We start from the raw sequence: 111,210 nt of genomic DNA on the forward strand, positions 1-111,210 counted from the left end.
GAACGCTTCAACTCGCTGGTCTTGAACCGTCTGGATATCAGACCATACCAAATCGGTCTTGATGGGCTTTGCGCCACCTATGACGCTGGTACCGTGAGCGCCAATATCGAGCTTGCGTCCTCATCGCTCGATGGGCCGGCAACTGATCGATTCTTGCATATCAAGCAAGACAAGGCCACCTGCGGCGGACGCCAATGGCCTCCTCCGCCTTCGCTTAGGGCATCGCCTCAAGCGTCCGTCGCAGGCCATAACGACACAACAGCCCTTGGGCAAGAAAGGAGCCGGTGATGTAGCGCACCCGAAAGGAGACGAAGACATGCACAAGGACATTTCAACATCAAAGGTGTTCTATCGTCCCATCGAGGCGGCCATCCGATGGGCTGGGTTGCTGCGGTATCTCCCGATGATCCTGGCCACGATCGCGTCACCGCGTGTCCTGCCTCGGTCGCTGAACTGCCCTCGATGGAATGAGTGCCGGCTGCACTCGGAACGTATCTATGACGGCATCCTCAACGGAGAGCTGCCCTACGGCAAGAACGGGATCACGCTCAATGATCCGAAGCTGCTCAATTCTCTGGATCTGACTGTTCGCCATGTCGATCTAAAACGCTGGATGCGCACCCACTATCCCGAGCACCGGCCAGGATTTCTGTTCAGCCGTGGCGAACGCATGGCGCATCCTTTCATCACCATGGAAACAGGACAGGCGATCCTCGTGGAGCGGCTGGCCCTTCAGGCCGCGCTTGAACAAGCCCGACGTGAGATGCGAGAACTGCAGGAGCAGCACGACACGCTACTCAAGCAATCCTCGGTGCTGTTGGCATCCAAGCAATGCGAGATCAGCGAACGGGCGGAAACGACCTATCTCAACATCATTGGAGGGATGTTGACGCTGATGCTGAGCCAGTCGCCTTCAGGCGTGCCCTATTCCAGCTTCAAAACGCAGGAGGCCCTTGTCTCTGCATTGGTCGCCCACTACGGCGGCACCATGGGCATCACTGAGCGCACCTTAAACGGAAAGTTCGCCAACGCTAAGAGGTACGTTCGTAGCGCAAGCGCATGAGGTTATCCAGCTTGTATGTGCAATCGCGGAGATTGCATTTGCAATGTCTTTCCGCAGCCAGGTCTATTGAATAGAGGTCACGCCAACAAACGCCACCGAGCGTTCAGGAGTGACCGCCATGTCGCAGACCCCTGTACTCCCGCCGAACGAGCGCCGCATCCTGCGGCTCGATGAAGTCGAAGCGAAGTCCGGCTTCAAACGCGCCCACATCTACAACCTGATGAAGAAGCGCCAGTTCCCTCAGGCGCTGCGCCTGGGCGTGCGCGCTGTCGGCTGGGATTCGATCGAAATCGACCAGTGGATCGCCGAGCGCCTCAACCACCGGACCTGACCCGCTCTCCCGCGGACTTCCCATTCCCAGCCGGAGAGCGCCATGCAGGTCGTGTCCATCATTTCAACGAAGGGCGGCGTCGGCAAGACCACGACGGCCGCCAACCTGGGCGGGCTCGCCGCGGACGCGGGCCTGCGCGTGCTGCTGCTCGATCTCGACGTGCAGCCCACCTTGTCCTCCTACTACGAACTGACCCAGCGCGCGCCGGGCGGCATCTATGAGCTGTTGGCCTTCAACGAGCGCGACCTTGGCCAGCTCGTGTCCCGCACGATCATCGCGGGCCTGGACCTGGTGCTGTCCAACGACCACCGGGGCGAGCTGAACACGTTGTTGCTGCATGCGCCGGATGGCCGCCTGCGGTTGCGGCATCTGCTGCCAGCACTTGCTCCCCTCTACGACCTGGTGCTGATCGACACCCAGGGCGCGCGTTCCGTGCTGCTGGAGATGGCGGTGCTCGCCTCCGATCTCGCGCTGTCGCCCGTCACGCCGGAAATCCTCGCGGCACGCGAGCTGCGGCGCGGCACCATGCAGTTGCTCGAAGACATTGCGCCGTACCGGCACCTGGGTATCGAACCGCCGCCGCTGCACTTGCTCATCAACCGCGTCCACCCGGTGTCCGCCAACGCACGGCTGATCCAGCAGGCCCTGCGCGACCTGTTCCAGGACAGCGCCGGCATCCGCGTGCTCGCCACCGACGTGCCGGCCATAGAAGCGTATCCACGTGCCGCAACGCGCGGCCTGCCGGTGCATCGGGTCGAGCACCGCCAGCCGCCCGGCAGAGTCGCCCCTGCCGCGCTCGACACGATGCGCGCGCTCGCCAGCGAGTTGTTCCCGCAATGGCAGGACCGACTGGCTCAAGTATCCGGCCGCCCGCAGCGACCTCTTGATCCTGGGAGGCCCCATGGCGAACGCACATGAGCTGGCCCGCGGCCACAAGCGGCTGCGCGCCCTGATCGAGTTCGCGGTCGGTGAGGGCTGGCACGTCAAGCGCACGCCGGGCGGGCACCTCAAGTTCACCAAGGCCGGCTGCGCGGCGATCTACACGAGTTCGACAGCGAGTGACCACCGGGCCGAATTGAACGCCCGTGCGCAGATCCGCCGCGCCGAGCGAGAGGCCCGCATGGCGCCGGCCGGCGGTCGTGGGGACTGCGAGGGGTGCGGCCATGGCTGACATGACCTCGCAGGACATGGCAGGCAAGCTGCTCGCGGCCGGCTTCGAGCGCAGCGGCCCAGCGGCTACGGCGTTGAGCGACCCGATCGCGGACACGCCCATGGTCGTGACGCTGGACCAGTTGCGGCCCTACGACCATGACCCGCGCATGAAGCGCAACCCGGCTTACGAGGAAATCAAGGCGTCCATCCGCGAGCGCGGCCTGGACGCGGCGCCGGCTATCACGCGCCGGCCCGGCGGGGACCACTACATCATCCGCAACGGCGGCAACACGCGGCTGGCGATCCTGCGCGAACTCTGGTCGGAGACCAAGGAAGAACGCTTCTTCCGCATATCGTGTCTGTTCCGACCATGGCCGGAGCGCGGTGAAATCGTCGCGCTGACCGGGCATCTTGCCGAGAACGAACTGCGCGGCGGCCTCACGTTCATCGAGCGCGCGCTCGGCGTCGAGAAAGCACGGGAGTTCTACGAGCAGGAGAGCGGCGCCGCCCTGAGCCAGTCGGAACTGGCCCGCCGCCTGGCGGCCGATGGCTTCCCCGTCCAGCGGTCGCACATCACCCGCATGGCCGACGCGGTGCGCTACCTGCTGCCCGCCATTCCCACCGTGCTTTATGGCGGCCTTGGGCGCCACCAGGTCGAGCGGCTGTCGGTCATGCGCACGGCCTGCAAACGCACCTGGGAGCACTACGCCAAGGACCGCTCGCTGCCGCTGGACTTCGACAGCTTTTTTCAGGAGGTGCTGGCGCAGTTCGACACGCAGGGCGACGAGTTCGCGCCGCAGCGCGTGCAAGACGAGCTGATCGGCCAGATGTCCGAGCTGCTGGGCATCGGCTACGACGTGCTGGCGCTGGACCTGACCGAATCGGAAAGCCGCCACCGGGCGCTGGTCAGTGACCCGACGCCACCTGCGGCGCAGCCGGCGTTGCCTTCGCCCACCGCCGGCACGCCGACTCCGCCGGGCGCAGCATCGTCCATCGCCACGCCTGCAGCGGCGGCCGGTCCTCCACCCGCCAGCCCTCCGGCGTCCGAGCCCACCTTGCGCCACGACGACACGGCGGCTGGCGAAGCGGCCACGGGAAGCCCGGCGGCTGCACCGAGCGATCTGCTTCGTGAGCACATCGTCTCGCCGGCACCGACGACCGAACGGCTGCAGTCGATCCAGCGCATGGTCGCCGACCAGTTGGGCGATGCGCTGCCGCCCGACTTCTCGGCGAGCGTGTTGCAGTCCATCCCGGTGCAAGCCGGCGGACTCTATCCGATCTCCGATGTCTGGTACATCGACGCCGGCCTGGACACGCCCGATCGGCTGCGCATCCACATCGCGCAGTTCGCGCGCGAGATCGCCGGGGAGGCAGGCCTGGACGAGTACATCGAGGATCGCGCCGATGGCATCGGGTTTGCGTGCCGCGCCCGCGGCCAAGCCCCGTCGCCGCTCGGCCGCGCGGTGCTGACGCTCCTCACTTCGCTGACGGGTCAGCCCGTCGCCGAAGCGGGCCTGGACGGCGCGCAGCTCGCCGCCGACCTGCCGACCCTGTTGCACGGCCAGAGCCAAGGCCATGGCAGCGGCGCAAGGCGCTTGAGCGACACCGCGTTGGTCAAGCTCTTTCGGCTGCTCCGCTTGGCCCGGCGTCTGCTGGACCTGGAAGCCGGCACCACGGCGCCCGGGACGTGAGCGAGGGAGGTCGCATGTCCACATCGCATCCGCTCAACCAGGCCGTGATTGCCCAGGCGCTGTATGACCTTCGCAACGGCCAACTGCGCCGCTGCAAGGCCATGGGCTTCGGCGAGGCCGAGCTGGATGCGCTCAAGCACCCCGCGCTGATCAGCGTGCTGGCCAACGCCAGCGTCTCGTGGTGCTCGGTCACGGTCAACCGCGAAGTGCTGCAGCGCCTGCTCAACCAGGCACAGGACGTGGAGAAGGAAATCGCCACGGTCGATCGCATGCTGCGGCTGGGGGCCAGCACGGAGATGGTCAGCCGCTTCTATGGCCTGACCCATCAGGAAGTCGCCCTGCGGCGGGAGATCCTCGGCCTGCCCAAGCGCAAGGGGCGCCACCCCGTCCTGGACGAGACCCAGGACACCGAACTGTGGCGGCAATGGAAAGCCGTGACCAGCAGCAGGAACGTCGATCTGGAGGACGAGACCTCGATTCTCGATGCGGCCATGGACCTGGCCGAGGGTATGTCACTGCCGCTCTCGGTGGTCTGGGCCGCGATCAGGAACTGGGTCGATCAGGGATTGGGCTAGGCCATGGCCGTGGACGACACCGCCCCACGAGCCCCGCGTCAAGGCCCCGTCGCACTCGCCGACCTGTTCGACGCTGCGCTGAAGGACCTCACGCCCAAGCCACATCCCAGCGCGCCAGCGCCCATGGCAGTGCCCACGCCTGCCGCGTCCGGCGACGCCTTCCTGTTCAGTGGCAATCGGCACGAGAGCGTGCCGCGGCGGCTGTTCCTCGACCGCCGCCTGACACCGCTGGAGCGCAACGCCTGGCAGGTGTTCCGGCTGATGCTCAACGACGACGGCGTCACGGCGTTCCCGACCTATGAGCAGTTGCGCCCCTGGCTGGCGTCCATGCCCTGCGCGGGACAAGCCTCCCACGAGACCGTCGCGCGGGCGCTGACGCTGCTGCGCCTGACGCGCTGGCTGAGCCTCGTGCGACGACGGCGCGACTCCAAGACCGGCCGCATCCTCGGAAACCTCTACGTCCTGCATGACGAACCCCTGACACCGTTCGAGGCCATGCAGCTCGACGCCGACTACCTGGCCCTGGTCAGCCAGTCGCTGGGGCATTCGGCCAAGGCCGTTCAGGTGGTGGGACTCAACACCCTCCAGGAGATCGCGGACGACCCGATGTTGTCCGGACGCACCTTGCCGTCGCGGCTGCAAGTGCTCGCCGAGCGCCTGGCCGACCAGGGCATCACCGCCACTCAAAGTTATCCACAGGAGGATGCGATCCACGATTCCGAAGAAGGGCCCGCGAGCCTTCTTCGGAATGGCGAACGCCCCTCTTCGGAATCCGAAGCAGGGCCGAAACCCGCGCCAGACGGCGCTCTTCGGAATCCGAAGCAGGACCGTACAGTACGTAGTAGTCGTATTAATGAAGTACGTACTACCGCGCAGGCGCGTGCGCTGGGCGACCTGCAATGGCCCAAGCGCTTCGCGGAACTGAAGGCGGAACAGCAGGCCGGAGCCAGGATGGCGTTGCAGCAGGTGGACGCTGCCCTGGGGCAGGCCGTGCTGGACGAATGGGCCGCACGGTGCGGCAAGCATGGCATCCGCAACCCCGCCGGATATCTGTTCGGCATCATCCAGCGCGCCATGCGCGGCGAGTTCAATGCGTGGGCCAAGCAGACCGGCCCGGCACCGCCAACACCATCGGCGGCGCGAGCGCCACCATCCGAGCCGCCGCGCAACGTCGTGCCGCCCGAGGTGGCCCGGCAGCACATCGAGCGCCTGCGCGACCTGCTGCGCAAGACCTGAGCACAGGGCTCGTCAAAGCCGTGAAGTAGATCTCCATGGCGGTCGGCAGAAACGGTCCCCTGGGGACGGCTGTGCGGTGAAGCGCCGGGTGACGGCGCGACCTGCTGCGCGAAACCTGGGCAAAGCGCCTGGCAAGGCCATGAAGCAAACCTCCATGGCGCTCAGCGGAACGGTCCCCTGGGGACGGCCGTGCTGCGAAGGATGGTGTCGAACGACAGCGCGACGTGCGGTGCAGCACGCAACCCGTCGACGACCGAGGCCCGGAGCGCCAACGTGAATGCCCATCTGCGGAGCGGTCCCCAGGGGACCGTTGCGCGCTGCGCCGCCAGCGCGCACAGAACCGGGGGCCGGCTCATTTCGGTTTGTTGACTGACTGCCTTCCGCCGCATGCGGATGCTGGCGGCTCCCTGTCCACCAGCGAGCGATCACCATGGCAACCAGCAACGAACCATTGCAACTCAACCTCGGCTCCCTGCGCAGCGCAATGTCGCTGACGCTGCACACCCACCACGCCTCGCGCATCTGGCATGGCCGCGCCGCCGCCGAGGGGCGACCGGGCATCGTCGGCCTGAACGGCTACATCGCCGTCATGAACAAAATGAAGCGCGGCTCGGAGCAGGACGACCCGTACAGCGACTGGTGGATGCTGCGCATCGAGGACAAGCTCGACCAGACCAAGACCACGCTGCAGACGCTGCGCGAACAGGTGGACCAGGCCCTGGCCGGCGTGCCCGCCGCGTTGACCCTGGGCGAGAACCTCAACGTGCAGCCCGTCAAGCTGCCGCTGTTCGTCAATGCGCAGTTGGGCTTTGCCGCTGTCTATCTCCTGGCCGACTACGACGACATCGCGCGCAAGCTGATCCTCGCCCACCACACCGCGCTGATCGACCGCAGCACCTTAGAGCGCTGGCTCAACGAGGGCGCGCACGCGCTGCGCAGCCTGTTCTCGCTGGCCCAGCAGTATCGCTATTCGGGCTGCACCCGCGACGATTTCGCGGCGAAGAATGCGGCAGCGCGGGCCGCGCTGGAGAAGTTCGGCGAGTTGCCGCAGGACGTGCTCGAAGGCACGCGCCGCTCGAAGTTTGCGCCACCCATCGTGCGCCGTGGTCTGCAACAGCGCGGTGAGAGTCCTGCCGCAGCCGCTACCAGCGTCGATGGTGATGCGGCCGCTGCTGCCGACCCGTCCGAAAACGCAGCCACTGCCGGCGAGGACGAATCCGCATGAGCGATCTGAACCAGCCGACCCGCTACTTCCGGGGCCTGCAACAGGGAGCCTTCATGCGCCTGGAACACGCGGCCTCTCTAAAAGGCCTTTTAAAGCCTTTTAAAGGTAAAGGGGACTTGGAGGCCTGGGCCGGCCAGTGCTTCGCCATGCGCGACGAGTTGATCGGCTTGGCGCAGCGACAAGTGCTGCAACAGGCCAGTGGGCATCCCTTCCACCTGCTGCCCGTGGAACTGGCCCAGCAGACCACTGGCGCGGGAACGACGTTCCTGCGCTGGCGCAGGCACGACCGCTCGGCCATGGGCGTGGCCCTGTGGCAGGAGCTGATGGCGAGCACCAGCACGCCGGTCAACCTGCTGGCCGACCTGCACGCGATCGAGCTGCAGCGCATCACGCTGAACATGCAGATCAGCCTGTTGCACACCCTGGGCAGGCAGGCGCAGGAGTGCGCCAGCAAGGCCGCCGAGGCGGAAGACGCCTACCTGCGCCGGCTCACGTCCTTTCCCGCCGCAATGCGCGATCGGTGATTGCGCCGGGCATCCCAGCACGCGCCCGGCGCCGACCAGGTGCGGGTATTTCAACCACCAAGGAGATTGCAACATGAGCACGCATTTTTCGGGCGAAGGCAACATCGGCTCGCCCCCCGAGTACCGGGAGTTCCCCAACGGCAACGACGAACCGCGGCGCTTGTTGCGGCTGAACGTGTATTTCGACAACCCCGTTCCCACCAAGGGCGGCGACTATGAGGATCGCGGCGGCTTCTGGGCGCCGGTGGAAATCTGGCACCGCGACGCCGCGCACTGGAAGGACCTCTACCAGAAGGGCATGCGCGTGCTGGTCGTCGGCCGCATGGAGCGCGAACCCTGGACCGACAACGAGGATCAGCCACGTGAGACTTGGCAGATCAACGCGCGCAGCGTCGGCATCCTGCCGTTCCGCATCGAGTCCGTCGTCCTGAGCCCCAAATCGCAGGAGACCGCACAGGACGCGCAGCCCAAGCCCCAGGCCGCCCAGGAACCGGCTGCGCCGAAGGAGCCCAAGCGCAGGAAGTGATCCGACGGGGGGGCGGCCGCAGTACGTTGCCGCCCCCCATGTCCTCGCGAGCTATCCCCAGGGGACAGCGCCACCAGCGTCCACCGGCTTCCACGCGCTCCCGAACATCGCGGCTCCCGACTCGCACATCGCCGGCCGCACGCCATCCCCGCCTCAGCCATCCCATCTCGTGAAAGCGGTCGCTGCCGCATGCAGCTTGTTTGCTGCTGCCCCAACAGGCGCTCGGCATCCTCGATCCCAGCAACTCCATGAACAACGGGAAGCGGATGGACGGACATGCGGCTGTTTCTGTGCGAGAAGCCCTCCCAGGGCAAAGACATCGGCCGGATTCTCGGCGCCACGCAGCGCGGTGAAGGCTGCCTCAACGGCTCCGGCGTCACGGTCACCTGGTGCATCGGCCATCTCGTCGAAGCGGCAGCACCCGAGGTCTATGACGCGGCGCTCAAGCGCTGGTCGTTGGAGCAGTTGCCCATCATCCCTCAGCAGTGGCGGGTCGAGGTCAAACCGCAGACCGCCACGCAATTCAAGGTCGTCAAAACGCTTCTGGCGAAGGCGACCCATCTCGTCATTGCCACCGATGCCGACCGCGAGGGTGAACTGATCGCCCGCGAGATCATCGACCTGTGCGGATACCGCGGCCCCATAGCACGCCTGTGGCTGTCGGCGCTCAACGATGCGTCCATCCGCACCGCGCTCGCCAAGCTGCGGCCCTCGGCCGAGACGCTGCCGATGTATTACTCGGCGCTGGCGCGCTCGCGCGCCGACTGGCTCGTCGGCATGAACCTCAGCCGGCTGTTCACCGTGCTCGGGCGGCAGGCCGGCTACGACGGCGTGCTGTCGGTCGGGCGTGTACAGACCCCGACGCTCAAACTCGTGGTGGACCGCGACCGAGAGATCGCGGCCTTCGTGTCCGTGCCGTACTGGGCCATCGACGTGTCCCTGTCCGCAGGCGGTCAGACGTTCACCGCGCAGTGGGTGGCACCCGACGCCAGCACCGACGACGCCGGCCGCTGCCTGCAGCAGCCCGTCGCACAGCAGGCCGCGCAACAGATCCGCGCCGCGGGCAGTGCCCAGGTGGTGTCGGTCGAGACCGAGCGCGTGCGCGAAGGCCCGCCGCTGCTGTTCGACCTGGGCACCTTGCAGGAAGTCTGTTCCAAGCAGCTTGGGCTGGACGTGCAGGAAACCTTGGAGATCGCCCAGGCTCTGTACGAGACGCACAAGGCCACGACGTACCCGCGCTCGGATTCGGGCTACCTGCCCGAAAGCATGTTCGCCGAGGTGCCCACGGTCCTGGACAGCCTGCTCAAGACCGATCCCACGCTGGCCCCGATCATGGGCCAGCTCGACCGCGCCCAGCGCTCGCGCGCCTGGAACGACAGCAAGGTGACGGCGCACCACGGCATCATCCCGACGCTCGAACCCGCGAACCTCTCCGCCATGAGCGAGAAGGAGCAGGCGGTGTACCGGCTGATCCGGGCGCATTACCTGGCCCAGTTCCTCCCGCACCACGAGTTCGACCGCACCGTGGCGGACCTCTCCTGCGGCCAGCAGAAGCTGGTGGCCACGGGCAAGCAGGTCGTCGTCAAGGGCTGGCTCCTGGTGCTGGGCGAGCCAGAACGTGAAGGCAGCGCCGACGAGGACGGCGATGCCCCGCGCAGCCAGGTGCTGCCCGCATTGCGCGACGGGATGGCATGTCAGGTCGCCGGGGCCGACATCAAGGCCCTCAAGACGATGCCGCCCAAGCCCTATACCCAGGGCGAACTGGTCAAGGCGATGAAGGGCGTTGCGCGTTTCGTGACCGACCCGCGCCTGAAGCAGAAGCTCAAGGACACGACGGGCATCGGCACCGAGGCGACCCGGGCCAACATCATCAGCGGGCTGATCGCCCGCGGCTACATCGTGAAGAAGGGACGCTCCATCCGCGCATCGGATGCGGCGCTCACGCTGATAGACGCCGTGCCCGCGGCGATTGCCGACCCCGGCACCACCGCCGTCTGGGAACAGGCGCTGGACATGATCGAGGCCGGACAACTCACCCTGGATGTGTTCATCGGCAAGCAGGCTGCATGGATTTCGCAGTTGATCGCGCAGTACGGCAGCACGTCCCTGTCCATCAAGGTGCCCCAAGGACCGGCTTGTCCGCAGTGTGGCGCGCCCACGCGCCAACGCACCGGCAAGAGCGGCCCGTTCTGGTCGTGCAGTCGCTATCCCGACTGCAAAGGCACGCTGCCGGTCGAAACCGGCACGTCCAAGCGTGGTGCCTCGCGCCCACGCAAGAGCGGCCGCAAAGGCTCCTGACCGACCCCCGTTCCCCGTGAGCCGTGCCCGCCATCGGCGGCGTGGCCCGTGTTCCGCATGCCCTGCGGGACGCCCAGCGCGCAACGCCTTCTTGTCCGTGTGCGCGTCCCGTTCAGCCGCCCCCGGCCGCGGGACCTGAAGGTAGCTTCTCCGCGAACCGCACCCCGCGCGTTCTCCCCGTCCGCATCTCTTCCGCACGCTGCGAAGGGTCCCCCGATGGCTTGCCTGTGCGAGCCACCCGGAGACCCTTCGTGGTCAGCGGTATTCGGTGCCGGTGCCCGCCGGCGCAAAAACGGGCTCCCTTTGTGCGCGGATGTGCGCCAGACGATGCCGGCCCCAGCCACGACATGGGCCGGGTGTGATTGCTGGATGAGCAGACGGTTCTAGCGACGACCGGGCCTGCCAATCAGCCCACGGGTGGTTCTTCTTTCCTCCCGAGCCGAAGGCCCCTGGGGCCTTCGGCGCCTTTCTCCTGCCTTTCAACGCCCCGGCCAGGGCGATGGCCCTGCGCCATACGAACAGGAGACCGACATGCACCCGAAACTTTGCGCACCGCCACGCAACACGCCGCTGCTCTACGGCAGCGTCTGCAGCGGCATCGAGGCCGTGAGCCTCGCTTGGCAACCGCTCGGCCTCGAAGCCGCGTGGTTCGCCGAGATCGAGCCGTTCCCGAGCGCCGTGCTCGCCCACCGTAACCCCCTCGTGCCCAACCAGGGCGACATGACCACGATCGCCCGCCAGGTCCGCGCCGGCACCGTGCCCGCGCCAGACCTCCTGGTCGGCGGCACGCCGTGCCAGTCGTTCAGCGTGGCCGGCGCCCGCCGTGGCCTGGCTGACCCGCGCGGCGCCCTGACCCTTGCCTATGTGGAGCTTGCAAATGCCATCGACCAAACCCGCCGCCAAGACCGCCGCCCGCCGGCAACGCTCGTCTGGGAAAACGTCCCCGGCGTCCTCAGCGACTGCAGCAACGCCTTCGGACACTTCCTGGGCGCACTGGCCGGCGAAAGCCGTGCGCTCGAACCGCCAGGGCAAAAATGGGCGCACGCAGGTTGTGTGTCTGGACCCCGGCGCCGCATCGCCTGGCGCTTGCTCGATGCTCAATATTTCGGCGTCGCCCAACGGCGCCGTCGCGTGTTTCTTGTGGCAAGTGGTGGAGGTGGCGTCGATCCCGCCGAGGTACTTTTTGAGCGCCCAGGCCTGCGCGGGGATTCTTCGCCGGGCTTCGCGCCGTGGCAAGACGCTGCCGGCGCTGCTGGATCGGGCGCTGCGGCAGCAGGCTGGTACTCGGGATATGCAGGACTGAAGCAGCCCTACGGCAAGGCCACGGTGACGTTCGGATTCGGCGGGGGCAACACCGCAGGACCCATCGACGTCGCGGCCTGCCTGACCGCGGCGCCCGGCCCGAAGAACGACTTCGAGGTCGAGACCTTCGTGGCGCAGTCCATCGCGGGCAGCATCAGCCACACGCTCAGCACCGCCAACGGCGGCAAGGGCTGCAGCGAGGACGGCACCGGCAAGGGTGTGCCGATCATTGCCTTCACCGCACAGGGCTGCGGGGCGGATGCGACGACGAACCATGCACCGACGCTGCGTGCCGGCAGACATCGCCTCAGCCACGCGAACGCCGGCGTGGTGCCGGCCATCGCGTTCGCGCAGAACTCGCGCGGCGAGCTGCGGCTGGAATCCGGCCACGGCCAGCTTGCCGGGACGCTCTCCACGGGTGGCGGCAAGCCGGGCCAAGGCCGGCCGATGGTGATCGGCGTGGCGCTGCGCGGTCGCACCGAAGGCCTGGCCGCTGAACTGGGCGATGGCGTCTCGACCGCGCTGCGCACCAGCAGCGGCGGTGCCGACAAGCCCCATGTGCTGGCACCGGACTTCGAGGCACATTTCCGCTACGACTGGAATAACCCCGGTCCGGGCGACTGGTCGCAGTGGCGGGTGCGTCGGCTGATGCCGGTCGAATGCGAGCGGCTTCAAGGCATGCCCGACGACTACACGCTGGTGCCGTACCGCGGCAGGCCCTCCGCCGACGCGCCGCGCTACAAGGCGATCGGCAACTCCATGGCCGTGCCGTGCGTCGCGTGGCTGGGCCAGCGGCTGGTGCAGTGCCTGCACAAGACGGGATCGAGCGCTTCGGATTGATGCACGACGCGGCCGGCGGGCCGCGTGATCCTCCCTCCTGCATTGCCGACGCATCGGCAACAGCCAGCAGCCAGGGTGTCAAGGCTGCCGTGGGTTCCTCCCACGCCACCCGCCAGTTCGCCCCGGCATCTCTCCGGCGAACGCTGCCCACCGGGCATCGATGCCACCTTCCTCCAACCCACGGGATGTATGCCGCGTCCCGTCAGGGGCGTGTCGTCAACCCGGTCGATATCAGGACTTTCCATGGACACCATCACCCGACAAGACCGCATCACGCTCAAGAACCTCAAGGTCGCGGATTTCGCGAGCGAGGAAACGCTGTGCTTCACCGCCACCGTCATGTTCGACGGCAGGCCCATCGCCGAAGCCCGCAATGACGGACACGGCGGCTCGACGTTCGTGCGCGCGTTGCAAGGCCAGGCCGCGCTGCTGGCCCAAGCCGAGGAATTTGCCAAGAGCCTGCCGCCGGCATCGCTCGACGTCGAGCGCGAGGACGACGAGCCACTTCTCATCGACATGACGCTCGACTTCCTCGTGGACCAGTTGGCCGATGCCATGCACGCAGAGCGCAAGCTGCGCACCGCGTTCAACCGCGACATCGGCAACAAGGTGCTGTTCATCAAGGACGGCCGGCTGCTGTTCCTCAAGGGCATCAAGCTCAAGGCCATTGCCGAACGCGCGGCATATTTCGCAAAGCTGCGCAGCCGACAGGACCAGCCCATCGTCATCCTGGCCGAGCTGCCAGCGGACGAGGCATTCGCCATCTGGAAGCAGCATGTCCTGGGCGACAAGCCCCGCTGATCCAGCCTCACCGCACCGTCATGACCGCCCCGCACTCGTTGCGGGGCTTTTCTTTGTCCCTGCGCACATCAATCGGGGCTGGACCAGATGCCGATTTCCAACTGACGTGGCGCGGCACCCTCACGAAGCTGTCCGCATGTTCGCTGATTCGTCAGCACATGCCAGCAGCCAGGGTTTCAGGCTGCCGCGGGGTTCTCTCCGCGCAACCCACCAGTCCGCATCGCATCCATTGCGCGGACGCGCGTCCCCAAGACGCTGATGCATTTTTTCAACCGCGTGCGGGAGCTGCCATCCCGTGAGGGACAGGGCCCCGCTTTTCCAAGGAGCCCATCCATGTCCCAGCAAGCCTCTTTCGGCCGATTCGGTCAATTGGCCTTGACCTACTGCGGCAAGTTCCTGCCGCTCGAAGTCCTGCACAGCGCCGCCGGCCACTACATCGGCACGCGCGATACCGAAGGTCCCGTCTCGCGGGAATCTCGTGAGTACTTCCGCAGCCATGCCGCGGCTCAACGTGCCCTCGAAAGAGGCGGCTGGTCCCAGCTCGCCATTCCCTGATCCAACTGGAGGAATCACGTCATGAACCAGCTACTGCCACAGGAAGTCGTCGATCAGATCGTTCGGGAAGAACGGCATTTCAGCGCCGCGCCCCAAGCCTTTTTCGAGGCATGGAAGCGTGGTGTCGAGATCGCCGGCCCGCAATGGTTTGGCGATGGCACCCGTGAAGGTCTGAACCAGGCCAAGAGCAAGTGGGATCTGCGTCCCGACATGCTGCGCCTCAACGACGCCCTCGGCGTCCTGAGCAGCGGGGAACGCATGTTCCTGTCCGCGATGGTCAGCTTCTACAACGCGCGCGAGGGCGGTGCCATGCTCAAGCGCTGCCACTTCAACGGGTTGTCGGACTTCGACGGCCTCGATCTGCCACGTCGCCAGGTGATCGCCGACCTGCTGCTGAACTACAGCGGTTGGTGAGCCGGTCCCTGGCACACCTTCATCACTGCGTTCACGGGACCCCATGAGGGACATGCGCCTCGTTCGAGGCCATGTCCCTCGCGTTTTCTCCCCGCCCAGCGCCATCCGGCATCAGGCGGTTTCCCCTGCGGATGCCATCGTCCGCAAGGGCTGGCTCCGTTCATTCATCGAAAGGAGCCTTCATGGCCAACAACTACTACGAAGCCACCGGCGTTCTCGTGCTCGACCGTGTGACGCCCGTCATCCAGGCGCTGTTCGGCGCCTTCGCGCTGGACGAGAGCCACCCCGGCAACGGGCAGGCCTACATCGCCCAGATCGCCGAGACCACCAATCCGCAATGGCCGGACGTGCTCGATGGCCTGGAAGACCTGGCCACGCAACTCGGTATTCCGATGCCGGACGACGAAGGGCTGTCGATCCCGCCGCTGCTCGAACTGCTCGCCGTGCACTTCCGTGCCGATGAGGACGAAGAGCTGGGGAACTTGATCGACCGTCATTCGTTCGAGGACACCGCCGATCTCGACGCATTGTTTCTGATCGCCACCCGGTTCGATGACGGGCACCACCTGACCGCCATCCAGTTCGAGGGCTGCTGGTACTGCAGCAAGCCGCGGCTGTTCGAGTTCGGCGGCAACGGCTGCTACCTGAGCCGCGAGGTCCGCTTCATCAGCTCCTCCTCCCAGGCCCTCCAGCTCGGCGACCAATTGCGCAAGACCATTGTGGCCGCCGACATCGAAGAGGCTTCGGCCCTGATCGCGCTGGAGACCATCAATCTGCTGGCGGGCGTCAGCGACGAGCCATTCCGCATGAATTTGCGCCGGCGCGTCGCCGAGCGATTGGCCCAAACGCCAACGATCAGCGTCACCTGACGCTGTTTCCTTTCTTTCCACCCACCGGGGTCAATTCCCGGTGGCGGGGATTTGCTCCATCATTATTCTGTTGGAGAAATCCCATGTCCCAGAATCCCAATCCCTTTCTACGCGGCTACTGGAATCTGAAAATCGTCCGCACGCTGTCCATCAGCTACGAGGACGGAAGCCCGCATGTCTGGCGAAACATCCACCCGAGCCAGCAGCACCTCTGCGACGCGGCGCTGGTTTCTTCTCCTTGCATCATCACCAGCGACTTCGCGGTGGTCAGGACTGGCACCGAACCTGTCGGCGCCGCACTGATCGCCGAATGCGACGCGGCTGAAGGGGGCAGCGGCGAAGGCATGGTGGGTGCCGTGGTGTACGCGATCCACGGCGACGACTTCGACGGCCGCCCCGTCCACATTGGCGACACCTATTCGGCCGAGGCCGCACGGGAAGTCGTGCAGCGGTTGAGCTTCGAGACCGGCTACTACAGCCGGTGCTGGGAAATCAGCAGCGCGCACATCAGCCGCGAAACCGGCCAGTACCTGGCCAACCTGGCTGACCTCGCGACGCCGGAGGCCTTTTTGTTCATCGCGTTCCGGATTCCCTACAGCCCGGCGATCGGCGTCAAGCTGATCTCCACGCCCTGGACGGACCAGCACCTGCAGGACGTCGAGGGGATCGCCGCCGAGCAGCTTCGGCAGGAGCACCGCAGCAAGGGCATGCCGGACGAGCTGGCACAGATCCTTGAACTGGCCGGCCAGGCCGACGTGCGCATCCTCATCCTCGATGCCGACGCACCCGTGTTGCCGGGCCTATCGCTGGCCGGCGAATAGCTGCCACACACATCCCCGGCCTTCCTTGTCCTCACCGCATGCCGGCCCGGTCTCCCGCCAGAGAGCCGGGCCGGCGCACTTTCACAGGAGCGATCCCATGTTCCCCGACCTCATCACACCCGCATCCGACTTCGAGCACCAACTCGGAGCCTGCGTCAACGCCATGAGCCAGGAAGATGCCATCGGCCAGATCCTGGTATTCGAGCGCATGAGCGGCACGCTGCACATGCGCCATATCGCCAGCGCCGACCTGGTGGACACCGACGTGGACGACTACGAAATGGTCGTCTTCGACGGTGGCAACACAAGCGGCGACACGTGGAAACACGTGTTCTTTCCGCGTCAGCGCGAGCACTACTTCGTGTACCAAGCCTGATTCCTCCAGCCCCTTTCGAGGGGCTTTTTCTTGCCCGCAGCACAGGAAAACGGTTGTGGTGCGGTGCCGTTTCCTGCGGGCAGGCAGACCGCCCCAGGGCCATGCTTGCCCCATGTTCGTCGGCGTTGCCGGCACATGCCCAGGCAGTCGAGACCTTCGAGGCTGCAAGCGCGGGAAACCGTGCTGGTCGTTTCTTCCTACGGACCTACCGCGTCCATCCACGCCACCCACAAGGGACCTCTCCCTTGCGGGCGGGGAATCCCTTGTTTTTCCTCAAGGAGTTTCCCCATGGATCGTTCCCTCATCAAATCCATGATGCCTTCGCTGGTCGCAGGCCATGTGCCCCGCAACGTGCGGTCGTTCAAGTACCGCGTGTTCGATGATCAGCCGCTGTCCTCAACGCTGGGCTTCGCCATCGACCCCCAACCCTTCGACGGCAAGGTGGTCGCCGCGACCGACGATGCCATCGTCGTCAAGCTCAAGCCTTCCGAGTTCGCGGTGCTCGATCCCAGCCTGGTGACCACGGTTCCTGCCGAAGGCGCCAAGGTGCATGTCCAACCCTATGCCCGTCGTCGCTTCGACGGACTGCGCGCGGACACGCCGGAGGTCATCACCGAGGAGACTTCGGACGGCACGCCGTACACCATCACGAGGCACATCCTCGGCTCGGCGCCGGCCAAGCTGCCCATTCCCACGCCGCAGTGCATGGAGTTGGGCCAGCTCATCGAGCAGTTGGAGGAGATGCCGGCCCCCGATCGCTTCCGGCGCATCACCCACATGCTGGTGGATGCCGGTGCCCGCGACTTCACCTGGGTCGATCCCACGCCCTCCAAGATCATCGAGACCCCGCCGGCGATCAGCTTCACGGTCTCGACCGCGAAGTTCGAGGGCCGGGTGACGATCCTCTACGACCGCGGCGGAGACACCTACGTGGTGGAACTGCACCGTCAGAACGGTGAATCGGTCGAACTGGTCGATCGGCACGACGAGGTGTATTTCGACATGCTCGGCGAAGTGCTGGAGAGGCTCATCGACGACGGGCGCTGGCGCCAGATCGACGTGAGCATCCTCGACGCGAAAGCGGCCCGCAAGCGCCAGGCCGTCCCGGCATGACGCCCCGCAGCGAAACCAGGCGGTCCTGCGGCTGACCCGAGGCATCCGCCACGGCGTTCCAGCCGTTCCGGCCGCGTGCACTACAGGCCCTTCATCCCATCGGATGGAGGCCTTTCTCATTCTTCCACACAGGAGATTTCATCCATGTCACTGCGATTCAAAGGCGCTGACCTGCGCCCCGTGCTGACCGAAGCCATCGCCAATCAGGGGTCGTCTCAGAAAACGGAAAAAAATCGTACGCTAAGAGCCGAAGTGGGCCCTTTAGCAGCAATGCAAAGCTGCGATCAACGGGCAGGAAACATTGCCATGGTGCGCGTTGCACTCTCTCACTAGCGTCGACAGGGCCTCTTCCATCCGCGTGAGGTCCGCCATGCGTGCGCGCACATCGGCCAGCCGGTGAGCAGCCAGTTCGGCCGCCTCGCTGCAATGGGTGCCGTCCTCCAGTTTCAGGAGCTGGCCGACTTCATCCAGGCTGAATCCCAGGCGCTGGGCTGACTTCACGAACTTCACCCGCGCCACGTCCGCCTGCCCGTAGCGGCGGATGCGACCGTAGGGCCGCTCCGGCTGGGGTAGCAAGCCCTTGAGCTGATAGAAGCGGATCGTCTCCACGTTGACCCGGGCTGCCTTGGCGAAGGCCCCGATGGTCAGATTCTCTTGAGCGTTCTCCATGGCGCTTGACTCCGTAGTTGACTACGGAAGTAACGTTACAGCATCAAGCGAAGTCCCGGAAGGAGAACCTTATGTCGGAACCCAAGAACGGCCGCGGCGCACTGGCGACCGGCGGCGTCGCGGCCGTCCTCGCCTCGGCCTGCTGCCTCGGCCCCCTTGTCCTGGTCGCGCTCGGCTTCTCTGGCGCGTGGATCGGCAACCTGACCGTGCTGGAGCCGTATCGGCCGATCTTCATCGGCGCAGCGCTCATCGCGCTGTTCTTCGCCTGGCGCAGCATCTTCCGACCAGCCCATGCCTGCAAGCCCGGCGACGTTTGCGCTGTGCCCCAAGTGCGGACTGCCTACAAGGTGATCTTCTGGATCGTGGCCGCCCTGGTTCTGGTTGCCCTCGCGTTTCCCTACGTCCTGCCGCTGTTCTACTGAAAGGAGATCACCATGAAGAAACTCACCACCCTCACCACCCTCATCGCCCTGGCCGCCGCTCTAAGCGCGCCCGCCTGGGCTGCCACCAAGACCGTCACCCTGTCGGTGCCCGGCATGACCTGCGCCGCGTGCCCGATCACGGTCAAGACGGCTCTGTCCAAGGTCGCCGGCGTCGAGAAGGCCGAAGTCAGCTTCGAGAAGCGGGAGGCCGTCGTCACCTTCGACGAGGCCAAGACCAATGCCGACGCCTTGACCAAGGCCACCGCAAACGCGGGTTACCCGTCCAGCGTCAAGCAGTGAGGGCGTAATCATGGCCGAGGCGATCACCCTCCACATCGAAGGCATGACCTGCACGTCGTGCGCCGAGCACGTCCAGCAGGCTTTGACGAACGTGCCCGGCGTGCGCGCGGCCTCGGTGTCCTATCCGCAGCGGCAGGCCGAAATCGAGGCGGATGCAGGCGTGAGCGTGGCCCCGCTGGTTGCCGCAGTGGCCACGCTCGGCTATCGCGCACGGCTTACCGACACGCCGAACAAGCCTGCCGGCCTGCTAGACAAGGCGCTGGGCTGGCTCGGTGGCGAAACGAAGCATGTTGGCGGTGAACAAGCGCTGCACGTGGCTGTGATAGGCAGCGGCGGCGCGGCGATGGCGGCTGCCTTGAAGGCCGTGGAGCAAGGCGCCCGCGTCACGCTGATCGAGCGCGGCACCATCGGCGGCACCTGCGTCAATGTCGGCTGCGTGCCGTCCAAGATCATGATCCGCGCCGCGCACATCGTCCACCTGCGCCGCGAAAGCCCGTTCGATGCTGGCCTGCCGGCCGCAGCGCCCGCTGTACTGCGCGAGCGGCTGCTGGCCCAGCAACAAGGCCGCGTCGAGGAGCTGCGCCATGCCAAGTACGAAGGCATCCTGGCAAGCACTCCGGCCATCACCGTGCTGCGCGGCGAGGCCCGGTTCAGGGACACGCGCACGCTGACCGTGGCGACCGCTGACGGCGGCACGCACGAGGTGAACTTCGACCGCTGCCTGATTGCCACCGGCGCGAGCCCGGCGCTTCCGCCAATCCCGGGCCTTGCGGACACACCCCACTGGACCTCCACCGAGGCGCTGGAAAGCAGCTCGCTCCCCGAGCGGCTGGCCGTGATTGGTTCCTCCGTGGTGGCGGTCGAGTTGGCGCAAGCCTTCGCCCGGCTGGGCAGCCAGGTCACGATCCTGGCGCGCAGCACGCTGTTCTTCCGAGAAGACCCGGCCATCGGGGAAGCCGTAACAGACGCCTTCCGCGCCGAGGGCATCGAGGTGCTGGACCACACCCAGGCGAGCCACGTTGCCTATGCGGGCGGGGAATTCGTGCTCACCACCGGGCAGGGGGAAGTGCGCGCCGACAAGCTGCTGGTCGCCACCGGTCGCGCGCCGAACACGCGCAGCCTGAACCTTGAAGCGGCAGGCGTCGAAGTCAATGCGCAGGGAGCCATCGTCATCGACCGCGCCATGCGCACGAGCGCACCGCACATCTTTGCTGCCGGCGACTGCACCGACCAGCCGCAGTTCGTCTATGTGGCGGCGGCGGCCGGCACGCGCGCCGCGATCAACATGACCGGCGGCGACGCGGCGCTGGACCTGACGGCGATGCCGGCGGTGGTGTTCACCGATCCGCAGGTGGCGACCGTGGGCTACAGCGAGGCGGAAGCGCACCACGACGGCATCGAGACCGACAGCCGGCTGCTGACGCTCGACAACGTGCCGAGGGCGCTCGCCAACTTCGACACGCGCGGCTTCATCAAGCTGGTGGCGGAAGCTGGCTCAGGGCGGCTGATCGGCGTACAGGCGGTCGCGCCGGAAGCGGGCGAACTGATCCAGACGGCCGCGCTGGCGATCCGCCACCGGATGACCGTGCAGGAGCTGGCCGACCAGTTGTTCCCCTACCTGACCATGGTCGAGGGACTGAAGCTCGCGGCGCAGACCTTCAACAAGGACGTGAAGCAACTGTCCTGTTGCGCCGGATGAGGAAAAGGGAGGTGTTCGATGAACGCCTACAGCCGCGCCAACCGCCGCATCTACGCGGCCTTGTCCGATCCCCTGTCGGCCACCCACCGGCACCGCCTCGACGATCTGCTCAAGCGCCACGACAACGGCAAGACGACCTGGCTGGCCTGGCTGCGCCAGTCGCCCGTCAAGCCGAACTCGCGCCACATACTCGAACACATCGAGCGCCTCAAAGCCTGGCAGGCGCTCGACCTGCCTTCCGGCATCGAGCGGTCGGTGCACCAGAACCGCCTGCTCAAGATCGCCCGCGAAGGCGGCCAGATGACGCCCGCCGATCTGGCCAAGTTCGAGGCACAGCGCCGCTACGCGACCCTGGTGCGCTCGCCATCGAGGGCATGGCCACCGTCACCGACGAAATCATCGACCTGCACGACCGCATCCTGGGCAAGCTGTTCAACGCTGCCAAGCACAAGCATCAGCAGCAGTTCCAGGCGTCCGGCAAGGCGATCAACGCCAAGGTGCGGCTGGCCACCTCGATCAAGCAGGGCACGGTGACGGCCTCGCTGATGCTCAGGAAACTCGGCAGCTACCCGCGCCAGAACGGCCTGGCCGTGGCGCTGCGCGAGCTGGGCCGCATCGAGCGAACGCTGTTCATCCTGGACTGGCTGCAAAGCGTCGAGCTGCGCCGCCGCGTGCATGCCGGACTGAACAAGGGCGAAGCCCGCAACGCGCTAGCCCGCGCCGTGTTCTTCAACCGGCTGGGCGAAATCCGCGACCGCAGTTTCGAGCAGCAGCGCTACCGGGCCAGCGGCCTCAACCTGGTGACGGCGGCCATAGTGTTGTGGAACACGGTCTATCTGGAACGGGCCTCAAACGCCTTACGCGGTCACGGCCAGACTGTCGATGACGCCCTGTTGCAGTACCTGTCGCCGCTGGGCTGGGAGCACATCAACCTGACCGGCGATTACCTCTGGCGCAGCAGCGCCAAGATCGGCGCGGGCAAGTTCAGGCCGCTACGACCGCTGCAACCGGCTTAGCGTACGATTTTTTCCGTTTTCTGAGACGTCCCCAATCAGTGCCGCATTGTCCTGGTCAAGGATCAGGGCGTGTACTTCCTCGCCGAGCGTGAGGAGCGTCGCCCGGATGGGCGCCAGGCACTGCTCGCCTACGCCGTCGGATGCAACCCGGACACCGACCCGTTCGATGACTGGTGGCACCTCGCCGGCCGCGAGCTGGGCGGCGATGACTTCGCGGAGTATTTCGACCCGAAGGACGGCCTGTTCACGCGCCTCCAGCACTCGGCGGACGATCTCGTGCTTTCCGCCACCGCCACGCACCTGTCCTTAGCAGTGGTGCCTCCCGCCTGACGCGGCAACCGCCTCGCAGCCCCCGCATCGGGGGCCTTCTTTTGTTCGCACCGCCGCCATCGCCGCGCGTGCGCGTTTGTCTCCAGCCGCCGAGGCACGCCCCGCCGGCCACAACGCCGGCATGCCACCGGAGACAACCGCATGAACACGCCATCGACCTCGCCGAGGCTGCACCTCCTACCGGTGTCGCTGCGCACGGCCAATGCATTCGTTCTGTCGCACCATCGCCACCACCGCCCGGTCCAGGGCGCGAAGTTCGCCCTGGCCGTCACGCTGAGCGACAGCGACCTGATCCACGGCGTGGCCATTGTCGGCCGCCCGGTCGCGCGGCACCTGGACGCTGGAAGTCACGCGGCTGTGCACCGACGGCACACCCAGCGCCTGCAGCAAGCTCTACGGCGCGGCCTGGCAGGCGGCAAGGGCGCTGGGCTACATACGCCTGCTCACCTACACCATGCCCGACGAAGGTGGCGCCAGCCTGCGCGCCGCCGGCTGGCGGCTGATCGGCGCGCGCGGTGGCGGCGCCTGGAGCCGTCCCGGCCGTCCGCGCGCCGATACCCCCGAGCACCTGCGCGGCGCCAAGTGCCTGTGACAGGCGCCGGGTGGCGCGGACAAAGGGAAGCGCCCGGGTGCCGATTGATTGCTGCCGCGCGCGCGAGGCCCCGCCATGCTGGCCCCATGCCTGCTGACGTCGTCAGCGACATGCCAGGCAACCATCGGTCTTCGAGGTTGCGGCGCAGTTCCCACTGCGTGACCGAGCCAGCTCGCACCGCATCCTTCCGCGAGCGGCCACCAGCCTCTGGTGGCGGATGCTTTCGCCTTATCAACCCACCGCGGGGTCACGCACCTTCCCCGCATGCGTGGGCCGGTGTGTCTCCGCTTCATCCCAATGGAGATTCACCATGAACACCACGTCCAACGAGAAATCGTATTTCGACCTCCACACCTCGGGCATCGGCTACATCCAGCGTGTCCGTGAAGTGCCCGTCCGGGGCGGCCGCCGTGCGCAGCCTTTCCTGGCTTGCACCATCGCCGCGCTGGTCGGCCCCGCCCGGGACCCCAGCTACCGCTACTTCGACGTCAAGGTCTCGGGAGCCGAGGCCAAGAAGCTCGTTCAGCGCTACATCGGCGTTGACGATCCCAAGCAGCGCCCGCTGGTGCGCTTTCGCCTCGGTGACCTGTGGGGCGATGCGTACATCCGCGACAAGGGTGAGCAGAAGGGTCAGGCCGCCGCGTCCCTCAAGGCGCGACTGCTCAAGGCCGAACTGATCGACCGGGCCGAACTGGCTTCGATCGAGCAGCACGAGCTGATCACCCGCGGCATCGGCTATCTCAATCGTGTGAAGGACGTCACCCCGAAGGCTGGCGACTCGTTCCTCTCTTGCACGGTCGCAGCACTGGCCGGGCCTGTCGATGAACCGGAGTATCGGTACTTCGACATCATCGTCGCCACCCCGGAAGCCGAGCATCTGGCTCGCCGGTGCGTCCAGGCCATCGAGGGGGACCGTAAGGTCCTGATCGCCTTCCGTCTGAACGACATGAAGATCGATCCGTACATCCGCACCAAGGGCGAGCACGCCGGGGAACCGGCCGCAAGCCTGGAATCGACGCTGGTCCACATCGGTCTCATCAAGATCGACGGTACCCAGGTCTATCCGACGAGCCAGGCGCAAGCCGAGGCGTCGCCGGCCGAAGACGCATCCGCGTCCGAAGCCGACGAAGCCATCGACACTGCTGCCGACCCCGCTGCAGACCAGCCTGCCGAGCCCGCCGAGCGCGAGCCCGAGGCGCAAGTCGAGGAGCAGGAGCCGGCATTGGCTGCTTCGTTCTGATCCGGCATGGCCCCTCACGGGGCCTTGCTTTTTCCTATTCTTCAAGGAGAACCATCATGGCAGCCACACCGGCACCCGAGAAATCGGTCGCGCCCATCGTCGTCCCCGGCCAGCTCACGCTGCGCACCATTCGCGGCAAGAACGGCCCGTTCACGGTCGGCCGCCTCGCGACGCACCTCGGTACGTTCGAGGTCAAAGACCCGGAACTGGAGCAGTACCCCGAAGGGAAATACGACGGGGAGTTTGTGATCCGCTACATCTTTCCGAAGTCCTACCCGGTCGGGGGCGGCATGCGGTTCGAGATCCGCGCCAGCCTCGACGGGATGACGCTCAATGGCATCGACAAACTGAGCCGCGACGAAGCCCGCAGCTTCGCCACCCAGGACGTCGATCCGCTCGATGAAGAGCAAGGGGCGCAGCCTGCGGCAACGCCGGCCAAGCCCGCCAAGGCATCCAGGCCTGCCAAGCCCGCACCCGTGCAGGCGTCCGCGGACCCGCTGGTCGATACCACGCCCTTCGGCGTGGATGCGCCACCGCCTGCTGCGGCCGCTGCCCCCGGCAGCACCGAAGACGGTGACGCCGCGCTGTTCGGCCTGCTGTGGCCGCTGGGCGAGTCCGTGAAACTGGATTCGACCATCGACCGCCGCACCCTGCGCGCGCAGATCGCCCGCCTGGGCGAGCTGGGCTACGCGCTGGACTTCAAGACGCAGGAGTGGAGCCGCCAGGCCGAACCACAAGCTGCGTGAGCAGACGCCGCATGCGCGGTGTTCTTCATCCACCTGCCGGGGTTCCTTCCCCATGCGGGGGAGGCCCTGGCCATTTTCTGGAGGTCCCCATTATGTTCACCATCGCTTGCGATACCCCGCGTTCAACGTTGGATGAACCCGCGTGGCGGGAACTCTGCAAGGCGGCCGCCGCACACGCCCAGCGCGGTTGCGGCTTGTCCTACGACCACTACGTGACGCTCTTCAGTTCGGCGATCGACGCACAGGCCAATCGTTTGCCGGATGAGCAACGTGCTCAGGCTCTCGAAATCGCGGCCCAGGAATGGGACTACGCAACACCTGCCGAACGGCAGGAAACCCAGGACTGGAATGCGGAGCATGGCTATTGCTCGCATGGGATCGAGTTCGGCTGCTGCCCGGCCGGTTGTGATCGCGACGATGACGACTGGGACTAAGGCCAAGGCATAGGTTTTCCTTCGCTGCACCTGCGGCATTCCATCACCCACTGGGGGTTCTTCCCCACGGGGAGGCCTCCAGCTCAACTTTTCGAGGAGGCCTCTCATGGGCTGGTATTTCTCTCCCCAATCGCGGTCTGAACTGATCGCGGAACTGATCGCACCACAGCAGACCGAGCGCGTCAGCGCGAAGGTTATCGCTCACGCATTGCGCGGCAACGTGCTGTGGTCCGTGGTCGAACTGACCGCCAAGGTCGAAGGTGTGCATCGTGATCTCGCGCCGGGCCAGTCCCTGCGCTACATCCGCTGCGATCTGCTGGAACGCAGCGGCAACCAGTGGGGCTACAAGCCGCTGGAAGAGTCCATGCATCCGTACTATTACTCGTGCCCGCTGTCCTATCTGGACCTCGCACCGGAGCAGTCCGCCGACTGGCGTGCAGGCGTTCGCGCCTACCACGCCCGGCGGCGCACACCCACGGCTGTCACGGCACCCGCCGCGGCGCTGTTGGCCTGAGCCAGGAGGAACCGACATGGACCCGATCCTGGCTGCACTCCCGCTCTCGCTGTTGAAGCTCGTTGAAGGCAGTTTGTCCAACGACGAAGTTTCCTCCGACGAGGAAATGCTGGGGTACTTCATCGACAACGGCCTCACCGAGGAGCAGGCACGGCAGGCGCTGACCTACCGCGACCAGTACCTCAACAACATCTACCTGGACGGCTTCACGCCGATCACCGCGGTGGACGAGGCGCTTCACTTCAATCCGCACACCCAACAGTTCGAGCCGGACTGAGCGGTTTTCTTCCACCCCCTGGGGCAGTACTTGCCCCAGCGGGCGGTGCTGTTCCCGTTCATCCGAGGACACCACCATGCCCGCAAACACTTCTTCCACGCTGTACCGCATCGACGAATGCCCGGACGTGATGGCCGACGCCTGCGTCGGCGATGACCAGGGCAACCTGATCTTCCTGTCCATCTGGGCGCGGGACACCGCCGTCCAGCAGTTCCTTGCACGCCTGACCCTCGGGCGCGACGAGCAGGGACTGGACCAGTTCCACGTCATCACCGACCAGGGCGGCAGCGTCCCGGTATTCATCGGCAACGTCGATCGCCTGGAAAAGCGCATCACGCGCGCCTACCGGCGAACGCTGTTCGGTTCGCTGTCCAACGTGTGGCTGTTCGACCGGCGCTGCGTCAAGCCCGACAAGGCCAACGCCAGCGCATTGGCACTGCTGCCACGTGACAGCGCCCACCGGCTTGACCGCCTGTGGATGCTGGTGCGGGACACCTGCCCGTTGCCGCTGCTCGACCACTGGCGCGAGACCGTGCTGGAACTGCTGCAAAGCCGCGAGATGCTGGCCCGCCTTCCGTTCGCCCTCGGGCCGCTGGAAGGCCATCGGCTCGCCATCGACGTGCCGGCGCTGAGCTTGGCGCTGGGCTCCCTGATCCGCAGTGACGCGCTCACCGCCTATCCCTATCCGGCCAAGATTTGGACGCCGGAAGCGGTAGCGGCTTGACCCACCCTCGGAGGCACGCCTTGGCGTGCTTCCGTCATTCATCCCCGCCAACCAGGAGACTTCCATGGCTCTCATGTTCCCGCGGCTCGCCCGCAATTTCGCCAAAAATGGGTACTACCCGACCGACGAACCCACGCTCGAAAGAGCCCTCAACGCACTGATGCCCAGCGACGGGCCGATGTGCATCCTCGATCCCTGCGCCGGTGAAGGCGTGGCAATCGCCGAAGCCTCTCATGCCCTCGGGCGCGAACAGACCAAGGCGTTCGCCGTCGAATTCGACGCCGAGCGGGCGCGCCATGCCCGCGGCCTGGTCGATCACTGCCTGCACGCGGACCTGATGGACACGATGATCTCCAAGCAGTCCTTCGGACTACTGTGGCTGAATCCACCGTATGGCGACCTGTCCAAGGACGTCAACGGCAACATCGGCTATCAGGGCCAGGGCCGTGCCCGCCTCGAAAAGCTGTTCTATCAGCGTTCGCTGTCGCTGTTGCAATACGGCGGCGTGCTGGTCTTCATCGTCCCCGGCTACGTGCTCGACGCGGAGCTGGTCGGCTGGTTGACGCGCCACTACACCGATCTGCGTATCTACCGAGCGGTGGAAACGCAGTTCAAGCAGGTGGTGATCTTCGGCCGCCGGGTCCGTCAGCGGGAGCTGGCACCCGATGGCGTCAAGGCCGTGCGCAATCTGCTGCTGCAGGTTGGGCTTGGCGAAGTCGAAGCCGAGGAACTGCCGAGCGAATGGCCGTTCCTGCCGTACATCGTCCCCGCCAGTCCGGCCGAGCCGGAGCATTTCTTCCGCGTGACGATGGAGCCCGAACAGTTCGCCGACGAGGTTGGCCGGCTGCAAGGCCTTTGGCCGTCGCTGGACACGCACTTGGGGACCGCGCAGCAGTCGCTGCGTCCACCGGCGCGGGCCTTGTCCCACTGGCATCTCGCCCTGGCTCTGGCCGCGGGCGCGATCTCCGGCGTCGTGCGCTCCCAGACGGGGCGCGTGCTCGTCGTCAAAGGTGACACCCACAAGGACAAGACGCTCCAGCGGGAATTCACCGAACGCGAAGACGGCTCCATCGCCGAGACACGCATCCTCACCGACAAGTTCGTGCCTGTCATCCGCGCGTGGGACATGACGCCTGGCTCCCCGACACGGGGCGAGGTGTTGACCATCCGCTGATCCACCGGACGCGCTGCCGTCCTGCTGTACCACCTCGAAGGAGAAACACCATGTTCCCCAATCCATTCAAGCGGCCTGCGCCGCGCAAGCAACCCTTGTTCGCACCGAGTACGTTGAAGTTGAGCGAGAAGGTGCATTGGCTGGCTCGGCGAGGCCTGATCGACCCCTTGGCCTATGTCCAGCGCCATGTGCGCGGGGACTGGGGCGAGATCGATGAGGCCACCCGCCAAGCCAACGACGTCGCAATCCAACAGGACAACCTGATGATCTCCCAGTACCGGATCACGCCGGAACTGGTGTTGCTCGTGAAGACCAGCGAAGACCACCAGACCACGGTGGTCCAGCTTCCCGAAGAGCGCGACCTGATCTGAAGGCGCCGCCTCGTCATCCCATCCACTTGACGGAGCCACTTCACTCCGCCAGGGGTGTCGTGGCTCAATAGCCTTTCAAGGAGGAGCCCATGGCATCGCATCGCATCGAAACCTACTGCCAGAGGCTGGCGTTCCCCATCGGGGCGCTCATCTTCAGCCGAGGCATTGATCGCCTTGTCCGCGCGGGTCGCCTGGACCCGATTCCGTACTTCAGGCGCCACACCCGTGGCGACTGGGGTGACGTCAACGTCTACCAATGGCACGCCAACGGCGTTGCACTTCAATCGGGCGCGTCGCTGGAATCGCACTATGTGATCCACCCGGGACTCGCCATTCGCATCATCACCGATGCGGGGCGCAGTGTCACCGCCATCGTGCTGCCGTCCGAAGACTGAGCACGGTTCACCCGCAGGCCACTCAGGCCAGCATCTTCAACCACCTTCGGCCGCGCGCCGATGTACTTCCCACCACGGGGCGTGCCATTGCCCCGCTGGGGGTGGTGCATGCCCCATTTTTCATTGGAGCATCACCATGTCCCTCGATCTCGAAACCACTGCCGCTGACGCCGCGCCCGTACAGGGCGAACTGCTCGACGCGGAATCATCCCCTCTGACCCTGAGCCTTCAGGATTTCGTCGGTGAGTTCGGCGACGAACTGCTCGACTCGCTCAACCGCGCCAACCCGCCGGTCTATACCGGCCAACCGCAGGCGCATCGCCAACTCGTCGTCGCCAGCCTCAAGCGCAAGCTGTTCCAGGCTCAGGCCGAAGTCGTCCATGCCGCCGCCGAGCTGCTGATCGACCGTGGCGAACGCGCCGCGATCGTCAATGGCGAAATGGGCTGCGGCAAGACGACCGTTGGCATCGCCACGGCCGCCGTTCTCAACGCCGAAGGCTACTGCCGCACCCTGGTACTTTCGCCGCCGCACCTTGTTTACAAGTGGCGGCGTGAGATCCAGGAGACGGTGGCAGGCGCCAAGGTCTGGGTGCTCAACGGCCCGGATACGCTGGTCAAACTCATCAAGCTGCGCGAGCAGTTGGGTGTGCAGCCCACGGGCCAGGAGTTCTTTGTCCTGGGGCGCGTGCGGATGCGGATGGGATTCCACTGGAAGCCCGTCTTCACCACGCGGCGCACCCGCCATGGCGACGTGGCAGCGTGCCCTGACTGCGGCACGGTCATCACCGACCTCGACGGCGAGCCGGTCAACCCGGTCGCGCTCGAAGCCGAGGAGTACCGCAGGAAGTGCAGCCATTGCGCCGCGCCCCTGTGGACGCTGATCCGCCCGCGCAGCCTGTCCGGCAGCGACCAGTCCTCGGCCGTGCTGAAAGCCTTGAAGCGCATCCCGACCATCGGGCAAGTCACTGCGCAGAAGCTGATGCAGAAGTTCGGTGACGGGTTCCTGGCGTCGATGCTGGGCGACAACATCCATGAGTTCATCAACCTCATGGACGGCAACGGCGAGCTGGTGTTTTCCGACCGCCAGGCTACGCGCATGGAACGCGCTATGGCCAATATGGAGTTTGGCTTTGGCGAGGGCGGCTACCAGCCGTCCGAGTTCATCAAACGCTACCTGCCGCAAGGCACGTTCGACCTGCTCATCGCCGACGAGGCCCACGAGTACAAGAACGGTGGCAGTGCCCAAGGCCAGGCCATGGGCGTGCTGGCAGCGAAGGCTCGCAAGACCTTGCTGCTGACCGGCACGCTGATGGGCGGCTACGGCGACGATCTGTTCTACCTGCTGTTCCGAGCCCTTCCCGGGCGGATGATCGAAGACGGCTACCGCCCGACCACGAGCGGCAGCATGACCTCGGCCGCGATGGCGTTCATGCGCGATCACGGTGTCTTGAAGGACATTTATTCCGAGAGCACCGGCACGGCGCACAAGACCGCGAAAGGCACGAAAGTCAGTGTCAGAACGGTCAAGGCCCCAGGCTTCGGCCCCAAGGGCGTGTTGCGCTGCATCCTGCCGTTCACGATCTTCCTGAAGCTCAGAGACATCGGCGGCAACGTGCTTCCGCCGTATGACGAAGAGTTCCGTGAGGTCGCAATGGACACGGCGCAAGCCGCGGCCTACCGCGATCTGGCGGGTCGGCTGACCGCGGAGTTGAAACAGGCTCTGGCGCGACGCGATACGACCTTGCTGGGGGTGGTGCTCAACGTGCTGCTGGCCTGGCCGGATTGCTGCTTCCGGTCGGAAACCGTGGTGCATCCGCGCACGCGCAACACCTTGGCGTTCGTCCCGGCTCAGTTCAACGAGTTCGAGATCAGCCCCAAGGAGCGTGAGCTGATCGAGATCTGCAAGGAAGAGAAGGCCCAGGGCCGCAAGGTCCTGGCCTACACGGTCTATACCGGCACACGCGACACGACCAGCCGGTTGAAGGTGCTGCTGGAGCAGGAAGGTTTTCGGGTGGCGGTGCTGCGCGCAAGCGTGGATGCCAGCCGTCGCGAAGACTGGATTGCGGAGCAACTGGATCGTGGCATCGACGTGCTCATCACCAATCCCGAATTGGTCAAGACGGGGTTGGACCTGTTGGACTTCCCGACGATCGTATTCATGCAGTCGGGCTACAACGTGTACTCGCTCCAGCAGGCGGCACGCCGCTCCTGGCGCATCGGGCAGAAGCAGCCGGTGCGCGTGATCTACCTCGGCTACTCCGGTTCCTCGCAGATGACCTGCCTGGAGCTGATGGCCAAGAAGATCATGGTCTCGCAGTCCACCTCGGGCGACGTGCCCGAATCCGGGCTGGATGTACTCAACCAGGACGGTGATTCCGTCGAGGTCGCACTGGCCCGGCAATTGGTCGCCGCCTGAACTTCACGCAATGCCGACGACCGAGAGGTCGTCGGCTTTTTTTCAGCGCCTCGCAGCGTCAAATTGCACCTTGCCGTACACGCCTGGACAGTGATTCAGCGCTCTCCTTGCGCTCGCTGTACCGATCCACCAGATAGGGGACCGCGTCGCGCGTGAGCAGCGTGAACTTCATCAGTTCTTCCATTACGTCCACGATGCGGTCGTAATAGTCCGAGGGCTTCATGCGCCCGGCCTCGTCGAACTCCTGGTACGCCTTGGCGACCGAGGACTGGTTCGGGATGGTCAGCATCCGCATCCAGCGGCCCAGCACGCGCATCTGGTTGACGGCGTTGAAGGACTGCGAGCCGCCCGATACCTGCATCACTGCCAGCGTCTTGCCCTGGGTCGGGCGCACCGCGCCGACCGACAGCGGAATCCAGTCGATTTGCGTCTTCATCAGGCCGGTCATCGCGCCGTGGCGCTCCGGCGAACTCCACACCATGCCTTCGGCCCATTGCACCAGTTCGTGCAGTTCCTTCACCTTGGGGTGATCGGCTGGCGCATCGTCCACCAGCGGCAGGCCGGACGGATTGAACAATCGGGTCTCGCCGCCCAGCGCCCGCAGGATGCGCGCCGCTTCTTCGGCGGCGAGGCGGCTGAACGAGCGTTCTCGCAGCGAGCCGTAGAGCAGCAGGAAGCGCGGCGCGTGCGTGACCCGTGCCGGCGCGAACAGGTGTTCGGTGTCCGATTGCTGGAACAGCGCCGCGTCGATGTTCGGCAGGTCGAGACGGGATTCAGACACGGCGGCCATCCTGATCGACCACCGGTTCGCCGTCTTCCTTGCTGAACGCGCCGCGCTGCGGCTGCGGCAGCAGGTCGAGCACGGCTTCCGAAGGCCGGCACAGGCGCGTGCCTAGCGGCGTGACCACGATAGGCCGGTTGATGAGGATGGGATGCTGGAGCATGAAGCCGATCAGGTCGTCGTCGCTCCACTTCGGGTTGCCCAGGTCGAGTTCGGCATAGGGCGTGCCTTTCTCGCGCAGCACGTCTCGCACCGGAACGCCCATCGCCGCGATCAGCGCCTGGAGCGTGTCGCGGTCGGGCGGCGTTTTCAGGTACTCGATGATGGTCGGTTCCTCGCCGCTGTTGCGGATCAGGCCCAGCACGTTGCGCGAGGTGCCGCAGGCTGGGTTGTGGTAGATCGTGATGGTGCTCATGGATGCCTCTTGGAGATTACGAAGTGGTCGCGCGGCGTTCGTACCAGCCGCGTGAGCGATTGACCACGCGCACCACCAGCAGCATGACCGGCACCTCGATGAGCACGCCGACCACTGTTGCGAGTGCTGCGCCGGAATGGAAGCCGAACAGGCTGATGGCGGCGGCCACGGCCAGCTCGAAGAAGTTGCTGGCACCAATCAACGCGGATGGCCCCGCGACGCAGTGCTTTTCGCCCGCCTGGCGGTTGAGCCAGTACGCCAGACCGGAATTGAAGAACACCTGGATCAGGATCGGCACCGCCAGCATGGCGATCACCAGCGGCTGCCGGATGATGGCCTCGCCCTGGAAGGCGAACAGCAGCACCAGCGTCAGCAACAGCGCGGCGATGGACAACGGGCCGATGCGTTCCAGTGTTCGATCGAACACGGCCTGCCCCTTGCTCAGCAGCGCCCGGCGCCAGAGCTGGGCCAGGATGACCGGAATGACGATGTACAAACCCACCGACACCAGCAAGGTGTCCCACGGCACCGTGATCGACGACAGGCCCAGCAGCAGGCCGACGATGGGTGCGAAGGCGAACACCATGATGGTGTCGTTCAAGGCCACTTGCGACAGCGTAAATACCGGATCACCGCCAGTCAGCCGACTCCAAACGAAAACCATTGCGGTACACGGTGCAGCAGCCAACAGGATCAGGCCGGCGATATAGCTGTCGAGCTGATCGGCGGGCAGCCAGTCGGCAAAGACGTGGCGGATGAAGATCCACGCCAGCAGCGCCATTGAGAACGGCTTGACGGCCCAATTGATGAACAGCGTGACCCCCATGCCCCGCCAATGCTGGCGCACCTGGCCGAGCGCGGCGAAGTCCACCTTCAGCAGCATGGGGATGATCATTACCCAGATCAGCAGGCCGACCGGCAGGTTGACCTGGGCAATCTCCATGCGGCCGATGGCCTGGAATGCGGCGGGCGCGAACTGGCCGAGCGCGATGCCGGCGACGATGCACACCGCCACCCATAGCGTCAGGTAACGCTCAAAACCGCTCATCGCGGAGTTTGCGGGCGCGGTGCCGGCGGTATTGGTTGCACTCATCGCGCGGGCCTCACTGACGGCCGATGTCGCGCAATTCGCGCTGCAACGACATGGCATCGAGACTTTTGATCGGCAGCGACAGGAACAACTCGATGCGTCGGCGCAGCGTCATGGCGGTGTCGAAGAATGCTTTGCTTTGTCGTTCCTGGGTGCCTTCCACCGCGGCCGGGTCAGGCACGCCCCAATGCGCCGAAACCGGCTTGCCCGGCCACAGCGGACAGGCCTCGCCGGCGGCGTTGTCGCAGACAGTGAAGATGAAATCGAACACCGGCGCATCGGGCTTCAAGAATTCGTCCCAGCTCTTGCTGCGGTAGCCCGTTGTCGGCAGGTGCAGCCGCTCTAGCGTAGCGAGCGCCAGCGGGTGAACCTCGCCTTTCGGATGGCTGCCTGCCGACCAGGCGTGAAACCGCCCCTGACCTATGTCGTTGAGGATGCCTTCGGCGAGGATGGAGCGGGCCGAATTGCCCGTACAGATGAACAAGGCGTTGTAAGTGGTATCGGTCATGGTCAGCAGCAGGTCTTGGATGGAGAAACCTCGCATACGCCACCTTGGCAGCAATGCTCGGTCAGGTAACCGATCAGACCGTCCATGCGGCCGTACTCGGCGCGATAAATCAGGTTGCGACCCTGCTGCTCGATGCTGACGAGGCCAGCATGGGCCAGCTCCTTCAAGTGGAACGACAAGGTGTTGCGGGCCACGTCGAGCTGGTCGGCTAGCGTGCTCGGGGTCAGTCCGCCCGGCCCAGCAACGACCAAGGCGCGGAACACGCGCAGGCGCTGGGTGTGAGCCAGGGCGTTTAAGGCGGAAATGGCTTGATCTTCTTGCATGATTCGATAATACAACAAGTATTGAATCAATGTGCAAACCACGGTTGGGTTTGCGGGTTGCGCTATGTGTTGGACTGCAAAAGCGGGTAGCTCCGAGTTCGCATTCCTGACTGACCGCGCCGCCGCGCGCGGCCAAGGTATCGGCATCGCAACAGAAGAGCCGATGCCATGCCCGCAATCCATGTATCCCGGCACCTGGTCGGCGCCGGCCTCCTGGCCGCAGCCTTGGCCAGCGGCTGCGCGACCACCACGGCGCCGCTCGCACCCGATGCCATCGAGGAAGTCTCGGCCGCGCCCGAACCCGAGGCGCCCGAGTACATCCCGGTCGTGCGCTACGGCCGCTACACCCTGGTCGAGTTGGCACCCACGGCGGCGCAGCGCGACCTGCTGTTGCAGACCATCGACGTGTCCATGCCCGAGGATGCCCGCGCCACGGTTGGCGACGGGCTGCGGCATGTGCTCAAGCGCAGCGGCTATGGCCTTTGCGAGACCGCGCATGCCGTGATCGAGCTGTACGCGCTGCCGTTGCCTGCGGCACATCTGCACCTCGGCCCTATGACCTTGCGCGATGCGCTACTCACCCTTGCCGGCCCGGCCTGGGACCTGCACGCCGATGACCGGACGCGACAGGTCTGCTTCGAGCGGCACGGCCGCGATGCAGATGCCGATCCGGTTCCCGAACCACTCGCCACCGAGGCGGTGCAGACGTTCCCGCTCGCGGGAGGTCAGCCATGAACAACGCACCACGGCCTTCCCAGCGCTCGACCGCCGCCGTGATCGTGCAGAGCCTGCTCTGGCTTTGGCTGATCGGCCTGAGCGTCTTCGTTGCCCTGAACCACCAGGCGATGAATGGCCTGGCCGACCAGGAACGGGTGGATTCCGGCCTGCAGCAGCTCGAAGCACAGGTGGTCGGGCTGACCGAGACCGTACAGCAGCGGCCGGCTACCGCAACCGCGGCGGAATTGCAGCACATCCGGCAGGCGCTGGAAGCCCGCATCGCGCAGGTTGAACAGGCGCTGGGCGGCCATGCCTCCAACGACGACCTTCAGGCCCTGCGCGCCGAGGTCGAGCAGGCCAAGGCTCGCCAAGCGACGGTTCGTGCCGCTGTGCCTGCGCAGCCGCGCTCACCAAGCAAGGCCGCCGCCAAACCTGAGCCTTTCCCGTTGCCGCTCCGCATCGTGGGTGCCGAACTGCGAGCCGGCCAGCGCAGCCTTTCCGTTGCACCAGCGACGGGCGAGTTCACTGCCGACCAGGTTCACGTGCTGCTGCCCGGCGATGCGGTCGGCCCGTGGCGCTTGCAGGCGATCGAGGGCAACACCGCCGTCTTCCAGGCCGGCGAGCAGACCCGCCGTTTGGCGATTCCCTGACGGAGACCGTCCCGCCATGAAGCCCTCGATCTTGCTCACCCTGTTCCTGCTGGCCGCAGCGCAGTTGCCCGTCTGGGCGCAGCAGCCCGCCACGGCCCAGTCCCGCAATGCCCAGAGCCAGGAGCGTCCCGTGATCGGCCGCATCCTGGACGACCGCGTGGCGAGCGACTGGGGACTGCAACCGCAGGAGTGGGCGCGCTACCGCGAACTGATGGAGGGGCCGCTGGGCATCTACTCGCCCAACCTGGACCCGCTTTCCGCGCTGGGCGTCGAGGCTCGCTCCGATGAAGAGCGGCGCCGCTACGCCGAAATGCAGGTGAAAGCCGAGGCAAGGCGCGTCGAGAAGTTGCTTGCCTACCAGCGCGCCTACGACGAAGCGTGGCAGCGCCTGAACCCCGGCATGCAGCGAGTGAACCTCCCCGATGATCTGCCGACCGCCGCAGGCGTGCGCGGCAGTAGCCGCACGGCGGTGTTCGTCAAGGACGGCTGCGCAGCCTGCGGACAGCTCGTGCAGCGCCTGCAATCCTCGGGCGCGGAGTTCGACCTGTACATGGTGGGCAGCCGCCAGGATGACGCGCGCATCCGCGACTGGGCCAAGCGCGCGCAGATCGACCCGGCGCGCGTGCGCGCCGGCAGCATCACGCTCAACCACGACGGCGGCCGCTGGCTGTCACTGGGCCTGCCCGGCGATCTGCCCGCCGCCGTGCGCGAAGTGAACGGCCAATGGCAGCGCCAGCCGTAGCCATGCCCCTGCGCGCACTGGTGCTCACTGCCGGCCTGTATGCCGTTGCCGCCCTGGCCCAGGAGGTTCCGCCACCGGCTTACCAGCTTGCCGCCCAGCGCGCAGGCATCCCCTCGACCGTGCTCTACGCCGTGGCCTTGCAGGAGAGCGGCATCCGGCGCAACGGGCGCCTGGTGCCGTGGCCGTGGTCCCTCAACGTCGCCGGCCAGTCGCGCCGCTTCGCCACGCGCGCCGACGCCTGCGCTGGCCTGCAGCAGGCGATGCGCGCCACGCCGCACACGCGCATTGATGCGGGCCTGGGCCAGATCAACCTCGGCTACCACAAGCACCGCTTTACCGGCGCGTGCGACCTGCTGGATCCGTATCGCAACCTGGCCGTTGCCGCCGAGATCCTGAAGGAGCAGCACACCCCCGGCGAGGACTGGCTGCTGGCGATCGGCCGCTACCACCGCCCCGCAGGCGGCGAGCCCGCCGCCCGCTATCGGCGCAGCGTGTCGCGCCACCTTGCCCGCGTGCAGGGCACGCGACCAGCCGCCGCGGTCCTCGCGGCGCGCCAGGAGACCTCCCCATGACGAAACCCCATCCCGCCCATCTCGCGTTCACGGGCCTACTCATGCTGCTGTCAGGCCTGCCGCTGGCCTCGCGTGCCGGCGAGCCACTGATCGTTGTCGAGGACCGTGGCGGCACGTCGGCATTGCCGTACTACGAAGCCCTGAATCTCCAGCCGCGCGCCAACGCACCGGCGCGGCCGTCCATCCCGACGCCCCAGGTTCCTGCCACACGGGCGGACGAAGCCGCGATGCTGCCGGTGCGCAGCGCCAAGCTCACGCCCGGCACCGTCGCGCGACGGGTGATCGAAGCGCCCGGCCTGCGGCCGTTCGTGGTCATCGGCGACGACGAGGCTTCCCGGGCCTGGTTGCAGCGCCGCGCCGCCGCTTTGCGCGAACGTGGCGCGGTCGGCCTGGTCGTCAACGTCGAGACCGCGCAGGGCCTGGCGCGGCTGCGCGCCCTGGTGCCGGGCGTGCCGCTCGCGCCCGTGGCCGGCGACGACCTGGCCGATCGCCTGGGCCTGCGGCACTACCCGGCGCTGATCACGGCCACCGGCATCGAGCAATGAAGCCATGTCGGGCAAACAGCCGGTCGAGGTTCTGCTACGCCCAGCGGTGGAGCTATACACCGTCGCGGCGTGTGCAGGCGCCGCGTTTCTGTGCCTGGTGGCCCCATGGTCGCTCGCGCTGAGCCCGGCCATGGGCATCGGCAGCGCCTTGGCGTTCGGCGCCTACGGCGCGATCCGCTACCGCGATGCCCGCATCATCCTGCGCTACCGGCGCAACATCCGCCGTCTGCCGCGTTACGTGATGACCAGCAAGGACGTGCCGGTCAGCCAGCAGCGCCTATTCGTGGGGCGCGGCTTTCTCTGGGAGCAGAAGCACACGCATCGGCTGATGCAGACGTACCGGCCCGAGTTCCGCCGCTACGTCGAGCCGACGCCGGCCTACCGGCTGACCAGGCGCCTGGAGGAACGGCTGGAGTTCGCGCCATTGCCGCTCTCGCGCCTGCCGAAGCTCACCGGCTGGGACGCGCCTTTCAACCCCGTGCGCCCGTTGCCGCCTGTCGGCGGCCTGCCAAGGCTGCACGGCATCGAGCCCGACGAAGTGGACGTCAGCCTGCCGCTGGGCGAGCGCGTCGGGCACTCGCTGGTGCTGGGCACCACGCGGGTGGGCAAGACGCGCCTGGCCGAGTTGTTCGTCACGCAGGACATCCGCCGCAGGAATGCTGCCGGCGAGCATGAGGTCGTCATCGTCATCGACCCCAAGGGGGATGCCGATCTCTTGAAACGGATGTACGTCGAAGCCCAGCGCGCTGGCCGCGAAGGCGAGTTCTACATCTTCCACTTGGGCTGGCCGGAAATCAGCGCCCGCTACAACGCCGTGGGCCGCTTCGGTCGGATCTCGGAAGTGGCGACACGCATCGCGGGGCAGCTCTCCGGCGAAGGCAACAGCGCGGCGTTCCGCGAGTTCGCATGGCGCTTCGTGAACATCATCGCCCGCGCCCTGGTGGAACTGGGGCAGCGCCCGGACTACATGCTGATCCAGCGCCACGTCATCAACATCGACGCGCTGTTCATTGAGTACGCCCAGCACTACTTTGCCAAGACGGAGCCCAAGGCCTGGGAGGTGATCGTCCAGATCGAGGCCAAGCTCAACGAGAAGAACATCCCAAGGAACATGATCGGGCGCGAGAAGCGTGTGGTGGCGCTGGAGCAATACCTCTCCCAGGCGCGCAACTACGACCCTGTGCTCGATGGCCTGCGCTCGGCGGTGCGCTACGACAAGACCTACTTCGACAAGATCGTTGCATCGCTGCTGCCGCTGCTGGAAAAGCTCACGAGCGGCAAGATCGCCCAGCTCCTGGCGCCGAACTACTCCGACCTGGCCGACCCGCGCCCGATCTTCGACTGGATGCAGGTCATCCGAAAGCGGGCCATCGTCTATGTGGGTCTGGATGCGTTGTCTGACGCCGAGGTCGCCGCAGCGGTCGGCAATTCGATGTTCTCTGACCTGGTTTCGGTGGCCGGACACATCTACAAGCACGGAATCGACGATGGCCTGCCCGGCGCAGTGGCTGGCGCTCGCGTGCCGATCAACGTGCACGCGGACGAATTCAATGAACTGATGGGCGATGAATTCATCCCGCTCATCAACAAGGGCGGCGGTGCCGGCCTGCAAGTCACGGCGTACACGCAGACGCTCTCGGACATCGAGGCCCGCATCGGAAATCGCGCGAAGGCCGGCCAAGTGATCGGGAATTTCAACAATTTATTCATGTTGCGCGTGCGCGAGACGGCCACCGCGGAACTGCTGACGAGGCAGTTGCCGAAGGTCGAGGTCTATACAACCACCATCGTCTCGGGCGCGACGGACAGCTCAGACATCCGCGGCGCGACGGATTTCACGTCGAACACCCAGGACCGCATCAGCATGGCCAGCGTGCCGATGATCGAGCCGTCACACGTCGTCGGCCTGCCCAAGGGCCAGTGCTTCGCGCTGCTGCAGGGCGGCCAGCTCTGGAAGGTGCGTATGCCGCTGCCGGCGCCGGACCCGGATGAAGTGATGCCGGCGGACCTGCAGCAACTGGCCGGGTACATGCGCCAGAGCTACAGCGAGGCCACGCAGTGGTGGGAGTTCACCAGCTCGTCGGCCTTGCAGGATGCGGCCTTGCCCGACGACCTGCTGGACGATGCCGCTGCGGCCGAGCCCGGCGCGGTGGCCACCGGCGCCGACGATGGCGCGGGCAACGAGGCCGTGCCATGAAGGATGCCGCCTCGACCGCGCAGCGGGAGCAGAACCATCGCCAAGGCTTGATCGTCGGCACCATCACCTTACCGTTCCGGCTGCTCGGGGTGCTCATTGGCTCGCTGCTGTTCTCGATCGTGGTGGAGTGCGCCGGCATGCACCTGTTCTGGAAGGACCAGGGCTGGCGCCACTCCCAGCAGATGCTGCGGTACGAACTCGGGCACCTGTCCAACCACTTCACGCGCAGCGTGGTGGTACAGGAGCCCGGGCGCACGGCGCACGAGTTGGTGGATACCGGGTACGAGTGGGTGTTCGTGCGCTCGGGGTTGCTGGAGCGCATGAGCCAGACCGCCGAGCGCGTCCGCGCGCCCAGCCACGGGCAGAGCCGCAACTTCCGCTACTACATCAGCCAAGTCTATGTCTGGGCCGAAAGCTACCTGATCGCTGCGGCCTTCACGACGCTCACCTTCCTGGTGCGCCTGCTGGTCCTGGTGCTCACGCTGCCGCTGATCCTCACGGCGGCATTCGTCGGCCTGATTGACGGCCTGGTGCGACGGGATGTGCGCCGGTTCGGCGCGGGCCGCGAATCCGGCTTCATCTACCACCGCGCGAAGGCCAGCCTGATGCCGTTGGCCGTGCTGCCTTGGGTCACCTATCTCGCTCTGCCCATATCGGTGCATCCTCTGGTCATCCTGCTGCCCAGCGCGGCGTTGCTGGGGATGGCAGTCAGCCTGACCGCAGGCAGCTTCAAGAAGTACTTATGAGGTGACACGGGCGGCACGGCTCTGCAAAGCCGTGTGCCGTTCATCGGTTCTGCAGGGTATCAAGAGCAGCATCCAACGCCGTAACCGCCTCGACGACCGTTCTTACCGTCGCCCGATCAAACTCATGATCGCGCTGAGCGTCGTGCACACCGCTATTGAGGTAACCCCATTCAATACTCGTACCGCTGACATTGAGCAGCCGGACCAACGCCCCTACGGCATCCGGCGCACCCGCATGTTGCGCCGCGATACGCTCGACGGCCGACCGCAACTTGGTGCATTTATTGTTCAGCTCCCAAGGCGCGCGGGGCCCGCTCAGCTTGATGTCGATCCGGCCGTCCGCCCGCCGACCCAGCCACGTCCACAGGCGGTCCGTCAGACTCTCCAGCGCCGGCCGGGCCTGACGCAGTGCCTCGCGTTTCTCGTCAGCCGCCAACGCCTGCTGGGCCAGAAGAACATAGTTCTTCGCTGGCGGGTCGCTGTCGACCCGCAGTTCGTGCTCTCCCTGATGCGGGAGAAACTTGTAGCGCTTAATGGCCGCGGCGCGGCGCACGCCCAACTCCTGCTGGATGCGGTGCAGGAACTCCTCTGCGTGCGAGGTGAGGATAACCTGCTTGCCGTGGAGCAAACCGTCCTCGAAGAAGGTACGCCAGATGCCATCGCGATGGTCGTCGTCGATCGCGTTGACGACGTCATCGAATATGACCACGGGGCAGCCCTGCGCGAGGTTCTTGGCAAGCAGAATCGCCAGGCCCAGGCATTTGATGTGCCCTTCGCTGAAGACGATCAACGCGTCGTAGCGCGCGCCCGGCTCGCCGGCGAACTCCACCTCGATCTTGCCGTTCTCGGCCACGGGCAACCACAGCGCGTGCAGCAGATCGCCGGGCGGATCGGCCCGGTTGAATGCGTTGTAGAGATGGCGGGCTTGGTCTCCCAGCCCCTGTAGCAGAACCCCCGGCAGAGCGGTCAGGTATGCCTGAATCTCGGGCAGGAAGCCGTCGTAGGCGGCCTTGACCCGCTGATGGTGCACCACCACCGGCATTTCGTCCGTGGCCGCCTGGATCAGGCCGCGGTTCGCGTCGTCGAATTGGGCCACGGTTTGGCGGGCGGCCGCCAGCTCCTGATCCGCAGTCGTGCGCATGGTCCGCAGCCGTTCGATCTCCAGCTGATGCTGTTGCAGGCGGTCCCGCTCCTGGGCCATCGCGCCGCGCTGGGCATTCACGTCGCGCGCCTGCGCGTCGAAGCCTTCGATGATCTGTGCGATCCGTAAGAGGGCTTGCCAGGCGCGCTGGTCCCCATTCACCCCGCCGCCGAGCCAATTGCCCGCCGACGTGGGAGGCAGCAGTGGCAGGCCCGCGGCCTGCGATTCGGCAGGACAAGCGACCCCAGCCGCCGCCACCACGCGGCGCATTTCGTCACACAGCGCTCGGACCGCCTCGCTCAACTGCGTCCGATGCCCGGCCTCCTGCTGCTGCAGGACGGCCAGTTGCGCGAGCTGCTCCAGGCCCATTCGCGCCCTGGCGAACGGGTCCTGCGCCACGGCGGCCAGTTCGGTTCCACATGCCGGACACGCGGTCGCCCCGTCCGCCAACGCTTGCACGGCCTCGTAGAGCTTCGCGTACGACACCTCGCCGGCGCGGGCCGCGAGTTGCGCGGAAGACGCTTGCCACAGTCCCTGGACGCGGTAGGCCTCTGCCAGCAACGCTTGCAGGCGGGCCTGGGTCACCTCGTGAATGGCAGGCGGGTTGGCGTCCAGCTGAGCCTGGACATACGGTAGCCGTCCTTGCTGCTGCGGCGTACCCAGCAGCCAGTCCACGCAGGTTTGATAGGTCGCGCCAGGTGACATGCGCTGCGCCAAAGCTTGTTCCAGGCCCTCGACCGCTGCGATCTTCTGCGGGTAGGCGGCGATGGTCTGTTCGGAGTTCGCCAACTGCAGGCGACGCTGCGCCAGCTGCGCCGCCTGCACGCCGGCAAGCATCAGGTCCTGATCGAGCGAGGGGTTGAAGCCGCGCACGAACTCGCTGAACTGGTCCACGCCGAACAGGGTGGCGATGAGCTGGCGCTGATCGCTCGGGGTCCGCGCGGCGATTCGGGCGAAATCGTCGAGGCGGTTCTTCTCGATGAAGCAGAAGCGATACTCAGCTTCGTCGGGCTGGACGGCCTGCGCCTCGCCCGCCGCCGTAGACGACAGGACTGGCGCGATGTGGCGGCGCAGGCGAGCGTTGTTGCAGTACGTCCGCTGGTCGACCCGCTTGGCCTGCGCTTCGCTGATCGAACCGAGCATCGCCACTTCCAAGGCTTCGCAGAAGCTGCTCTTGCCGGTGCCGTTGGCACCGTAGACCAAGGTGATGTCATGGCTGAGGTCGAACGTCTCCTGCCGCATGAATCCTCGAAACGGCCCGACTTCGAGCTGGTGCAGTCGCCCGAGCGCCGGCCCGTTTTCGGGGCCGCGCGCGTCCCCGTCGTAGGCGACAGGCATCTGCGCCAGATGCGCGATGGCCAGCGGCGCCAAGCGCGTGGAGCGCCCCCGGCGTGCAGCACCGACCTCGGCCAGTGGCTGCAGGTGATCGAGCACCAGGTGCGCCAGCCGGCGCACGTCGTCGTGCACGTGCCGCTGCGTCAAGTGCGCCAGGAACCGGTGGTACTCCGAACGTATGCTTGCCACAGCGACCCCTCACTTGGTCAACCACTGACCGTAAGCCTCCACATCGATCATGGGGACCGTTCCACTGAACTGAAGCTGCGCGATCAGCTTGAAAAGAAACGCGGTCGCCGGCTTGTTTTCGTTGGTGTAGCTGTACGCGCCGCTGGCTTGGTCATAGAAAAAGTGCCCGTGGGCGGCAACGCATCCGATGTCCAGACGCCCCTCGGTGAGGTTTGCGTTCAGCGCCTTGTCCATGGATGGGCCCAATGCAGGACTCCATTCGCTCTCGAAGGTGAGCAAGCCACCCAGAATCGGAATCAACGGCTTCGCTGGGTAGGTCCCGCCAGCGTGCGGGATCGGCAGGCTCGTGCGGTGCAGCCTGCGCACACTGGCGACCTTCTCCTGGGCATAGGCCACAAGCCCCGCGTCAGCCGTCTGCTTGGCCTCGAACACGGCGTACACGCTTTCGGCTGGAATGATCGTCTCGTTCTCGTAGGTGAAGATAAAAGGCGAATATTGCCGATCAAACACCACCACATCGATCTGCTGGCTGAAGTTCCCCAGGCTGTCCACCACATGCGCCTTCGCCGCCTGGTACCGTTTGGGCAGATAGGTATCCAGCATGTCGATCCAGACGTTCTCGCTCGCATCCCCCTTCGTACCCGGGTGACCGAAGGTCTTGCGTACTACGGACAAGCGCTGCTGGATGTCTTCATGCAGGGACGACAGGAGCTGGGAAAGCGACCACTGGGACATGCTGTACCTCGATGGGACGTGTATGGAAGCCGATGGAATCAGGACAGTGGGAACTTGGGGCCAAACAGTGCGCGCCAGGCGCGAAGCGCTTCGATATTGCGACCACGACGCGCGTGGTCGATGGCGATGCTTGCGTCCTGGCTCGCCTGGAACAGCAGCTGCTGCGCGCGCTGCTTGCGCGCGGCATCCATATCGTTGCTGATCGCCGGGCCAAGTCCGGCGGGATCCGGCCACTCGTCATGAACACGATCGGCAAGCGTGGCAAAGAACGACTGGATCTCGCGATCGAACGATCCTCCCCAGCCGCCGTAAAGACACTCAAGGGCCATTACCTCGATCAGGAACGAGGGCTTCACCGGCTTCTGATCGCCGTGCTTGGGATTGTTGTTCCAGTACTTCACCATGCGCACGAGACCTTTCCACTCATTGCCATAGGCTTGGTGCGCTGCGGTCGCCTTGTCCTTATGGATCTCCGGGTCCGTCTTGATCCACTTTCCGGACGCCGTATCGGGGATCTCATACTGGTCGCCGGTGTCGAATGCGGGCACCGCATCCACGCTGACCACCCGGTAGTCCGTGTTGTCCTCCGCGTCGATGTGAACACCGAAATCCACGTTGATCGAGCGCGCCTGTTTGCGCACGGCCGCCGAACCGTATTTCTCCACCAATGCAGAGTGGAAATCATCCAGCACTACCGATGCGGCCTTGCCGTGGTAATGCTTCTCCGAGTCCTTCAGCACGAAGAAGATGTCGATATCCTTGAGCGGCTTCGTCTTCGTGTATCGAGCATAGGACCCGGTCAGGAAGCTGCGCGCAATGCCGAACTTGGTCTGCAGGTAGTCCCGCACTTCGTTCTGGCGTTGCGAGGCATTCTTCTGTTCGCGTTCGTTGAGTTCCAGACGCGACTTGAACTTGCGAAAAGCTTCATCGATCGACAGCATCAGCGTTGCCTCCAATATCCGGCCTGACCCGCCAGGCCGCTGTGTTCGACAGTCGAGCCTAGGCTCTGCTTGACCATTCCATCCGTCGAGCGATAACTTCCTTTGCTCCACCCCTCCACATCAGGCCGCCCTGGCTTTGTATCGAGCATTAACTTGTACTTGGCCTGCGATGGCAGCAGCCCAGCTTTCTTGATCGCGTACTTCAACTGCTCGGTATCTGTCCAGAAGCTGCCGTCGCCATCGGACCACCCATACACGATGTCGATATCCCATCGGGTCACGAGTTTGTCGGTTGCCGGGTTGTAGATCTCCAGAATCACCTTGCGCAGATCACCGGTCCCGAGCCACGTCTTGATGGCTCGGGTATTGCTCTCCCAGCGATCCGCGAAGTGCTCGGGGTCCAGCCCACTGAGCAGGATGATGTCTTTCAAGCTCTTGAGGATGTTGTCGGTCACATAGGTAACCGAGTGCGTGTACGAGTAGGTGGCGACGGTGCTCATGACTTGAGGAAACCTCCGAGGTCGAGCGACAGCGCTTGTCCAGCATCGGCCTGCGCCTGCGTGGCAATTCCTTGGCTCAAGTCCCGTGCAATGATGCGAGAACTGTGCTTTTTGAGCGCGGTTTGCACCCAGCCGAGCTGCTCCTTCGGACACGGCAGCGAGACTCCCCAGTCTCCCTTCAACGGCTCGAACCCCAAGACTTCTTCGTTGGCATCATCACCATCGATCGCGTCTTCGTCGAAGAGGCAGTAGATCCTGGTCCGTGGTCCATCGCATGTCGCAACGATGGGCGCGCTCTTGGGTGCCTGGTCGGCGATCAAGCTGGCGGCCACGCCCGCCACGGCCCTGAGTTCAGAGCGAGCCGTGCCGTCCTTGCCCTGAGTGAGCAGTTCGACAATGGCATCCCACGTCTGCAACGCATCGCGGTGCGGCGAGCTGCGAAACGTCCGGCTGACAACGGTGGTCATTTTTGCTTCCCTCCTTGAAGGCGCATTTGCGTTGCCTGTCGTATCGCACTGCGCAGGTGCTCTACGGAAAGCTTGTTCGGATCGATAGCCACTTGCGGGTCGGCCGCGAGGGCGTTGGCTACGACCTTGCGAATGGCCCGACCATCCAATCCGACGCACTCGCCAGCGCACGCGTCGAACTGGTGAGCCGAGGAAAGCTTGCCAATCCCCGGAAATGTCTTTGCCAGGCCATTCAGGCAGTCCACCAGGATCTGCTTGCAGGCATCCTTGCCGGGCAGTGGCACCTCCATCACCATGTCGCAACGAGATAGGAAGGCACTGTCGACGGCCTGTGGGAAGTTGCTGGTGGCCACGAACAGCAGATGCGGGTTGCGTTCGGCCAACATGTCCAACTGCACCAACACCGCGTCGGTGGCCCGGTGCACATCAACCGGGTTGGCTTCCAGGCTGAGCTTGGCTCGATCAGCCGCAAGCGTTTCGACCTCGTCCAGAAGGACGATCGTCGGGCCCGCCGCTGCGGATTCTGCGATCGATTGCGAGAACAGGTCTGCCACGGCGCGTTGAGTCTTTCCCATTGCAGAGCTCGTCAGCGTGTGAGGCTCTACTTCCAGCAATCGAAACTTCGCAGAAGAAAAAGATTCGGCCACACGATGCGCCAAGCCCCGTGCCAAGGAGGTCTTCCCAGTCCCCGGCGGGCCGACCAACAAGATCACGCCGTGCAGGGGGAGTACCGTGCGCTCCACCTTGGGGCGCACCGTGAAGTTGACGATCGCCTGTGACAGCAACTGCTTCTTGAGAGCTTCGTCCATGACGATGGAATCCCACAGGGCGCCCAGCGACGTGTCCGGCAGCTTCCAGCTTCGATGGATGCCTTTCGGCAAAGTGGCGTCTGATGAAGGATTCTTGGTCATCCGTGGCTCTCGGCGGGTCAGAGAATGGTGCGATAGGTCGCCAGCACCTTGGTCGTTTGCACAAGGCCCTGGCGCAGCAGGATTTCGAGATAGCGGTCCACCTCGATCGGCGGATGCTTGAGTTGGGCACGCTGGCGCTGCGCAGCCGACACCACGGCGGCCGCGTCCAGATCCAGTAGGTTGTCCACAAACTCATCGGGGTGCTGCGATTCGATGCCGTACGGAGCCAGCAGATCGTTCGGGAAATCCCGTTCGTTGAACGTCACAATCACGCTCGCACCGCAGCGAATCGCCGCAGCCAGGACGTGCCGGTCGTCCGGATCGGGCAATGTCAGGCCTGCCACGAGCGCTTCGTAGCCCTCCACCAAGCCGTCCGGAATTGCCCGGTCCATGAGATCCGACGTCCTGTCGACCTGAACCCGGGTGAGATCGGGGCGGTTGATCAACAGGTTGCGTTTGCACTCCTCATGAATGGCTTGGCTCCACCGCGCCCGGAAGCGGCCAGACAGGCCGAGCCACATCAGGAAATCCCGCAGTGGCGCGGGATATAGAACGCACGCGTCGTAGACGGCGGTGAATGGGGAATGCCTCATTCGTATCCCATTCCCAACTCTTGCGACTGCTGAGCGAGTTCGGCCATCGCCTGCTCACTGGCGCGCTCGCGCGCTTCCTTGTACTGCATCAGATCGGCGAACCTCACCCTGCGGTGCTTGCCGGTGCGATGAAATGCCAACACCCCATCTTCGAGCAGCTTGACGAAATGGGGACGGGACACGTTGAGCAAGTCCGCCGCCTCTTGGGTCGTCAGCTCTGCATGGACGGGCACCACCTTTACTGCATTGCCATCGGCCAACTCGGCCAGGATGTCGACCAGCAGGCGTAAAGCCGAGGTAGGCAGTTCCACCTGATGAGCCTGTTTGTGGTCATCAAAGATCTGGATGTGCTGCGTCTCGAACTGGGTTGCGAGGTAAGCCGCCAAGGCACGTTGACCCTGGACGGCTGCCTTCACCTCTCCCGCGGCGGGAAGGGTCATCTTGGATTGGGCAGTGGCGGTGGTCATGGGTAGCTCCTAAGCGAAAACGGTTGCAGAGCCGATCATATTCGAAATACTCGAAAAACGCAATAATCGAAGCGCGACCCGTGCTTTTGTAGGTTCGCTCGCAGCATGCCCAATCCGGTCGTCCGCCAGTTCCTATTGTTTGCGGCCTGAAACAGCCCTGATCTCCACGATCAACCCATTGCTGATCACACAGGAATGGCGCGATGGTGGCTTCGATCTGGCTGCGCGCCGCGCATCGCGGCGTGCCCACTTTTTTCGTGACGGCCCTCGTGCTGGGCCAGTCCCCGATGGCATTGGCCGAGTCCCCGGCGCAGCGCCAGGAGTTGGTCGCCGCGCTGCGCCAGCTCGACGCGCTGGAACGCACCGTCGCGGACAGCGCCGCGCATGCCCCCATCCAGCCGGGCGAGCGCTACCACTTCGATTACCCACGGCTGCTGGCTGACCTGGCGCGCGTGCGCGCCGGCATCCAGTTCCACCTGACGCCATCACGCGCTCAGCCGCGCGACCCCTCCGAACTGGCCGGCGACTACCGCACCGAGCGGGCCGCTTCGCCATCGCCGAAGACGACTGCGGAGGGCGAGCAATGAACGGCGCCCAGGTCTCGGCATTTCAAGCCAACAGCGGTATCGCGCCTTCCGCGATGGCGACCGTCCTGGTCGGCGTCGTGTTCGCGGTCCTGCTCGTGTGGGGCGTCTGGGCCATCCGAACGGCCTATGTGGGGTGGTCCGAGAGCCGCCTCAACCAGCGCCAGTTCCTCGGCGTCTGCATCCGCTTCGTCGCGATGTACCTCGTCCTGAGTTTCTTCCTCCTGTCCTGACATGAAAGGCCCGACCATGCACAACCGCAACCTCACTTCCCGTTTTGCCCAGCGCGCCGCCGTGGCCCTGGGCGCCGCCGCGCTGCCCGCACTGTCGTTCGCGCAAGGTCTGCCGCAGTTGGAGAACCCGACGCGCGGCACCGGCAACGGCATCATGGAGACCATCCGCAACTACGGCTACGACATCATCATGCTCGTGGCCCTGCTGGTGGTGGCGTCGATGTTCATCGGCGTCTGCTACCACGCCTACGGCACCTACGCGGAGATCCACACCGGCCGCAAGACGTGGGGCCAATTCGGCCTCACGGTCGCCATCGGCGCCGTGCTGCTCGTGATCGGCATCTGGCTGCTCACCGAAGCCACCGGCATCCTGTAAGCGAGGCCGGTATGTCCGAGCAGCAGCACGTCCGTGCGGACGGGACGGTCACGTTCCTTCCGCACCGGCTCAACCGCCATCCCGTGGTCGTGCGCGGCCTCACCGCCGACGAGCTGTGGATCTGCTGCGGCCTGTCCGGCGCGGCCGGCCTGCTGGTCGGCGCGCCGCTTTCGTGGGTGTTCCGCACGATCGCCATCGCACCGACGTTCGTTGTCCTGGGCGTGGCCTTGGGCGTGTTCATCGGCGGCGGCATCCTGCGCCGCCTCAAGCGTGGGCGCCCCGACACCTGGCTGTATCGACAGTTGCAGTGGCGCATCGCAACGCGCCATCCGCTGATGGCCGGCTGGGTGGGCGGCCACGTGCTGATCTCGCGCTCGGGCTTCTGGTCCACCCGCAGGAGCATGCGATGAGCCGCTTCAAGAACGAGATCGCCCACCTGCAGGCGCACATCAAGACCTTGCGCCTGGGCGCGGGCGCGCTGGTCATTGTCGCCCTGGTCATGGGCGGCGGCTGGTGGAGCGCGCCGCGCGACCTGACCATCCACGTCCCGCCCGACCTGCGCTCTGGCAGTACCCGCAAGTGGTGGGAAGTGCCGCCCGAATCGGTCTATGCGTTCACGTTCTACGTGTTCCAGACGCTGAACCGCTGGCCGACCAATGGCGAAGAAGACTACTCGCGCAACCTCCATACGCTCTCGCCGTACCTCACCCCGTCCTGCCAGGCCTTCCTGCGGGCGGACTATGACTACCGCCGCTCCACGGGCGAGCTGCGTCAGCGCGTGCGCGGCATCTACGAGATTCCCGGCCGCGGCTATGGCGACGACCCCACGGCGCGCGTGCGCACCGTATCCGATCGCGACTGGGTGGTGACGCTGGACATCACGGCGGACGAGTACTACGGCGCCGAGCAGGTCAAACGCGCCCTGGTGCGCTATCCGATCAAGGTCACGCGGGTGGACGTCGATCCCGCCCGCAACCCGTTCGGCCTGGCGCTGGACTGCTACGAAGGCGCGCCCCAGCGCATCAGTGCACCGGAGCCGGCGCGCCCGGCGCCGAGTGACCTGAATCCGCAAGCGCCTCAAGGAGGAAACACCCCATGAAGCATCCTGTACTCGCGCTGCTGGGGCTACTGGCCGTGGCCGCGGCACCCGTCGCCCAGGCGGTGGAGATCCTGCGTTGGGAACGCATGCCACTGGCAGTGCCGCTGAAGGTCGGTCAGGAACGCATCGTATTCATCGACCGGAACGTGCGCGTGGGCGTGCCCGCAGGCGTGGGCAAACGCCTGCGCGTGCAGAGTGCGGGCGGCGCGGTGTACCTGCGTGCCAGCGAGCCGATCGAGCCCACGCGGTTGCAACTGCAGGACGCCGACACGGGCGCGCTGATCCTGCTGGACATCGCAGCCGAACCGCCCAAGGACGGGGAAGCCGAGCTGGAGCCGGTGCGCATCGTCGAGGGTGACAGCGCACCGGGACGCTATGGCGAGCAGGCCGACAGTGCCGAGGCCCCGGCACGCGCCCAGGGCCAGGCAGGTGCGCGGACCGCGCGGCGCGAAACTCCGGTCCCTGTCGTGCTGACGCGCTTCGCCGCGCAGAACCTCTACGCACCGCTGCGCACCGTCGAGCCGCTTCCGGGCGTCATGCGGGTCAACCTTCCCCGCGACCTCGACCTGGACACACTGATGCCAACGCTGCCGGTGCGCGCGGCCGTGCTCGCGTCGTGGCGCCTGGAAGACCAATGGGTGACTGCCGTGCGCCTCACCAACACCGGCGCCGACTGGGTCGCGCTCGACCCGCGCGTGCTGCAAGGCGATTTCCTCACCGCCACCTTCCAGCACGAGGCGCTGGGCCCGCGCGGCACGACCGAGGACACGACCGTGCTGTACCTGGTCACGCGCGGCCGCGGCCTCGCGCAGTCGCTGCTGCCGGCGATTCACCGCTTCGACCCTGCCGTGCATCTGCCGCAGCCGGACGGCGACGAGAACGCCAAGGAGGCCCGCCATGCGCAGTAACGGCCTGCTCAAGTGGCTGATGATCCCTGTCGCCATCCTGGTGCTGTTCGCCGGTATCCGGCTGTTCTCGGGTGGAGGCGGCACGGCGCCACCCGCGGCGGACAACGGCGCCCAGCTCACGCCCGAGGAAATGAAGGCGCTGGGCATCGAAGGCGACACCCCGCGCGACACCGTGGCGACGCTCGTTGCCCAAGTGAAGCAGTTGCGCACCGAGCTTCAGACCGCGCTCTCGGACAACAAGTCGCAGCGTGAAGAGAACCAGCGGCTGCGCCAGCGCGAGAACTCCATCGACCAGCGCATCAACTCGGCGCTCGAATCCGAGCGGTCCAACCTGCGCCGCGACCAAGAGCAGGCGGCCAGCGCGCGCCAGCAGACCGAAGGGCTGCTCGCCGACCTGCAGCGGCGCCTGGACAGCATCGGCGGGCGCGGCGGCGGCCATGCGGACCTGCCCGTGGGCCTGGGGCTGCAGGGCGGCGACGAGGCCGGCATGGAGGGCGGCGTGCGGTGGGTCGAGCCGGACGACGCAAAGCCCGCCGAGGGGCGCAACGGGGGGCGTGGCGCGAGCGGCGGCATGAGCTTCCCCACGAGCTTCGGCCCGGCGCAGAGCACGCTCGAAACCACCGCTGAAACCGTGGCCAACGCGGGCGCCCGCGCCGCCGGGGTCAAGAATGCCAAGCCGGTCTATACCGTGCCGACCAACTCGACGCTAATGGGATCGGTGGCGATGACGGCCCTGATCGGCCGCGTGCCGATCGACGGCACGGTCAACGATCCCTATCCGTTCAAAGTTCTGGTCGGGCCGGACAACCTGACCGCCAATGGCATCGACATTCCCGACGTGGCCGGCGCCGTGTTCAGCGGCACCGCCTCGGGCGACTGGACGCTCTCGTGCGTGCGAGGTCAGGTGCGCAGCATCACGTTCGTCTTCAACGACGGCACGATTCGCACGATCCCCGAAGACCGCGAGGGCAACCAGCAGAACAACCAACAGCGCGACGGCTTGGGCTGGATCAGCGATCCCCACGGCATTCCTTGCGTCAGCGGCGAGCGGCGCAGCAACGCCCAGCAATACCTCGGCTCGCAGGCCCTGATCACCGCGGCCGGTGCCGGTGTGGCCTCGCTCATCGAGAGTGGCAGCGGCCGCATGTCCTATGTCGGCTCGGACGGCTCCATCGGCACCGTGGGCATCACCGGCCAAGAAGCGGTCGGCCAGATTCTCGCGGGCGGTGTCCGGGACATGTCGGCCTGGGTCAACAAGCTCTACGGCCAAGCCTTCGCCGCCGTCTATGTCCAACCCGGCGCCAAGGTTGCCGTCCACCTCGAAAAGCCGCTCGCCATCGACTTCGATCCCGAAGGCCGCAAGGTCGATCACCGCGCAGGAGAAAGCCATGCCCTTGAACTTGACTAACCTGGCCCGTGGCCTAGCACTGGCCCTCGCCGTCGCGGTGCTCGCCGGCTGCGCCACCAGCAAGGAAAAGCTGTTGACCCACGGTGACCGCACGATGATGGACATCTGGCAGCAGGAGGCCGGCGACGGCGGTGGCGCAGCCGGACGGAACGCCGGCCGCCAGTTGCTCGATGCGCGCCAGAGCCTGCGTCGGCCCCTGACCGACGCCGACGTGCAGGCCGCACCTGTCGAGCAGATGCGCTACACGCGCACCGCGCGCAATGAGGTTCACCGCCAGTTCCAGCGTCTGCCCAATCCCGATCTCGTGATGTACGTGTACCCGCACCTGGCCGGCACCGACCCCGTTCCCGTGCCGGGCTACACGACGGTTTTCCCCTTGTACCAGCGCGTGCAGTACGCGATGCCTGGCGAGAGGACGGAGGACTACTGATGCGGTGGAAACTTCCATGGCCGAAGCTGGCTGCCGTCAGCGCCGAAGACACCGCCGCCGACGAGCAGCCGGACGGCTGGCAGCGCCACGTCGAGGCCTTGCAGCAAGCCGGCATCCCCGAACCCGGCGCCGCGGTCCAGGGCCGCAAGCCGGCGACCGTGGCCGACGAGCAGGCGCTGTACGACGTCGCACCGTCCTTCGTGGAACTGCTGCCCTGGGTGGAGTTCTTGCCCGAGTCGAAATCGATGCTCCTGGAGGACGGCCAATCGGTGGCCGCCTTCTACGAGCTGGTGCCGCTGGGCACCGAAGGCCGGGAACCCGGCTGGCTCGCGCATGCCCGCGACGCCCTGGAAAACGCGCTTCAGGACAGCTTCGATGAACTGGACGAGAACCCGTGGGTGCTCCAGCTCTATGCCCAGGACGAACCGAGCTTCGACCAGTACATGCAGACCTTGCGCGATTACGTGCAGCCACGTGCGCGCGGCTCGGCGTTCACCGAGTTCTACCTGCGCTTCTTCGGCCACCACCTGCGCGCTGTGGCCAAGCCCGGCGGCCTGTTCGAGGACACGGTGGTCACGCGGCTGCGCTGGCGCGGCCAGACGCGGCGCGTGCGCATGGTGGTGTACCGCCGCGCGAGCGGACAGGGACAGGCAAACCGCCGCGGCCAGACACCCGAGCAGATGCTGGGCATCGTCTGCGACCGCCTGTGCGGCGGCCTGGCGAACGCCGGCATCCAGGCCCGGCGCATGGTCGCGGCCGACGTCCACGACTGGCTGCTGCGGTGGTTCAACCCGCGCCCCACGCTGCTCGGGCCTGGGGTGGAGGACCGGGAGCGCTTCTACGCGTTGGCGCGCTATCCGGACAGTACCGAGGAAAGCGAGGCCGGCGAGATCGAGCTGGCGAGCGGGCGGGATTTCAGCCAGCGGCTGTTCTTTGGGCAGCCGCGCTCGGACGTGGCGCAAGGGGCCTGGTACTTCGACGGCATGCCGCACCGCGTGCTGATCACCGACCGGCTGCGCATGCCGCCCGGCACCGGGCACCTGACCGGCGAGACCCGCAAGGGGGACGCGATCAACACGCTGTTCGACCAGATGCCCGAGGACACCTTGATGTGTCTCACCATGGTGGCCACGCCGCAGGACGTCCTCGAATCGGACCTCAACCATCTGGCGAAGAAAGCTGTGGGCGAGACGCTGGCGTCGGAGCAGACGCTCAAGGACGTGCATGAAGCCCGCTCCCTGATCGGCAGCGCGCACAAGCTCTACCGGGGCACTCTGGCGTTCTACCTACGCGGGCGCGACGAGGCGGAACTGGATCGGCGCGGCCTGGACCTCGCGAACGTGATGCTCAACGCCGGCCTGCAGCCGGTGCGCGAGGACGACGAGGTGGCGCCGCTCAACAGCTACCTGCGCTGGCTGCCGTGCTGCTACAACCCCGGCAAGGACCGGCGCCGGTGGTACACGCAACTGATGTTCGCCCAGCACGCGGCGAACCTGTCGCCAGTATGGGGCCGCGCCCAGGGCACGGGGCATCCCGGCATCACGATGTTCAATCGCGGCGGCGGCCCGATTACGTTCGACCCCTTGAACAGGTTGGATCGGCAGATGAATGCCCATCTGTTTCTATTTGGCCCCACCGGCTCGGGGAAGTCCGCCACGCTCAACAACCTGCTGAACCAGGTGACGGCCATCTACCGGCCGCGGCTTTTCATCGTGGAAGCCGGCAACAGCTTCGGCCTGTTCAGCGACTTCGCCAGGCGCCTGGGCCTGACCGTGAACCGGGTCAAGCTGGCCCCCGGATCGGGCATCAGCCTGGCGCCGTTCGCCGACGCACGCCGGCTGATCGAAACGCCCAGCGACGTACAGACGCTCGATGCCGACGCGCTGGACGAAGACCTGCCCCCCGATGCCTCGGCCATGGAAGCGGACGAGCAGCGCGACGTGCTGGGCGAACTGGAGATCACAGCGCGGCTGATGATCACGGGCGGCGAAGACAAGGAAGAAGCGCGGATGACGCGGGCCGACCGCTCGCTGATCCGCCAGTGCATCCTCGACGCCGCCGAACATTGCGTGGCCGAAAAGCGCACCGTGCTCACGCGCGACGTGCGCAACGCGCTGCGCGCCCGTGGCCAGGACCCGACGCTGCCCGAGATGCGGCGCGTGCGGCTGCTGGAGATGGCGGACGCGATGGACATGTTCTGCCAAGGCACGGACGGCGAGATGTTCGACCGTGACGGCACGCCGTGGCCCGAGGCCGACATCACGCTGGTCGATCTGGCGACCTATGCCCGCGAGGGCTACAACGCGCAGCTCTCCATCGCCTACATCAGCCTGATCAGCACGGTGAACAACATCGCCGAGCGCGACCAGTACCTGGGCCGGCCGATCGTCAACGTGACCGACGAAGGTCACATCATCACCAAGAACCCGCTGCTCGCGCCCTATGTCGTGAAAATTACAAAAATGTGGCGCAAGTTGGGCGCCTGGTTCTGGCTGGCGACGCAAAACATCGACGATCTGCCGCGCGCCGCAGAGCCCATGCTCAACATGATCGAGTGGTGGGTGTGCCTGTCGATGCCGCCGGACGAAGTGGAGAAGATCGCCAGGTTCCGCGAACTCTCGCCGGCGCAGAAGGCGCTGATGCTCTCCGCACGCAAGGAAGCGGGCAAGTTCACCGAGGGCGTCATCCTCTCCAAGAGCATGGAAGTGCTGTTCCGCGCCGTGCCGCCAAGTCTCTACCTCGCGCTCGCGCAAACCGAGCCCGAGGAGAAGGCAGAACGCTACCAGCTCATGCAGCAGCACGGCGTCAGCGAGCTGGATGCCGCCTTCAAGGTGGCTGAGAAGATCGACCGGGCACGTGGCATCGAGTCGCCGACCCTGGACCTGCCCTGAATCTGCCGTACACCGGAGAACGCCATGGAACAGAAACGCCCATCCATTCCGATGCAGGTACAGGCGTTCCGCCGTCGGCGCTGGAGGCTCAGCTGGCCCTGGGTGTTGGCCGCCGTGCTGGTAGCGCTGCTGCTGATCTGGCTCGTGTCCCGCTATTCTGGCAAGTCCACTCCCCAGACTTCAACGCCGGTCAGCGTGACGCAGGTGGCCGGGCCTCCGTGGCAGATGGGAAATCCGGAAGGGCGTTTCACGCTGACGCTCTACGCGGACCTCGAATGCCCGTTCTGCCGATCCTATTTCCCAGTGCTCAAGCGTTGGGTGGCCGGCAACGCGGACGTGGCCTTGCAATGGCACCACCTCCCGTTGGCCGCGCATGAGCCGGCCGCGTCCGCGGAAGCGCGCCTGGCGGAATGCGCGGGCCAAGCCAGCGGTCATGCCGCCTTCTGGCAGGCCGTCGAGTGGGTATATGCCCACACGCGCAGCGACGGTCAGGGCTTGCCCGAGGACCTGCGCTACCCCGACCTTACGCCACCCATCGAGCAGTGCATCGCGAGCGAGCGGCCCGACGCGGCGATTCGCGCCCAAACTGCGGAAGCCACGAACAGCGGCGTGACCGCCACGCCGTCGCTGCGGCTACACGATCGCGAAACCGGCAAGGCTATCCTGCTGCAGGGTCCGATCGAGGGCGATGCCTTGCTGTCGGCCATGGACATGCTCGCGGCCCGCGATCCCGCCGCCACACCTACATCGGAAATGCCTGCCGACGTCGTCGGCGACATGCCCAGGTAGCCCCGGTCTTCAAGGCTACGGCGCAGTCCGCTGCGCTGACCGCAACCCGTTCGCCTCGCATCCTGGCCGCGAACGATCACCGCTCCCGCGGTGATGGATGCACCTTGTTCGTTCCCCAGGAGGGCTTGCCCTCCCCGGGCGCGCGCCCTCCGATCTCACCATTTGGAGGTTCGCCATGTCTTTCGTCGTCAATGACTCCTGCCTGGAGTCGCTTTCCGCCATCGCTGCCCAGCACGAGGACTGGATCATCCAGCAAGCCATTGCACTGCTGGAGAAGCGGGTTTTCAAAGCGGGTCCGAAACTCCTCGACCCCACGGCCGTGCGCGACTACCTGCACGTGAAGCTGGTGGCCGAGCCCAACGAAATATTCGTCGCTGTATTCCTTGACAGCATGCATCAGGTGCTGGCCTACGAGCCGTTGTTCAGGGGCACGATCAACTCGACTTCGGTCTATCCGCGTGTCGTCGTACAGCGTGTGCTGGAATTGAATGCCGCTGCGGTGGTCTTCGCACATCAGCACCCCTCGGGCATGTCCGAGCCGTCGATCGCGGATCGCGTGCTGACCCAGCAACTGCAGGCCGCGCTGGCGCTCATCGATGTGCGGGTACTGGACCACATCATCGTCGGCCAGGGTGCCCCGTTCTCCTTTGCGGAGTCCGGCCTGCTGTAAGTGTTGCACTGCTTCGTTGATCAGCGCGGAGGCTTCGGCCTCCGCTTTTTCTTCGCGGCGACACAAGCAGGTATGCGGGGTGGCCGCGATGCGCATTGTTTGTTGGGACCGCATGGGGTTCGGCGTTTGACTATGGCCCTGATCAACTTCCGGCGCGCATGACATGCCAGCAGCTTTTACCCGGTTCGCACCAGGCTGGCGAACCCTTGGCCTGGCCGTGGCGCTGCCGGCGTCCCTGGCGGTGTTCAGCCCGGTCACCTTCGCCGCCGACGTGGTGGTCGTCACCGACGGCCACCACCCGGTCAAGACCATGGGCGGCGAACGGCTGATCGAGCTGGATGAAGCGCCGCGCATCGAGGCCGAGCTTTCGGCGAATCTGCCCACCGACCCCGACCAGGCGACAGCCCTGGTCAAGCGTCGGCTGACCCAGGGAGGCACTGACCTTCAGCGGCGCATCGCGACGGCCTACCAGGGCGTGACGGACGCATGGAGCCTGGGCATCACCGCCGTCCCGGCCGTCGTGGTGGACCAGCGCTATGTGGTCTATGGCGAGCCGGACGTGGCCCGCGCCATCGCGCGGATCGAACAGCACCGGAGGACCGAACCGTGATCCCCCCATTCGACCTTCTGCGCCGCATGCGAGCTGCTGTCGCGTCCGTGCTGCTGCTTAGCGCCACGGGCAGCTACGCCCTGAACACGGCAACCATCGTGGGTTCAGTGGCTTCGCCCGATTGCCTGGAATACCGGGTGGTGGGTATCTGCTACTGGCTCTATTGCACCTGGACCGGCTGCACGGTGCGTACCTCCGTCAAGGTCAGGCACTACATCCCCGATGCAGTGGTGTCGTCGTACTCGAACACCGGCGAGAACCCCTGGGTTGAAGTGCGCGCCATGAGCACGCCCAATCCTTCGGCCCAGGCCGGCGGGGACGGCACCACGAACGAGGATCATGAAAACAACCTCGCCAAATTCAAGAACAGCGATGTTATCGGCCATCCCGGCGGCGAGGTGTTCAACCAGTTCGCCTCGTCCTCCGGCTACTTCTGCCAAGGCGCGGGCACGGCCTTCATGCCGTATCTGCTCAGCACCCTGGACACGCTGGCCTGGCGCTACAACGTGCCCGAGATGGCCTACCCGGAGGCGTTGATTCCGGGCATGCGTGAGGTCGGTGCGCGCACCACGATGAACCTCTGGGGCAATGTCTATCCACGCGGTGGCTTCCTGCACCAGACCGACGACCACAAATCCGGGGCGGTGGTGGCCCAGCGCGCGGGCGATGTCGTCACGCGCCGCGGGCAGTTGCACGTGTACCAGCCACTGCTCGCCAACGCCCGTGACGGCTACTGGCCGGCCGGGGCGCTGGTCGAAGGCGATACCTCCACCGGGAAGTGGCAGGAGCTGACCCCTCGTCTGTCGAACACCTGCGTGGTCTTCCCCCACAGCGGCACGCTGACCCAGGCCCAGCAAGGCGACTACGCCTGGGCGCTGTGGCGGCCGTATGCCTGCTGCGAACGCCGCGGGCAGGTGTTCCTGGGCAGCGTCGATTTCCTCTGAGGTGCCACGATGAAGCGTCCTGAACCGATGAACCTTTCCGCCAAGGCGTGCTACTTGCTGCGCCCGACGGCGCTGGCCGGCACGCTCGCTCTGGTCTGCGGCCTGGCGTGGGCGCAGGTCGGATACCAGAACAGCGGCCCCGTCATTGGCGATGACGTCATGTACTCGATCGGAGGCGGCAGCGCGGTGTCCATGGGCCGCGCGGCTGGCATGCGCTCCATCGGGGTCGGCTTGGGGTGGAACAGCAACCTGATCTGCGGCGACATGAGCATCCAGACCACGCTGCGCAACCAGCTCAACGGCATCACGAACGGCTTCCAGCAGATCATGAGCAACGTGATCCAGAGCGCCACCAGCGCGGTGGCGTCCCTGCCGGCGCTGATCATTCAGCGCGCCGATCCCGGCCTGTACAACCTGCTGACCAACGGCGTGCTGCAGGCGCGGCTGGACTTCGACCGCTCCAAGCTGACGTGCCGCGCGATGGCCGAGAAGATGGCCGAGACGGCGGGCGGCCAGCTTGGCTGGAGCCAGATGGCCGAAGGCATGGCCCTGCGTGACGCGGTTGGCAGCAACGATGCCGTTTCGGCCGTCGAGCAGGCTGAGACGCGCCGCGGCAACGACGGCGTTCCCTGGGTGGGCGGCAGCAATGCCGGTGGCGCAGGCCAGTCCGCCATTCGGGTGGTCGGCGACGTCACCCGCGCGGGCTACAACCTGGTCAACGGGCGCGGCGTGACGGACACATCCTCCATCGCGCCCGCCAGTTGCGCGAGCCTGTCCTGCCAGACCTGGACGTCGCCGCAGCAGGCGACCGAATGGGCCACCCGGGTCCTCGGGGAACAGGTGCAGCGCACGTGCGATTCCTGCACCAAGACCGAGACGGTGCCCGGCGTCGGGCTGACGCCGCTGATCCAGGAGGAGTACGAAGCCAAACTGGAAGTCTTGCAGGAACTGGTTTCCGGCGTGCGCAACACCACCTTCGAGAACTTGCGCGAGGCCGGCAGCACGTCGCTGCCGATCACGCGCGGCGTCATCGAGGCGCTGCGCGACGAGCCGGACCAGGACCTGCTGGCGCGGCGCCTTGCGTCCGAGGTGGCGCTGTCGTCGGTGCTGGAGAAGGCCTTGTTGCTCCAGCGCACGCTGCTCACGGGAAAGAAGGAGCCCAACGTGGCGGCCAACGAGTTGGCGGTCGAGGCTGTGAACCACGAGAGCGACACGCTCGACCGGGAGATCCGCAACCTGAAAACGGAGCTGGAGCTGCGCCGCGAGCTGGCGAACAACTCGCCGATGGCGATCATCCAGCGCCATGGTACGCGCGCGGCCGGCTCGCGCGGCATCTACGAGGGCGATCCGGTGCCCGACCGCCTCGACCAGTTGCAGAAGGGCAATCCGGGAGTCCGGCCATGAGCGCAATGCGCATGACCTGGCGCCCCTTGCGCTGGCTGTTCAGCCGGCGCGCGGCGAAAGCACTGCTGTGGGCGGTGGTGATCGTCGCCGCTGCGGTGGGGGCCAACGTCGCCGGCATCTACCTGGTCGGGAGCGTGGCCGGCTGGGAGCGGTGGCTCGCGGCCGCATCGGGCTACTTCTTCGTGTGGCGGTTGTGCCTGTACGGGGCGACGGCCTATGGCTGGGTCTGGATGCGGCGCCGGCTGCTGGTACGTGAGGACGACGCCCAGGCGCGGCGCCGCCTGGTGCGCACCGAGGTCGCGGGCGTCGTCGCCATCGTGGCGCTGGAAGCCAGCCTGCTGATGCAGGCCGGTTGAGGGGAGATGGCGCGATGACGCTTTTCACGACCGACTACCTGGAGTACTACCTGACGCTGGTGTCCTGGATCGTCAACAACGGCATCTGGGCGGTGCTGGTATCCAGCGGGGTATTCGCGCTGCCTTTCGTCGCCATCATCGTGCAGGAGTGGTTGAAGGCCCGTGCGGAAGGTGCCGACGAGGGCAATAAAGGCGTGCTGAGCGCCGCCCGCATCGAGAACCGGGTCTTCGTCGCCATCGTGGTGGTGATGTTCGCCGGCATTCCGTTCATCGACGTGGACCTGAACACCATCCAGTACGACAGCTCGCGCTCGGCCCAGTGCCAGGTCAGCGTGCCGCAGCCCACGGATACCGGCTGGTCGCAGTCCTTCAGCACCATCAACAACCAGTCGGCGAAGGTGCCCGTCTGGTGGGCGTTCATGCATGCACTCTCGCGCGCCGTCACGAGCGCCTCGGTGGCGGCGATCCCGTGTGGCACGGACCTGCGGCAGATGCGCATGGAGATCGACGCCACGCGCATCGATGACCCGGTGCTGGCTCAGGAAGTAGCGGATTTCTCGCGGGATTGCTATGGGCCTGCACGGGCCAAATTGTTCATGCAGCGCCCTCAGCTCGATGAGCAGCAGATGCACGACGTGACCTGGATCGGATCGCGGTTCTTCACCGACACGAACGGCTACTACGACACGTACCGTTCCAGCACGCCGCGCGATGACTGGCCCTATGACAGCAACCGCGACGCCGGGCTGGCTCAGGTATCCAGTGGCGGTGGCTACCCGACCTGCAGGCAATGGTGGGCTGATGGCAGCAATGGCCTGCGGGCACGCCTGCTGGGACAGGTGGACCCGAGCCTGCTCAATCGGCTGGCGGGCTGGGCCGGGTTCCTGAGCCGGGCCGAGGTGGACGACTCGGTGATCCGCACCATCGCGTCGCCGAGGCAGCAGAAGTTGAACCAGGGCAGCGTCTATACGGACTACGGCGGCCAGATCGACAAGACCTTGCCGAACATCGTGACGCGGGCCACGGGAGACGTTGGGATGGCAGTCGGCGCGCTTGCGGCATTTCCCGCCATGGACGTTGTGAGACAGGCCCTGCCCATGGTGCTCGCCTTGCTCAAGATGGCGCTGGTCATCTGCATCCCGCTCGTGCTGGTTGTGGGCACCTATGACCTGAAGACGGTCGTCACGGTCAGCGTCGTGCAGTTCGCGCTGTTCTTCACGGACTTCTGGTTTCAGCTTGCGCGCTGGATCGATTCGACGATCCTGGACGCACTTTATGGCTGGGGGTTCGGCTGGAACCGGCCGCACACCAATTTCGACCCGTTGGTAGGACTGAACAACGCCTTCGGTGACATGCTCCTGATGTTCGTCACGGGCACGATGTTTCTGGTCCTGCCGACGTTTTGGGTCGCTGCCTTGGGGTGGGTCGGAGTTAAGGCTGGGGTGATTGCTCAGAACCTTGCTGTCGGCTCCAAGGAAGCGCGTGATAGCGCCGGGTCAGGTGCAAACAAGGTAGCCGGCAAGGTTCTGTGACGGACAGGCCAAATCTCAGTCATCGAACGGATCGTTCGGGTCGTGAGGGTCGAGCCGCTGGCCATTGGAAGAATACAGGCCAAAGCCCGCCTCGCCATTGCGCAGTTCATCCTGTTGCGCCCAGCGGTCGTCATCTCTAGCCGAATTGCCAGCCATCCATGCCGCCGCAACGCCCAGCAGTAGTAACACCGCCAGCCAGAAGGTGGTGTACAGCAGCACCCCGAGCGCAACCAGCTTGACCACCCACACGAGCGCGGTGGCACCGGCCGCCGGCATCCCCTTGGACACCAACCAGCTCGATACCCGGCGTTCGCCGCGCACGTAGGCACGCCATCCGCGACCCAAGGCGCGGCCGAGTCGTTCTGCGGTACTGATGCGGGTCGTGGTGGTCATGGTCGTCTCCTGCTACTGAGGGATGCCTATTCCAGTTTGCTCCAATCCTGCTTGCTTGCCTGTATCAGCGCGTGCCAGTCGTCTGGCGGGTTCCCGCGTCCGAGCATCTTCTCGAAGACGACATACGGGTCCGACTTGCTACCCGAAGACCGCAGGGTCTGTTCATCGTTGACCCAGGCGTACACGATGACCTTCGCCTTCGAGTCGTACCGGAAGAACAGCCGGAACCGCCTTCCGATTTTGGCCCTTCGCCAGTGGCGGTGGGCCGATCCCAAGGTATTGCCCTGACGGTACTCGTCGCGTGCCGGATCGCCTGGCACTACTTCCAACATCAACTGGCTCAAGGCCCGGAACAGCTTGACGTTGGCATTGGACTCGAAGCCTTTCGGGTCGTTCTCCTGCGCGCGCCTCGCGGCCGCTTGCAGTTTCTGCAACGGCTCAATCACGCAGTCGTGGAAGAGCAGCGTCCAGCCATGCCGTTGCATCAGAGTTCCACTTCCCCGTCGATCTCCTCGTCCAGGTTCACGCCATGGCCAGCATGCTCCAGCATGGCGCGGGCCAGATCCTCGGGCAGGCCTTGGACGTTCCGGCCAGCTTCGATGTCGCGGGCCAGCAGGCTCAGGAACGCGCCGATGGCGGGGTCCTCGTGCTCGGCATCGACACGGGTGACGACGACTTCGCTGCCCCGCAGATCGAACGCGAGCTTGCCGCCGGCATCAACGCCCAGCGCCTGCCGGATAGGCTTGGGCAGCGTGACCTGGCCCTTGGAGGTCAACGTGGCGACTTCGTGGATGGCAGGCATGGCGGCTCTCCTGATTGCGATACCCGCATGGTAAGGAAATTTCCTTACTTTGTCAATGTGAAGCCTCATGGCGCTCTCCCGGTCCAAGAATTGGCCCATCGTAGGGCGTGAACAGCCAGCCTTCCTGCATCAATCCGGCCCTGCCGCAACCCACATTGGCGATGGACGATCAGGACCCGTTGCTCTATACCCAAAGGCCGCAAAGGGTCGAAATGGCAAGGGAATGGAGTGCAAGGGGAAAGGCTCTATCCCCAAAAGGCAAAAAGGCCTCCCGCTCGGCCCCCGACAGGACACCCGCATGCTTTCTCTGTTCCAGCGAAAACGGCCCGCGGTCGCTGCCGCTCCGACGCCACCATCGGTCACCGACCTCCCGAAAGGGTTGATGCGGCCCGAGTCGGCCGCATCGCTGCTGGCCACCCCGCGCCGGCAGAAGCTGCTGGAGCACATCTGGCAGCGCACGTCGCTCTCACGTAAGCAGTTCGCCACCTTGTACCGGGCGCCCCTGGAGCGCTACGCCGAGCTGGTCCAGGCCTTCCCGGCCTCCGAGGCGCATCACCATGCCTACCCGGGCGGCATGCTGGACCACGGCCTGGAAATCGTCGCCTACAGCCTGAAACTGCGGCAGTCCCATCTGCTGCCGATTGGCGCCAGTCCCGAAGACCAGGCGGCGCAGTCTGAAGCCTGGACTGCCGCGGTCGCCTATGCCGCGCTGCTGCACGACATCGGCAAGATCGCCGTCGATCTGCACGTCGAACTGGCCGACGGCTCGCTGTGGCACCCCTGGCACGGCCCGCTGCACCAGCCATACCGCTTCCGCTACCGCGACGATCGGGAATATCGGCTTCACAGCGCCGCGACAGGTTTGCTCTACCGCCAACTCCTCGACCGTGATGCCCTGGACTGGCTCAGTGGCTATCCCGACCTGTGGGGACCGCTGCTCTACGTCCTGGCCGGCCAGTACGAGCACGCCGGCGTGCTGGGCGAACTTGTCGTGCAGGCCGACCGGGCTTCGGTGGCCCAGGAACTGGGCGGCGATCCGGCCCGCGCCATGGCTGCGCCCAAGCACGCGCTGCAGCGCAAGCTGCTCGACGGGTTGCGCTACCTGCTCAAGGAACAGTTGAAACTGAACCAGCCGGAAGCCTCCGATGGCTGGCTCACCGAGGATGCCCTGTGGCTGGTGAGCAAGACAGTCTCGGACAAGCTGCGTGCGCACCTGCTGTCTCAGGGTATCGACGGCATTCCAGCGAACAACACCGCGGTGTTCAACGTCCTGCAGGATCACGGCATGTTGCAGCCGACGTCCGACGGCAAGGCGGTCTGGCGCGCGACTGTGACCAGCACGACTGGCTGGTCCCACTCGTTCACCTTGTTGCGTCTAACGCCCACGCTGATCTGGGAGCCGCGTGAGCGGCCGGCACCGTTCCCCGGCACGGTGGCGATCGACGTGGCGCCCACGGACAAAGAGGCTGACGTGTTCACCACCATTTCGACGGCCGGCCCGCTGGCCGCCCCGGAAGGCCAAGAAGATCCACCAGGGGAAGGAGGTCGTTCATCTTCAGCTCCTTCGTCCAAGTTCCAAACCTTGCCGGACGTGATGGAAGACATGCTTTCGATGGTGGGTATCGGCGACTTACCCGCGATCGGGCAGGACGCGGCAGTGCTCTCAGAGCAGGTGCCTGCCGCACGTCCCGAAATACCAACCTTGCCCGCGTCACTGCCGTCGTCGCCTGCGCCAGCGCCCTCGATAGCGCATCCATCCGGGGAGCACTTCATGGGTAAGCGCCCGGTGATCCCGTCTTGAGCCACGGCGTTGTCCTCGATTAGTGTCCACCATTTTTTGGTGGACACCATGGCAAAGACAGAATTAGTGCCGTTGCGTAAGCGCCGGTCTTATCCGAAGACGCTGAAGGCCCAGATCGTGGCGCAGTGCAATCAGCCGGGGGCATCCATTGCCAGCGTCGCGCTGTCGCACGGCGTGAACGCGAACCTGGTGCATAAATGGATCCGACTTGCCTGCCGCGCGCCGGCCGCTACGCCCGCGTTTGTGCCCGTGGTGGCACCGCCGCTGCCGGCACCGGGCCGGCATATTGAAATCCGGCTGTCGCGCGGCCCGGTGCAAGCGACGGTGCAATGGCCCGTGAGCGAAGCCGGTGCCTGCGTGGCGTGGCTGCGGGAGTGGCTGCGGTGATCCGCATCGATGCGATCTGGCTGGCGACCGAGCCGCTGGACATGCGTGCCGGCACCGAGACAGCGCTGGCGCGGGTGGTGGCGGTGTTCGGTATTGCACGCCCGCACCACGCCTATTGTTTCGCTAACCGACGCGCCAACCGCATGAAGGTGCTGGTGCACGACGGGATCGGCGTGTGGCTGGCCGCGCGCCGGCTGAACCGCGGCAAGTTCGTGTGGGCCGATGCGCTGCGTGGCCCCCACATCGCGGTCGACAGTGAGCAGTGGCAGGCGCTGGTGCTGGGCCTGCCCTGGCAGCATGTGGGCGCGGCAGGCGCGATCTCGGTGTTGTAGCGCCGGACAATCCGGCAAGACGCCAATACCGCCGCGGGGAGCCCTGCGGCATACTGGTGGCCATGAGTACCGCATCCCTGGACCACCTCGACGCGCAGCAGCTACGCGCGTTGGCAGAACGCCTGATGGGCGAGGTTGCCGCGCGTGACGCCCAGATAGCGGCGCACGATGCGGTGGTTGCCGATCGGGATCGCGTACTGCACTTCAAACAGACGCACATCGACCAGCTCATGCAGGAGCTGGCGCTGTACAAGCGCTGGCGCTACGGCAAGCGCAGCGAGCAACTGAACCCGGCGCAGGCAAGCCTTCTGGAAGAGACGATGGATGCCGACATGGCGGCTATCGAAGCGGAAGTGAACGCGCTGCGCGAAGCGATCGCCACAAAGCCTGCGCCGTCGCAAGCGCCGCGTCGCATGCGGCTGCCGGCCGAGTTGCCGCGCACCGACATCCACCACGAACCGGCGTCCACGACGTGCCGCTGCGGCTGCGGTTTGAAGCGCATCGGCGAGGACGTCAGCGAGAAGCTGGATTACCTGCCGGGCGTCTTTACGGTCGAGCGCCACATCCGCGGCAAGTGGGTGTGCGAGCACTGCGAGACGCTCACGCAGGCGCCCGTGCCCGCGCAGGTCATCGACAAGGGCATCCCGACGGCGGGGCTCTTGGCGCAGGTGCTGGTGGCGAAGTTCGCCGATCACCTGCCGCTGTATCGCCAGGAAAGCATCTTTGCGCGCGCCGGGCTGGCGCTGCCGCGCTCGACGCTGGGCGAATGGGTCGGCGTGTGCGGGTTGCGGCTGCAGCCCTTGGTCGATGCGCTGAAGGCCGAAGTCCTGGACAGAGCAGTGCTGCATGCCGACGAGACGCCGGTGCAGATGCTCAAGCCCGGGGCGGGCAAGACGCACAAGGCTTACCTGTGGGCCTACACGCCGACCTCCTATGACAGCCTGCGCGCAGTGGTCTATGACTTCACCCCCAGCCGCGCCGGTGAGCACTGCCGCACGTTCCTTGACGACTGGCGCGGCAAGCTGGTGACTGACGATTACGTCGGCTACAAGGCCGGGTTCGCGGCCGGCATCACGGAGCTGGGTTGCATGGCCCATGCCCGTCGCAAATTCCATGACCTGCATGCTAGCAACCAAAGCCAGATTGCCGGCCAGGCGCTGGAACTGTTCGGCGCCCTGTATGGTGTCGAGCGCGACGTGGCTGATCTGCCCGCCGACGAGCGGCAGCGAATGCGAGAAGAACGCGCGCGGCCGATCGCCGAGACGCTGCACCGGTGGCTGATCGCGCAGCGCCAGCGCGTGCCTGACGGATCCGGCACGGCTCGCGCCATCGACTACAGCCTCAAACGCTGGGAGGCACTCGCGCGCTATCTAGACGACGGCCACGCGCCGATCGACAACAATTGGGTCGAGAACCAGATCCGTCCCTGGGCGGTCGGACGTGCGAACTGGTTGTTCGCGGGGTCGCTGCGCGGCGGCCAGCGCGCGGCCGCCATCATGAGCCTGATCCAGTCGGCACGCCTGAACGGGCATGATCCGTATGCCTACTTGAAGGACGTGCTCACGCGGCTGACAACGCAGAGGAACAATCGGATCGCCGAACTGCTGCCACATCGGTGGACACCGGCCACCTGATTGCCGTCGTCAAGGCGTGATTACCGGCCGCTTACCTTCATGGCGTGGCTGAAACAGGGCATCTTGTCCCGCCGACTCATCATCAACGACGCAAAAGCGCTCGTGCATACGGTGAGCGGCACGACCTACCTGGTCAGTCCCGGGGTCTTCCAGCGCTATGCGCAAGAGCACCCGCAAGTCGGCGCGCAGGCTAAGCAGGAGAGCCAGCAAGACTGGCAGTGGATACAAAAGCGCTTCGAGAGGCTGCAACTGCATCGCAAGCAGCCGAACGGCCTGAATATCTGGACCTGTAAAGTCACCGGGCCTAGAAAGTCCCGTCACCTGCACGGATACCTTTTGGAAGATTCAAGCCTGCTTTTCTTAGAAACGCCGCCGAATAATCCCTACTTATCCCTGTTGTGTGAGACCACAGGAAGCGGACTTCATGAAAGCAATGAGGGTCAACATTGAAGTCCCCTCAAATACCTGAGCCACTCAGAAGTAGAGATTGGGGAACAGTTTGACACGGTACTCGACCGGTGGGATTCGGCCGAGGGCTTCATGGGGTCGATGGTGGTTGTATCGGTGTAGCCAGTCGGCCGTCATGTCACGCACCTCCTGCAGTGAATCGAAGACGTAGCGGCGAAAGCTGTCAGCGCCCTTCGAAATCGGCAGGAGCGGACAGTCCTTAATGTAGCGGATACTCACCCTCCTCTTATGGAGACCAACTGCTGGCTCCGACGTTGGCTCAGCAAGCGATCCCATCGAAAGGTCACCAGCGGCATTCTCCAAATCAGTCTTTCTGGCTCCTGAGTTATGTGTCGATCACACCCGATACGCGCCTCATATTCCTTGACTTGTATCCGACTATGGAGTTTTCATAGGAATTTGTCCGCTTACGGCGACATCCCGTTTTCCTTGGTGCATGGTGGCCGAAAGCAAGCAGATCGCGCCAAGGGATATTGCAACGTCAGCCAAATTGAAAGCGGGCCAATGCGCTCCGTGCCAATGGAAATCGAGGAAATCGACTACAGCCCCTCGCAACAGGCGGTCAACTGCGTTACCCAGCGCGCCACCTAAGATCAGGCTATAACCCACGCCTTCCCATTTAGATACTCCTTGACGCAATAGGCGGATCAGCCAGATTGAGACTCCCAGCGCAAGCGCGGCAAAACCGAAACGCGCCCAGCTACCAGCACCAGCCAGCAGGCTGAATGCGGCGCCGTTGTTCTTCAAGTGGACGAGATTGAAGAAAGGGGTTACAGCGACTTGATCGCCATAGCCGAAAAAAAGCGAGACGGCGGCCTTTGCGACCTGATCGCCAAATAGCACTGCGGCAGCCAAGCCGTACCAGATTCCGATTGCCCGCAGCCTCGTCAGCCTCCAGGCACTCGCCAGCATCGTCAACAGCGAACCAGCAAGCGCAAGGCTGCCGGAGGCGATGCCCCAGCCGGCCAGCACGTCGGCGGGAAAGTGCATGCCCGCAGCAATGCGCGACCAGCCGACCAGAACGACATAAGCAACTAACGCCAATCGGTGGCGTACACCTGTCAGCGGCCACAACGCCCCGGCAACAAGTGCGGCGTAAGTGGAATGACCGCTCGGCAGGCTATAGTGCTCCTCCACTGTGCCAAGCACGTGATTCAAATGGCCAAATACCGCTGCCGGTCGCGGAAAATCGAGCCAAAATTTCAAGATGGAGGCTATTGCAATCGCGATGCCGAAGCCGATCACGAATTGAAGAAGCTGCCGCCGAATTGCCAAGGCGTGATCGGCTGCTGCCGTTGATCTTGACCATGCCCACAGTCCGAGCATCACTAGGGGCGCAGTCCAGTAGTTGCCCAGGACGTTGCTGAAGATCCAGGCCAGCGGTATCAAAATCGGCGGCGTGGCCTCGTAGACGAGCTGAAACAGAGCGCTATTCAAGCCACCCCAATCGTAAAGAATGGCTTTCCAGTTCATCGGCGCAACAGCCTCAACCCGTTGCCGACCACCAGCAGACTGGCCCCCATGTCGGCAAACACCGCCATCCACATCGTGGCTTGCCCGGTGAAAGTCAGAATCAGGAACACCGCCTTGATGCCCAGCGCGAGGGCGATGTTCTGCTTCAAAACGCTAGCTGTTGCACTGGACAGTCGCACGAATGTCGGCAGCTTGCGCAGGTCGTCATCCATCAACGCAACGTCGGCGGTTTCGATGGCCGTATCGGTTCCCGCCGCCCCCATTGCAAAGCCGATGTCCGCACGCGCGAGCGCCGGGGCATCGTTGATGCCATCGCCCACCATGCCAGTTTTCCCGTCCGCCGACAGTCGCTCCACTTCATGCAGTTTGTCTTCGGGCAGCAGATTGCCACGACTGCGGTCAATGCCGACCTGACTGGCAATGGCAGCGGCAGTGTGCGGGTTGTCACCGGTCAACATAATGGCTTTGATGCCCAGTCGGTGCAGTTCGGCAATGGCCTGGCGGCTGCTGTCCTTCACCGTGTCAGCCACTGCGAAGAGCGCCCGCACTCCTTCCTGTCCCGTCAACATCACTACGGTTTTGCCCTCGGCTTCAAGCGCAGACACCCTGGACTCCAGATCTGGCGAACACATGCCCAGTTCCTCGACCAGGCGGTGGTTACCCAGGTGATAGATCTGCCCGTTGATGTCGCCACGAACCCCGCGCCCAGGCAGCGCTGCGAAATCGGCTACATCACGCGGTGTCAACCCATCGTTGACGGCTGCACGGGCCACTGCCAAGGACACTGGGTGGTCTGAACGGGCTGCGAGGCTGGCGGCCAGCAATCTGGACGCATCAGGATCGGCGTTGCCCCATGCAGCGAAATCAGTCTGCGCTGGCTTGCCGTGTGTGATCGTGCCCGTTTTGTCCAGGGCCAGCCATTTGAGCTTGTGCCCCTCTTCCAGATAGACGCCACCCTTGATCAGGATGCCGTGCCGTGCGGCAGCAGCCAGACCGCTCACAATGCTCACCGGCGTGGAGATCACCAGAGCACAAGGACAAGCGATGACCAATAGAACCAGCGCCTTGTAGATCCAGTCCAGCCACGGCACGCCGAATACCAGCGGAGGCACAAGCGCCACGGCAAGGGCTACCGCAAATACGATAGGCGTATACAGCCGCGCAAACTGATCGACGAAACGCTGCGTCGGCGCGCGGCTTCCCTGAGCCGCTTCAACGGCATGAATGATGCGGGCCAATGTCGATGCGCTGGCGGCAGCGGTGACGCGGAATTCAAACGAACCCTCCCCATTGATCGTGCCTGCAAACACGGAATCGCCCTCAGCCTTGTCTACCGGAAGGCTCTCACCAGTGATCGGCGCCTGATTGACGGAGGAGCGGCCTTCGACGATCAGCCCATCGAGGGCAATGCGCTCACCAGGTTTGACGCGAACACGGCTGCCCACGGGCACGGCGTTGGCGTCCACCGCAGCCCAACTGCCGTCCGCTTGTTGAACCAATGCGGTATCCGGCGCGAGGTCCATCAAGCCACGGATGGCATTGCGAGCCCGATCCAAGGACTTGGCCTCGATCACCTCGGCTAGTGCGAACAGCACCATCACCATAGCCGCCTCGGGCCAATGGCCTATGAGCATGGCCCCAGTGACCGCAATGGACATCAACGCATTCATGTTCAGGTTGCGGTTCCTGAGCGCAATCCAGCCCTTCTTGTAAGTCGTGAGGCCGCCAGTGAGGATGGCCACCACGGCCAGCGCGACCACGACCCAGTGGTTGCCGCCGTTGAGCCAGTACACAACCTCGGCCAGCGTTGCGGTGACGCCTGACACTGCCAGCGGCCACCAGTTTGTGCGTGCAGGCGCTTGCGCCTCGGCTGCCGAAGGGGCCGAAGAAGTGCGCACCTCGGCGTCGAAGCCGAGCGATTTCAGGGCTGCAAGCACATTGGGAAGTGCGTCGGGTGTATGTGCGACGTGCAGCCTGCGCTGGACGAGGTTGAATTCAAGATTCGCAACGCCTGGCACGCCGGCAAGCTTGCCGCGGATCAATGCCTCCTCGGTGGGGCAGTCCATCTGCTGGATGGATAACCAGGTACTTTGCTGGGCTGCCTTCTCATCCATCCGAACCGCTCGCATCCCGATGGCCGATAACGCGTCTTCGATAGGGCGCAACGAGGCAAGCTGATGGCTGACTCCCAGTGTTCTCTGCACCAGATTGAATTCAAGGCTGCTCACGCCCTGCACCTTTCCGAGTTTGTCGCGAATCAACGCTTCCTCGGTCGGGCAATCCATGTTCTCGATGCGGTAGCGCACCTGCGGCAACGCTGCTTCGACGATGTTCGGTTTCGGGTTGGGCACCACAACGGTAGAGCAGCCACATCCCTTGGAGCCACATTCACTCATGGCAACTCCTCTTGTGTAGATCTGAGGTTGATGATTTAACACTCTATAGTTACTATAGAGTCAAGTCCTTTTTCCTTTTATCCCAATCCGCACCATGAACCTCCAGATCGGAGAACTTGCCAAACGCACTGCCTGTCCGGTGGTGACGATCCGCTATTACGAGCGAGAGGGGCTGCTGCCGCAGGCTCGCCGCAGCCAGGGGAACTTCCGCTTGTATGGAGAGGCGCATGTGGAGCGCTTGCAATTCATACTTCGCTGCCGTTCGCTGGACATGCCATTGAGCGACGTGCGAACTTTGCTGAGCTACCGGGATCGGCCTGCGCAGGATTGCGGTGAAGTCAACCTTCTTCTCGATGAGCGCATCCGGGAGGTGAAATCACGGATTGAAGCGCTGCGCGAGCTGGAACACCAGCTGGCCGATTTGCGCGATGCATGTTCCGGTGCCAGACCTGTCGAAGCGTGCGGAATTCTGCAAGGGCTGTCGGGATGCGCATGTGATGCGCAGGAAGCAACTGCTCCCGTCAAGTGACCAGTGGGCCGAGCCGATCATGCCATAACAACAGGCCCCGCCAGCTCCCTGATGCTGGCGGCCCGCAAGAACAATGAATTATAATCATTCGCATTTGTGATGCGAACTTTCTGCCGGTAAGGCCCTCATGCAAGCCCTGCGCATACTCTCAGCCGTTCTGTTCTCTTGGTTCATGGTCATCTCTGTCGCGCATGCCGATCCTCTGGCTACGCAAGACAAGGCTAAGCAAACCTGGCAATTGCTGGACTACCTAGCGGTCGATTACGGCGGCGCTGTGCGGGATGGCAAGGTTCAAAGTGCCAGCGAATACGAAGAAATGAAGGAGTTCGCCGCGACAGCGGGGCAGCAGATCGCCACATTGCCGAGCACGCCTGCACTTCCCGAACTGAAACGCCAGGCCACGGCACTGAGCGAACTCATCGCAGCCAAGGCCGACGCGAAGACAGTGGCCGACAGTGCCCATTCACTGGCGGCGGCACTGGTCAAGGCGTACCCGTTCCCGCTTTCCCCCTCCACGCCGCCGGATCTCACGCGCGCCAAGGTGCTGTTTGAAGCCAACTGCGCGGCATGCCACGGGGCGACTGGCCGGGGCGATGGCCCGCTCGGCGCAAAGCTGACCCCGCCGCCGATCGCGTTCACCGATCGCGGCCGGGCACGCTCGCGCAGCGTGCTCGCGCTCTACCAAGTCATTTCTCAAGGCGTCGCCGGCACGTCGATGCCCAGTTTCGCCACGCTCTCCGACGAGGATCGGTGGGCATTGGCATTTTTCGCCGGAACGCTGTCGCACGACGACGCCATGCGGGCGCGCGGTGAAGAATCCTGGGGCCGAGACGCCACCGCCAAAGCCGTCTTTCCCGACCTGGCGGCCGCTGCCACATTGACCGAGGCCGCCTTGTCCGAACGGATGCCACCCGACGCGGCGCGCGACCTGACCGCCTACGTCCGCAGCCATCCAGAAGTGACCGTCACCGCCAACGGCACGGGCGGGCTGGGGTTGGCCCGCGCACGGCTTCAGGAGAGCCTTGCCGCAGCGCGCGCAGGCGACCAGGCCAACGCGACGCGCTTGGGTTTGTCCGCCTACCTGGATGGTTTTGAACCACTGGAACCGGCATTGCGCGCGCGCAACCAGGCGCTTCTCACTGAAGTGGAAAACGCCATGCTGGCCTACCGCGGCGCACTTGCCAGTGGCAAGCTGGAGCAAGCCGACGCCACGGCCCAAAAGCTGGACTACCTTTTTGCCCAAGTCGATACCGAATTGGGGGCGGACAAAGCCGAGCCACTGACCACCTTCATTGCCTCGATCACCATCCTGCTGCGCGAAGGCGTGGAGGCGCTGTTGATCGTCGTCGGCATGCTCGCATTCCTGAAGAAAGCCGAACGGCGCGATGTTCTGGCCTACGTCCATGGAGGTTGGCTTACGGCGCTCGCGTGCGGAGGCTTGACCTGGGCCATGGCAACCTACTTCGTGAGCATCAGCGGCGCCAGCCGCGAGGTGACCGAAGGGGTGTCATCACTCTTCGCTGCTATTGTTCTGCTGAGTGTCGGCCTCTGGATGCACCAGAAGAGCACCGCCGGTAAATGGCAGGCATATCTGAAGGAGAAGCTCTCCGCAGCCATGGCGCGCCGCTCGGCATGGGCGTTGTTCGCGCTGGCGTTCATCGCCGTCTACCGCGAGGTTTTCGAGACGGTGCTCTTCTACTCGGCCTTGGCCGGTGACGGCAATAACGGTGCATTGCTCGGCGGACTGCTGAGCGGGGTGGCCGCCCTGACTATCCTCGCATGGCTCATGCTGCGCACCAGCGCCCGTATGCCGATTGGAAAGTTCTTCAGCCTCAGCTCGATTCTGGTCGCTGTCCTCGCTGTAGTGCTTGCGGGCAAGGGAGTTGCGGGTCTTCAAGAAGCCGGTTGGCTGAGCGCCAGCCCGATCCATTGGCCACGCATCGAAGTGCTTGGGATTTATCCGTCGGCAGAGACCACCTTAGCGCAAGCCGTGATCCTCATCATTGCATTGGTCGGTTTTGCGCTGAATGCCCAGACTGCTCGCCGGTCGCAGGCGGCGTGATGTTCGGTGCTCCTGAATCGTTGGGCTCGAAACCATCGCACTGATTACCCCAAGGATGCTCTCCGCGTTGACGTCCACTTCCCATGATGCAATTCCGTCGCGTGCCAGCTGGCACGCCAAACAGCGTGACCCATTACCTAGTCCGCCCTGAACAATTCCGTTTTCAGGCAGCCGCAGTTGTTGGCATGCGAAGTTGGCGGGCAAGGGCGTCCAGGCGATGTTTGCTGTCCGTGGTCACCACGAACTTCCTGCGCCCCTTGGCCCGGATACCGTGGCGCTGCATCAACTGCCGAACCCGCTCCTTGCCCACCCGATGGCCTCGCGACAGCAGTTCCTTGCGCATGCGCGGCCAGCCGTATTCGCCACGCAACTGCGCGTGGATGGCCCGGATGTGCGCCAGCACTGCCTCATCGCCAAGACTGCGCCTGGGGCCTTGTCCAGGCCCGCGCCCAGATGCTTGCCAGCTGAAGTACCCGCTGGGGCTGACCTCCAGAACCTCGCACATCAGCGTGATCGGCCAACGTCTCTTCATCGACCTGATCCAGGCGTACCTTGCAACACGTCCTGTGCAAAGTACGCCGCGGCTTTTTTTGCGATGTCGCGCTCCATCTTTACCCGTGCCAGTTCCGCTCGCAGCCGAGCGATCTCCCCCTGCTCGGGGGTCACCATCGCCACGGGTTTACCTTCTGCGGACATCCCCAACTGGCCTTTGGCATCGGCCCTGACCCAGTTCGTCAGACTGGCCTTGGGCATCCTCAGCGTCTTGGCCACCACCGACGCTGCCCGTCCACCCTTCACCTGCCTGACGGCCTCCTGCTTGAACTCCAGGGTGTACTTCCCTCTGCTTTTCACTTCATTCATCTCATGCTCCATACCGGCATTCTCCGGGTTGAGCTATGAACTCCGAAATTCGGGGGCAACCTCAGTATCCCATTCCACGCACGGTGTGAATGAGCTTCGGATTGAACGCATCGTCTATCTTCGCGCGGAGACGGCGGATGGCTACATCGATGACGTTGCTATCGCTGTCGAAATTCATGTCCCATACCTGCGACGCGATCAGAGAACGTGGAAGGACCTCCCCGTGGCGACGGGCCAGGAGCTCAAGCAACGCGAACTCCTTGCTGGTGAGATTGATGCGTTGGCCAGCGCGCGTTGCGCGCCGGCGCGCCAAGTCCAGCACCAAATCGGCAACCTGGATGCGATCAGGCTGGCTCGGAGCGCTTCCGCGTCGCAGCAGCGTCCGCACCCGCGCCAGCAACTCAGAGAACGCGAATGGCTTGACGAGGTAGTCGTCCGCTCCCAGTTCCAATCCCTTGACACGGTCGTCTACACCGCCACGCGCCGTCAGAAAGAGCACAGGGACCTGTTTACCGGCATCTCGAAGGGCACGCACGATGCGCCAGCCATCGACATCCGGCAGCATGACATCCAAGACCACCAGATCGTATGTCTCGCCCATGGCCAGGTGGTGTCCGTCCAATCCGTTGCGCGCCAGATCCACGACGAATCCCGCCTCCATGAGACCTTGGCGGACGTAATCCGCCGTCTTGTTCTCGTCTTCAACGACCAGCAGTTTCATCGCATGTCCCATGAAATCGCTACGGCGCGGAAAAATAGCCGCTCACGATGTACGCATTCATCCACTTTCAATCAGCAATTTACTGGTTGCCAGCTTCCACGAACATTACATGAATGTAATTCAGGGGTCATTCGATGGAAAGTGCCCAACCCATAGCATGACCTGCATTGCGTCGAACTGTGCCGCTCAGGATGGGGTGGCGTTTAGAACGACTTCCGAGTCATCTATGGAGGATTTCAGGCCATGCCGCCTCGTTCACCCTTTTTTATCGTGCCCACACAGGGCCTTTCTCGTCGGCGTTTCGTCCAAGGGTTAGCCGCCGGCGGCGTTCTCGCTGGGCTGTCCACGCCGGCGTTCAAGGCATTTGCCCAGCAAGGCTCCGCGACGCGCGGTGCCGCCCCTGTGCTGAAGGGCACCGAGTTCGACTTGGTGATCGCCGAATCGCCCGTGAACTTCACGGGCAAGCCAGGCGTGGCTACGACCATCAACGGCTCGCTGCCGGCACCGACATTGCGTTGGCGCGAGGGTGACACCGTCACAATCCGTGTAACCAACAAGCTGCGTGAAGCCACATCCATTCACTGGCACGGGATCATCCTGCCGTATCAGATGGATGGCGTGCCGGGCATCAGCTTCAATGGCATCGCTCCCGGCGAGACCTTCACGTACCGCTTCAAGGTTCAGCAGAGCGGCTCCTACTGGTACCACTCGCACTCCGGCTTCCAGGAACTCACGGGCATGTACGGGGCGATCATCATCGACCCCGCTGGCGCCGAGACCATCCACGCCGACCGTGACCACGTGCTGCTGTTCTCGGATTGGACCGACGAAGACCCGATGCGGGTGTTCACCAAGCTCAAGTCCCAAAGCGACTATTACAACTACAACCAACCTACCGTCTTCGACTTCTTCCGGGACGCCTCGCGCGAAGGCACGGCCGCTGCGATCGACAAGCGCAAGATGTGGAACGAGATGCGGATGAATCCGACGGATCTCGCAGATCTGTCTGCCGCCACGCTGACCTATCTGGCCAACGGCGTCACCCCCGCCGGCAATTGGACGGCGCTGTTCCGACCGGGTGAGCGCGTGCGGCTGCGCATGGTCAACGGTGCGGGCAACACCTTCTACGACGTACGCATTCCAGGACTGAAACTCACGGTGGTGCACGTCGATGGTGTTGACGTGGAGCCGGTGACCGTCGATGAGTTCCGATTCGGTCCTGGCGAAACCGTCGACGTGATCGTCCAGCCACGGGATGACGCTTACACGATCTTCGCCCAGGCGATGGACCGGACAGGCTACGCGCGTGCCACGCTGGCCGTGCGTGAAGGTCTTCAAGCTCCCGTGCCTGCCCTCGATCCGGTCGAATGGCTGACCATGAACGACATGATGGGCGGCATGATGGGGGGCATGGACCATGGCGGGTCCGGCCAGGCCATGGAGATGACCGGGATGACGGGCATGACCGGGATGACCGGGATGGGCTCGGGTTCGATGTCCGGGATGGATCATGGGGCGATGGCAGGCATGAATCACGGCGCCATGAACCACGGTGGCATGGCGATGGATCACAGCCAACACGCCGCGGCGGCGGGGGGACTGGCCGTGCCCAGCACTACTGCTCGCCACGCTCGCACCGAGTATGGTGCCAGCACGGACATGCGCGTTGACATGGCGCGCACCAACCTCGATGACCCCGGCATCGGACTGCGCAACAACGGTCGGCGCGTGTTGACCCTCGCGGATCTGCATACCCCGTCGGGGCCGCTGGACAAGAGAGGCCCCGGCCGGGAGGTCGAACTGCACCTCACGGGCAACATGGAACGCTACGCATGGTCCCTGGACGGGCTGGAGTTCGGAAAGTCCACGCCGGTGCACTTCAAACACGGCGAGCGGCTGCGGGTCATTCTGCACAACGACACCATGATGACCCATCCCATGCACCTGCACGGCATGTGGAGCGAGCTGGAAAGCCCCGACGGTCGCTTCCTTGCGCGCCGCCACACCCTGCCGGTGCAGCCGGCACAACGCATCAGCTTCCTGGTGACAGCCGACGCGCTCGGCCGCTGGGCGTGGCACTGCCACCTGATGTTCCACATGGATGCCGGCATGTTCCGCGAAGTCGTGGTGTCTTGAACCCAGCGCACAAGGAAGACCAAGAATGTCCAAAGCACTCCCCACTCGCGCACTGGCCACGACGCTTCTGGCCCTGGTAAGCGTCGCCGCCCAGGCACAAGCACAGAACGACCATGCAGCGCACGGCCAGGCCGACGCTCAAACGGCCGCGCCATCCACTCAGACCGTGGCTCCTGCCGCCGACCCGCACGCGGGTCACGCGACGTCGGCGAGCGGCTCGACCGCGGCCCCGGCCATGGATCACGGCAACATGCAGATGCAGGGCGGGTCGGCGCCTCCTGACGCCCGCGATCCGCATGGCTACTCCAATGGCCTGACATTGGGATCGGGCGACTACGCCGTACCCGGTGTGCCGCGGCTGATGCTGGCCGACGAACACAGGTTCTTTTCGTTGCGCGGCGAAACTCTGGAACGCCGCTTCACGCGCAAAGGAGACGACTCCACGGCCTACGACCTCCAGGCGTGGTATGGGACGACGTACAACAAGGCCGTCGTGAAGGCCGAAGGCGATATCGCCAAAGGAAAGCTCGAAGAATCGCGTACCGAGCTTCTCTGGGGGCACGCCGTCGCACCGTACTGGGACACCCAGCTCGGCGTTCGGGTGGATAACGGGGAAGGCCCGAGCCGTCAATGGTTGGCTTTCGGCATCCAGGGCCTCGCCCCCTACTGGTTCGAGCTGGAGGCGACGGGCTACGTGGGAAGTGGTGGACGTACGGCGCTGCGTGTCGAAGGCAGCTACGAGCTGCTGCTGACCCAGCGACTGATTCTGGAGCCTCGCGCCGAGTTGCAGTTTTATGGCAAGGACGACCCGGAACGCGGTATCGGCAAGGGCCTGGCCGAAGCGTCTGCTGGCTTGCGCCTGCGCTATGAATTCAGTCGCCAGTTCGCCCCCTATATCGGCGTGGAACGGGCGGGCAGCTTCGGACGCACCGCGGACTATGTGCGTGCCGAAGGCGGCCGTGCGCAGCAGACGCGCTGGGTGGCTGGCGTGCGATTCTGGTTCTAGAACCTAGCGGGTTTGATCATCTGATGAGAGGCGATCCATGAACATGCACTACGACAGAAGCCAGGGCAAAGTGCCGAGACGCCAGGCATTGATCGCTGGCTTGTTGGTGATGGCACTCGCAGGACCGAGCCTGGCGCAGAGCCGACCGATTGCCAAGGTCTGGAAGGACCCGAGCTGCGGATGCTGCAAGGACTGGGTCTCACACCTGCAAGGCGCAGGCTTCGATGTGCAGGTTCTCGACACCGGGAACACCGCAGCGCGCACGCGGCTGGGCATCCCGCAGAAGTACGGTTCTTGCCACACGGCGCAGATCGGCGGCTATGCCATCGAGGGTCATGTGCCTGCCTCGGACATTCAACGCTTGCTGCGCGAAGCCCCGCAGGCCATCGGCCTCGCGGCGCCCGGCATGCCGGTCGGTTCGCCCGGCATGGATGGTCCGGCCTATGGTGGACGCAAGGACGCCTACGACGTGCTGCTGATTGGGAAAAACGGTAGCAGCACGGTCTATCAGTCGCATCGCTGACCATCCATCAACCCTTCTCCGTGGAGATATGCCATGCAGCATCAGCACACACAGACCCCCAGCGATCGCCCCCGGTTCTGGCGATCGCGCTACGGCGTGGCGTTCCTCATCATCGCCGCTGTCGCCGCGTATTTCCTGCTCAAGGAGCACACGGCACATGTTGCCGGCTATCTCCCCTTCCTGCTGCTGGCGGCTTGTCCGCTGATGCACCTGTTCATGCACCGTGGTCACGGCCACGGCGGACACGATCATGCCGCGCGTCAGGGTAAGGAAGGTGCCGCAGCCTCCAAGGAGCAGAAGCAATGAGTCGAGGCACTCGCACCGTGCGAGCACGCGACGCCGCGCTTGTCTCCTTGCGCGCCTGCGGCCTGCTGCGATCACCAGACAGCGATGAGCAAGAAACGAGTCCAGCGCGTCTGTGACGGCGCCCTCTGTTGCCCCCTCTGCAACATTCGTACGGGCACCACAAACGTGTTTGTCTTCAGGGCCCACCGGACCTCTCGCCCCAGTGACCAGCCGGGATGCTCGCGGCGTGCAACGCCAGTGGCCTCACAGCCCATATGTAGAACTGTAAGGCTGCGACACAAGCTCAGCCGAGTGCCGCTGAGTCAGCCGCGATGCCCCTTCCGAAGCAAAGAGTAGAGGCGTGCAACTTCATTGCTGGTGATGGCGATGTTCCGGCCGTCCTTCGCAACCACGGACGTACCGATCTTCTGATATGTCGCGCGGCCAAAACGGTCTTCCTGCGCCATGAGGCCGTCTTTGAAGATGTAGAGCGTTCCTCCATCGGCCAACGGAATCATCTCCTTGGCAGCCTGGACTGCGGCATCACCGGCGAATGCCGGTGCGGAAAGCGCGCCCAACAGAGTGGCGAGGACGATATAAGACTTCATGATCAGCTCCTTTGTGAAACGACGGCAACTTGCGTCGCGTCATCACTGTAGGAGCGTGTCGCTTTCCAAGCGATTGCGCCATGATTACATTGCGTTAATGCGGCGTCCCCAAAGAGATAGGCTCTGCAAGCAGCGAACACACCGAAACGGCATGCTCCCGCCGAAAGCCCTTGGACCACCGGCTCGTCATAGGACTTCCCGCTCGCAGTAAATGGCCCATCCAAGGCGTGTTCACCGAGCAAGCCGGGCGACGGTGGCACACGAGCCCTGGGCCACTCGCACATCAAGCACCTGATTTCGGCCACGCGGACGGGGCTCTGCATGCGTGACGCCAACCGAAGTAGTACAGCCCGAGCTGTTCCGTGCCCGAGCGCTCAGAGACATCCACGCGGCTGCACCACCTTGGTCGACGACATCGACTGAAATGCCACGGCCATCAGCTCCACCCGCGCTCTTTCAGACGGGGACACGCGGGTCTACCGTGGGCCTTGCTCCGAAGGAACGGTCGGCCAGACCATAGTAGCCCTCCCAGACGGGCTCACGTGAGCGTGCGGGCTCTTGCCCCGCAATCAGTGGCAGGAGCCGCAACAGCCCCCTCGCTTGACAGCGGATGCCGGTGCAGCAGCCGGCGCGTTCACCTGAGCGGGCGAATACCCAGCGTCGGCAATCGCCTTCTGGACGATGCCCGCATTCGCATCGGTTGCCACGCTCACCAAATGGCGGCCCAGGTCGACCTGGACATCTGCACCTGGGTCGATGGTCTTGACCGCCTTGGTGATGGTGCTGGCGCAATGGCCGCAGGTCATATCGTTCACCTCGAATGCAAGCATTGGTTCTCTCCGTTAGTGGTTAGGTGCTGCTGACTCTAGACCTTGCCATCGTGGCAATGTCAAGTGTCAGTTTCTGGCCTCCCATCGAGGGCCCACTCCAAGCGGAGCAGACGCTGGGCTTCTCATCGAGCATCTCGTACAAGATGAAGCCGCCGCGGCGCTGCGCGGCGGCTTCATCTTGTACGAGGTTGGATGCTCTTCGGCTCTCCGCCGTTCGCCCTAACCGACAATCAGCCTCCACTGTAGAGCTGCATGCGTGCGTTCCGCTCCGCCGGCGTCTCGCTCAGCAGCTCGCGAACCACTTCTTCGCGCGTCTTGCCCGGTCCGGCACTGGGCACCGGAGGCGGGTAGCTGCCCTCGCCGAAATTGAGGAGTCCCTGCTGTACCGCAGCCTCGGCCTCGGCTCGGACCTGCGCACGGGTTTTCTCGCTCTTGAAGTGGTCCGCGTGAACGACCACGCCGACTTCGTCGCTAGTCGGATGCAAGTATTCAGCCGAGGCCATTCCCGGCAACCCCAGGGCGGCAGCCGCGGCTACGGCTGCAATCATGGAAGAGATGGAGTGGCTACGTTGAGTCATGATAGGAGTCCTTGTAAAAGTCGATGAACTTGCATCTCCCGTCCGCTTGGTAGGCGATGAGGAGATGTGTTCATCGTAGAGACCGCTACCCAACAGAAGCGGGACAGCACGGTGAGATTTCTGTCAGCTTTCCCGAGCGTGATAGCGCCACCGCTCCGAAGATTCGGAAGGCGAGATCAGGCTCAGCGACCAGGTGTTGAAGCGGCCTCTAGGACAAGACACAACGCCGAGTTGGATACTCCAGCAATGAAGGCGCATGACACAGTGGAATGATTGGGCCAAGCCGCGCTATGCATCGCCCTCGCCCGATCCGATCACCCTTGGCACCTCAGGATTGTGGATGGGCGTTGCGATGGGGAAACCACAGCGTGAAGCACGTATGTCCTCGGGATGAGGCTGCGTCGACGCTGCCGCCGTGGGCCTCTGCAATGGCACGCGTGATGGCCAAGCCCAAGCCGCTTCCATCGGAGTCAGGATGGGCACGCGAGGGGTCGGCGCGATAGAAGCGATCAAACAAGCGGGGCAGGACTTTGGGATCAATATCTTGCCCCGTGTTCTCCACCGCTACTGAGGTAGCGTGGCCAGTGCTCGAAATGCCGATTGTGATTGCGCCTGCATTCGGGGTGTAGCGCAAAGCGTTGGAGAGCAGGTTGCTCAGCGCGCGGCGGAACATCAAGCGATCGCCATCAATTTGGCCATCGCCGTGTAGCTGTAGTTGGATGGCTTTCTCCTCCGCTACCGCCTCGTAGAAGTCCAGCAATGCCTGGGCTTCCTTGCGCGCGGAGAACACCTCCTTGTGCGGCAGATCGACGCCGCGCTCAGTCTTCGCCAGGAACAGCATGTCGGACACCATGCGAGCCAGCCGCTGAAACTCCTCGGCGTTGGAGGCCAGGGTGTCACGATACGTCGCGGCGTCGCGCTTGGTCGCCAGCGCCACTTGCGTTTGGGTCAGAAGATTGCTGATGGGCGTGCGCAATTCATGAGCCAGATCGGATGAGAAGTCTGTCAGCCGCTGAAAGTCATCCTGCAGCCGATCGAACATGCGATTGAGTTCCTGCGCAAGGTCTGCCATTTCTACCGGCACAGCCCCTACTGGCATGCGCTCGGACAGCCTATGGCTTGTCACCACTGCGGCGCGTGACTTCATCTCGCGCAGCGGTGCCAACCCCTGGCGCGCAGCCAGCCAGGACAGTAAGCCGCATACAACGATGGCTGCGGCGACATACAAGGCCAAGCTGCTACGCAGACCATCCAGGAACTCGGTGTGGTGTTTGGTATCTGTCGCGATCAATACCTGCAGCGCCGATGCAGAGTAGCCCGAAAGCGACTGGAAGCTCAGCGTGTGAAACTCGGCATCGTGGTTGCGCCACACCCCAAATGTCCCCTTCGCATCGGTGTGGATGGCTTTACTACGCTGCACACCAAGCTCGGAATGTGAGGACTGAAAAACGGTCTCCTGATGAGCATCTTTTACCAAGACATAGAGATCATGGTGGTATCCCAAAGCGTCGCTCAAGCGGGAGCGCGCGTCGTTCACAGAATTGGCATTACCCAGAATTTCCTCGATCAACTGCCTCTTGTCCTCTAAAGCCATCTGATCGAGCACGACAAAATGACGCTGAGTCTCTGCCAGGAACAACAATCCCAGCCCGAGCACGACGATAGCCGCCACCACTGTAAAAAACAGGGTTAAACGGCGGGTCAACGAAAGCCTGCCCAGGCGCTGTTGTCGCTGCACCTTTATTCCTCCTCTGGTACGTCCAGCACGTAGCCCATGCCCCGCACGGTCTGGATGAGCTTGACGGCATGCCCCTCATCTATCTTCACGCGCAAGCGGCGCATCGCCACTTCGATGACATTGGTGTCGCTGTCAAAGTTCATGTCCCAGACCTGCGAGGCGATCAGGGAGCGTGGCAGCACTTCACCATGGCGGCGCATCAGCAGCTCCAGCAAGCCAAACTCCTTGGCTGTCAAGTCAACACGCTTGCCGTTGCGGGAGACACGGCGACGCAACAGATCCAGCTCCAAATCGGCCACCTTGAGCATGGTGCCCTCGTTGCCGGCATGACCGCGCCGCAGAATGATCCGAACCCTGGCCAGCAGCTCCGCGAACGAGAAGGGCTTGACAAGGTAATCATCCGCCCCAAGCTCCAGCCCTTTGACCCGATCCTCCACTTGGTCGCGGGCGGTCAGGAACAGGACGGGCATCTCAAGGCCACGGTCGCGCAGGGACTGCAAGACCTGCCAGCCATTCAACCCCGGCAGCATGACGTCCAGGATCACCAGGTCGTACTCACCTTGCAAAGCCAGATGCAGCCCGTCTGCGCCGTTAGGCACAAGGTCCGAAACGTATCCCGCTTCGGTCAATCCCTGCCGGAGGTACTCCCCCGTCTTGGGCTCGTCTTCAACAACCAATATCTTCACGTTCGCTCTCCGTTCACAGCATTGAACGAGAGTGTGCCGAACTCAAAGCGTCCTGACATGAAGATAACAACAATGTAATGTCCGGAACATCTGGGTGACAGGGTTCCCTCTCCAGAATCTTCACATCGTGAGATCAAAGATTCTTGCAGAGGAAACCATGGTCACTTCTAATCTTTCGCCGTCTTTCAGGGCGTCCCTGCCCTGGGTTTTGGCGCTGTTCGCGGGGGCGTCTTTCGCTCAAGCCTCACCGCCGGAGGCAGCGTCGCAGCCCACACTGCTGACGACGCTGCAGTACTCATCGCCAATCCAGGCTTACCAAGGCTACGTGGAGCAGCCAGTGCAGTCCTGGCGAACAGCCAATGATCGCGTCGGGCAGATCGGGGGTTGGCGCACCTACGCCAAGGAAGCCAAGACGCAGGCGCCGTCGTCGCCATCCCAGGATGCTGCTCCCGTCAGTGATCCGCATTCGAGCCATCACGGTGGAGGCAAGCAATGATGGGATTGGGTACCACTCATGCCAGATTGGCCCTGTCCGGCCTTGGCTTCGCCGTTCTGACCGGATGCGCCAGCGTCAGCTTGGATCAGAACATCAGCCGCGTGAACGACGAAGCCAGCGCGTTCACCGAAGGCAAGCTCTCGCTCGCACGCAGTCAGGACGACCGCGACCAGCGCGCGCAAGCCGCTCAGGCCCTGCTCGCTCAGCCCGTGGGACAGAAAGAGGCCGTTCAGTTGGCCTTGGTGAACAGCCCCTCCTTGCAAGCTCTGCTGGCGCAGGGTTGGGCGGAGTCGGCCGACGCGGCCCAAGGAGGCCGGATCGCCAACCCGATCTTCAGCTTTGAGCGCATGGTCGCGGGCGACGAACTGGAGCTGGGCCGTGCCTTGGCATTCGGCCTGCTGGACGTGCTGACGCTTCCAGCCCGGTACAACGTGGCGACCCGGCGCATCGAGCAGTCGCAGTTGCGCTTGAGCAGCGACGTGGTGGATCAGGTCACCCAGGTACGTCAGGCATGGGTGCGGGCCGTGGCCGCCCAGCAAGCACTCAAGTATGCCAAGCAGGTCTATGAAAGCGCGGAGGCCGGAGCCGAGTTGGCCAAGCGCATGCAAGGCGTTGGCAACTTCAACCGGATCACACGTGCTCGCGAGCAGGCCTTCTACGCTGACGCCGCCACCCGGCTCAGCACCGCAGGGCACCAGGCGACGGCCAGCCGGGAAGAGCTCGTGCGCCTGCTTGGGCTCGATGAGGCCCAGGCGCAAGCGCTTCGCCTGCCCGAGCGACTCCCCGACCTTCCCAAAGAGCCGCTGCAGCCGCAGGCTGTTGCCACGCAGGCCTCCAGAGCGCGCCTGGACATTCGGCTGGCGCAGGCCTCGTTGGATAGTGCGGCCAAGGCCCAGGGTCTGAACCTGGTGACCAGCTTCACTGACATCGAGTTGGAGGGGCGTCGCAATACCAGCTGGGATCGCGCCGAGGGCACCCGTTCGACCGCGCGTGGTTGGGAAATCGCCGTACGCCTTCCGATCTTCGATTGGGGCGGGATACAGCGTGATGCGATGAACGCACGGACCTTGGCCGCAGCCAACCAGCTCGAAGCCACCGTGCGCGCAGCAGGCTCCAGCCTGCGGGAAAGCTACTCGGCCTACCGCACGGCCTACGACGTGGCCCGCCACCACCGCGATGAAGTGGTGCCGCTGCGCAAGGTGATCTCGGAGGAAAACCAGCTTCGCTACAACGGCATGCTGATCAGCGTTTTCGAGCTGCTGGCCGATGCGCGCGATCAGGTCAGCGCCGTCTCCGCTGCCATCGACGCACAGCAGCAGTTCTGGCTGGCCGACGCCGCCATGCAGGCGTCCGTGATCGGACGCCCCACGAGCACCAGCCTGTCCGTCGCATCCAGTGCACCCGGCGGCGGCGACGCCGGCCATTGAAGCAAAGAACATCATCATGACATCCAGACGAGATTTTTTTAAGTTTGCCGGCATCGCAGGTGGCGCTGTTGCGGCGAGCTCGGTCAGCCGTGTGGCGATGGCCGCCCTGCCTGAACCTGTCATCCAGACCAGTGCGAGCACCATGGCACCGCTGGTACCCAACTCAGGCCGGCCCTACAACCCTGTGGTCACGCTCAATGGCTGGACGCTCCCGTGGCGGATGAACCAGGGCGTCAAAGAGTTCCACCTCGTGGCCGAGCCTGTGGTGCGCGAGATGGCGCCCGGCATGAAGGCCCATCTGTGGGGCTACAACGGTCAGAGCCCCGGCCCCACGATCGAAGTGGTCGAAGGCGACCGCGTGCGCATATTCGTCACCAACAAATTGCCCGAGCACACCAGCATCCACTGGCATGGCCAGCGCCTGCCCAATGGTATGGACGGTGTGACCGGGCTGACGCAACCCGCCATCGAGTCCGGCAAGACCTTCGTGTACGAGTTCGTCGCACGCCGGCCAGGCACGTTCATGTACCACCCGCATGCGGACGAGATGGTGCAGATGGCCATGGGCATGATGGGCTTCTGGGTCACGCACCCGAAGGACAAGCATCCCTTGATCGACGTGGTGCAGAGAGACTTCTGCTTCCTGCTGAGCGCCTACGACATCGAGCCTGGCGCTGCGACCCCCAAGGTTGCCGAGATGACGGACTTCAACCTGTGGACATGGAACAGCCGCGTCTTTCCTGGCATCGATTCCCTGAACGTTCGGCTCAACGACAAGGTGCGCGTTCGCATAGGCAATCTCACGATGACCAATCACCCGATGCACTTGCATGGGCACGAGTTCGTGGTCACCGGCACCGACGGCGGGCCGACACCCAAGAGCACGCGCTGGCATGAAGTGACCGCCGACGTGGCCGTCGGACAGATGCGCCAGATCGAGTTCGTGGCAGACGAGGAAGGCGACTGGGCCTTCCACTGCCACAAGAGCCATCACACGATGAACGCGATGGGGCACGACGTTCCCACGCTCATCGGCGTGGATCACACCGGCCTCGCCAGGAAGGTCAACAAGCTCATCCCCGACTACATGGTCATGGGCGAGCGCGGAATGGCAGACATGGCAGAGATGGAAATGCCCATTCCAGACAACACCGTGCCCATGATGACGGGACAAGGACCGTTCGGCTCGGTGGAGATGGGCGGCATGTTCAGCGTGCTCAAGGTACGCCGTGACCAGAAGCCGGGCGACTACAAGGATCCGGGCTGGTACAAGCATCCGGCAGGCACGGTGGCGCATGAGTACACCGGCCCATTGGCGGAGCCAGCCCGCTTCAGCGCAGAAGGCGGTCAGTCCATGCCGCGCGAGCGCAAGCCGGCAACGCCGACCGAAGTCAAGGTACGCAAGCCCACTTCGCATGGCGAGCATTGAGTTTCCCCTTCCATTTTCAACGAGAGACCACCCATGAAATTCACACGAACCACCATCTCGCAATTCTTCGCCATGGCTGCACTGGCCACATCGGGGGCGGCCTTCGCCAGCGGCAACCATGCGGGCGGTCACGGCCATGATGAGGGTGGCGAGACGGCCATTGGCAAGCCTGGTGTCGCCACCAAGGCCAGTCGCACCATCACCATCGAAATGAGCGACAACATGCGTTACACGCCCTCAAACATTCAGGTCAAGCAGGGCGAGACCGTTCGCTTCATCGTCAAGAACGCCGGCAAGGTCAAGCATGAACTCAGCTTGGGCACCGAGAAGGAACTGCTTGAGCATCTGGAGCAGATGCGGAAATTCCCGGACATGGAGCACGACGAGCCCGGCAAGGTCACGCTGCAGCCTGGAAAGCAAGGCGAGATCGTCTGGCAGTTCACCAAAGCTGGCGGTGTGAACTTCGCCTGCCTGATTCCCGGCCACTACGAAGCTGGCATGAAGGGCCTCGTTCAGGTCAGCAAGAAGTAGAACCACGCCGCTTCATCAAGGGGATGCACGGTGACTGTGTCGGCTCTCCCACGTCCTGCTGATCCGCAAGGCGGATCAGCAGACATTTTTCAACTCGCGCCCGTGAGGTAGTCATGAACAGCTTCAAGCAATTTCTCTCCGTTTCCGCCGTCGCGCTCGGCATTTTCCTGCCCATGAGCGGGATGGCCCAGACCACATCCGAATCGCCCAAGGCACAGGCCTCTCAACAAGCGTCGCTGACCGACGGTGAGATCAGGAAGGTGGACCTGGACAACGGCAAGGTCACCATCAAGCATGGCGATATCAAGCACCTGGACATGCCGGGAATGACCATGGTCTTTACCGTTCGTGACAAGGGCCAGCTCACCAACCTTAAGCCCGGCGACAAGGTCAAATTCATGGTCATCCAGGAAGGCGGGAAGATGATCGTCACCGACATCCAGCCCGTGCGCTGAGCAAGGTCACAACCGCACCATGCCGCCGGACGCGGCTGCCCGAGTCCATCCACGGCCAGAAGGAAGCATCATGATTCACATTCGCCATTCCCTGATCGGTTTCTGTGTCGCCGCCGCCTCCATGGGTGTGCTGGCACAAGGCTCCGACGAGCACAAGGACCACCACCCGGCGGACGCTGCCGCCCCAGCAGCTACCGCGGCACCGGCTCCTTCGGCGGCATTGCCATCGCCCGGCCAGGCCATGGGCTCGGGCGACATGGCCGCCATGGATCGGCACATGCGGGCCATGCAGGCCATGCACGAGAAGATGGCAGCCGCCAAGACGCCCCAGGAGCGCCAGGCGTTGATGGCCGAACACATGAAGACCATGCAGGACGGCATGCGCATGATGAAGTCGATGCACGGCCAGATGGCATCGGGCAACCCACCCGCCGGTATGGCTGGCATGCAGCACGACCCGCAGATGATGGAAAAGCGCATGGCCATGATGGAGTCGATGATGCAGATGATGATGGATCGAATGTCCATGCCGCAAACCCCCACTCCCGGCACAAAGTGAGGAGGCCGTCATGACCCATGACCATGCATCCCATCCGCAGAGTGTGCAGACCGGCGGGTTCTGGCGCTCGCGCTATGCCATCGGCCTGCTCGTGTTCGGCGCCGTCGCCGGCTACTTCCTATGGACCGAGCACCGCGCCCACCTGGAGCAATGGTGGCCCTATGCCCTGCTGCTGGCCTGCCCGCTGATGCATGTCTTCATGCACAAAGGCCATGGTAGCCATAGCGGGCACGGTGGTGGCTCCGGCGCACCCGACCAGCGAACAGGTCAAGACACCAACGGGAGCTGAGGCCATGGAGCACACAGAACCGTCGTATGGCCTGTGGACTCTGGTGGTGGTCAACGTGGCGATCTTCATCATGTTTGCCTTCAGCTTCTTCAAGCCGGCCAGCGCGCGTGACTGGCGCAGTTTCGGGGCGTTCACGGCCTTCATCGTTGCGCTGTTTGTGGAGATGTATGGTTTCCCGCTGACCATCTACTTCCTGTCGGGCTGGCTGGGCCAGAAGTTCCCCGGCGTGGACCTGCTGAGCCACAACGCCGGCCATCTGCTGGAACTGCAGTTCGGCTGGGGTGGCGATCCTCACCTTGGACCTTTCCATCTTCTCAGCTACCTGTTCATTGGCGGCGGCTTCTGGCTGCTGGCCGAGGCTTGGCCCGTGCTCTATGAGGCCCAGCGGCAGGGGCGGCTGGCGCACACCGGTGTCTACGCCCGTGTGCGGCATCCGCAGTACATCGCTTTCGTCCTGATCATGTTCGGATTCCTTCTGCAGTGGCCGACCTTGCTGACGCTGTTGATGTTCCCGGTGTTGGTGCTGATGTATGCCCGCCTGGCGCACAACGAGGAGCAGGAAAGTGCACGCCGTTTTGGACAGGACTGGGAGGAGTATGCGCAGCGCGTGCCGCGTTTCATTCCGCGTTGGAGCGCAAGGGCGCAGCCTTGAGTAATGCATCCGACGACAGGAATATGGCTGCAAGCATGAAACTGGGGGGAAAGCCATGACGTTGAAATCGCTGGCCCTGGGGGTAGCAGGATTGCTGATCGCGCTGTTGGTCGCAGGGGCGGGTTACTTCTCCCTGCGCGCCACCGACCGGCAAGCGGCAGCGCCGCACAGACTGCGTCCCGGTGATCCCCAGGTGCTGCACGTTGGTGCCCGCATCTACGCCCAGCAGTGCGCGGCCTGCCATGGTGCCAAGGGCGAGGGCCAACCCGACTGGCGGGACCGCGGGCCCGATGGCCTTCTGCCAGCGCCGCCGCATGACGCGAGCGGCCACACCTGGCACCACCCGGACGAGCAGCTGTTCGCCATCACCAAGCAGGGACTGGCACGGCTCATCAATCAGCCCGACTACCGCACGGCCATGCCGGCCTATGACGGCGTGCTGAGTGACGATGAGATCGTGGCCGTGCTGTCATGGATCAAGGCGCAGTGGCCGCCCGAGGTACGGCAGCGTCACGATGAGATCAATGTCCAGTACCGCAAGTCTTTGTCTCAATAGCCAACCTAACGCGGGACGCGTACGGGCCATAAGCGTCCACCAAGAAATGTGCTTGACCTTTCCATGATGGCAAGGTCAAAAATCAAGTCAACTCAAAGAAGGGCATGGATATGAATCATCACTCGCATCACCACGGCCTCACTGCAGGCGCACAGGTTCCAGCGGGAATTATCTATACCTGCCCCATGCACCCGGAGGTACGGCAAGACCAGCCAGGGCATTGCCCCAAATGCCAGATGAACCTGGTGCCCGAGGACGAGGTACATGGGGGCCACCATCACTTGCATGGACATGGGGGCGCCCTGGACCATCCGCCGCCAGAGGTCGCTGCCGAGCCGGTAGCGGCAGTGCCGGCCGGCACCATCTACACCTGCCCCATGCACCCCGAAGTGCAGCAGGATCATCCCGGCAACTGTCCCAAATGCGGAATGACGCTGGAGCCGATCATTCCGCTGGATGAAGAGGACAACAGCGAGTTGAAGGATTTTCAGCGGCGCTTCTGGTGGACGCTGCCGCTTACTGTGATCGTCACGATTCTTGCGATGTGGGGCCATCGCCTTGGCTTGTTCAGCATGGCAACGCAGACCTGGGTCGAATTGTTGCTGTCGCTCCCCGTCGTGCTCTGGACCGGATGGCCATTCTTCGTGCGGGGCTGGCAGTCGATCGTCCACCGCAGCCCGAACATGTGGACCTTGATCGGCCTGGGAACGGCCGCGGCATTCGTCTACAGCGTTGTTGCCACGGTGACCCCGGGTGTGTTTCCCGAATCGTTCATGGCGATGGGTCGCGTCGCCGTGTACTTCGAGGCCGCGGTGGTCATTATTTCGCTGACCATGCTGGGCCAGATCATCGAGCTGAAAGCCCGCTCCCAAACATCGGCCGCGATCAAGTCCCTGCTGGGGTTGGCGCCGAAGACCGCCCGGCGCATCAATGCGGACGGCAGTGAAGAAGATGTGCCTCTCAACCACGTACACGTAGGCGATCTGCTGCGCGTGCGTCCCGGCGAGAAGATTCCGGTCGATGGCACGGTCACCGAAGGCAGCAGCGCGGTCGATGAGTCCATGCTGACCGGTGAACCAGTACCTGTGACCAAGCGGGTTGGCGACAAGCTGATCGGAGCTACCCTCAACACCAACGGTGCGCTGATCATGCAGTCCGAGAAAGTCGGCGCGGCCACCATGCTGTCGCAGATCGTCCAGATGGTCGCGTCTGCCCAGCGCTCCAAGGCCCCCATGCAACGCATGGCCGACGTGGTGGCGGGCAAGTTCGTCATGGTGGTCGTACTGGTCGCCATCGCCACGTTCTTTGTCTGGGGTCTGTTCGGGCCGGAGCCTAGCTGGGTGTTCGGGCTGATCAACGCGGTGGCTGTGCTGATCATTGCCTGCCCGTGCGCGTTGGGCTTGGCCACGCCGATGTCGGTGATGGTCGCCACCGGCCGCGCCGCGACGCAGGGCGTGCTGTTTCGCGATGCTGGCGCGATCGAGAAGATGCGCGAGGTGGACACCCTGATCGTGGACAAGACCGGCACGCTCACGGAAGGCAGACCCGCGTTCGATACAGCCATTGCGGCTCCGGGCTTCACGCCCGATGAAGTGCTGAGGCTGGCAGCCAGTCTGGACCAGGGCAGCGAGCACCCGCTGGCAGACGCGATCGTCAGCGCTGCGCGAGCCAAGGGCTTGCAACTGGCCAAGCCCTCTGATTTCGAGTCGGGCAGCGGCATCGGCGTGCGCGGAACGGTGGAGGGACGGCGCCTGGCATTGGGCAATACGGCACTGATGGAGCAGGAAGGAGTGGCGGTTTCTGCACTGCGTCCCGACGGAGAACGGTTGCGCGGTGAAGGCGCCAGCATCATGCACTTGGCCGTAGACGGCGTGTTCGCGGGCATCCTGGCCGTGACCGACCCCATCAAGGTCAGTACGCCCGATGCCATCCGAACCCTTCACGCCAGCGGTCTGCGCATCGTAATGGCGACTGGAGATGGACTTACCACAGCCAAGGCCGTGGGGGCCAAGCTCGGCATCGATGAAGTGCACGGCGAGGTCAAACCCGCTGACAAGCTGGCCCTGGTCGAAAAACTGCAACGCGAGGGCCATGTGGTGGCGATGGCTGGCGACGGTATCAACGATGCACCGGCGCTGGCGAAGGCCGACGTGGGCGTGGCCATGGGAACGGGCACCGACGTGGCGATGAACAGCGGGCAAATCACCTTGATCAAGGGCGACCTGCGCGGCATCGCGTCGGCGCGCGAGATCTCCATCGACACGGTACGCAACATGCGGCAGAACCTGCTGTTCGCCTTTGTCTACAACGGCATCGGTGTACCCATCGCGGCTGGCGTGTTCTATCCGTTCACGGGCTGGCTTCTCTCCCCATTGATCGCGGCGCTGGCGATGAGCCTGAGTTCTGCTTCTGTGATTTTCAATGCGCTTCGGTTGCGCGGCGTGAAGTAGCCCAGGATGATTTGGAGCCGCTATCAAGTCGAACAACTCGAAAATCAAGTCTTTAGATTGATTGACATCAATTTCACAACACAATCACCTGGCTAACATATCCTCATGATCTGCTTTAGACGCATCGTCACGCAATGGGGCCGCTGGATTGCCAGCGGTCTCGTCGTGACCTTGCTCTTTTCGCAGGTCGCATTGGCGATGTATGCCTGCCCCAAACTGGACTCGGACACGCACGTCGCATCAATGCAGATGGCAGGCATGGCCATGGAGGATGCCGCCAGCATGTCCGGTATGCCGGACTGCCACGCCATGCCGGGAACCATGGACGGTGAGGCGCCGCAGTTGTGCCGAGCACATTGCAGCGGCGATGGCAAGCCGGTGCCTTCATTGCAAGGCTTGGACGTCCAGAGTCTCGCTGCCCAGGCGGTCTGGTTCGCGTACATGCTTCCGGCCGTGATCGAATCCCACGCGGCAGCCGGGCAGCACGTCGCCTATGTCCCGCCCGACCATCGAGCGGGCTTTCCGCCGATCTACCTCACGCTCCAAGTCCTGCGGAATTGACACGCCGATCCGTGCTCGCCGCGCACCGATGCGGCAGACCACGTGATTTCGTGAACACCAATTCCGAGGACAACCATGTTTACTCCCTTTTTTGGCGCCCCCGAGGGGCGCCCGTCGGCGTACGGCCGAGGCACAACGCCGGCCTCGATGCGAGTGCATCGTCTGAAAGCTATCAGCATCGCGTTGGCGGGCAGTGCGCTTGTCTCGCCTGTAGCCTACGCCCTCGATTTTGCTGAGGCACGCCTTATCGCGGAGCAGCAGAGCCCACGCATAAGCGCGCAGCAGTTGCAGGTTAACGTCGCCGAATCCGTGCAGAAGGCAGCAGGCTCGCTGCCCGACCCCAAGCTCTCGCTCGGCATCGAAAACTACCCCATCAGCGGCATGGATCGCTGGAGCATGACGCGCGAATCCATGACGATGCAGCGCTTGGCGCTCATGCAGGAAGTGCCCAACAGGGCCAAGCGCGACGCCCAGGTCGCCAGCGCGCAGGCGCGTGTGGATCGAGAACGCGCGGCGCTGGTTTTGCAGCGATTGCAGATCCGCCAGGAACTCAGCCTGGCGTGGATCGCCGCGCAGGCGGTGGAGCAACGGGAGATACTGCTGACGGAACTGCTCGCGGAGAACCAGCGCCTGCAAGACAGTCTCCCCGCTCGCGTCGCCGGCGGCACCGCCCAGGCTGGCGATCTGTTGGTCGCGCAACAGGAGGCGCTGACACTCACGGACCGCCGTGACGATCTACAGCGGGACCGGGCCAAGGCCAGGGCCGCGTTGCGGCGCTGGGTGGGCTCCAGGGCCGACGAAGCACTGCAAGGCGATCCAGGCCCGCTCACTCGCCCCGTCGCGCAACTGCGCACAGAACTGGCGAATCACGCGGAGCTTGAACTCTATCCGGCGATGCAAAGCATGGCCCGGGCCGAGTCCCGCGAAGCCCAATCAGAGACCCGCGGCGATTGGGCCTGGGAGATAGCCTATAGCCGGCGTGATCGCCGATGGGGCGACATGGTGTCATTTCAGGTGACATTCGATCTGCCTTGGCAGAAGGATCGACGCCAAGTGCCCATGATCGAGGCAAAACGGCACGAGTTGGAACGTCTGGACGCCGAACGCGAAGACGTGGCGCGGCGGCATTTGCAGGAGCTGGACGACAGCGCCGCCGAACTCCAAGCGTTGAACAGCCAGATCGACCGCCTGCAGACCGCCGGCTTGCAACTGGTACGGAACCGAGCGGCACTTGCATTGAGCAACTACCGATCCGCCAAGGGGGACCTGAGCGCTGTGCTCAGTGCACGCGCCCAGGTGCTGGAGACGCGCATGCGTCTGATCGACCTCGGAGCGCAGCGCGACAGCCTCGTCGCCCGACTGAACAGCCTGATCGCGGACTGAGTGGAGACCCTCGCCATGAACACCTCTTCGAGAAACATCCTTGCCGGCTTGACGCTGATTGCTGCCGGTATTGCCGTTGGATGGAGCGTCGCCCAATGGCGCGCCGGCCACCTCAGCGGCTCCGCCGCTGCCACCATTGCAAGTGCTCCGACCGAGCGCAAGGTGCTGTATTGGTACGACCCGATGGTGCCGACCCAGAAGTTCGACAAGCCCGGCAAATCGCCCTACATGGACATGGAGTTGATGCCGAAGTACGCAGATGAAGACACTCAGGACAGCACGGGCCTGAGCGTGTCGGCGCAAGCGGTGCAAGCCCTGGGCCTGCGTATAGCCGAAGTCGTGCAGGGCAAGATCGGCGCAGATGTGAACGTCGTGGGCACCGTGCTGCTCAACGACCGCGACGTAAGCATCGTGCAGGCGCGGACCGCTGGCTTCGTCGAGCGTGTCTATGCACGGGCTGCGGGCGACGTGATCGCAGCAGGGGCACCGCTGGCTGACCTATTGCTGCCGGAGTGGATCGCCGCACAGCGCGAGTTTCTCTCGGTTCGCGCGATGGGCGACGCACCGTTGACCGCAGCTGCCAGCCAACGGCTGCTGCTGCTCGGCATGCCGCAAGCCCTGATCGCCCAGGTGGAGCGCACAGGCGAGCCCAAGGGGCTGTACACGGTCACAACACCTCAAGGCGGCTTGGTGGCCGAACTGATGGTGCGTCAGGGCATGACGGTTTCCGCCGGGGAAAGCTTGGCCCGGGTGAATGGCTTGGCCACGGTGTGGATCGAAGCGGCCGTCCCCGAAGCACAAAGCGGGCCATTGGAGGTCGGCCAAACGGCGCAGGTCCGGCTGGCGGCGTTTCCCGGTGAAGTGCTCCAGGCGCGCATCGTGAGCATCCTGCCCGAAGCCAACCGCGACACCCGTACGGTGCGAGTGCGGCTTGAAATGGCCAATCCCGGCCAGCGCCTGAAGGCCGGCATGTCCGGCCAGATCGCGCTCAAAGGCAACGAACAGCCCGCGCTGCTTGTTCCCAGCGAGGCGGTCATCCGCACCGGCAAGCGCGCACTGGCCTATGTGGTCGATGGACCCGGCAAGTTCCATCCCGTGGAGGTCCAGGTGGGCGCGGAGGTAGGCGATCAACTGGTGGTCAACGGCGGGCTCGCGGCGGGACAGCAGGTGGTGGCCTCGGCGCAGTTCCTTATCGATTCGGAAGCCAGCCTGCGGGGCGTGCTGCCTGCAGGTGCCGCGGCGTCCGCGCCTGCATCGCCGCACAACGGGCACGGCACCTCGTCGCCAACGGCCGCGGCCACCAACGCTTTCGTGGTGCGCGGCGTGATCGAGGAGATGTCGCCCACCGAGCTGACGCTGGCGCACGAGGCCGTGCCAGCCCTCCAATGGCCGGCCATGACCATGGGCTTCAAGCTGAGCAGCCCGCAGCTCGCCGCGGGTCTTTCGGTTCGGCAGCAGGTGCGATTCACCTTCTCCAAGCAAGGTGAGGACTACGTGATCACGGCCATCGAAAAGGTGCAGCCATGATCGCCAAGCTGATTCGATGGTCGGTGGCCAATCGCTTCCTGGTGCTGCTGGCCACCGCCATGCTCACGGCATGGGGCGTGTGGGGCGTTCGCAGCACGCCCGTGGATGCGCTGCCGGACTTGTCAGACGTGCAGGTCATCATTCGCACCAACTACCCAGGACAGGCGCCGCAGATCGTCGAGAACCAGGTCACCTACCCGTTGGCCACCACCATGCTGTCGGTGCCAGGGGCCAAGACCGTGCGCGGCTTCTCGTTCTTTGGCGACTCGTTCGTCTATGTCTTGTTCGAGGACGGAACCGACCTGTACTGGGCCCGCTCACGGGTACTGGAATACCTGAACCAGGTCCAGGGCCGATTGCCCGCCACGGCGAAGCCGGCCCTGGGTCCGGACGCCACAGGCGTCGGCTGGATCTTCCAGTACGCGCTCGTGGATCGCACGGGCAAGAACGATCTGGCGCAACTGCGTGCGTTGCAGGACTGGTTCCTGAAGTTCGAACTCAAGAGCCTGCCCAACGTGGCCGAGGTGGCATCGGTGGGGGGCATGGTCAAGCAGTACCAGGTCGTGCTCGACCCGATCAAGTTGGCGTCCTATGGCCTCAGTCAGGCTCAAGTCCGCGATGCCCTGATGGCGGCCAACCAGGAGACCGGCGGCTCCGTCCTGGAATTGTCAGGCGCGGAGTACATGGTCCGCGCGAGCGGATACCTCAAGACCCTGGACGAGTTCCGGGAGATCCCCTTGACGGCACGCGGCGGTGTGCCGGTGCGGCTGGGGGATGTGGCGATGCTCCAGATAGGCCCGGAGATGCGGCGTGGCATTGCGGAACTCGACGGAGAAGGCGAGGTCGCCGGCGGCGTGGTGGTGCTGCGCTCCGGCAAGAATGCCCAGGAGACGATCGCTGCCGTCAAGGCCAAGCTGGCGGAGCTGCAGGGCAGCCTGCCGCCGGGCGTCGAGATCGTCACCACCTACGACCGCAGCGCGCTGATCGAGCGGGCCATTCGCAATCTCACGACCAAGCTGGGCGAAGAGTTTCTGGTGGTGGCGCTGGTCTGCGCACTGTTCCTTTGGCATCTTCGTTCTGCGCTGGTGGCCATCATCTCGCTACCTCTGGGCGTGATGACGGCGTTCCTGGTCATGCGCTACCAGGGCATCAACGCCAACATCATGTCGCTGGGGGGGATTGCCATCGCCGTGGGGGCGATGGTGGATGCAGCGGTGGTGATGATCGAGAACGCCCACAAGAAGCTGGAGGCTTGGCAGCACGCGCACCCGAATCAACGACTGCAGGGCAAGGAACGGTGGGACGTGATCACACAGGCCGCGGAGGAAGTCGGTCCTGCGCTCTTCTTCTCGCTGCTCATCATCACGCTCTCGTTCATCCCGGTCTTCACCCTAGAAGCGCAGGAAGGCCGGCTGTTCGGCCCGCTGGCATTCACCAAGACCTACGCGATGGCTGCGGCCGCAGGGCTGTCGGTGACGCTGATTCCCGTACTCATGGGCTACTGGATTCGCGGGCGTATCCCAGATGAGCAGAAGAACCCCATTACCCGCATCCTGATTGCAGCCTACCGGCCAGCACTGGAGTGGGTACTGCGCCGGCCCAAGGCGACGCTGCTGATCGCCGTGCTGGCCTTGGCGACCACGGCCTGGCCCTTGGCGCGGCTCGGCGGTGAGTTTCTGCCGAGGTTGGACGAAGGGGACCTGCTCTACATGCCCTCGGCCCTGCCGGGACTCTCGGCGCAGCGCGCCACGGAGTTGCTGCAGCTGAGCAACCGCATGATCAAGACCGTACCTGAAGTGGACAAGGTGTTCGGCAAGGCAGGACGGGCCGAAACTGCGACCGATCCGGCGCCCCTGGAGATGTTCGAGACCACGGTGAAGCTCAAGCCCAGGGAACAATGGCGTCCAGGCATGACGCCCGAGAAGCTCGTGGAAGAGCTGGATCGTGCCGTGAAGATCCCGGGCCTGTCCAATATATGGATTCCCCCTATCCGCAATCGCATCGATATGCTGGCTACCGGCATCAAGAGCCCGATCGGGGTGAAGGTGACTGGCAACGACCTGGGCGTGATCGATCGCATCGCTGCAGAGGTCGAGCAGGTCGCCAAGGGCATTCCCGGCGTGACGTCATCACTCGCGGAGCGCTTGACGGGCGGGCGCTACGTGGATGTTCAGATCGATCGCGTAGCCGCCGGTCGCTACGGCCTGAACATCGCCGATATCCAGGCGGTCATCGCCGGCGCGGTGGGTGGCGAAAACGTCTCGGAGACGGTCGAGGGGCTTGCCCGCTTTCCGATCAATCTGCGCTACGCGCGAGAATGGCGTGATTCACCACAACGGCTGGCAGAACTCCCCATCTTCACGCCGATGGGTCAGCAGATTACGTTGGGGACCGTGGCACGCATCGCGATCACCGATGGGCCGCCCATGCTCAAGAGCGAGAACGCACGGCCCTCCGGTTGGGTCTATGTCGATGTGCGCGGCCGTGATCTAGCCTCGGTGGCCAATGAACTGCGCGATGCCATCGGGCAGCAGGTCAAGCTGGAGCCGGGTGTGAGCATCACCTACTCCGGGCAGTTCGAATACATGGAGCGGGCCAATGCACGCCTGAAGGTTGTGGTGCCTGCCACCCTGTTGATCATCTTCGTTCTGTTGTACCTGACCTTCGCGCGTGTGGACGAAGCGGGCTTGATCATGGCGACTTTGCCCTTCGCGCTCACGGGGGGCATCTGGTTCCTGTACCTGCTGAATTACAACCTGTCCATCGCCACCGGCGTGGGATTCATCGCGCTGGCAGGTGTGGCGGCGGAGTTCGGCGTGGTGATGCTCATCTATCTGAAGCAGGCCTTGGCGGAACGTTGCCCCGATGGACGCGAACCGACGCGAGAAGAACTGCTCGATGCGATCCGGGAAGGGGCGGTGCTGCGCGTGCGCCCAAAAGCGATGACCGTTGCGGTCATCCTGGCGGGCCTGGTACCCATTGTTTGGAGCAGCGGCACGGGCTCTGAAGTCATGAGCCGCATAGCAGCCCCGATGCTCGGCGGGATGGTGACCGCACCGTTGCTGTCGCTGTTCGTGATTCCGGCTGCCTACCTGCTGATGCGTAAGCCACGCTAACGTTGCAACGCGGCAGGGCCTCACGACGAGGCCCTGCTGGACGCGAGGGATCAAGCCGCCCGCGCAGAAGCCGGGAGCATTTCTCTCTGGCAAGGACTTCCTATTGCATTGATCTTTACAAGAAAATAATCATCTGCTCATCACTCTGTCAGGGGTGACCTGAACAATGGTTAAGCAATTCATGCATTCAATCTTGGGGCACTGATCCATGGAATTGCGACACCTTCGTTGTTTTGTAGCCCTAGCAGAAGAGTTGCATTTCACCCGAGCGGCGGAGCGCCTGCATATCGAGCAACCCCCGCTGTCCCGAGCCATCAAGGAACTTGAGGATGAGTTAGGAGTGGTGCTCTTCGATCGAAATCGACGTGGAACTCTGCTGACCTCCGCGGGCGTCGCCTTTCTGCAGGACGTTCGCAGATTGTTTACCGTATTGGAACAAGCACGGGAGAACGTCAAAGCGGTAGCAGCGGGCTCACAAGGGAGCCTGCGCATCGCCGTATCCGACGGCGCGATTGATCCTCGGCTGTCGGCGTTCCTGGCCCATTGTCGCGAGGAAGAGCCGGAGATCGAGATTCGCCTGTCCGAAGTGCCCTTGGCCGAGCAAGTGCGAGGACTCCGATCAGGCGACTTCACCATCGGATTTGCGCACGCTGCCGATGTGGGCGAAGGCATCGTGGCCGAAACAATCTGGCAGGATCCATTGGTGGTCGCGATGCCTCCTAGGCACCCGCTGTTGTCGCACAAGAAGATTCCCCTGCACGAACTCGCCTGCCATCCTCTGGTGCTGTGCAACCCACAGGTATGCGAAGGCTACTGCCGTGAACTGGCCCGGCTCTTGCGGCCGCTGGAACGTGAACCCAACGTCGCTGAGCAGGTGTCTTCGCTCGACATGATGCTCACCTTGGTTGGCGCAGGCTATGGTGTCGGCTTCACAACCGCGGCCAGGATCGCAGTCAGCCAGCGTCCTGATGTCGTAGTCCGTCCCCTGGCCGTTGATTCGGCGGTGATCACCACCTATCTGCTTCGGCCCGATAGCGACGACTTGCCGGAGGCGCTGGAGCGATTTATCGTGCGCCTGCGCGAACACTCGGGTGACTGAGGGAAGGTGCTGCCCTTCGGAACGCTCGATCTCAGGCCTCGGTTGGATTGCGAAGATTGCTTTCCGTTGCCGCGATCAATTCGGCCGCACTGATCTTGAGCGCCATGGAAATTTTAAGTATGAGGGGGAGCGTGGGTACATGCTCGCCACGCTCGATCTTGCCCATGTGCGAGCGCGAAATGCCTGCCAGGGCTGCGAACTCGTCTTGAGCGATTGCTTGAGCGACACGCGCTGCGCGTACGGCCTGCCCAAACGCCATTGCTGGAGCGGACTCATACGTAGATGTGCCAGCGGGACGACCTGGCTGAATAGTGGGCTTCTGCATCAGCAGAAGCGTCGAATAATCCGCAAAAATTAACCACGTTAAAGTTATAGACGTTAAACTTCACTCTATTAATTCATGTTGGCTGAACCTGATCTGCTTTTTCGCTTTTATAGGCTCACATGCCCACCGTCATCAGCCAACCTCCCCATCTCAGGCTTGCGATAGCGCCAGGCGTAACGTCATCGAGGCTTTCGGACCTGCTTGCGCTCCAACGCGCCGAAGAGCCAGAGGTCACCATAGCGCTCCTTGAGGTCAGAGGTGACGAGATTCTTGCGGGACTGAAGGATGGCCATTACGACGCAGCGATGTCGCTTCAAGGAGCGACCGATTCGGCTCTCCATACACAACCCTTGTGGATCGAGCACATGGCAGTTGCTATGCCGTTGCGATCCTCTTTGATGGATCACGCCAAGCTCGCGATCGCCGATTTGCTGGATCACCCTGTCTTCCGCTGGCAGGCAGAGAGTTGCCCTTTGCTGGATCAGCGGTTGTCTTCACTTCCTGCGGTGAGGCAGCAGAGCACGCAGTACGTGGCTTCCTTCGAGATGCTGGCGCTCAAGGTCGCCGCAGGCTATGGCGTGGGAATCTCTACGCAATCGCGCATCGAGCGCGCTCACGGATGGGGACTCAGTATGCGATCGCTCGCCGACGGCCCCTACGAGGTCGTGACGTACCTCCAGCGGCCCTACGTACAAGCCACTCCGGCGACCGAGCGGTTCGAGCGCAGAGCGCTGCAGGTTGCAGTTACGATCTGATAGTGACAGGCGAGGCGGGCGCGATCAGCACACTGTCCTGAACCGGCTGCGGTACTCGGCCGGCGTGGTGCCCAGGGTCCTGCGGAATGCGCGGTTGAGCGCGTCAGTGGTATTGAAGCCGCAGGTTGTGGCAATCCGTTCAAGCGGTTCGTCGGTGGTTTCCAACCGATTGCGCGCCATCTCCACGCGCACCGATTCAATGTAAGCGGCCGGCGTCATGTTCAATTCCGTCTTGAAGATGCGGGTCAGTTGCCGATCGCTTACATGTGCCTGTTCGGCCAGTTCCGCGATGCTCATGGGCTTACCGATGCAGCGCATGATGTAGTGGCGCAGCGCATCCATGCGCCGGGTCTTGGACGCCGGTTCCAGCGAGGCACTGAATTGGCTTTGCCCACTCGGGCGCTTTAGGAACATCACCAGTTGGCGCGCCACGCGCAGCGCCAACCGCTCGCCGAAGTCATCGGCGACCAAAGCCAACGCCAGGTCCAGACAGGCGGTCAGGCCGGCGCCGGTCCAGACATCACGGTCGCGGATGAAGATCGGGTCGGCATCCACCTTGACCTCCGGGTGCTCGTCAGCGAGTTGTTGCGCGGTGGACCAATGTGTGGTGACACGACGGCCTTCGAGCAGGCCTGCCGCAGCCAGGACATGCGCGCCCACGCACACGGACGCGAGGCGTCGGGTATGGCCTGCAAGCGCCCTCACAGATACCACCACCGAAGGCGCTACGACGGCGCGCACGCGTCGCTGCGCATCGACCTCGACCGCGCCCGGCACCACGAGGGTGTCGATCCTACGGGGGGCGAGGTCGGCGAATGTCGTATCGGGCAGTACACGCACACCGGCCGAAGTCATGACGGGCGCAAGCGTCGCAGCCGCCAACACCACCTCGTAGCCCGTCGGCTCGTCCATCTCGCGCTGAAGAAGTGAGAACACCTCGGCCGGACCGGTCACGTCCAGCAGATAGACGTGCTCGAACAGCACCATGACGATGAGGCGCTTGATGTTTGCCATGCTGCAAGCTCCGTGGGTGCCCGCGCACCGCAATGTCTGAATCTACATGTTAGATGACATTGCCGACATTCCGCTGCGCTTCTAGCATGACGAGGCGGTCATTTCTGATGGCCGGATCCTCCATTTCCCATTCAAGGAAGTACAACCATGAACTCCTCGACCACGCTGCGCCAGCTCAACGGACTGGACCCCACACCGGCCACGTTAGACGGTGCCACCTTGATCCTCGTGGACTACCAGAACACCTACACGCGCGGCGTCATGGAACTGGCCGGCTGGCAGCCGGCGCTGGCTTCGGCATCTGAACTGTTGACCCGGGCGCGCGCCGCCGGCACCAACAGCATCCATGTCGTTCACGATGGTGGAGAGGGCTCGCCCTACGACCTCGCCGCCAAGATCGGCAGATTCATCCCGCCGTCGCGCCGCTGTCCAACGAGCCCGTGGTCGTCAAGACGGCGCCCAATGCATTCGTCGGCACCGATTTGGGCGAGCGCGTTGAGGCGGCCGGTAACAAACAGGTCATCGTCATGGGATTAATGACTCACATGTGCGTGACGTTCACCGCCGAGGGTGCGTTTCTACGCGGCAACCAGCCCACCGTGGTGGCCGATGCATGCGCGACGCGGCCCATCCGAAGGGGCGTGGTGAATGTGTCGGCCGAGGTGCTGCATGAGGGCGCGTTGGCGACGATTGCCGATCTGTACGCCGTCGTGGTGCGCTCGGGCACATCGTTGCAATAAGGCGAAATGCAGTGGTCAGCGACAGGAATGGTGCCGCTGGCCACGGTACCGTCGAACCTCGGATTACGCCGTCTCAAGCATCGCAGCGCTGTCCACCAGCCGACGAACGCTCTGCTGGACGTCCTCGGGGATGAGCCTCGGCGGCAAGCCAGCCTCAGACGCACCTGTCTGCTGGTGGGTGGCCGCGATGACCCGGACGACCATGCCCAGATTGCTTGGCGTCACGATGTCGATGGCGGCACGATCACCCAGGTCCGGATGTGGCCGGGTGAGCATGCGATACAGATCCCACGAGTCCGCCCGCGGACATTGATTCATGAGCACCTGAGCCAGCTTGTGCTTGAGCGGCACCAGTTGCCAGTCGGGAACCCGCTGCCCCCGATTGCCCAGGCTGATGGACAGTAGCTTGCCGGCTTTCAGCTCCCGGTTGATCTGGTCCTTGGACTTTCCGGCCAGCTTGCCGAACAGCGGCACCGGCAGATTGTTCGGCGACTCGTACATGGCCAGCATTTCCTCGCGCTCCCGCTGGATTGCGGAGACTTCCGGCTCCGGAGCATGCGTCGGCGGTGGCGGCACCTGCGACAGCCGCTGGAACGTGATCTCGCCACTGTTCGGGGTCACGACGATGGGCGTGGCCACCATCGGCGGGACGCCAGGGGAAGCGGGCTCGGCCACCATGGGGACCGCGTCCACCACGTCCTCAGTTTCCGCCATCGCCGGCACCCCGTCGATACGCATCGTCAGATGCGCGCTGGCCGCTTCCACTTGGCCCTGTTCGAGCAGATCGAGACGATCCGCCCAGTCCTGCATCATCCGGCGGCGCGGCTCAACATACTTGGCGTGGTTGTAGGCCGAACTCACCTTGTTCGGGTCCGAGTGCGAAAGTTGCGCGTCCACCCAAATCTTGGGATAGCCGATCTCGTTGAGCGCCGTCGAGATGGTTCCGCGGATGCCGTGACCGGTCAGTTGATCCTTGTAGCCCATTCGTTTCAAGGCCGCGTTGAGGGTGTTCTCGCTGATGCGCTTCTTGAGTTCGCTGCGGTGCGTGAGCAGATGGACCTGAGCCGGCCTCATCACACCCAACAGGTAGCGCACGATCTCGATGGCCTGCACGGACAACGGCACGATGTAGGGCGGAACGTCCTGCGGGCGCTTGCCGGCCTTGCGCATCTCGTCCTGGAGTTGCTTGACGATCTGCGGCGGGATGATCCACAGGCCACGGTCGAGATCGAACTGGTCCGGGGTCGCCAGCCGCAGCTCGCCGGTACGCACGCCGGTCAGGAACAGCAGCCGGATGCCGAGTTGGGTCTGCCAACCACGAGGGTTGTAGAGCCTGAGCTTGTGCAGGAACTCGGGAAGCTCCGGAAGATGCAGGTAGGGGTTGTGGTTCACCGGGGGCTTGGGCTCGGCCACCACGTCCAGGTCGGAGGCCGGATTGGCTTCCAGCCCCTCCACGATGACGAGGGCATAGCGGAACAACTGCCCCAGCCAGGTGCGGACCTTCTCGGCAGTGGTGAACGCCTTGCGCTCCTCGATCCTCGCCAGGACGCCCAGGAGTTGGGGCCGGCGAATGTCGTAGATCGACATCTGCTTGAGGCTAGGCAGCACGTCCTTGTTGAAGATCCGCAGGATCTGCGACAGCGTGCTGTTCCTGCCCTCCTTGATTTCCTTGCGGCGATGCTCGACCCACGCATCGAAGACGGCCTTGAAGGTGTAGTCGGCCGCAAGCTTGACCGCGTGTCGCTTCTGTTTCCGATCGGTATGGGGGTTGACGCCCTTTGCCAGAAGCGCCCGGGCTTCGTCGCGCAAGGTGCGCGCTTCGCGCAAACCGATCTCGGGGTAGTTCCCCAGGGAGATGCGCTTTTGCTTGCCGAGCCAGTAATAGCGCAAATGCCACGACTTGCCGCCGGTGCGGGCGACCACCAGGCCGAGGCCATCGGTGTCGGGGATGCTGTAGGTTTTCTCGGCGGCCTTGGCTTGCCGCACGGTCAGATCAGAGAGTGTCATCATCAAGCTCCTAAGTCTTGGACTTAGGCCCGATGCTGCTTGTCATCCCGATCCAACCCCAGCAACAACCCGGAACCGGCACGACCCGCATTCTTTGGCCTTGTTTTTGGCCTCAAAAATGGTGGCTGTCAGTGGACTTCCGTGGCTTTCGCTGGAATGAAAAAAGGAGCCGAAGCTCCTCTTTTCAATGACTTACAGACGTCAGTGGAAGTCTGTAGATCATAAATTGGAGCGGGAAACGAGTCTCGAACTCGCGACCTCAACCTTGGCAAGGTTGCGCTCTACCAACTGAGCTATTCCCGCATTTTCGCCGCGTTCGCGCCGCCCAAAAACCGGCGCGCATAGCGAAGAAGCGAGACTATACACTATTTTTTTCTTCGTTGTCACACGGCGTCGGCGCCCCCCCCTTCAGATCGCCGCCAGCAGCGTCTCCCTGGCTGCCGCGAGCCGTTCGTCGTCAAGGAATGCCGTCGCCTGCAGCGGCAGGAAATGCAGAGAGGTCAAGCCTATGCAACCGAGCGCGGCCCGCAGGTAGGGAGTAAGGAAATCCGGCTGGTTGGCGCCCTCGCCCGTGAACACGCCCCCGGAGGCAATGCCGATGAATACGGGCCGGTCTCGCAACAGGCCCGCCTTTCCCGTGCGCGAGGACGAAAACGTACGGCCGATGCGCAGGATCTGGTCGATCCACGCCTTGAGCACCGATGGCACCGTGAAGTTGTTCATCGGCGTGCCGATGACCAGGATGTCGGCCGCCTCCACTTCCTGGATCAGTTGCTCCGACAGGCGCATCGCGCCATTCGCCAGCCCCGCCGCCATGGCTCCGGGGGACGACAGCGCGGTCGCGTAGCCGGGCTCGGCGTGCGGCAGTGGCTCCATGCCCAGATCGCGGCGCACCACGATCGCATTGGGATGCTTGGCGCGCATGCGAGCGACGATGGCGGCCGAGAGCCGGCGGCTGTGCGACGCGGATCTCGGGCTGCAATCGACATGCAGTATTTTTTTCATGGTCCGCCCTGCCGCCCTCTATTGCCGCATGCCGATCGCCAACCGGTTGAATGCGCTCATCAGGGCGATGGCAAAGCAAAGGTCGGCGATCTCGGCGTCGCTGAAGTGCTGCTTGAGCGGCTCGTAGTCTTCGTCCGGGGCATGTGTCCGGTCCACGTGCGTGAGCGACTCCGTCCAGGCTAGCACCGCGCGTTCGCGCTCGGTGAAATGGCCGCTCACGCGCCAGCCGGCCAGGGCATCCAGCCTGGCCTCGGGCATGCCGCCGGCGCGCAGTGCTTTCGCGTGCATTTCCAGGCAGAAGGCGCAGCCGTTGATCTGGGACATGCGCAGCCAGACCAGGTCGATCAACGGTTTGCCGAGGCTGCTTTTCTCCAGCGCCTTCTTGGTGGCAATCAGCCCCTGGTAGGCTTCGGGAGAAAGCGTCCAATAGGACAGGCGAAGAGTGCTCATGGAAGATCTCCAATAGGGAAAAAGGAAGAAGGACGGCGCGGCGTCCGCCCTGGCGCGACCTATAGCGGCTGGCAGAAGTGCATGCCCTTGGACAGGAGCCCATGGCGGAAATAGAACCGCTGCCCCAGCGCGTTGCCCAGCCCCGTGTCGAGCACGAAATGCGCGCACGCCTGTCGCCGCGCTTCGTCGCGCACGGCCTCGATCAATTGGCCTCCCACGCCGTGGCGCCGGGCATCCGCCGTCACCACCAGGTCGTCGACATAGAGGAAACGGCCATAGATCAGGTTCTCCTGCATGCGATAGCCCGCCAGCCCCTTGACCTCGCCGCCCTGCCACGCGGCTAGCAGGCGATATCCCTGCTCGCCCTGGCGCCGCGCCTGCGCGGCGAAGGCGGCGGCATCGGCCAGGTGCGGACGCAGTTCGCGCATGACGGGAAAACCGGCCTGGTAGTCCTGGTCGCTTTCCAGGAGGCTCAATCGAAACGTGCTCATGGGGATGTCCTTGTCGTACAGCCACCAATTTAGGAGAATCATGTCCTATGGAATAGGTGCAAGAATTGAATAAATGAGTGGGACATCGAACATGGACCTGCTGCACCTCAAGCCGAGCCGGGAACAGGGTGCGCCGATCTACCTCCAGTTGTACCGGCGCTACCAGGAGGCGATAGCAAGCGGCAGGCTGCAACCAGGGGACCGGGTACCGTCGGTGCGCAGCCTCGCCAGCGAGCTGGGCCTGGCGCGCGGCACGGTCGAAGTGGCCTACCAGATGCTGGTCGGCGAAGGCTATTTCGTGGCGCGCGGCGCCGCCGGCACGGTCGTCTCCCCGCGGCTGGGAAACCTGGTCGATCCGGGCCGGGCCAAGGCGTCGGCGCCGTCACACGCTCCCTCCCCCCGTCCGCGCGCCCTGGACCATCGCATGCTGCCGTTCCAGCTCGGCGTGCCTGCGCTGGATGCGTTTCCCCGCAAGACCTGGACGCGCCTGGCCGGGCGCACCGTGCGCACCCTGGAAACCGTGGCGATGACCCATCCCGACCCGGCAGGCTACGACCCGCTACGCCGCGCCATTGCCACTTATCTGGGCATTTCGCGCGGCATCGCCTGTGCGCCCGAGCAGGTATTCGTGACGGCGGGCTACCGGGGCGCGCTGGAACTGGTGCGTCGCACCCTGCTGCAGGCGGGAGACCTGGGCTGGTACGAGGACCCCGGATATATCTTCGCCCGGCAATTCCTGGAACGCGCGGGCATGCGGCTGGCGCCGGTGCCCGTCGACGAAGAAGGACTGGACGTGCGCATCGGCCTGCAACGCGCCGCCGATGCGCGGTTCGCGGTAGTGACGCCCACCCACCAAAGCCCGACCGGCGTGGCGCTTTCGCTGCCCCGCCGGCTGGAACTGCTCGAATGGGCCCATCGCCGTCGCGCGTGGATCATCGAGGACGACTACGACAGCGAATTCCGCTACCACGGCCGGCCCCTGCCGGCGCTCAAGAGCCTGGACCGCAACGGGCGGGTGCTTTATACCGGCACCTTCAGCAAAGTGCTGTTCCCCGGACTGCGGCTGGCCTATCTGGTCGTGCCCGCGTCCCAGGCAGACAAGTTCAGGGACATGGTGGACCACCTGCCCGACCCGGGTTCGGTCCTGCCCCAGGCCATGGTGGCCGATTTCATGGAACAGGGCCACTTCGCCCGGCACCTGCGCAAGATGCGCCCCCTGTACGCGGCCAGGCGCGGCTATCTGGCCGATGCGCTGGCGGAGCTGGCGGGAGGCCGCCTGCACGTCCAGCAGCAGGCGGGCGGCATCCATATACTGGCTCGTCTGCTCCCCCGGCAAAGCGACAGGAAGCTGGCCATGGCCGCCCAGGACGAGGGGCTTGCCGTCCAGGCGCTGAACGATTGGCGGATGCGCAAGTCCCCGCAAGGGGGCTTGTTGATGGGGTTCGCCAATTTCGCCACGGCCGGGGAGGCCGCGGCGGCGGTCGGGCGGCTGGCGGCGATACTCGAGAACCCGGGCCGCACCTAGGGCCACCAAGGGTTGCCCGCGTCCTACGGCAACCGGATGCCGCTGCCTCTTATCGTCACCACCTCTCCGAACTCCCTACCCTGCTCGACGTTGGCTTGCACGTCCGGCCACGACCTCTGCGCGCTGGTGATCGCCGCGGCGGCTTTCGGATCCAGCTCGGTCGGCCGCGGCGAGGCGGGCCGGATATCGGCCGACAGCCGTGGCGTTGGCTGAATCAGCGTGTAATTCGAGGCATCCGCGCCGCCCAGTCCGAAGCTGCCCTGCAGCGTCACCGGCTTGCCGGCGCCCGGCTCGGCATCGGCGAACGAGGCCGTCACTCCACGCCCGTCCAGCGCCACGTCGTCGCCCGCCACCACCCCCGACAAGGTTGCGCCCGTCCACGTGGCCGTGGTGGTGCCGTCGTAGGTCTTGTCGTCGGCCGCCACGCCCGCAACGGCCAGCGCCTTGGGCGTTATCGTGTAATCGCCCCCCACGAAACTTATGTCATAGCCCTGCTGGCCGGAATACAGGCCGGACACGCCCAACGTGCGGTTGCCCGCGTTCTTGCCGTCCAGCGCATAGACCGCCGTGCCATCCAGAACCGCCGAGTCGATCGACTGGGTATAGGACCAGCTGGCCGATGTATTGCCATCGTAGACCTTGCTGCCGCCATCGGCCACGGCAACCGTGATCGACGTCAGGAAGGCTCGCAGCAAAGGCGTGGTGCTGCCCTCGTAAATGCGCCAGGCCGTGTCCTCGCCGCCCCGGTCGGAAATATTCCAGCCGGCCTCGGTGAACGTGGAGAGCTGCCGAAGTTCGTCCAGCCGCTTGCCTGTCGCGCCCTCGGGATTGCCCCCTCCCGGTCCGTTGTTGATCGGGTTGCCGCCGGCATCGGTGGTGGCGTAGAAGCTGCGGACGATCGTGCCGTCGTTCATGCCCACCAAACCGCCGCGGGCGCCGGTGCCCGTTACCTGGCCCGTCGCATAGGTCTCGGCGATCGCTCCGTTCGAGTTGCGGCCCACCAGGCCGCCGGTGTTGTCGCCGCCCGTCACGGTGCTTGCCGTATAGGCGTTGGCGATCGTGCCGTTCAAGTTATGGCCGACCAGCCCGCCCGTATCGTCGCCGCCCGCCACCGCCCCGGTCGCATAGACGTTGGCGATGGCGCCCTGATTGACGCCTGCCAAGGCGCCGGTATGGCGGCCGCCCGCCACGATGGCATCGGCCAGGCCCAGGTTGCGCACGGCGCTGCCGCTGCCCAGATGGCCGAACAGGCCGACGTAGTCGGCCGTCCGATCGATCCGCAGGCCGCTGATGACGTAGCCCCGCCCGTCGAAAGTGCCGGTGAAGGCCGCGGCGGGGCCTTCGCCGCCATGGGCGCCGATCGGATTGAACCCCTGGCTGCTCCACATGCCCGATGCGCGCGAGCCGTCGGCCACGGACATATCGATGTCGCCGGCCAGCGTGTAACGGGCCGACAAATCCAGGTCCACCAACTGCAACTGGTGGGCGTTGCCGATGGTGGTGGCGTATTCGAACATCAGGAAGGGACGGGTCGAACCCTCCGCCATGTACCAGTCGTTGCCGAAGCGGAAGGTCCCGTAGCTGGCCTGGCTGAAGGCATCCGCCGTGCGCAGGCCGACGGGTCCGGTACCGACCGAGGAGCCGGAGCAACCGGCTCCGCCGCAAGCCTGCGCCTGGCCGGTGGTGTCCATGTCCCAATAACCGCCAATGACGGTCAGGTAGTTGGTGTCTCCGCTCAGGCCGCCGGTGACCCCGCCTGTCACCTTGCCGGTGGCGTACGAATACCATATGGTGCCGTGCTGATAGCTGCCCACCAACCCGCCCGCGGCGGACGCCCCGGTGACGTCGCCGGTCGCGTAGCTGTACCACGACGAGAACGATTCGAAGGCCCCAACCAGTCCGCCGGCATTGCCGCCCCGGACGTTGCCGCTCGCATAGGCGTACCGAAGGGCCGAATTCGCGCCAGCCCCGATCAATCCGCCGACATTGCCGCTGCCTTCGACGTCGCCGGTGGCATACAGATGATCGGCGCTGTAAAAGAGGTAACCGATCAGCCCGCCGACGTTGTCCACGCCGCGTACGTTGCCGGTGGAATAGGCATGGGATACCAGGCCGCCACTGGAGTACCCCACCAGGGCGCCCGTATTGTTGCGACCATACGTCGAGCCGCCCCTCAGGCCCACGTTGCGGACGATGCTGTCCCTGATGATGTAGCCGAACAAACCCACGTTGTCGGTAGCGGGACGATTGATGGTCAGTCCGTCGATCGTGTGGCCCAGCCCATCGAAA

General features: G+C 64.6%; 113 protein-coding genes, 1 tRNA gene and 6 pseudogenes (1 of these 120 only partly in view). 86 read left to right on the top strand and 34 right to left on the bottom strand.

The window, feature by feature from the left end:
- Nucleotides 1–316: 316 nt before the first annotated feature.
- From R4823_RS15140 to R4823_RS15230, 19 genes are all read left to right on the top strand, one after another.
- Complete coding sequence (locus R4823_RS15140; protein ID WP_003120040.1) at nucleotides 317–1,063, top strand: hypothetical protein; 747 nt, start codon at nucleotides 317–319, stop codon at nucleotides 1,061–1,063.
- Nucleotides 1,064–1,181: 118 nt separating this feature from the next.
- Nucleotides 1,182–1,394: an AlpA family transcriptional regulator gene (locus R4823_RS15145; protein WP_003090093.1), complete on the top strand. Its 213-nt coding sequence runs from the start codon at nucleotides 1,182–1,184 to the stop codon at nucleotides 1,392–1,394.
- A 42-nt stretch (nucleotides 1,395–1,436) separates the two neighbouring features.
- The gene (locus tag R4823_RS15150) at nucleotides 1,437–2,312 is read left to right on the top strand and encodes a ParA family protein (protein ID WP_003090095.1); all 876 of its coding nucleotides are present in this window, start codon (nucleotides 1,437–1,439) and stop codon (nucleotides 2,310–2,312) included.
- Nucleotides 2,296–2,565 carry a hypothetical protein gene (locus R4823_RS15155; RefSeq protein ID WP_003050422.1) on the top strand — a complete coding sequence of 90 codons (270 nt, stop codon included), beginning with the start codon at nucleotides 2,296–2,298 and terminating at the stop codon, nucleotides 2,563–2,565. Before R4823_RS15150 ends, R4823_RS15155 begins: the two co-directional genes overlap by 17 nt.
- Complete coding sequence (locus tag R4823_RS15160) at nucleotides 2,558–4,237, top strand: ParB family protein (RefSeq protein WP_023108429.1); 1,680 nt, start codon at nucleotides 2,558–2,560, stop codon at nucleotides 4,235–4,237. The genes R4823_RS15155 and R4823_RS15160 overlap by 8 nt, the downstream gene beginning before the upstream one ends.
- Nucleotides 4,238–4,251: 14 nt before the next feature.
- Nucleotides 4,252–4,812 carry a DUF2857 domain-containing protein gene (locus R4823_RS15165; RefSeq protein WP_003090097.1) on the top strand — a complete coding sequence of 187 codons (561 nt, stop codon included), beginning with the start codon at nucleotides 4,252–4,254 and terminating at the stop codon, nucleotides 4,810–4,812.
- Between the two features lie 3 nt (nucleotides 4,813–4,815).
- Nucleotides 4,816–6,048: an STY4528 family pathogenicity island replication protein gene (locus R4823_RS15170; RefSeq protein WP_338615312.1), complete on the top strand. Its 1,233-nt coding sequence runs from the start codon at nucleotides 4,816–4,818 to the stop codon at nucleotides 6,046–6,048.
- A 430-nt stretch (nucleotides 6,049–6,478) separates the two neighbouring features.
- Nucleotides 6,479–7,273, top strand: a complete 795-nt coding sequence (locus tag R4823_RS15175) for a TIGR03761 family integrating conjugative element protein (protein ID WP_003090099.1) — start codon at nucleotides 6,479–6,481, stop codon at nucleotides 7,271–7,273.
- A complete protein-coding gene (locus R4823_RS15180) occupies nucleotides 7,270–7,797 on the top strand; it encodes a DUF3158 family protein (protein WP_003090100.1) in 528 nt (175 codons plus the stop codon). The genes R4823_RS15175 and R4823_RS15180 overlap by 4 nt, the downstream gene beginning before the upstream one ends.
- 73 nt (nucleotides 7,798–7,870) lie before the next feature.
- On the top strand, nucleotides 7,871–8,323 hold the full coding sequence (locus tag R4823_RS15185) for a single-stranded DNA-binding protein (RefSeq protein WP_003120036.1): 453 nt from the start codon (nucleotides 7,871–7,873) through the stop codon (nucleotides 8,321–8,323).
- A gap of 276 nt (nucleotides 8,324–8,599) precedes the next feature.
- Entirely contained in the window at nucleotides 8,600–10,621 is a 2,022-nt protein-coding gene (locus tag R4823_RS15190; protein WP_338615313.1) for a DNA topoisomerase III, read from the top strand.
- A gap of 531 nt (nucleotides 10,622–11,152) precedes the next feature.
- A complete protein-coding gene (locus tag R4823_RS15195; protein ID WP_024763864.1) occupies nucleotides 11,153–12,763 on the top strand; it encodes a DNA cytosine methyltransferase in 1,611 nt (536 codons plus the stop codon).
- Nucleotides 12,764–13,006: 243 nt separating this feature from the next.
- The gene (locus tag R4823_RS15200) at nucleotides 13,007–13,564 is read left to right on the top strand and encodes a hypothetical protein (protein WP_023108433.1); all 558 of its coding nucleotides are present in this window, start codon (nucleotides 13,007–13,009) and stop codon (nucleotides 13,562–13,564) included.
- A gap of 333 nt (nucleotides 13,565–13,897) precedes the next feature.
- Nucleotides 13,898–14,119 (top strand): hypothetical protein, encoded by a 222-nt coding sequence (locus R4823_RS15205; RefSeq protein ID WP_003120032.1) that lies wholly within the window; start codon nucleotides 13,898–13,900, stop codon nucleotides 14,117–14,119.
- Between the two features lie 21 nt (nucleotides 14,120–14,140).
- Nucleotides 14,141–14,533 carry a hypothetical protein gene (locus R4823_RS15210; RefSeq protein WP_003050375.1) on the top strand — a complete coding sequence of 131 codons (393 nt, stop codon included), beginning with the start codon at nucleotides 14,141–14,143 and terminating at the stop codon, nucleotides 14,531–14,533.
- 182 nt (nucleotides 14,534–14,715) lie between these two features.
- Nucleotides 14,716–15,402: a hypothetical protein gene (locus R4823_RS15215; RefSeq protein ID WP_003116830.1), complete on the top strand. Its 687-nt coding sequence runs from the start codon at nucleotides 14,716–14,718 to the stop codon at nucleotides 15,400–15,402.
- Between the two features lie 83 nt (nucleotides 15,403–15,485).
- Nucleotides 15,486–16,223 carry a hypothetical protein gene (locus tag R4823_RS15220; protein WP_003116829.1) on the top strand — a complete coding sequence of 246 codons (738 nt, stop codon included), beginning with the start codon at nucleotides 15,486–15,488 and terminating at the stop codon, nucleotides 16,221–16,223.
- Nucleotides 16,224–16,320: 97 nt separating this feature from the next.
- Nucleotides 16,321–16,599, top strand: a complete 279-nt coding sequence (locus R4823_RS15225) for a hypothetical protein (RefSeq protein WP_003116828.1) — start codon at nucleotides 16,321–16,323, stop codon at nucleotides 16,597–16,599.
- 288 nt (nucleotides 16,600–16,887) lie between these two features.
- Nucleotides 16,888–17,712, top strand: coding sequence for a hypothetical protein (locus R4823_RS15230; protein ID WP_003098941.1), 825 nt, complete (start codon nucleotides 16,888–16,890; stop codon nucleotides 17,710–17,712).
- A 261-nt stretch (nucleotides 17,713–17,973) separates the two neighbouring features.
- Here R4823_RS15230 and merR read toward each other — a convergent pair whose 3' ends face one another.
- Nucleotides 17,974–18,381 carry an Hg(II)-responsive transcriptional regulator gene (gene merR, locus R4823_RS15235; RefSeq protein ID WP_003098939.1) on the bottom strand — a complete coding sequence of 136 codons (408 nt, stop codon included), beginning with the start codon at nucleotides 18,379–18,381 and terminating at the stop codon, nucleotides 17,974–17,976.
- 71 nt (nucleotides 18,382–18,452) lie between these two features.
- On the opposite strand from merR, the gene merT reads away from it, so the two are divergent.
- The 16 genes and pseudogenes from merT (at nucleotide 18,453) to R4823_RS15315 (ending at nucleotide 31,031) form a co-directional block, all read left to right on the top strand.
- Nucleotides 18,453–18,803, top strand: coding sequence for a mercuric ion transporter MerT (gene merT / locus R4823_RS15240; protein ID WP_011804695.1), 351 nt, complete (start codon nucleotides 18,453–18,455; stop codon nucleotides 18,801–18,803).
- A 12-nt stretch (nucleotides 18,804–18,815) separates the two neighbouring features.
- Nucleotides 18,816–19,103, top strand: coding sequence for a mercury resistance system periplasmic binding protein MerP (gene merP, locus R4823_RS15245; RefSeq protein WP_003116826.1), 288 nt, complete (start codon nucleotides 18,816–18,818; stop codon nucleotides 19,101–19,103).
- Nucleotides 19,104–19,113: 10 nt separating this feature from the next.
- Nucleotides 19,114–20,802, top strand: coding sequence for a mercury(II) reductase (gene merA, locus R4823_RS15250; RefSeq protein WP_003098932.1), 1,689 nt, complete (start codon nucleotides 19,114–19,116; stop codon nucleotides 20,800–20,802).
- Nucleotides 20,803–20,826: 24 nt separating this feature from the next.
- A pseudogene (locus tag R4823_RS15255) lies at nucleotides 20,827–21,818 on the top strand (Tn3 family transposase); the annotation flags it as partial.
- Between the two features lie 33 nt (nucleotides 21,819–21,851).
- Nucleotides 21,852–22,148: pseudogene (locus R4823_RS15260) on the top strand (DUF3085 domain-containing protein); the annotation flags it as partial.
- A gap of 141 nt (nucleotides 22,149–22,289) precedes the next feature.
- A pseudogene (locus R4823_RS15265) lies at nucleotides 22,290–22,740 on the top strand (XF1762 family protein).
- Nucleotides 22,741–23,050: 310 nt separating this feature from the next.
- On the top strand, nucleotides 23,051–23,980 hold the full coding sequence (locus tag R4823_RS15270) for a DUF3577 domain-containing protein (RefSeq protein ID WP_011804694.1): 930 nt from the start codon (nucleotides 23,051–23,053) through the stop codon (nucleotides 23,978–23,980).
- A gap of 56 nt (nucleotides 23,981–24,036) precedes the next feature.
- Nucleotides 24,037–24,726, top strand: coding sequence for a DUF3275 family protein (locus R4823_RS15275; RefSeq protein WP_011804693.1), 690 nt, complete (start codon nucleotides 24,037–24,039; stop codon nucleotides 24,724–24,726).
- 92 nt (nucleotides 24,727–24,818) lie between these two features.
- Nucleotides 24,819–25,160, top strand: coding sequence for a hypothetical protein (locus R4823_RS15280; protein WP_023108442.1), 342 nt, complete (start codon nucleotides 24,819–24,821; stop codon nucleotides 25,158–25,160).
- A 106-nt stretch (nucleotides 25,161–25,266) separates the two neighbouring features.
- Nucleotides 25,267–25,674: a hypothetical protein gene (locus R4823_RS15285; RefSeq protein WP_011804742.1), complete on the top strand. Its 408-nt coding sequence runs from the start codon at nucleotides 25,267–25,269 to the stop codon at nucleotides 25,672–25,674.
- A gap of 16 nt (nucleotides 25,675–25,690) precedes the next feature.
- Nucleotides 25,691–25,951, top strand: coding sequence for a hypothetical protein (locus R4823_RS15290; RefSeq protein WP_003098905.1), 261 nt, complete (start codon nucleotides 25,691–25,693; stop codon nucleotides 25,949–25,951).
- 76 nt (nucleotides 25,952–26,027) lie between these two features.
- Nucleotides 26,028–26,675, top strand: a complete 648-nt coding sequence (locus R4823_RS15295; RefSeq protein ID WP_003098901.1) for a hypothetical protein — start codon at nucleotides 26,028–26,030, stop codon at nucleotides 26,673–26,675.
- Between the two features lie 40 nt (nucleotides 26,676–26,715).
- Nucleotides 26,716–27,849 carry a DUF6094 domain-containing protein gene (locus R4823_RS15300; RefSeq protein WP_254917107.1) on the top strand — a complete coding sequence of 378 codons (1,134 nt, stop codon included), beginning with the start codon at nucleotides 26,716–26,718 and terminating at the stop codon, nucleotides 27,847–27,849.
- A gap of 50 nt (nucleotides 27,850–27,899) precedes the next feature.
- Complete coding sequence (locus R4823_RS15305) at nucleotides 27,900–28,220, top strand: hypothetical protein (RefSeq protein ID WP_003098896.1); 321 nt, start codon at nucleotides 27,900–27,902, stop codon at nucleotides 28,218–28,220.
- Between the two features lie 89 nt (nucleotides 28,221–28,309).
- Nucleotides 28,310–28,615, top strand: a complete 306-nt coding sequence (locus tag R4823_RS15310; RefSeq protein ID WP_011804740.1) for a hypothetical protein — start codon at nucleotides 28,310–28,312, stop codon at nucleotides 28,613–28,615.
- Between the two features lie 136 nt (nucleotides 28,616–28,751).
- Nucleotides 28,752–31,031, top strand: a complete 2,280-nt coding sequence (locus R4823_RS15315) for a helicase-related protein (RefSeq protein WP_033986397.1) — start codon at nucleotides 28,752–28,754, stop codon at nucleotides 31,029–31,031.
- Nucleotides 31,032–31,089: 58 nt separating this feature from the next.
- Here the strand turns inward: R4823_RS15315 and arsH are convergent, their stop codons facing one another.
- The 5 genes from arsH to R4823_RS15340 are packed head-to-tail and all read right to left on the bottom strand — an operon-like array spanning nucleotide 31,090 to nucleotide 34,148.
- Entirely contained in the window at nucleotides 31,090–31,812 is a 723-nt protein-coding gene (arsH, locus tag R4823_RS15320; RefSeq protein ID WP_023108446.1) for an arsenical resistance protein ArsH, read from the bottom strand.
- Nucleotides 31,805–32,227, bottom strand: a complete 423-nt coding sequence (gene arsC, locus R4823_RS15325; RefSeq protein WP_011804686.1) for an arsenate reductase (glutaredoxin) — start codon at nucleotides 32,225–32,227, stop codon at nucleotides 31,805–31,807. Before arsC ends, arsH begins: the two co-directional genes overlap by 8 nt.
- Before the next feature lie 16 nt (nucleotides 32,228–32,243).
- Nucleotides 32,244–33,320 carry an ACR3 family arsenite efflux transporter gene (gene arsB, locus R4823_RS15330; RefSeq protein ID WP_023108447.1) on the bottom strand — a complete coding sequence of 359 codons (1,077 nt, stop codon included), beginning with the start codon at nucleotides 33,318–33,320 and terminating at the stop codon, nucleotides 32,244–32,246.
- Between the two features lie 10 nt (nucleotides 33,321–33,330).
- Nucleotides 33,331–33,825: an arsenate reductase ArsC gene (locus R4823_RS15335; protein WP_011804684.1), complete on the bottom strand. Its 495-nt coding sequence runs from the start codon at nucleotides 33,823–33,825 to the stop codon at nucleotides 33,331–33,333.
- 2 nt (nucleotides 33,826–33,827) lie between these two features.
- A complete protein-coding gene (locus tag R4823_RS15340; RefSeq protein ID WP_023108449.1) occupies nucleotides 33,828–34,148 on the bottom strand; it encodes a metalloregulator ArsR/SmtB family transcription factor in 321 nt (106 codons plus the stop codon).
- A gap of 168 nt (nucleotides 34,149–34,316) precedes the next feature.
- Between R4823_RS15340 and R4823_RS15345 the strand changes: the two genes are divergently transcribed.
- Genes R4823_RS15345 through R4823_RS15375 form a run of 7 tightly spaced genes read left to right on the top strand, consistent with a single transcriptional unit; the run spans nucleotide 34,317 to nucleotide 40,317 of the window.
- Nucleotides 34,317–34,883 (top strand): PilL N-terminal domain-containing protein, encoded by a 567-nt coding sequence (locus R4823_RS15345; RefSeq protein ID WP_011804682.1) that lies wholly within the window; start codon nucleotides 34,317–34,319, stop codon nucleotides 34,881–34,883.
- Complete coding sequence (locus R4823_RS15350) at nucleotides 34,880–35,515, top strand: hypothetical protein (protein WP_011804681.1); 636 nt, start codon at nucleotides 34,880–34,882, stop codon at nucleotides 35,513–35,515. Before R4823_RS15345 ends, R4823_RS15350 begins: the two co-directional genes overlap by 4 nt.
- A gap of 16 nt (nucleotides 35,516–35,531) precedes the next feature.
- Nucleotides 35,532–36,257, top strand: coding sequence for a TIGR03759 family integrating conjugative element protein (locus tag R4823_RS15355; RefSeq protein ID WP_338615324.1), 726 nt, complete (start codon nucleotides 35,532–35,534; stop codon nucleotides 36,255–36,257).
- A complete protein-coding gene (locus R4823_RS15360) occupies nucleotides 36,239–36,829 on the top strand; it encodes a transglycosylase SLT domain-containing protein (protein WP_003109780.1) in 591 nt (196 codons plus the stop codon). The genes R4823_RS15355 and R4823_RS15360 overlap by 19 nt, the downstream gene beginning before the upstream one ends.
- The gene (locus R4823_RS15365) at nucleotides 36,826–37,374 is read left to right on the top strand and encodes an integrating conjugative element protein (RefSeq protein WP_003109779.1); all 549 of its coding nucleotides are present in this window, start codon (nucleotides 36,826–36,828) and stop codon (nucleotides 37,372–37,374) included. Before R4823_RS15360 ends, R4823_RS15365 begins: the two co-directional genes overlap by 4 nt.
- A gap of 4 nt (nucleotides 37,375–37,378) precedes the next feature.
- Entirely contained in the window at nucleotides 37,379–39,571 is a 2,193-nt protein-coding gene (traD, locus tag R4823_RS15370; protein WP_003116813.1) for a type IV conjugative transfer system coupling protein TraD, read from the top strand.
- Nucleotides 39,568–40,317 (top strand): TIGR03747 family integrating conjugative element membrane protein, encoded by a 750-nt coding sequence (locus R4823_RS15375; RefSeq protein ID WP_003109778.1) that lies wholly within the window; start codon nucleotides 39,568–39,570, stop codon nucleotides 40,315–40,317. Before traD ends, R4823_RS15375 begins: the two co-directional genes overlap by 4 nt.
- Nucleotides 40,318–40,357: 40 nt before the next feature.
- On the opposite strand, the gene R4823_RS15380 is transcribed toward R4823_RS15375, so the two are convergent.
- The 8 genes from R4823_RS15380 to R4823_RS15415 are packed head-to-tail and all read right to left on the bottom strand — an operon-like array spanning nucleotide 40,358 to nucleotide 47,596.
- Complete coding sequence (locus tag R4823_RS15380) at nucleotides 40,358–42,982, bottom strand: AAA family ATPase (protein ID WP_003116812.1); 2,625 nt, start codon at nucleotides 42,980–42,982, stop codon at nucleotides 40,358–40,360.
- A gap of 9 nt (nucleotides 42,983–42,991) precedes the next feature.
- Nucleotides 42,992–43,717, bottom strand: a complete 726-nt coding sequence (gene nucC, locus R4823_RS15385) for a CBASS effector endonuclease NucC (protein WP_003050273.1) — start codon at nucleotides 43,715–43,717, stop codon at nucleotides 42,992–42,994.
- Between the two features lie 38 nt (nucleotides 43,718–43,755).
- Nucleotides 43,756–44,658 (bottom strand): CBASS oligonucleotide cyclase, encoded by a 903-nt coding sequence (locus tag R4823_RS15390; protein WP_003105624.1) that lies wholly within the window; start codon nucleotides 44,656–44,658, stop codon nucleotides 43,756–43,758.
- Nucleotides 44,658–45,158 carry a type III CBASS phage resistance system CD-NTase-associated protein Cap7 gene (gene cap7 / locus R4823_RS15395; RefSeq protein ID WP_003090159.1) on the bottom strand — a complete coding sequence of 167 codons (501 nt, stop codon included), beginning with the start codon at nucleotides 45,156–45,158 and terminating at the stop codon, nucleotides 44,658–44,660. The genes R4823_RS15390 and cap7 overlap by 1 nt, the downstream gene beginning before the upstream one ends.
- A complete protein-coding gene (gene cap8, locus R4823_RS15400) occupies nucleotides 45,155–45,625 on the bottom strand; it encodes a type III CBASS phage resistance system CD-NTase-associated protein Cap8 (RefSeq protein WP_003105626.1) in 471 nt (156 codons plus the stop codon). Before cap8 ends, cap7 begins: the two co-directional genes overlap by 4 nt.
- Nucleotides 45,622–46,536: an AAA family ATPase gene (locus R4823_RS15405; protein WP_003105629.1), complete on the bottom strand. Its 915-nt coding sequence runs from the start codon at nucleotides 46,534–46,536 to the stop codon at nucleotides 45,622–45,624. Before R4823_RS15405 ends, cap8 begins: the two co-directional genes overlap by 4 nt.
- A gap of 17 nt (nucleotides 46,537–46,553) precedes the next feature.
- Nucleotides 46,554–47,129, bottom strand: a complete 576-nt coding sequence (locus R4823_RS15410; protein WP_338615329.1) for a PIN domain-containing protein — start codon at nucleotides 47,127–47,129, stop codon at nucleotides 46,554–46,556.
- Nucleotides 47,126–47,596: a helix-turn-helix domain-containing protein gene (locus R4823_RS15415; protein WP_003050245.1), complete on the bottom strand. Its 471-nt coding sequence runs from the start codon at nucleotides 47,594–47,596 to the stop codon at nucleotides 47,126–47,128. Before R4823_RS15415 ends, R4823_RS15410 begins: the two co-directional genes overlap by 4 nt.
- A gap of 203 nt (nucleotides 47,597–47,799) precedes the next feature.
- On the opposite strand from R4823_RS15415, the gene R4823_RS15420 reads away from it, so the two are divergent.
- The 16 genes from R4823_RS15420 to R4823_RS15495 all read left to right on the top strand — a co-directional run bounded on the left by R4823_RS15420 (nucleotide 47,800) and on the right by R4823_RS15495 (nucleotide 61,830).
- Nucleotides 47,800–48,183, top strand: a complete 384-nt coding sequence (locus R4823_RS15420) for an RAQPRD family integrative conjugative element protein (RefSeq protein WP_003120001.1) — start codon at nucleotides 47,800–47,802, stop codon at nucleotides 48,181–48,183.
- Nucleotides 48,180–48,413, top strand: a complete 234-nt coding sequence (locus tag R4823_RS15425) for a TIGR03758 family integrating conjugative element protein (RefSeq protein ID WP_003050225.1) — start codon at nucleotides 48,180–48,182, stop codon at nucleotides 48,411–48,413. The genes R4823_RS15420 and R4823_RS15425 overlap by 4 nt, the downstream gene beginning before the upstream one ends.
- Nucleotides 48,414–48,429: 16 nt before the next feature.
- Nucleotides 48,430–48,789, top strand: coding sequence for a TIGR03745 family integrating conjugative element membrane protein (locus R4823_RS15430; protein ID WP_003090173.1), 360 nt, complete (start codon nucleotides 48,430–48,432; stop codon nucleotides 48,787–48,789).
- An 11-nt stretch (nucleotides 48,790–48,800) separates the two neighbouring features.
- Nucleotides 48,801–49,199: a TIGR03750 family conjugal transfer protein gene (locus R4823_RS15435; protein ID WP_003105639.1), complete on the top strand. Its 399-nt coding sequence runs from the start codon at nucleotides 48,801–48,803 to the stop codon at nucleotides 49,197–49,199.
- Nucleotides 49,196–49,888, top strand: a complete 693-nt coding sequence (locus R4823_RS15440) for a TIGR03746 family integrating conjugative element protein (RefSeq protein ID WP_003105641.1) — start codon at nucleotides 49,196–49,198, stop codon at nucleotides 49,886–49,888. The genes R4823_RS15435 and R4823_RS15440 overlap by 4 nt, the downstream gene beginning before the upstream one ends.
- Entirely contained in the window at nucleotides 49,885–50,796 is a 912-nt protein-coding gene (locus tag R4823_RS15445; protein WP_003105643.1) for a TIGR03749 family integrating conjugative element protein, read from the top strand. Before R4823_RS15440 ends, R4823_RS15445 begins: the two co-directional genes overlap by 4 nt.
- Nucleotides 50,786–52,204, top strand: coding sequence for a TIGR03752 family integrating conjugative element protein (locus R4823_RS15450; protein WP_003109776.1), 1,419 nt, complete (start codon nucleotides 50,786–50,788; stop codon nucleotides 52,202–52,204). Before R4823_RS15445 ends, R4823_RS15450 begins: the two co-directional genes overlap by 11 nt.
- Entirely contained in the window at nucleotides 52,185–52,634 is a 450-nt protein-coding gene (locus R4823_RS15455; protein WP_003109775.1) for a TIGR03751 family conjugal transfer lipoprotein, read from the top strand. The genes R4823_RS15450 and R4823_RS15455 overlap by 20 nt, the downstream gene beginning before the upstream one ends.
- Nucleotides 52,634–55,525 (top strand): conjugative transfer ATPase, encoded by a 2,892-nt coding sequence (locus R4823_RS15460; RefSeq protein WP_003105079.1) that lies wholly within the window; start codon nucleotides 52,634–52,636, stop codon nucleotides 55,523–55,525. Before R4823_RS15455 ends, R4823_RS15460 begins: the two co-directional genes overlap by 1 nt.
- A gap of 24 nt (nucleotides 55,526–55,549) precedes the next feature.
- Nucleotides 55,550–56,314, top strand: coding sequence for a thioredoxin domain-containing protein (locus tag R4823_RS15465; RefSeq protein ID WP_338615334.1), 765 nt, complete (start codon nucleotides 55,550–55,552; stop codon nucleotides 56,312–56,314).
- A gap of 175 nt (nucleotides 56,315–56,489) precedes the next feature.
- Entirely contained in the window at nucleotides 56,490–56,984 is a 495-nt protein-coding gene (gene radC, locus R4823_RS15470; RefSeq protein WP_009518518.1) for a DNA repair protein RadC, read from the top strand.
- 163 nt (nucleotides 56,985–57,147) lie between these two features.
- Nucleotides 57,148–57,594 (top strand): TIGR03757 family integrating conjugative element protein, encoded by a 447-nt coding sequence (locus R4823_RS15475; protein WP_009518519.1) that lies wholly within the window; start codon nucleotides 57,148–57,150, stop codon nucleotides 57,592–57,594.
- Nucleotides 57,591–58,538, top strand: a complete 948-nt coding sequence (locus R4823_RS15480; RefSeq protein ID WP_023108457.1) for a TIGR03756 family integrating conjugative element protein — start codon at nucleotides 57,591–57,593, stop codon at nucleotides 58,536–58,538. The genes R4823_RS15475 and R4823_RS15480 overlap by 4 nt, the downstream gene beginning before the upstream one ends.
- 9 nt (nucleotides 58,539–58,547) lie before the next feature.
- A complete protein-coding gene (locus R4823_RS15485; protein ID WP_009518521.1) occupies nucleotides 58,548–59,942 on the top strand; it encodes an integrating conjugative element protein in 1,395 nt (464 codons plus the stop codon).
- Nucleotides 59,939–60,298 (top strand): hypothetical protein, encoded by a 360-nt coding sequence (locus R4823_RS15490; protein WP_009518522.1) that lies wholly within the window; start codon nucleotides 59,939–59,941, stop codon nucleotides 60,296–60,298. The genes R4823_RS15485 and R4823_RS15490 overlap by 4 nt, the downstream gene beginning before the upstream one ends.
- Before the next feature lie 14 nt (nucleotides 60,299–60,312).
- Nucleotides 60,313–61,830 (top strand): conjugal transfer protein TraG N-terminal domain-containing protein, encoded by a 1,518-nt coding sequence (locus R4823_RS15495; protein WP_011804664.1) that lies wholly within the window; start codon nucleotides 60,313–60,315, stop codon nucleotides 61,828–61,830.
- A 15-nt stretch (nucleotides 61,831–61,845) separates the two neighbouring features.
- Here the strand turns inward: R4823_RS15495 and R4823_RS15500 are convergent, their stop codons facing one another.
- The 3 genes from R4823_RS15500 to R4823_RS15510 are packed head-to-tail and all read right to left on the bottom strand — an operon-like array spanning nucleotide 61,846 to nucleotide 63,025.
- On the bottom strand, nucleotides 61,846–62,223 hold the full coding sequence (locus R4823_RS15500) for a DUF3742 family protein (protein ID WP_011804663.1): 378 nt from the start codon (nucleotides 62,221–62,223) through the stop codon (nucleotides 61,846–61,848).
- A gap of 26 nt (nucleotides 62,224–62,249) precedes the next feature.
- Complete coding sequence (locus R4823_RS15505; RefSeq protein ID WP_011804662.1) at nucleotides 62,250–62,708, bottom strand: type II toxin-antitoxin system YhaV family toxin; 459 nt, start codon at nucleotides 62,706–62,708, stop codon at nucleotides 62,250–62,252.
- A complete protein-coding gene (locus R4823_RS15510) occupies nucleotides 62,708–63,025 on the bottom strand; it encodes a type II toxin-antitoxin system PrlF family antitoxin (protein WP_038204260.1) in 318 nt (105 codons plus the stop codon). The genes R4823_RS15505 and R4823_RS15510 overlap by 1 nt, the downstream gene beginning before the upstream one ends.
- Nucleotides 63,026–63,323: 298 nt before the next feature.
- Between R4823_RS15510 and mobH the strand changes: the two are divergent.
- From mobH to R4823_RS15535, 5 genes and pseudogenes are all read left to right on the top strand, one after another.
- Nucleotides 63,324–64,799, top strand: a pseudogene (mobH, locus tag R4823_RS15515) (MobH family relaxase); the annotation flags it as partial.
- Nucleotides 64,800–64,874: 75 nt separating this feature from the next.
- Entirely contained in the window at nucleotides 64,875–65,213 is a 339-nt protein-coding gene (locus R4823_RS15520) for a transposase (RefSeq protein WP_132980624.1), read from the top strand.
- Nucleotides 65,210–65,545, top strand: a complete 336-nt coding sequence (tnpB, locus tag R4823_RS15525) for an IS66 family insertion sequence element accessory protein TnpB (protein ID WP_165963348.1) — start codon at nucleotides 65,210–65,212, stop codon at nucleotides 65,543–65,545. Before R4823_RS15520 ends, tnpB begins: the two co-directional genes overlap by 4 nt.
- Before the next feature lie 62 nt (nucleotides 65,546–65,607).
- Nucleotides 65,608–67,179, top strand: coding sequence for an IS66 family transposase (locus tag R4823_RS15530; RefSeq protein WP_087836530.1), 1,572 nt, complete (start codon nucleotides 65,608–65,610; stop codon nucleotides 67,177–67,179).
- Between the two features lie 36 nt (nucleotides 67,180–67,215).
- Nucleotides 67,216–67,629, top strand: a pseudogene (locus tag R4823_RS15535) (DNA-binding domain-containing protein); the annotation flags it as partial.
- A 396-nt stretch (nucleotides 67,630–68,025) separates the two neighbouring features.
- On the opposite strand, the gene lspA reads toward R4823_RS15535, so the two are convergent.
- Entirely contained in the window at nucleotides 68,026–69,120 is a 1,095-nt protein-coding gene (lspA, locus tag R4823_RS15540) for a signal peptidase II (protein WP_009518528.1), read from the bottom strand.
- Nucleotides 69,117–71,516: a heavy metal translocating P-type ATPase gene (locus R4823_RS15545; protein WP_009518529.1), complete on the bottom strand. Its 2,400-nt coding sequence runs from the start codon at nucleotides 71,514–71,516 to the stop codon at nucleotides 69,117–69,119. Before R4823_RS15545 ends, lspA begins: the two co-directional genes overlap by 4 nt.
- A 94-nt stretch (nucleotides 71,517–71,610) precedes the next feature.
- Between R4823_RS15545 and cadR the strand changes: the two genes are divergently transcribed.
- Together cadR and R4823_RS15555 are read left to right on the top strand one after the other, a co-directional pair.
- Nucleotides 71,611–72,045, top strand: a complete 435-nt coding sequence (cadR, locus tag R4823_RS15550; protein ID WP_011804660.1) for a Cd(II)/Pb(II)-responsive transcriptional regulator — start codon at nucleotides 71,611–71,613, stop codon at nucleotides 72,043–72,045.
- Nucleotides 72,046–72,172: 127 nt separating this feature from the next.
- Nucleotides 72,173–74,107: a cytochrome c/FTR1 family iron permease gene (locus R4823_RS15555; protein WP_338615342.1), complete on the top strand. Its 1,935-nt coding sequence runs from the start codon at nucleotides 72,173–72,175 to the stop codon at nucleotides 74,105–74,107.
- Nucleotides 74,108–74,324: 217 nt separating this feature from the next.
- Here R4823_RS15555 and R4823_RS15560 read toward each other — a convergent pair.
- Both R4823_RS15560 and R4823_RS15565 read right to left on the bottom strand, forming a co-directional pair.
- A pseudogene (locus R4823_RS15560) lies at nucleotides 74,325–74,968 on the bottom strand (IS3 family transposase); the annotation flags it as partial.
- 61 nt (nucleotides 74,969–75,029) lie between these two features.
- Entirely contained in the window at nucleotides 75,030–75,689 is a 660-nt protein-coding gene (locus R4823_RS15565) for a heavy metal response regulator transcription factor (RefSeq protein WP_011804656.1), read from the bottom strand.
- 243 nt (nucleotides 75,690–75,932) lie between these two features.
- Between R4823_RS15565 and R4823_RS15570 the strand changes: the two genes are divergently transcribed.
- From R4823_RS15570 to R4823_RS15585, 4 genes are read left to right on the top strand one after another with little or no spacing between them, the layout of a single operon-like run.
- Nucleotides 75,933–77,825 carry a copper resistance system multicopper oxidase gene (locus tag R4823_RS15570; protein ID WP_084217409.1) on the top strand — a complete coding sequence of 631 codons (1,893 nt, stop codon included), beginning with the start codon at nucleotides 75,933–75,935 and terminating at the stop codon, nucleotides 77,823–77,825.
- Between the two features lie 25 nt (nucleotides 77,826–77,850).
- Nucleotides 77,851–78,831: a copper resistance protein B gene (locus tag R4823_RS15575; RefSeq protein WP_005408883.1), complete on the top strand. Its 981-nt coding sequence runs from the start codon at nucleotides 77,851–77,853 to the stop codon at nucleotides 78,829–78,831.
- A 37-nt stretch (nucleotides 78,832–78,868) separates the two neighbouring features.
- Nucleotides 78,869–79,354: a DUF411 domain-containing protein gene (locus R4823_RS15580; RefSeq protein ID WP_003090303.1), complete on the top strand. Its 486-nt coding sequence runs from the start codon at nucleotides 78,869–78,871 to the stop codon at nucleotides 79,352–79,354.
- 33 nt (nucleotides 79,355–79,387) lie between these two features.
- Nucleotides 79,388–79,660, top strand: a complete 273-nt coding sequence (locus R4823_RS15585) for a DUF2933 domain-containing protein (RefSeq protein ID WP_003097518.1) — start codon at nucleotides 79,388–79,390, stop codon at nucleotides 79,658–79,660.
- Nucleotides 79,661–79,962: 302 nt separating this feature from the next.
- Here R4823_RS15585 and R4823_RS15590 read toward each other — a convergent pair whose 3' ends face one another.
- From R4823_RS15590 to R4823_RS15610, 5 genes are all read right to left on the bottom strand, one after another.
- Entirely contained in the window at nucleotides 79,963–80,247 is a 285-nt protein-coding gene (locus tag R4823_RS15590) for a CopK family periplasmic copper-binding protein (RefSeq protein WP_038215044.1), read from the bottom strand.
- A gap of 569 nt (nucleotides 80,248–80,816) precedes the next feature.
- A complete protein-coding gene (locus R4823_RS15595) occupies nucleotides 80,817–81,077 on the bottom strand; it encodes a heavy-metal-associated domain-containing protein (protein ID WP_043387409.1) in 261 nt (86 codons plus the stop codon).
- Between the two features lie 230 nt (nucleotides 81,078–81,307).
- A complete protein-coding gene (locus R4823_RS15600; RefSeq protein ID WP_038215041.1) occupies nucleotides 81,308–81,655 on the bottom strand; it encodes a DUF4148 domain-containing protein in 348 nt (115 codons plus the stop codon).
- Nucleotides 81,656–81,983: 328 nt separating this feature from the next.
- On the bottom strand, nucleotides 81,984–83,393 hold the full coding sequence (locus R4823_RS15605) for a heavy metal sensor histidine kinase (protein ID WP_038213852.1): 1,410 nt from the start codon (nucleotides 83,391–83,393) through the stop codon (nucleotides 81,984–81,986).
- Between the two features lie 2 nt (nucleotides 83,394–83,395).
- Nucleotides 83,396–84,079: a heavy metal response regulator transcription factor gene (locus R4823_RS15610; protein WP_038213848.1), complete on the bottom strand. Its 684-nt coding sequence runs from the start codon at nucleotides 84,077–84,079 to the stop codon at nucleotides 83,396–83,398.
- 492 nt (nucleotides 84,080–84,571) lie between these two features.
- On the opposite strand from R4823_RS15610, the gene R4823_RS15615 reads away from it, so the two are divergent.
- The 14 genes from R4823_RS15615 (at nucleotide 84,572) to R4823_RS15680 (ending at nucleotide 100,609) form a co-directional block, all read left to right on the top strand.
- Nucleotides 84,572–86,002, top strand: coding sequence for a TolC family protein (locus R4823_RS15615; protein WP_038213846.1), 1,431 nt, complete (start codon nucleotides 84,572–84,574; stop codon nucleotides 86,000–86,002).
- A gap of 16 nt (nucleotides 86,003–86,018) precedes the next feature.
- Nucleotides 86,019–87,431, top strand: coding sequence for a copper oxidase (locus R4823_RS15620; RefSeq protein WP_338615353.1), 1,413 nt, complete (start codon nucleotides 86,019–86,021; stop codon nucleotides 87,429–87,431).
- A gap of 33 nt (nucleotides 87,432–87,464) precedes the next feature.
- The gene (locus tag R4823_RS15625; RefSeq protein WP_338615354.1) at nucleotides 87,465–87,962 is read left to right on the top strand and encodes a cupredoxin family protein; all 498 of its coding nucleotides are present in this window, start codon (nucleotides 87,465–87,467) and stop codon (nucleotides 87,960–87,962) included.
- A 113-nt stretch (nucleotides 87,963–88,075) separates the two neighbouring features.
- Nucleotides 88,076–88,417: a copper-binding protein gene (locus R4823_RS15630; RefSeq protein WP_294638342.1), complete on the top strand. Its 342-nt coding sequence runs from the start codon at nucleotides 88,076–88,078 to the stop codon at nucleotides 88,415–88,417.
- 70 nt (nucleotides 88,418–88,487) lie between these two features.
- On the top strand, nucleotides 88,488–88,976 hold the full coding sequence (locus R4823_RS15635; protein WP_180551015.1) for a hypothetical protein: 489 nt from the start codon (nucleotides 88,488–88,490) through the stop codon (nucleotides 88,974–88,976).
- Nucleotides 88,977–88,986: 10 nt separating this feature from the next.
- Nucleotides 88,987–89,265 carry a DUF2933 domain-containing protein gene (locus R4823_RS15640; protein ID WP_294638345.1) on the top strand — a complete coding sequence of 93 codons (279 nt, stop codon included), beginning with the start codon at nucleotides 88,987–88,989 and terminating at the stop codon, nucleotides 89,263–89,265.
- 4 nt (nucleotides 89,266–89,269) lie between these two features.
- Nucleotides 89,270–89,917: an isoprenylcysteine carboxylmethyltransferase family protein gene (locus tag R4823_RS15645; RefSeq protein ID WP_294638347.1), complete on the top strand. Its 648-nt coding sequence runs from the start codon at nucleotides 89,270–89,272 to the stop codon at nucleotides 89,915–89,917.
- Nucleotides 89,918–89,972: 55 nt separating this feature from the next.
- On the top strand, nucleotides 89,973–90,473 hold the full coding sequence (locus tag R4823_RS15650) for a cytochrome c (RefSeq protein WP_294638348.1): 501 nt from the start codon (nucleotides 89,973–89,975) through the stop codon (nucleotides 90,471–90,473).
- Between the two features lie 110 nt (nucleotides 90,474–90,583).
- Nucleotides 90,584–92,923, top strand: a complete 2,340-nt coding sequence (locus tag R4823_RS15655; RefSeq protein ID WP_294638349.1) for a copper-translocating P-type ATPase — start codon at nucleotides 90,584–90,586, stop codon at nucleotides 92,921–92,923.
- Between the two features lie 105 nt (nucleotides 92,924–93,028).
- On the top strand, nucleotides 93,029–93,484 hold the full coding sequence (locus R4823_RS15660) for a hypothetical protein (RefSeq protein WP_038213825.1): 456 nt from the start codon (nucleotides 93,029–93,031) through the stop codon (nucleotides 93,482–93,484).
- A gap of 75 nt (nucleotides 93,485–93,559) precedes the next feature.
- Complete coding sequence (locus tag R4823_RS15665; RefSeq protein ID WP_010791747.1) at nucleotides 93,560–94,867, top strand: TolC family protein; 1,308 nt, start codon at nucleotides 93,560–93,562, stop codon at nucleotides 94,865–94,867.
- 15 nt (nucleotides 94,868–94,882) lie between these two features.
- Nucleotides 94,883–96,394, top strand: a complete 1,512-nt coding sequence (locus tag R4823_RS15670; RefSeq protein ID WP_038213818.1) for an efflux RND transporter periplasmic adaptor subunit — start codon at nucleotides 94,883–94,885, stop codon at nucleotides 96,392–96,394.
- Nucleotides 96,391–99,510 carry an efflux RND transporter permease subunit gene (locus R4823_RS15675; protein WP_270175141.1) on the top strand — a complete coding sequence of 1,040 codons (3,120 nt, stop codon included), beginning with the start codon at nucleotides 96,391–96,393 and terminating at the stop codon, nucleotides 99,508–99,510. The genes R4823_RS15670 and R4823_RS15675 overlap by 4 nt, the downstream gene beginning before the upstream one ends.
- Before the next feature lie 208 nt (nucleotides 99,511–99,718).
- A complete protein-coding gene (locus R4823_RS15680) occupies nucleotides 99,719–100,609 on the top strand; it encodes a LysR substrate-binding domain-containing protein (RefSeq protein ID WP_196995157.1) in 891 nt (296 codons plus the stop codon).
- 31 nt (nucleotides 100,610–100,640) lie between these two features.
- Here R4823_RS15680 and R4823_RS15685 read toward each other — a convergent pair whose 3' ends face one another.
- The gene (locus R4823_RS15685) at nucleotides 100,641–100,934 is read right to left on the bottom strand and encodes a helix-turn-helix transcriptional regulator (protein WP_035624306.1); all 294 of its coding nucleotides are present in this window, start codon (nucleotides 100,932–100,934) and stop codon (nucleotides 100,641–100,643) included.
- A 119-nt stretch (nucleotides 100,935–101,053) separates the two neighbouring features.
- Between R4823_RS15685 and R4823_RS15690 the strand changes: the two genes are divergently transcribed.
- Nucleotides 101,054–101,689, top strand: coding sequence for a LysR substrate-binding domain-containing protein (locus R4823_RS15690; protein WP_035624309.1), 636 nt, complete (start codon nucleotides 101,054–101,056; stop codon nucleotides 101,687–101,689).
- Nucleotides 101,690–101,713: 24 nt separating this feature from the next.
- Here R4823_RS15690 and R4823_RS15695 read toward each other — a convergent pair whose 3' ends face one another.
- On the bottom strand, nucleotides 101,714–102,703 hold the full coding sequence (locus tag R4823_RS15695) for a helix-turn-helix domain-containing protein (protein WP_009516242.1): 990 nt from the start codon (nucleotides 102,701–102,703) through the stop codon (nucleotides 101,714–101,716).
- 404 nt (nucleotides 102,704–103,107) lie between these two features.
- Between R4823_RS15695 and R4823_RS15700 the strand changes: the two genes are divergently transcribed.
- The gene (locus tag R4823_RS15700; protein WP_244889981.1) at nucleotides 103,108–103,443 is read left to right on the top strand and encodes an isochorismatase family protein; all 336 of its coding nucleotides are present in this window, start codon (nucleotides 103,108–103,110) and stop codon (nucleotides 103,441–103,443) included.
- A 63-nt stretch (nucleotides 103,444–103,506) separates the two neighbouring features.
- Here R4823_RS15700 and R4823_RS15705 read toward each other — a convergent pair whose 3' ends face one another.
- The 5 genes from R4823_RS15705 to R4823_RS15725 form a co-directional block, all read right to left on the bottom strand.
- Nucleotides 103,507–105,450 carry an integrase arm-type DNA-binding domain-containing protein gene (locus tag R4823_RS15705; RefSeq protein ID WP_009516244.1) on the bottom strand — a complete coding sequence of 648 codons (1,944 nt, stop codon included), beginning with the start codon at nucleotides 105,448–105,450 and terminating at the stop codon, nucleotides 103,507–103,509.
- A gap of 227 nt (nucleotides 105,451–105,677) precedes the next feature.
- A tRNA-Gly gene (locus R4823_RS15710) sits at nucleotides 105,678–105,753 on the bottom strand.
- A 105-nt stretch (nucleotides 105,754–105,858) separates the two neighbouring features.
- Nucleotides 105,859–106,455, bottom strand: coding sequence for an NAD(P)H-dependent oxidoreductase (locus R4823_RS15715; RefSeq protein ID WP_338615371.1), 597 nt, complete (start codon nucleotides 106,453–106,455; stop codon nucleotides 105,859–105,861).
- Nucleotides 106,456–106,473: 18 nt separating this feature from the next.
- A complete protein-coding gene (locus R4823_RS15720) occupies nucleotides 106,474–106,905 on the bottom strand; it encodes a carboxymuconolactone decarboxylase family protein (RefSeq protein WP_087836938.1) in 432 nt (143 codons plus the stop codon).
- A gap of 59 nt (nucleotides 106,906–106,964) precedes the next feature.
- Nucleotides 106,965–107,396: a GNAT family N-acetyltransferase gene (locus R4823_RS15725; protein WP_087836937.1), complete on the bottom strand. Its 432-nt coding sequence runs from the start codon at nucleotides 107,394–107,396 to the stop codon at nucleotides 106,965–106,967.
- Between the two features lie 73 nt (nucleotides 107,397–107,469).
- On the opposite strand from R4823_RS15725, the gene R4823_RS15730 reads away from it, so the two are divergent.
- Nucleotides 107,470–108,921, top strand: a complete 1,452-nt coding sequence (locus R4823_RS15730; protein ID WP_338615375.1) for a PLP-dependent aminotransferase family protein — start codon at nucleotides 107,470–107,472, stop codon at nucleotides 108,919–108,921.
- 23 nt (nucleotides 108,922–108,944) lie between these two features.
- Here R4823_RS15730 and R4823_RS15735 read toward each other — a convergent pair whose 3' ends face one another.
- A protein-coding gene (locus R4823_RS15735; protein WP_338615377.1) for a filamentous hemagglutinin N-terminal domain-containing protein crosses the window boundary here: on the bottom strand, nucleotides 108,945–111,210 show its 3' portion. 1,625 nt of this gene lie beyond the right edge of the window; the window shows 2,266 of its 3,891 coding nt (coding positions 1,626–3,891); its start codon lies beyond the right edge, outside the window; the stop codon is at nucleotides 108,945–108,947.

Source organism: Pigmentiphaga sp. CHJ604 (genome assembly GCF_036972535.1).
GTDB lineage: Bacteria > Pseudomonadota > Gammaproteobacteria > Burkholderiales > Burkholderiaceae_B > Pigmentiphaga > Pigmentiphaga daeguensis.

Excerpts from the sequence above, each read along its gene's own strand:
- R4823_RS15190 (WP_338615313.1), top strand. The coding sequence starts at position 8,600 with ATGCGGCTGTTTCTGTGCGAGAAGCCCTCCCAGGGCAAAGACATCGGC.
- R4823_RS15285 (WP_011804742.1), top strand. The coding sequence starts at position 25,267 with ATGGGCTGGTATTTCTCTCCCCAATCGCGGTCTGAACTGATCGCGGAA.
- R4823_RS15140 (WP_003120040.1), top strand. The coding sequence starts at position 317 with ATGCACAAGGACATTTCAACATCAAAGGTGTTCTATCGTCCCATCGAG.
- R4823_RS15660 (WP_038213825.1), top strand. The coding sequence starts at position 93,029 with ATGATCTGCTTTAGACGCATCGTCACGCAATGGGGCCGCTGGATTGCC.
- R4823_RS15215 (WP_003116830.1), top strand. The coding sequence starts at position 14,716 with ATGGCCAACAACTACTACGAAGCCACCGGCGTTCTCGTGCTCGACCGT.
- radC (WP_009518518.1), top strand. The coding sequence starts at position 56,490 with ATGTCTTTCGTCGTCAATGACTCCTGCCTGGAGTCGCTTTCCGCCATC.
- R4823_RS15585 (WP_003097518.1), top strand. The coding sequence starts at position 79,388 with ATGCAGCATCAGCACACACAGACCCCCAGCGATCGCCCCCGGTTCTGG.
- R4823_RS15505 (WP_011804662.1), bottom strand. The coding sequence starts at position 62,708 with ATGCAACGGCATGGCTGGACGCTGCTCTTCCACGACTGCGTGATTGAG.
- merP (WP_003116826.1), top strand. The coding sequence starts at position 18,816 with ATGAAGAAACTCACCACCCTCACCACCCTCATCGCCCTGGCCGCCGCT.
- R4823_RS15270 (WP_011804694.1), top strand. The coding sequence starts at position 23,051 with ATGAACACCACGTCCAACGAGAAATCGTATTTCGACCTCCACACCTCG.
- R4823_RS15520 (WP_132980624.1), top strand. The coding sequence starts at position 64,875 with ATGGCAAAGACAGAATTAGTGCCGTTGCGTAAGCGCCGGTCTTATCCG.
- R4823_RS15640 (WP_294638345.1), top strand. The coding sequence starts at position 88,987 with ATGACCCATGACCATGCATCCCATCCGCAGAGTGTGCAGACCGGCGGG.
- R4823_RS15725 (WP_087836937.1), bottom strand. The coding sequence starts at position 107,396 with ATGAGCACGTTTCGATTGAGCCTCCTGGAAAGCGACCAGGACTACCAG.
- cap7 (WP_003090159.1), bottom strand. The coding sequence starts at position 45,158 with ATGAGCACCGTCGCCACCTACTCGTACACGCACTCGGTTACCTATGTG.
- cap8 (WP_003105626.1), bottom strand. The coding sequence starts at position 45,625 with ATGACCACCGTTGTCAGCCGGACGTTTCGCAGCTCGCCGCACCGCGAT.
- R4823_RS15425 (WP_003050225.1), top strand. The coding sequence starts at position 48,180 with ATGAACGGCGCCCAGGTCTCGGCATTTCAAGCCAACAGCGGTATCGCG.
- R4823_RS15655 (WP_294638349.1), top strand. The coding sequence starts at position 90,584 with ATGAATCATCACTCGCATCACCACGGCCTCACTGCAGGCGCACAGGTT.
- R4823_RS15675 (WP_270175141.1), top strand. The coding sequence starts at position 96,391 with ATGATCGCCAAGCTGATTCGATGGTCGGTGGCCAATCGCTTCCTGGTG.
- R4823_RS15295 (WP_003098901.1), top strand. The coding sequence starts at position 26,028 with ATGCCCGCAAACACTTCTTCCACGCTGTACCGCATCGACGAATGCCCG.
- R4823_RS15355 (WP_338615324.1), top strand. The coding sequence starts at position 35,532 with ATGAAGCCCTCGATCTTGCTCACCCTGTTCCTGCTGGCCGCAGCGCAG.
- R4823_RS15345 (WP_011804682.1), top strand. The coding sequence starts at position 34,317 with ATGCCCGCAATCCATGTATCCCGGCACCTGGTCGGCGCCGGCCTCCTG.
- R4823_RS15415 (WP_003050245.1), bottom strand. The coding sequence starts at position 47,596 with ATGACCACCGCCACTGCCCAATCCAAGATGACCCTTCCCGCCGCGGGA.
- R4823_RS15175 (WP_003090099.1), top strand. The coding sequence starts at position 6,479 with ATGGCAACCAGCAACGAACCATTGCAACTCAACCTCGGCTCCCTGCGC.
- R4823_RS15510 (WP_038204260.1), bottom strand. The coding sequence starts at position 63,025 with ATGCCTGCCATCCACGAAGTCGCCACGTTGACCTCCAAGGGCCAGGTC.
- R4823_RS15625 (WP_338615354.1), top strand. The coding sequence starts at position 87,465 with ATGAAATTCACACGAACCACCATCTCGCAATTCTTCGCCATGGCTGCA.
- R4823_RS15205 (WP_003120032.1), top strand. The coding sequence starts at position 13,898 with ATGTCCCAGCAAGCCTCTTTCGGCCGATTCGGTCAATTGGCCTTGACC.
- R4823_RS15570 (WP_084217409.1), top strand. The coding sequence starts at position 75,933 with ATGCCGCCTCGTTCACCCTTTTTTATCGTGCCCACACAGGGCCTTTCT.
- R4823_RS15715 (WP_338615371.1), bottom strand. The coding sequence starts at position 106,455 with ATGAAAAAAATACTGCATGTCGATTGCAGCCCGAGATCCGCGTCGCAC.
- R4823_RS15160 (WP_023108429.1), top strand. The coding sequence starts at position 2,558 with ATGGCTGACATGACCTCGCAGGACATGGCAGGCAAGCTGCTCGCGGCC.
- R4823_RS15310 (WP_011804740.1), top strand. The coding sequence starts at position 28,310 with ATGGCATCGCATCGCATCGAAACCTACTGCCAGAGGCTGGCGTTCCCC.
- cadR (WP_011804660.1), top strand. The coding sequence starts at position 71,611 with ATGAACCTCCAGATCGGAGAACTTGCCAAACGCACTGCCTGTCCGGTG.
- R4823_RS15180 (WP_003090100.1), top strand. The coding sequence starts at position 7,270 with ATGAGCGATCTGAACCAGCCGACCCGCTACTTCCGGGGCCTGCAACAG.
- R4823_RS15155 (WP_003050422.1), top strand. The coding sequence starts at position 2,296 with ATGGCGAACGCACATGAGCTGGCCCGCGGCCACAAGCGGCTGCGCGCC.
- R4823_RS15195 (WP_024763864.1), top strand. The coding sequence starts at position 11,153 with ATGCACCCGAAACTTTGCGCACCGCCACGCAACACGCCGCTGCTCTAC.
- R4823_RS15630 (WP_294638342.1), top strand. The coding sequence starts at position 88,076 with ATGAACAGCTTCAAGCAATTTCTCTCCGTTTCCGCCGTCGCGCTCGGC.
- R4823_RS15720 (WP_087836938.1), bottom strand. The coding sequence starts at position 106,905 with ATGAGCACTCTTCGCCTGTCCTATTGGACGCTTTCTCCCGAAGCCTAC.
- R4823_RS15145 (WP_003090093.1), top strand. The coding sequence starts at position 1,182 with ATGTCGCAGACCCCTGTACTCCCGCCGAACGAGCGCCGCATCCTGCGG.
- R4823_RS15275 (WP_011804693.1), top strand. The coding sequence starts at position 24,037 with ATGGCAGCCACACCGGCACCCGAGAAATCGGTCGCGCCCATCGTCGTC.
- R4823_RS15340 (WP_023108449.1), bottom strand. The coding sequence starts at position 34,148 with ATGCAAGAAGATCAAGCCATTTCCGCCTTAAACGCCCTGGCTCACACC.
- R4823_RS15475 (WP_009518519.1), top strand. The coding sequence starts at position 57,148 with ATGCCAGCAGCTTTTACCCGGTTCGCACCAGGCTGGCGAACCCTTGGC.
- R4823_RS15650 (WP_294638348.1), top strand. The coding sequence starts at position 89,973 with ATGACGTTGAAATCGCTGGCCCTGGGGGTAGCAGGATTGCTGATCGCG.
- R4823_RS15450 (WP_003109776.1), top strand. The coding sequence starts at position 50,786 with ATGCGCAGTAACGGCCTGCTCAAGTGGCTGATGATCCCTGTCGCCATC.
- R4823_RS15390 (WP_003105624.1), bottom strand. The coding sequence starts at position 44,658 with ATGCTGTCGATCGATGAAGCTTTTCGCAAGTTCAAGTCGCGTCTGGAA.
- nucC (WP_003050273.1), bottom strand. The coding sequence starts at position 43,717 with ATGTCCCAGTGGTCGCTTTCCCAGCTCCTGTCGTCCCTGCATGAAGAC.
- R4823_RS15410 (WP_338615329.1), bottom strand. The coding sequence starts at position 47,129 with ATGAGGCATTCCCCATTCACCGCCGTCTACGACGCGTGCGTTCTATAT.
- R4823_RS15580 (WP_003090303.1), top strand. The coding sequence starts at position 78,869 with ATGAACATGCACTACGACAGAAGCCAGGGCAAAGTGCCGAGACGCCAG.
- R4823_RS15665 (WP_010791747.1), top strand. The coding sequence starts at position 93,560 with ATGTTTACTCCCTTTTTTGGCGCCCCCGAGGGGCGCCCGTCGGCGTAC.
- R4823_RS15445 (WP_003105643.1), top strand. The coding sequence starts at position 49,885 with ATGAAGCATCCTGTACTCGCGCTGCTGGGGCTACTGGCCGTGGCCGCG.
- R4823_RS15530 (WP_087836530.1), top strand. The coding sequence starts at position 65,608 with ATGAGTACCGCATCCCTGGACCACCTCGACGCGCAGCAGCTACGCGCG.
- R4823_RS15565 (WP_011804656.1), bottom strand. The coding sequence starts at position 75,689 with ATGAAACTGCTGGTCGTTGAAGACGAGAACAAGACGGCGGATTACGTC.
- R4823_RS15165 (WP_003090097.1), top strand. The coding sequence starts at position 4,252 with ATGTCCACATCGCATCCGCTCAACCAGGCCGTGATTGCCCAGGCGCTG.
- R4823_RS15335 (WP_011804684.1), bottom strand. The coding sequence starts at position 33,825 with ATGACCGATACCACTTACAACGCCTTGTTCATCTGTACGGGCAATTCG.
- merA (WP_003098932.1), top strand. The coding sequence starts at position 19,114 with ATGGCCGAGGCGATCACCCTCCACATCGAAGGCATGACCTGCACGTCG.
- R4823_RS15220 (WP_003116829.1), top strand. The coding sequence starts at position 15,486 with ATGTCCCAGAATCCCAATCCCTTTCTACGCGGCTACTGGAATCTGAAA.
- R4823_RS15600 (WP_038215041.1), bottom strand. The coding sequence starts at position 81,655 with ATGACTCAACGTAGCCACTCCATCTCTTCCATGATTGCAGCCGTAGCC.
- arsC (WP_011804686.1), bottom strand. The coding sequence starts at position 32,227 with ATGAGCACCATCACGATCTACCACAACCCAGCCTGCGGCACCTCGCGC.
- R4823_RS15635 (WP_180551015.1), top strand. The coding sequence starts at position 88,488 with ATGATTCACATTCGCCATTCCCTGATCGGTTTCTGTGTCGCCGCCGCC.
- R4823_RS15690 (WP_035624309.1), top strand. The coding sequence starts at position 101,054 with ATGCCCACCGTCATCAGCCAACCTCCCCATCTCAGGCTTGCGATAGCG.
- R4823_RS15210 (WP_003050375.1), top strand. The coding sequence starts at position 14,141 with ATGAACCAGCTACTGCCACAGGAAGTCGTCGATCAGATCGTTCGGGAA.
- R4823_RS15680 (WP_196995157.1), top strand. The coding sequence starts at position 99,719 with ATGGAATTGCGACACCTTCGTTGTTTTGTAGCCCTAGCAGAAGAGTTG.
- R4823_RS15620 (WP_338615353.1), top strand. The coding sequence starts at position 86,019 with ATGACATCCAGACGAGATTTTTTTAAGTTTGCCGGCATCGCAGGTGGC.
- R4823_RS15315 (WP_033986397.1), top strand. The coding sequence starts at position 28,752 with ATGTCCCTCGATCTCGAAACCACTGCCGCTGACGCCGCGCCCGTACAG.
- R4823_RS15490 (WP_009518522.1), top strand. The coding sequence starts at position 59,939 with ATGAGCGCAATGCGCATGACCTGGCGCCCCTTGCGCTGGCTGTTCAGC.
- merR (WP_003098939.1), bottom strand. The coding sequence starts at position 18,381 with ATGGAGAACGCTCAAGAGAATCTGACCATCGGGGCCTTCGCCAAGGCA.
- R4823_RS15360 (WP_003109780.1), top strand. The coding sequence starts at position 36,239 with ATGGCAGCGCCAGCCGTAGCCATGCCCCTGCGCGCACTGGTGCTCACT.
- R4823_RS15615 (WP_038213846.1), top strand. The coding sequence starts at position 84,572 with ATGATGGGATTGGGTACCACTCATGCCAGATTGGCCCTGTCCGGCCTT.
- R4823_RS15590 (WP_038215044.1), bottom strand. The coding sequence starts at position 80,247 with ATGAAGTCTTATATCGTCCTCGCCACTCTGTTGGGCGCGCTTTCCGCA.
- R4823_RS15170 (WP_338615312.1), top strand. The coding sequence starts at position 4,816 with ATGGCCGTGGACGACACCGCCCCACGAGCCCCGCGTCAAGGCCCCGTC.
- R4823_RS15435 (WP_003105639.1), top strand. The coding sequence starts at position 48,801 with ATGTCCGAGCAGCAGCACGTCCGTGCGGACGGGACGGTCACGTTCCTT.
- R4823_RS15420 (WP_003120001.1), top strand. The coding sequence starts at position 47,800 with ATGGTGGCTTCGATCTGGCTGCGCGCCGCGCATCGCGGCGTGCCCACT.
- R4823_RS15670 (WP_038213818.1), top strand. The coding sequence starts at position 94,883 with ATGAACACCTCTTCGAGAAACATCCTTGCCGGCTTGACGCTGATTGCT.
- R4823_RS15685 (WP_035624306.1), bottom strand. The coding sequence starts at position 100,934 with ATGCAGAAGCCCACTATTCAGCCAGGTCGTCCCGCTGGCACATCTACG.
- R4823_RS15350 (WP_011804681.1), top strand. The coding sequence starts at position 34,880 with ATGAACAACGCACCACGGCCTTCCCAGCGCTCGACCGCCGCCGTGATC.
- R4823_RS15200 (WP_023108433.1), top strand. The coding sequence starts at position 13,007 with ATGGACACCATCACCCGACAAGACCGCATCACGCTCAAGAACCTCAAG.
- R4823_RS15555 (WP_338615342.1), top strand. The coding sequence starts at position 72,173 with ATGCAAGCCCTGCGCATACTCTCAGCCGTTCTGTTCTCTTGGTTCATG.
- R4823_RS15595 (WP_043387409.1), bottom strand. The coding sequence starts at position 81,077 with ATGCTTGCATTCGAGGTGAACGATATGACCTGCGGCCATTGCGCCAGC.
- lspA (WP_009518528.1), bottom strand. The coding sequence starts at position 69,120 with ATGAACTGGAAAGCCATTCTTTACGATTGGGGTGGCTTGAATAGCGCT.
- R4823_RS15150 (WP_003090095.1), top strand. The coding sequence starts at position 1,437 with ATGCAGGTCGTGTCCATCATTTCAACGAAGGGCGGCGTCGGCAAGACC.
- R4823_RS15705 (WP_009516244.1), bottom strand. The coding sequence starts at position 105,450 with ATGACACTCTCTGATCTGACCGTGCGGCAAGCCAAGGCCGCCGAGAAA.
- R4823_RS15465 (WP_338615334.1), top strand. The coding sequence starts at position 55,550 with ATGGAACAGAAACGCCCATCCATTCCGATGCAGGTACAGGCGTTCCGC.
- R4823_RS15575 (WP_005408883.1), top strand. The coding sequence starts at position 77,851 with ATGTCCAAAGCACTCCCCACTCGCGCACTGGCCACGACGCTTCTGGCC.
- R4823_RS15460 (WP_003105079.1), top strand. The coding sequence starts at position 52,634 with ATGCGGTGGAAACTTCCATGGCCGAAGCTGGCTGCCGTCAGCGCCGAA.
- arsB (WP_023108447.1), bottom strand. The coding sequence starts at position 33,320 with ATGAGTGCAACCAATACCGCCGGCACCGCGCCCGCAAACTCCGCGATG.
- R4823_RS15495 (WP_011804664.1), top strand. The coding sequence starts at position 60,313 with ATGACGCTTTTCACGACCGACTACCTGGAGTACTACCTGACGCTGGTG.
- traD (WP_003116813.1), top strand. The coding sequence starts at position 37,379 with ATGTCGGGCAAACAGCCGGTCGAGGTTCTGCTACGCCCAGCGGTGGAG.
- R4823_RS15230 (WP_003098941.1), top strand. The coding sequence starts at position 16,888 with ATGGATCGTTCCCTCATCAAATCCATGATGCCTTCGCTGGTCGCAGGC.
- R4823_RS15730 (WP_338615375.1), top strand. The coding sequence starts at position 107,470 with ATGAGTGGGACATCGAACATGGACCTGCTGCACCTCAAGCCGAGCCGG.
- R4823_RS15365 (WP_003109779.1), top strand. The coding sequence starts at position 36,826 with ATGACGAAACCCCATCCCGCCCATCTCGCGTTCACGGGCCTACTCATG.
- R4823_RS15455 (WP_003109775.1), top strand. The coding sequence starts at position 52,185 with ATGCCCTTGAACTTGACTAACCTGGCCCGTGGCCTAGCACTGGCCCTC.
- R4823_RS15225 (WP_003116828.1), top strand. The coding sequence starts at position 16,321 with ATGTTCCCCGACCTCATCACACCCGCATCCGACTTCGAGCACCAACTC.
- merT (WP_011804695.1), top strand. The coding sequence starts at position 18,453 with ATGTCGGAACCCAAGAACGGCCGCGGCGCACTGGCGACCGGCGGCGTC.
- R4823_RS15405 (WP_003105629.1), bottom strand. The coding sequence starts at position 46,536 with ATGACCAAGAATCCTTCATCAGACGCCACTTTGCCGAAAGGCATCCAT.
- R4823_RS15695 (WP_009516242.1), bottom strand. The coding sequence starts at position 102,703 with ATGGCAAACATCAAGCGCCTCATCGTCATGGTGCTGTTCGAGCACGTC.
- R4823_RS15430 (WP_003090173.1), top strand. The coding sequence starts at position 48,430 with ATGCACAACCGCAACCTCACTTCCCGTTTTGCCCAGCGCGCCGCCGTG.
- R4823_RS15290 (WP_003098905.1), top strand. The coding sequence starts at position 25,691 with ATGGACCCGATCCTGGCTGCACTCCCGCTCTCGCTGTTGAAGCTCGTT.
- R4823_RS15545 (WP_009518529.1), bottom strand. The coding sequence starts at position 71,516 with ATGAGTGAATGTGGCTCCAAGGGATGTGGCTGCTCTACCGTTGTGGTG.
- R4823_RS15485 (WP_009518521.1), top strand. The coding sequence starts at position 58,548 with ATGAAGCGTCCTGAACCGATGAACCTTTCCGCCAAGGCGTGCTACTTG.
- R4823_RS15500 (WP_011804663.1), bottom strand. The coding sequence starts at position 62,223 with ATGACCACCACGACCCGCATCAGTACCGCAGAACGACTCGGCCGCGCC.
- R4823_RS15440 (WP_003105641.1), top strand. The coding sequence starts at position 49,196 with ATGAGCCGCTTCAAGAACGAGATCGCCCACCTGCAGGCGCACATCAAG.
- R4823_RS15280 (WP_023108442.1), top strand. The coding sequence starts at position 24,819 with ATGTTCACCATCGCTTGCGATACCCCGCGTTCAACGTTGGATGAACCC.
- R4823_RS15185 (WP_003120036.1), top strand. The coding sequence starts at position 7,871 with ATGAGCACGCATTTTTCGGGCGAAGGCAACATCGGCTCGCCCCCCGAG.
- R4823_RS15645 (WP_294638347.1), top strand. The coding sequence starts at position 89,270 with ATGGAGCACACAGAACCGTCGTATGGCCTGTGGACTCTGGTGGTGGTC.
- R4823_RS15305 (WP_003098896.1), top strand. The coding sequence starts at position 27,900 with ATGTTCCCCAATCCATTCAAGCGGCCTGCGCCGCGCAAGCAACCCTTG.
- R4823_RS15375 (WP_003109778.1), top strand. The coding sequence starts at position 39,568 with ATGAAGGATGCCGCCTCGACCGCGCAGCGGGAGCAGAACCATCGCCAA.